We start from the raw sequence: 115,343 nt of genomic DNA, 5'->3' as shown, positions 1-115,343 counted from the left end.
GGCAGCCCGTTCATAGGTTATTTTACCGGGGGCAATCTACTATTCATTTGGCCGATGCTAGTCCCACTGATCGTAGGCCACAACGTTGCGCTTCCGTTTACGCTACAGCGAGCAACCGATCGTCGCGGAGGAATCTGCCGCACGCCGGTCAAATTGGAAGACCCGCCTTTTCTCAGAGCATCAGATCAAGTTTGAGACCGGGTATTGGCATCGTTGTACGCGCCTTGGAAACGGGTCTCGGCGTATACGCGCCCGACGTGAGCCTAACTTGGACGGATCTCTAATCATTAAGGGCCTCTGTCCGTAACTCCCCACCGCCCAATCATCATTTGCTGCCGCCTCGCCCTAACCGGTGAAGCGGCATTTTTGTTTCAGGCGGCCGCAGCAGCGCATGTAAGACTTACCACAAGGCTTCACCGATAGCGGCCGCACAAGGGGCGGCTCCTGCTGATGGCTCGGTGGGTTCATGCCAGTGCTTCTCATGCCAGCCGCACAGCTTCACGGTGCGACATATCCTTCGATATGCGTAGTTGAAATAACCGCTTACCTTACCTTACCGAGCGAACTAGCCAGGACGAACTCACTAAGAACAAAGAAAAGGATGACGGCCGATCGGCCACAAAAGCTCGCAATGGCGTGTATCTCAGCCATATTCATCCAAGAAGGAGGGTGATAAATAAATGACACAGGACGACAGTTAGTGCCGCGATCCCGCTCAAAAATCGCGCGCTAATATTCCTCTACTAATATTTCTGCTCTTAAAATAGAAAAATGAGAATTTTTGAAGTACTCTACTTACCAGACAGTAAACGTGTCTAAATGGAACGTGAATTCCACAAAAAGTGATGGTTAGAAATGTTAGAGCTGGACTCTAGCGCGAAAACTGCTACTCCTAGCTGATAAATCTGTCCGAAATAGGCGCACCGAACCGCACTGAGGGGATCATGAATATAGAGACGAAGGGCAAAGTCCGGCCTATCGCGGAGCCCGACTACATGGACGCGCGAATTGCTACACTTAAAGCCGTACAGAGAAGTATTGAAAAGCCCGAGGTCACTATCAGCGAAATCAAGGAGGCTCTTCAGATCGTGCTGAGGGAATACATCCATCATCTTGAGGCTTCGGTCGAATACTAAAAGCAACGGCCGGTGTGGCACTAGGCAACGACCGGCGCCGGTCATCGCAAAGCTCGCCGGACCACAGACCGGCGATTTAGAAGCTCTGGAGCGCCGGAAGAGGCCGCAGTACAGACGCAGCCCAGATATCCTATCGCGGTGTAGATGGGCGCCGTCGGCGGTTTCTGACGTTGATACCGTCACGCCAGCGAATGGATTTCACCTGCCGGCCTCTCGCAAAACGTGCGTGAACCTCTCGATTCACACCGCACCCATTAGGTAAACGTGTTCGTTCAAAATGCCTGCAATTGTGCACTAAGAGGTCCCGCCCCTGTTGGGCGAGTTGCTGCAGGACCTGCGAGGCCCGAGCTTTTTGAAGCCGAAAGCGCTTGTACTTTTCATGATCAAGGCCTTGAGCTTCCGATTGACATAGTCAGCTAGAGAGAACAGGGCCGAACGACTGAACGGCACTGTTTGATGGTTTCACCAGCGTCCCCGGCGTTTGCCGCGGAATGCTCAATCTATGATCGTGACCTGCATTGAGAAGAACTCTTCCGCTGTGAAGTCGCCACCTGTCGTGGCATAACCTGGTTTCCAAGGAAGTCAAATTTGACGGTCGGATACCTTTCCCGGCGCTGCCTATCTTTACAGTAGACCATCTGGATTTTGGTCGGATACATCTGAAGTCCGCATTCTGCAAGCCGCGCTTGAAGCACGCCGTGCCTGCTCGGATCTCGACCGAACTTTTCATCCGACGTTCGTCACCACGGCTCTTTGCCGCAGCAGCTAGGATAGTTTGAGACCACTCCCGAAAGCCGATCTCGGTCGTCCCAGCATCCTTTACGCAGCTTTACGCCACGGTCTCAGTTCATATTGGACTCCTTCCGCCGCTCCGCAGCACACTTTCGTCGATAAAGATCAGCTTCTCCGGATCGAGATCGAGCCGACGCTGAAACCAAGCGCACCGACGCTTCAAGACAAGGTTCATCACCGCGATTGCCGTCAGCTTGTTTAATTCGCGTCCCATCTATCACCGTAGAGAGAGTGTCAATTTGTGATATCGCATGAACTACAATGACGTAAGCGTCTGAATGTAAAGGATTTCGATATGTGATGAGGCTGCGTGATACAGGCGATGTTCGGTTCCGGCGCCTCATGAAGATTTAGCTTGCTTCTCGCCGGTCCATTGTTGCCGATGCTCACCAGACCATGTATCCGTACGCCGAACACCGAGTTCCAACACGCTCCGAGGCCACCCGGTGTCTCGCAGCCAATAAGCATGATCCGAATGACTGAAAATGCCATTGTATGGGGTGTCGCCGGGCTTACCGCGGCTGGCGTCGTTGCCCGCCCTTTCCGGTGGCCGGAGGCGATCTGGGCCGTCCTTGGAGCTTTTGTTCTAGTCGCCTTCAAACTGATCGGACCGGTCGACGCCGTGGCAGGCATTGCCAAGGGCATCGATGTTTACCTTTTCCTGATCGGCATGATGCTTTTGTCCGAGCTCGCCCGGAGAGAAGGCCTCTTCGACTGGGTTGCTACCTTTGCGACTTCGCATGCAAAGGGCTCTCCTAAGCGGTTGTTCGTGCTCGTCTATCTCGTCGGCCTCGCCGTAACTGTTTTCCTTTCGAACGATGCGACCGCTGTCGTGCTCACGCCTGCCGTCTATGCGGCTTGCCGCGCGGCCCGGGTTCGCGACCCGATGCCCTATCTGCTCGTATGTGCCTTCATCGCCAATGCAGCGAGCTTCCTGCTGCCGATCTCCAACCCGGCCAATCTCGTGATTTTCGCAGGCGGCGAAATGCCGCCTTTGTCACGCTGGGTGTCGACATTCCTTCTGCCTTCGATCGTCTCCATCGTCGTCACGTTCGTGTGTCTTTATTGGACGCATCGACGCAGCCTCTTGGAAGAAAGCCTTGCCGTCAAAGCGGAACGGCCTTTCCTCACCCGCAGCGCCAGCCTTGCAGGGTGGGGAATCCTCGTAACTGCCGTCGTCCTTGTGGCAGCGTCTGCCATGCATGTGGATCTTGGTGTTCCAACATTTCTTGCAGGAACGATCACCACGGCATCGGTTCTGACACTGACGCGGCAGAGCCCGGTTGAGACGATAAAAGGCATAAGCTGGAGCGTCTTACCCTTGGTGGCCGGCCTGTTTGTTATCGTCGAAGCGCTCGATCGAACGGGTGTCACAGGTCTTCTCTCCGGCCACTTGGCCTCTCTTGCCTCAGCGTCGCAAGCCGAGGCCGTCGGGGTTTCCGGAGTGTTCGTCGCCGTGGTCTCAAATCTCGTCAATAATCTTCCGGCCGGATTGGTTGCCGGCAGTGCAGTCCAGGCAGCACAGGTCTCGGATAAGGTTGCAGGTGCCGTCCTGATCGGCGTCGATCTCGGACCCAATCTCTCAGTCACGGGATCGTTGGCGACGATCCTATGGTTGTCGGCACTGCGCCGCGAAGGCCTCGATATCGGCAGCTGGAGATTTTTGAAGCTTGGGGCGGTGGTGATGTTTCCCGCGCTGATCCTGTCGCTGGCATCCCTTATCGTGCTTTAACGATCCGGACAGGTCTGCCGGGCCATCAAATCAAGGGCCGGCCTCCGGCTCGACCCCTGAGAAAACTCGTCAGGTGTGGCCGAGACCGGACGAAGTTTCGCATCTATATGATTGACCTCGGTGATGGAGCCGGCGACGGTTTCCAATCGCACACAAAAGGCTTCAGTCAGCCGCGTGAGATAATAGCGCCGTCACTTGGAATATTGCTTGAGATAGGCGATGAGATCGGTGATCTCCTGATCGTCCTTCAGGCCGACGAAGGTCATCTTCGTGCCCTTCACCTTGACTTTCGGATTGTGCAGGTAGTCACGCAACGTCGCTTCGTCCCAGACGAGACCGCCATCGCCGGCTGCCTTCATTGCGGGTGAATAGGCAAAGTCTGGATGTGTTCCGGCCTTCCGACCGAACAGCCCATTCAGCGACGGGCCGACCTTATTCGTATCTGATTCGGCGATATGGAAGGTCGCGCATTTCTTGAAAACGGTGGCACCCGCCGTCGGGTCGCCTTCCTGGGCGCCGACGCGACCAGGGGAAAGAGCGATGAAGGCGGCGACGATCAGCAGTACAACACGGTTGTTCACGGCAAACCCCATCCTCTTCAAGGTCAGCCACTCGCATACTCCGGTGCCGTTTGCGGTACAGAATATGTTAGCGATGGTTAAAGTTTAGTCGCTCGCCGGTGCAAGTCAATCGGGGCCACAATATGAGAACACAGACGGCGGATATGCGGGTCACCATGCCCGCAATTTTGATCTAACGGCACCAGTGATTTGATTGTCTTGCCGCCTGGCGGCGACCCGCTAAGCTATTGATATGCGCATACGGGAGGTAGATTCTGGCGGGTGGAGGTTTCTGATGCACGAGCAAGTCATGAGTGTTGCAAATTACGGCGCAGAGCCGGGCCTGCGTTTCGCCGTGCTTCTGGACGGTCGTGGCGGATGTCGGACGCTTGATATGGAAGCGGTGGGCCGGTGGACAGCTGAAGATGGCGTCATTTGGCTGCATTTCGAGCGCGATCATCCGGCCGCCGCCGATTGGGTGGCGGCGAGAGGCGGCTTCGATCCGTTGGTTGCCGACGCCCTCCTGCAGGAGGAATCGCGCCCACGCGTCGAGAGCATCGACGACGGGTTGCTCATTATCCTTCGCAGCGTCTGCGCCGCGCCGCCGGAAGAAGCAAAAGCAGGGCAGGACGAAATCGATCTCGTTCCCCTGCATATATGGGCCGACGAGCGCAGGCTGGTGAGCCTGCGCGATAGCGGCCATTATATTACTGCATTGCGCGATATCCGCCTGGCTCTGGACAAAGGCAAAGGGCCCAGACAGACGGGGGAACTGCTTGCTCTGGTCAGCGAAAAGCTGGTACGCGACCTCGAGCCGGTGCTCGACACGATGGACGAAGAGGTTGATGAACTGGACGAACTGATCTTTCACGGCGAGGCGAGCGAAGTGCGCGAGCGGCTAAAGCAGCTTCGCCGCCGCTCCGTGCAGCTTCGCCGCTATCTCGCACCGCAGCGCGACGCATTAAACCGCATCGAACATGACGACGCTCCCTGGCTGAAGGAGCGTGACAAGCTGCGTTTCCGTGAGGTCATCGACAAGCTGATGCGCTTCATCGAATATCTCGATGCTATCCGTGACCGTACCAGCATTCTTCATGACGACCTGTCCACCGTCATCAGCGAGCGGATTGCCCGCAACTCCAACCGCCTTGCAGCACTTGCCGCGCTGCTGCTGCCGCCGAGCGTAGTTGCAGGTCTTTTCGGCATGAATGTCGGCGGAATCCCCGGGGTCAACGACACCTGGGCTTTCATCATCATCGTTGCCTTTGTCGCCATCACCTCGATTGCGACGCTGATGGTCCTCAAGCGGATCAAGTGGCTTTGAGCGACCAAAGAGAGTACCAGCTTCGGGATCAGCTAATCGATGTTATTCCTGACGCACCGTTGACGGGAGACGATAATTGCAATCTGCATGGCCGCGAAGTGGAGGAAGCAGTGCGAATATTTTCCAAAATTGGCGAGGTGCGCTCGGCGCTCAATGCCCTGAGGCGACATGACCGGACGGTAGGCTTTGTGCCGACTATGGGCTATCTGCACGCCGGTCACATGGAACTGGTTTCGCGCGCTCGGTGCCAAAACGATATTCTGGTGGCATCGATTTTTGTCAACCCGCTGCAGTTCGGGCCGTCGGAAGATCTTGGCAAATATCCGCGCGACCTCGAACGCGACGCGCAGATGCTGAAGCAGGCAGGCGTCAACATGCTTTTTGCGCCCGCTGTCACCGACATGTATCCAGAGCCGATCCTGACGACCGTCGATGTGCCTGATATCGGCAACGAGTTGGAGGGGGCGGTGCGTCCCGGGCATTTTGCCGGCGTGGCGACCGTGGTTTGCAAGCTTTTCAACATCGTACAGCCCCAGAAAGCCTATTTCGGCGAAAAAGACTACCAGCAGGTCGTCGTTATCAAGCGCATGGTCGCCGACCTGTCCTTGCCGGTAGAGATCATTACGGTTCCGACGATAAGGGACGAGGACGGGCTCGCCTTGTCCTCACGCAACGTCTATCTCAGCAAGGAAGAGCGAAAGGCTGCAGTCATCGTCCCGAAAACGCTTGATGAGGCCGAGCGGTTGGTTGCCGGTGGCATACGCGATCCTGCTGAGCTCGAAGATCGGCTGAGAACATTCCTGAGCACCGAACCCTTGGCCAATCCGGAGATTGTCGCCGTCAGGGATGCGTCGACTTTGCGGCCAGTCGCCGCCATCAAGGACCCGGTCGTCGTTGCACTCTTCGTGCGCGTCGGAACGACGCGGCTGTTGGACAACAGAGTGATCGCCGGCCGCGACAGGGCAAGAATTGGAGCGGAGCGATGAGCACACCCGGATTACAGAAACGTCTTACGCCATCGGGCGTCACCGCCATGAAGGGAAAGGCGCCGATCGTCTGCCTGACGGCCTATACGACGCCGATCGCCCGCCTCCTCGATGAACATTGCGATCTTCTGCTAGTCGGCGACTCCCTCGGCATGGTGCTCTACGGCATGGAGACGACGACCGGCGTCACGCTCGACATGATGATCGCTCACGGCAAGGCTGTCATGCGCGGCGTCAGCAAAGCCTGCGTCGTCGTCGACATGCCTTTCGGTACTTATCAGGAATCGAAGGAGGTTGCGTTTCGCAATGCGGTTCGCATCCTGCAGGAAACGGGCTGCGATGCCATCAAGCTTGAGGGCGGCGAAGAAATGGTTGCGACCATCGGCTTTCTGACGGCGCGGGGCATTCCGGTTCTCGGCCATATCGGCTTGATGCCGCAGCTGGTCCATACTGCAGGTGGTTACCACTCGGTCGGCCACAGCGAACACGAAGCCGCGAAAATCCGGCGCGATGCCCATGCCATCGGCGGATCCGGGGCTTTCGCCTTCGTCGTCGAAGGAACGGTCGAACCCTTGGCGCGCGAAGTCACTGCCGCGACCCCTGTGCCAACCATCGGTATCGGCGCTTCGTCGGCCTGCGACGGCCAAATCCTCGTTTCCGACGACATGCTCGGGCTCTTCAATGATTTTACGCCACGCTTCGTCAAACGTTACGACGAACTGGGAAAACGCGTTTCTGCGGCAGCGGCAGATTACGCTGCGGAGGTACGCTCCAGGCGATTTCCGGCGGTCGAACATACGTTCAAGAGACGGTCGTAACGGTATCGCGCCGAAAGCTGCCGACCTTCGCGAGCACATCCTTTTTCAATAGGCAGGCGTATTCAAGGAAAGAGCCACATTGGTTCTGTGAGTCAAATTCAACAAATTGGGATGGCGATGACCAGGTCGCCATCGGTGGACACCAAGCAGCACACTTGCGTCACGCAACGACAGGCCCGCAAATTCCGGCTTGTGAGCGCGATTGTTCACCATTTCCCAAGAAGTCAAAGCCGGTTGGCACCGTTGAATGATCTGGCAATCAATTTCAGATAATAGCAGTGGCATTCATTGCCTCGGAGTCACATCGTGAAAGCTCGATCGTCGTTTAAACTTCTAATTTTGCCATTTGGTTTATTCGTCAATTCGACGCTGGCTTTCGCCGATGGCTGGCAGACCGACGCGCAAGGCACCTCCAATTGGCATGTATCTCCGCCGACCGGGCAATGCAACGTCAGTCGAGCCCGAAACAGGGCGATACGCGCCGGCATTTATCGAAGCGAAATCGTCTTCCGTGATGAGAATGTCCTGACCTTCAGGGGGCTGACGATTAACGGAGACCGCAAGGAGATCACCTTCGGAAACGAACCAAGCTGCCCGGAATTGGAGTCGAGAGACATTCCGTAGAGGCGTCCTCGAGCGGCTTGATATTACCGCCGCAACAGCTTTTACCCACCGTTCCAGCCATCTCCATCTTATAACCACTTTATGGCCCAGGCGGGATGAAATGGTCGCAACCGCTTCGAAGAGGAACGTCTCGGCGCGCAGTCAACATGTTGACATCTCAGGCGGCCTCGCGGCCGCTGTTCGTCAATCTGGCCAGGCATAAATCGTGGCTGGGCGAGCAACGCCCTTCAGCAGAAAAGTGCCTGCTTCCTGGAAGCGGCCCGGCGCCTGCAAAACGAAGTCGGCAGATGCCAAGAGGCTGTGCCCGGCGATATCGGCAAGCTTCTCCATGCGCGTCGCTTCGTTGACCGCTCTTCCGATCGCGGTAAAATCCAGACGGCGGGCCGCTCCGACGTTCCCGTAAAAAACTTCGCCAACGTGAAGGACGATGTCGACCATCAGCTCCGGCTCTTCTGCCTGCGCTCTCTGCCGATTGACCTCGGCATTGGCATCCATTGCAGCGCGCGCCGCCGACAGGGCTCGACCGCATGCTTCGGCAGGGTTGTCGACATCGGCAGGGAAAATGGCAAGCAGACTATCACCCATGAACTTCAGGATCTCGCCGCCCTGCTGCTCGACCGGGGCGCCGATTGCTTCGAAGTGTTGGTTGAGCCAACCGACGATACGGTCGGGCTCGTGCTTTTCGTTGAGCGAGGTGAAATTCTTAAGATCGGCGAAAAGGATCGCCGCATAGATCGCGGTGCCGTCACCACGCCTTATATGCCCGCTCAGAATGCGTCCGCTGGTTCTTGCGCCCGTGTAGACAGCCAGTACGTCGGTCGCCACCCGTGTGGTCGCGATGCGCCAACAGGCAAGCGACAGAGCCGGCACTATTTTCTCCAAATCGGCGATTAATCGATCCGAAAAGCCGCCAGGGTTGTCAACCGCGATGGAGAAGCTCGCGCCCGCAAGCGCTGTATCGCCGGGGAACGAAACGATCTTCATCAGATAGTCGGTGGCTCCAAGCTCAGCCAGTTCGGTCAGCAGCGGAATCGGTGGCGCGTCCGGACCCGGCGGCAGTCTCCAGCGAGCATATTGAAGATTATGTGTCAGGAGATAGGAAATGGGAGAGCGCTGGAACAATGCCTGGCTCGCTTCATCATGCCCTTGAATCTCCTTTAAGAAACCGGAAGAACGGTACCAGGCAAGCGAAGCCCCCCTCTGCAGGGGATCGATCGATGGCATTGCTATCGACGCGCGAAGGATCGGGTATCCGAGATCCGTCAGCCGTTCTGCGACGCCCTGCAAGATGCTCTCGATCGTATCTGTCGACAATCCTTCGGCGATAATCCAGTCGATGAGGTCTTGCACGCGAGGCATGGTTACGTCCTTGGGATTCTGGTTGCAGCGATCCGTCGTTCTAGCGCAATTTCACCGATGGTCCATTGATTGGGTCCTTCCGGGCGCAGCGCCATTGCAAAAACTTCCAACACTGTCTCTGCTTATGATAGGATGCATGGAACAAAATTGCGGTAGCCGCGTACTCTGTTTCTGGGACGCGAAAAAATCTGTTATCGGCCTAACAAGAACCACAACCCACTTCGAGGAAGGAAAGGAATGTGTCTACGACCATGCGGACGGATAATGTCGTACCGAATGACGAACACGTGGTTACGGCCAAAGAAGCCTTGGAGGGTCTTTATCTAAGGCTCGAAATGGAGGCGGAGGTCCGGCTTGTCGCCGCGGCGCTGCGCGCCGGTTGGACGGCGGACGAAGCGCTTGATGCGATCGACCAGCTTCGAGCCGACGATACCAAACACTAAAGGCTCCGGCCCAGATTTAGGCGCTGCATCGATCGCTGCGGTTTGGCGGTTGCTCAGACGGCGACCAGATGTCCCGGCGATACCTGACGATATTCGAGCGGCTTGATCTTGTAATCGATACGGCGGACCGGGCTTTTGATCTCATCACTTGCCACGGCCCGTTTTTCCCGCCGGCGGTCGGGGTCCGGAATCGGGACGGCCGCTATCAGCTTCTTGGTGTAAGCATGTTGAGGATCGCCGAAGACGGCGGCACGCGGACCGATCTCGACGATTTCGCCGAGATACATGACAGCAATGCGATGGCTGACGCGTTCGACCACGGCCATATCGTGGGAAATGAAGAGGAAAGCGAGGTTCAGGCTCTGCTGCAGGTCGAGCATCAGATTGATGACTTGCGCCTTGATCGACACGTCGAGCGCCGAGACGCATTCATCCGCCACGATGACCTTCGGCTCCAACGCAAGCGCCCGCGCAATGCAGATGCGCTGGCGCTGTCCACCGGAGAATTCATGCGGGAAGCGCGACGCCATTTCGGGCGTCAAACCAACCTTGGTGAGCAGATCCGCAACGCGCTCCTTTGCCTGCTTTGCCGTCCCCATCCTGTGTTCCAGATAGGGTTCGGCAATGGCGTCACCAACGCGGATGCGAGGATTGAGACTGGCAAAGGGATCCTGGAAGATCATCTGCACGGTCTTGCGCATCTCGCGCATACCCGCCTTGTCGAGCGCCAGCACATCCTTGCCATCGGCAATAACCGAGCCGCTTTGCGCCTCGATCAGCCGCATGATCGCGCGTCCGGTCGTGGATTTTCCGCAACCGGATTCTCCGACGAGCGACAGCGTCTCGCCGGCATGAAGATCGAAGGAAACATTCTCGACCGCATGAACGCGACCGGTCAATTTGCCGAACAGGCCGGAGTGAATATCAAAGCGCTTCGTGAGGTTCTTCACCTCCAGCACCGGGCGAGCTGTGGCGGCCACTGTGTTGGCGGTTTCGACCGGAGCGCTCGATCCCCCGGTCGCCGTGTTGACGACCGGAAAGCGCAGCGGCCGCTCGCGACCCTGCATGGAGCCGAGCACCGGCACGGCTGACAGCAGGGCGCGCGTATAAGGATGCTTGCCGCGATGGAAGATATCGGCGGTCGCTCCCGTCTCCACCTGCTCTCCGCGATACATCACGACCGTGCGGTCGGCGATCTCGGCCACCACACCCATGTCGTGGGTAATGAACAGAACAGAGGTGCCCTCCTCTTCCTGCAGCATCTTGATGAGATCGAGTATCTGGCCTTGGATCGTCACATCGAGCGCCGTCGTCGGCTCGTCGGCGATCAACAGTTTCGGCCGCGAGGCAAGCGCCATGGCAATCATCACGCGCTGGCGCATGCCGCCCGAGAAGCGGTGGGGATATTCATCAAAACGCGAGGCTGCCGAGGGAATACGCACCTTTTCGAGCAACCGGATGGTCTCGGCGCGGGCTTCGGCCTTCGACATCGACCTGTGGCAGAGCAAGGCCTCGGATATCTGGTCGCCGATGGTGAAGAGCGGATTGAGGCTCGTCATCGGCTCCTGGAAGATCATTGCAACGTCGTTGCCGCGCACCTTGCGCATCTGATCTTCCGCCAGGCGAAGCAGGTCACCCCCACCGAGCATGATCCTGCCTTCGATGCGGCTCGAATCCGCCTGCAGCAAACGCATGATCGACAGCGAGGTCACGCTCTTTCCGGAGCCGCTTTCGCCGACGATGGCGACCGTCTCGCCCGGTGCAACATCGAAGGAGACATTGCGCACGACCGGCTTCCAGGCGCCATCGACCAGAAATGACGTCGTCAGGTTTTGGACAGAGAGAATTGCCGCTGCCGCTGCGATGGATTGTGCCTGGATGCCGGTCATGATCGCTTCCTTTATTTACCCGGAGTTCCGCATCAGTCCGGCCAGTTCAGCACGCCATCAAAGCGGCGTTTGCTGCGGTTTTCGATCGGCGTCGCAATGATTTCACTAGAGGCGCGCGCCTTGTCGAGCTCCTCAGCCAGCCGGCTTGCGACGATCTTCTCCTGACCGGGATGCAGATTGCAGGGATCGAGGTAGAAATAACGATGCTCGACTTCGTGATCGCGAACGATGATCGGCTGGGAACCCCGGGCCAGCGCGTCTGCCAGATCCCAGGCGGTGATATGCGCCTCTTCTGCATCGATGATCAGGCGCAAGCGGTCGAGCGGATTGTTCGTTGGATCCGGTTCGATCAGCGCGGTCACGCCGGGACGACCATCGAGCGTCTGCTTCCAGAGATTGAGATAACTCCTCTCACGCTCTCGGATCCCCGCGTGGTCGCGCTTTTCCCAGGCTTCGAGTGCTGCCATGACGCCGAATATGCTCTCCTTGCCGACCTTCATGCCGCGGCCAATACCCATGTTCTGCAGGAAGGCATTGCGCACCAGCTCCTTCTTGCCGGCAACGATGCCTGAGGTTGGGCCGCCGAGGAATTTGTGGCCGGAATAGAGCGCCACATCGGCGCCCTGCTCCAGGAAGATTCGCAGGTCATATTCCGAAGCTGCATCGACGATGACCGGGACGCCCCTGGCGTGGGCGATCTCGACGAACTCCTTGAGGTTCAGAAGACCGTAATCGACAACGTGGTGCGAGACGACATAGACAGCGGCCGCAGTCTTCTCATTAATCGCATGCTCCATATGGAAGCGATGCGTAGAGGTTGCCTGACCGATCAGCACGACCTTGCCACCGGCGAGACGAATTGCCTGATCGACGGGCGCGCCGTAGCTGACGACGTGGCCCATCTGGACAAGGACTTCGTTCTTCTCCGGAATGACATCCGGCAGCTTCTCGATCGCAAGAAGATTGTTGCCGGTGATCGCACCCGCGACAGCAAGCGATATGCCGGCCGAGCAGGAAGCGGTGACGAAACCCGCTTCGCCGCCGGTCAGCCGCGCAATGACCGCACTTGCCTTGCGTTGGAGATCGTTGATTTCGACGAACTGCGGCAGGATCGACGACATGGCGGCAATCGCCTCGGGAACGACGATCGAAGCACCAAGGCTGGTCATCGTGCCGGAAACGTTGATGACCGGACGAAGGCCGATCGATGTACGGATGTCCTCAGACATAAGTGTCTCCAATTTCAATCTGTTGCGCCGAAGTATTCATGCTCAGCCTTCGTTAATCTCTGAGCGCGACGATAGCCTCGATTTCGACAGTGATATTTCCTGGCAGCGATCCGAAGCCCACGGCAGAGCGCGCATGCTGCCCGATCTCCTCACCGAACACATCGATCAGAAGATCCGAGCAGCCGTTGATGACAGCAGGATGGTCGACGAAATGCGGCACCGCATTGACCATGCCGAGCAGCTTGACGACACGCTTGACGCGGCCGAGATCACCTAGCGCTTCATGCATGACGGAAAGCAGGTTGATGCCGGTGAGCTTTGCGTGCGTGTATGCGGCTTCGGTGCCGACTTCGGCGCCGACCTTGCCGACATGCATAAAGCCATCCGCCTCACGCGGCCCCTGCCCTGACAGGTAGAGCATGTTGCCCTCCTGCACATGCGTAAGGAAGTTGGCGATTGGCGGTGGAGAGCCGGGCAGCGTAATGCCAAGCGCTGCAAGCCGCTCATAAGGCGATCTGCCAAGCTTGCCGGCTGGGGTGGGCGTGCCTGTTGTGGCGGGAGATTGATTCACGCGAACTCCTGTCATGCGATTTGCTTGCGGTCTTACCGGTAGGAATAGCCATGGCTGTGACGCACCAGTTTACGGGCGCGTGGCACATAACGGCTGGAGGTGAAGGCCTCATTGCCGAGCACCGCATAACGCGGCTCGAAGAGCCTTTTCAAAACCGAGACGTCGCCATTGGAGTCGGTCGCCTCCAAATCGGAATCGACGAGATCGAAGATCGTGAACTCGGCCTGAGCGCCAACTGCTAGACGGTTGTCCATCGACAGCTTGATGACGGATGCCGGTGCATGGGTGACGGCATTGACCACTTTATCGAATGGCATGCCGACCGAGAGCAGCTTCGACATGGTCGTGGCAAGATCCCAGACCGGGAAGTTCATCGAATGGCCATGCAGGTCGGTGGAAATCGAGAAGGGCAGCAAGCCGCGGGCGATTGCCGCCTCCGCCACCTTGAACGAAAAGGAGGCGCCGCCGTGACCGATATCGAGGCGGATACCTTCGGATGCACACCGCTCGGCGAGGCTGAAGAGATCCTCGTCTTCCATGATGCTCGAACCCGCCTTGCCGTTGAAGCAATGGGTAACGACATCGCCCGGGCCGAGGATTTCCAGGACCTCGTCATAAAGCGCCGGCGGCTCGCCGACATGCACCATCATCGGCACCTTGAGAATCTTGGCGATTTTCTTGCCGAGCTTGACAGGTGTCACGCCCCAGGAGCCGGTGATCACATGGCTCGCACGCACCTTGATGCCGACAATGTGCTCGCTGTTTTCGGCATAGCATTCGAGAATGCGATCGAGGTCGATGTCCCTGATGTCGCGCAGTTCGGCAACACGGTTGCAGGCAACGAGACCGATCGAGCCGAGATTGAGGAAAGCCTTGATGCGCTCCTTGGAGGGCTCGATAATATATTCGCGGAAACCATGGAAATTGGCTTCGCCGGCAGAGCCGGCATCGACCAGCGTCGTCACGCCGCGTTCGATGCCGCATTCCGAAGGGCGGATCGAAATATCGGTGCCGCCATGCCAGATATGCACATGCAGATCGACCCAGCCGGGGGATACGAAGGCGCCCTTGCCATCCACACGTGTCACATCGTCGGCGACCGTAAGCTTGGAACCGAGCTTCACGATCTTGCCATCGGTACCGACGAGAATGTCGATTGCTTCATCGAGCGCACCGGCACCGAAACCGACCGGCTTCACATTGGTGAGAAGGAGCGGTCTGCCCGCTGTTTCACCGTTCATTTAAAGGTCCTTTCGAAGTTTGGGATCGAGCATGTCGCGCAGACCGTCGCCGACCATCTGAAGCGAGAGCACGGAAAGAATGATGGCGACGCCTGGAAACAGCGTCATCCAGTCGGCCTGGCCGATATATTGACGGCCAGCAGCAATCATCGTGCCCCAAGTCGGAATTTCCGGACTGACGCCGAGCCCAAGGAAAGAAAGTCCAGCTTCTGCGAGCATGGCGCTTGCAAAGAGGAAGGTCGCCTGCACCATGATCGGCGAAAGCAGGTTCCTCAGCACATGGCGCGTCATGATATGGAAGGTCGAAATTCCGAGCGCCTGCGCCGCCTCGACATAGGGCAACTCGCGGATGACGAGCGTCGAGGCCCGGACAATGCGCGCGAGACGCGGCGCATACACGATCGACAGCGCAATGATGACGGTCGTCAGAGACGGGCCGAGAGCAGCGACAAGCGCAATCGCCAGCAGAATATCGGGGAAAGCCATCATTGCATCGATCAGCCGAGCGATCGGCGTATCGAGGTTTTTGAAGAAGCCGGCAAGCAAGCCGAGCGTGACGCCGATTGCCGCCGAGAGAGCTACGACCGCGGCTCCGACGAGGAGCGACAGACGGCCAGCAAAGATCGTGCGCGACAGGACATCCCTGCCGAATTCGTCGGTACCGAAGACATAGGTTCCGCTTGGCGGCTTCAACCGGTTGACGATCGAAAGCTTCGACGGCGAATAAGGAGCGACCCATGGTGCCAGGATCGCCAAGAGCACGAAGAGCACCAGGATGATAAGGCCGATGGCGACCGTCTTGCGCTTCAGGAAGCGGCGGATGAACTTGCGACCTTCATTCCCGGCCGGTTTGATCGCGATATCCGTCATCAGTAGCGCACCCTCGGATCGACGAGCAGATAGAGCATGTCAATTGCAAAATTGATCAGGACGTAGAGTGCTGCAATCACCAGAAGCGCACCCTGGATGACCGGATAGTCACGGCGCAGGACGGCAGAGACGACGAGGTTGCCGACGCCCGGAAGACTGAAGACGGTCTCGGTCACGACAGCTCCTGATATCAGTACAGCGGCCGTCAGACCCAGAACGGTGAGGATCGGGATCAACGCATTCTTCAGGGCATGCTTGAGGATCACCTGGCGCTCGACCAAACCCTTGGCGCGTGCTGTGCGGATATAATCGTCACCGAGAACATCGAGCATCGAGGCGCGCGTGAAGCGCAAAATAAGTGCGGAGGAGACAATGCCAAGCGCGAAGGCTGGCAGTGTCAGGTGATACATGCGGTCGAGGAAGGTAGAGCCCGGTCCGCCATAGCCTGACACCGGGAATAGGCCAAAGCGAACGGCGAAGACCTGCATGAGGATGAGGCCGAGCCAGAAGCTCGGAATGCTCGCCGCAAACATCGCCAGCGTCGTTGCCGCCTGGTCGACGAAGGAGCCGCGGCGATAGGCAGCGTAGATGCCGATCGGAAGTGCGATGATGCTGGCAATGACGAGCGAGAAGATCGTTAGGAAGAACGTCGGTTCGGCGCGATCGAGCAGTGCGGAGGTCACCGGCATGTTGAGGAAGATCGACTGCCCAAGATCGCCGCTCAAGAGCTGGCCGATATAATAGAAGTATTGCACGCCGATCGACCTATCGAGGCCGAGGCTGCCGCGCAGATCGGCAATATCCTGTGGCGTCGCCTCCGGGCCGAGCATGACGGCCGCCGGATCGCCGGGCGTGACACGTACGATGACGAAGACGATCGTCACGACAAGGAACATCACGACGATCATGCCAAGCAGGCGCTGGAAAATGTAACGTAACATGAAGTCTATACCGGTACCGGGCAGGCACAATGAAAAAACGATACCGGCGCGGGCGCACCGGTATCTCGCGGGTGAGCATCACTTCTTGATGGACGCGTTCCAGAAATACGGCCACGGAGCGGGATCCACACCTTCAAGCTTGGTCGACTTTGCCGAGACGGCATTGAAATCGCCGATCTTCATATAAGGCACTTCGTCATACATGGTCTTCTGGACGTCGGCCCAAAGTGCCACGCGCTTGTTGGGATCGACCTCGGAGGTGAAGGCGTCGACCACGCTCTTGCGCGCCGGCGTGTCCCACCAGCCAGGCGAACTCGGAGACAGGGAACCGATCAGCGCCGGTTCCGGCAGGAAGGGGCTATGGGTGATATAGATATCCCAAAGCTTCGGGTCAGTGCGGCGCTGTGTGAGGGTTGCCCAGTCGACGACCTGAAGATCGACGGCGAAGCCGGCGGCCTTCAGGTATTCCGCGGCAACCTGCGCCATCTTGTAGTGGAATTCATACTGGCGGCTGGTAAGAATACGGATCGGCTCGCCATGGTAGCCGGCCTTCTTCGCTGCTGCCGCTGCGCCTTCGGCATCGGCGACATTGTAATTACCCTCGACACCGGCATCCGTATTCCAGGCGTAAGACTTTGGATAGATGTCGCCGTCAAGTGTATAGAAATCCGTGCTGCCGAAGGCGGCGGCAAGCATGTCTTCCATACTGAGCGCTTGACGGATTGCCTTCCGGATCTCGACATTCTTGGCAAGGCCCTCCTTTGTGTTGAAGACGAAGACAGGATAGCCGAAGGGCTTTAGGATAACCGGCTGCGATGCGCTCGAAGCCTTGAGCTTGTCGAAGGATTCGACCGGGATCGAGTCGACATAATCATATTGACCGGAGACGGCAGCCTCGACGCGGGTATTGGCGTCCGGGACCGGTACGAAACGGATCTCATCGAGATACTGGTGGCGCGCGCCGCCATAACCGTCGCTCTCGCCATCGCGCGGCTTATAGCCGTCGAAACGGACGAGCTGGATATATTGGTCCGCCTTGCGTTCTTTCAGGATGTAAGGACCAGTGCCGATGAATTCCTTCATCGGTTCATCCTGCTTCTCCGAGGGGATGATGATAGCGGCGGAGTTGTTGAAGGCGAGCAGCGAGGTCAGCGGCGCAAAGGGCTGCTTCAGTACGATCTTGACGGTCGCCTGATCGACTGCTGTGACGGAATCGACGAAGCCGGCAACCTGCTTGCCGCGCGAAGCGATCTTCATCCAGCGGTTCAGTGAGGCGACCACATCTTCCGAGGTCATGTCAGAATTGTCGTGAAACTTGATGCCGGTGCGCAGCTTGATCGTATAAGTCTTACCGTCCGCGCTGATTTCCGGCAGGCTTTCGGCCAGAAGCGGGGTGACGCTCCACTTCTTGTCGAACGTGTAAAGGGTCTCGAAGATGTGCTGCGTGACGATGCCGACGAGGTCGGCAGTCGAAGACATCGGATCGAGCGTTGGTGGCTCACCGATCGTCGCGACGTTGATCACGCCACCTTTCTCCTGCGCCATCAAGGTTGTCGGCAAGGCGACCAATGCCGTGCCGAGAAGGAATGCGACCAACATCTTCATTTCATACTCCCGGTTCCAAGGTTCCACAATTATGTTATTCAAGGTTTTATAATAGAATATCGTCGGGAACGGCCCTGTCAATCGGGAAGATCGGCAGAACGGCATTTGCAACCGCTAGACTGCCAGTGGCTGCAATTCGCCGCAGCTTGAGCGAACTGACGCCAGGGCCGATGGCAGCCGGCGCCTTCGATGCGAATATCAGACTACACGCTTGAGGCGGTAAAGCATTTCGTGGATCAGGCAAGATAAGGAGGCCCACCGAAAATCTGCTCCCCAACCCGCAACCCTTCCGGGCAATACTGTGGCTGATCCTGAAACCATCTGAGGCCACTCTGAAGATTCAATCTAGAATTAAATGTGTTTCAGCTAACATATCGTCGAGGTTTTTCAATGACCTCGGGCTCCCCCGGAAGAAGTAGATCTCATCGGACTAAAGTCCGTGTTGCGTGATGTGCAAAAAAGCTAGAACCCGACAGCGTTGCTTCTATCGGGGACTTTGTAGGTGTATCGAAGACAGCCCTCTCAGCCGGTGGATTGGGTAGAGATCACTCCGTTGGTATTCCAATTTGCACGCAGACGTGCGGCAACAAGCCGAAAACAACCTTCGGTCCACACCCTGAAGTCATGCTGCTGCTCGCCGCAAGAAGGCTCGAATAGTTCTTTTTAACGCGGGAAGGATATTCTATTTTTCAGAGATCTAAAACATAAAGTTCAAGAGAAACTTTAGGATATACTGATACTTTATTATAACTTCTACCATACGAAACAAACGCAACAACCGCTGGAGTAGTTATGAAGAAGGTCCTTGTGGCAGGCGGAGCTGGTTTTCTCGGGTCACACTTGTGCGATAGGCTCTTAAATCGCGCTGACATCGAAAAACTGGTCGTTGTCGATAATCTTTGGACTGGGCGTGAGGAGAATGTCGCACATATTCGGGATCCTCGCTTCAGCTTCGTGCGATCTGACATCGAAGAATTTCGCACGTCAGACAAGTATGATGAGGTATATCACCTTGCTTCCCCAGCCTCCCCGCCCTGGTACATGAGGGAGCCGAAGCGAACCATTTCGGCAAATCTCATTGGAGCATTCCGTCTTTTGGATGTTCTTAAGAAGGGAGGCCGCTTCTGCTTCACCTCTTCCTCTGAAGTCTATGGTGATCCACTGGTTTCGCCGCAGCCGGAGTCCTATAAGGGTCAGGTCGACTGCACGGGGCCACGCGCGTCATATGACGAAAGCAAACGCTGCACCGAGTCCTTGCTGTTCGAAATGCAGCGCACGCAGGGTCTGGACGTCAAAATCGTTCGACCCTTCAACGTATACGGACCGAGAACGCGGCCGGACGACGGCCGGGCAGTCTCCAACTTCGCTGCGCAAGCCCTGACCGGCCGCCCCATTACGGTGTTCGGGGATGGTCTCCAATCCCGAAGCTGGGGCTATGTTGATGACATCATCGACGGCTTTGCGCGTTTTTTCTGGATGAACGAAACGGATTACAGGGGGCCACTCAACGTCGGGAACGATCGTGAGATCTCCGTCTTGGAAGTGGCTCAATATGTTTCACGCCTTGCGGGTGGCGCTCCGATCGTCTTCGAGCCCTCACCGCCGCACGATCCGACGAACAGACGGCCGGATCTGACGAATGCAAATTATGTAATGCCCGAATGGTCGTGTGCGATCAGCTATGAGGAAGGCGTCGCAAAGACTCTCGAGTGGTTCAGAGAGGAAATGAACATTACTACGGCACAGGTTGACCAGGCGGGCTCCCGCCGGCTGGGCAAGGCAGGACGCTAAACAGTTCCCGAGAGCTGGCGCAGAGTGTAGTAATGAGTGACGCCATACCGCGTGACATGAAAAACAATCTCTTCCCCGTGCCTATCCGATACATGGATCTATCATCGGATGACGTCGGTGCGAATGCCCCGGCGATCGGCGCCGGGCTGGTGGTCTTCGTCGCCGAGGGCGTCCCCGTCGGCCAGACCTATGTCGAAGAGCCGGAAAGGCCGGCGGTGCTGGCCGCGCGCACTGTATTGCCGGAGACCATCGAACACGCGCGAAACGTGATGCAGGCGCCAACCACGAACCGGGACGTCAGCCTCCTGATCTGCACCAAGGATCGGCCGGATGAACTGGCCCGATGCCTGGCATCAATTCCCAGGCAATCATTGCCGCCGGTCGAGGTGATCGTCGTCGACAATGCCTCAGCCGGTGATGATACGCGCCGCGTTGTAGAGGCGGCCGGCGCAACCTATGTCCGTGAAAGCAGGGTGGGTTTGGACTACGCGCGCAATGCCGCCGTACGCGCAGCAAAGACCGCGTTCGTGGCATTTACGGATGACGACGTGGTCCTGCACGAATGCTGGTTGGAGAACCTGATGAAGGCCTTCGATCAGCCCGAAATCGGATGCGTCACCGGCCTTGTCCTTCCCGGAGAGCTTTCCACGCCCGCCCAGCTGATCTTCGAAACTCACTGGGGATTTGGCAGAGGCTATAAGCGCTTGGATTTCGGTCCGGATTTCTATCTTCGGAGCGCTCCCTACGGGGCGCCCGCCTGGCTGATCGGCGCAGGCGCAAGCCAGGCGTTCCGCCGCCAGGTATTCGACGATATCGGCTTATTCGACGTCCGGCTGGACATGGGTGCGGCAGGATGTTCGGGCGATTCCGAACTCTGGAATCGGCTTCTCCACTACGGCGGCACCTGTCGCTACGAGCCGACTGCGGTTTCCTGGCATTTCCATCGCAAGGAGATGAAGGGGCTCGCCAAGCAGATCCGCCAATATATGAGCGGTCATGTGGCGGCCCTTCTGGTCCAGTACCAGAACACCGGGAACCGGGGTAACCTGCGGCGCATACTCATCGCCTTGCCACGATATTATCTGCGAAAATTGAGGAAGCGGCTGCCCACGGGAGCAACCTCGGACACCTTCTTTCTGAAGGAGGAGATACTGGGATGTCTGAATGGCGCCTGGTATGTGCTTCGGCGCTGGAAGATGCCGGCATGGTGACCGCATCGAAGCCGGAGATATCGTTCCTTATCCCCGCCTACAACGCGGCCGAAACGCTGGCCGACTGCCTGGGCAGCTTGCAGAAACAGTCGGTGTCAAGCTGGCAGGCGGTGGTCGTCGATGACGGCTCGAAAGACGATACCTGGAATGTGCTGGAAGGCTTTGCGCAGGCGGATAGCCGGATCCTGATCCATCGTCAGGGGAATGCCGGCGCCGCCGCAGCGCGTAATGCCGCCGCCGGGTTTGCGAGCGCTCCTCTGCTTTGCATGCTCGACGCGGACGACTGGCTGGACCCTGCTTTCATCGAAAGCATGCTGCCCGTTGCCGAGCATGGGCAGCAACCAACCGTTGCCTATTGCAGCTATCGCCGTGTCACGCCGGACTGGCGCATGCTGCCTGTTGAAATTCCCCCCGATCTCTCAGGCGACAGGGCAAAGCGAGAATTCTCGTCGTTCTGTGCCGTCGCCATTCATGCGGTGGTATTTCCAAAGGAGCTTTTCATTCGGCTGGGCGGCATGGACGTGGAATTGCAGACCTGCGAGGACTGGGATCTCTGGCTTCGCATGGCGTTTGCGGGAGCTGTATTCCGGCAGATTGACAAGTGCCTTTCCTTCTATCGCATGAAGGCCGGCTCTCTCTCGGGCGATCCGCGTAAAATGGTAAGGGATGCCGTTCGTGTCACCATCAGAGCGCAGGCTCTGCGCATGAATGGAGAGCAGTCTGCCGACGATGAGAATGCCCGGTGGACGGCGCCGGCGCTCGGGCAATTGCGGATGCTCGCCTGGGCCGCTTCGGCAAATTTGTGCGTGGGAGCTGATCTAGCGGCGCTGGCAGCGCTGCTCCCCGAACTTCCCGATGCCGCAGGTTATGAAGGCTTCCTCGCAGCGGTGATATTTCATGGATTGCAAACAGGCCTGGCGGTTGCGAATGCTGCCGATCTCATCGATCTGCAGGAGCGCTGGAACCCGGCATTCCTCGACCTTGTCCGGCTACTCGAGCAGCACTCACTGCCCGGGACCGGGCGCCGGTTGAAAGAACTCGTTGCCTGGTCGATCTCGGCGGCCGACCTATCGCGCTCCTTCACGCTCGGCCATTTGCAGGTGGCTGCCGTCGATACTGGTAAACTGAACCCTATTGCCAAGGTAGACCAGGCCGATACGCTGTTGCTGCAAGTCTTTTCCAGAGGGCAACATGTCGGATCCTATGTTGGTCCCCTGTGGGGAGACCTCTCCGTTCCCGCCCAACTCACGCTTATCTTCGATGAAATGCGGGCCGGAAATCACGTGCCCGCACCCTTGACCTTTTCTTATGCCCGCTCCTGGGCAGTCGAAACCGTTCGCAACGCCAGAGTTTTTGCCAAAATCCTCCGGCAGCGGCGGGGACGACGGCGGCAACTCGGCCAGCTCTCCTACACGATACGTCGGAATGTCCTCGTCAAATCCTCGGCAAAGGAGTGTGGGGATAATGAAGCGCGCTTGTTGGAGCTGCAATCCCATTACAAGCGGCAGTTCGCAGGAGCGGTTGCTGAGGTGAGCGACGCCTTTCCCAAAACCGACGAGAAGCAAGCGGCTCTGTCGGAAGCCGCATCGAAAGAGGAATATTGGGAGCGTGTTTTCGAGCGCCCCGACCCGTGGAACTACCTCTCCGTCTACGAACAGGTCAAATACGAGCAGACGCTGAGCCTTATTCCCGAGGGGATCGAAAGAGCACTCGAGCTCGCCTGCGCGGAAGGGATATTCACGGCAAAACTTGCACAGAAGGTCGGTTTCCTGACGGCCACGGATATTTCCCGCCGCGCCATTGAGAGGGCATCCGAGAGGTGCCGGGACTGTCGGAACGTGGAGCTTCGCGTTCTGGACTTCGTCGGGAGCGAACTTCCGCCCGAGCAGGATCTGATCGTCTGCTCGGAGGTCCTGTACTACATGGACGACGAGAATATCCTGGAAGAGGTATGCCGGAAGATCGCCAAGGCCCTGAAACCAGGCGGTTGCCTTGTCACGGCGCACGCCCATATCCGTCGCGACGAACCTGACAGAACCGGTTTCGACTGGAATAACCCGTTTGGCGTGGGCACGATCAAAACGGTCCTGTCGAACTTGCCTGATCTTGTATTGGAAGAAACAATCGAGACAGAGCTTTATGCGGTCCATCGCTTCGCAAAGCGCAAGGTCGCAATACCGACCGTTCGGATCGAAGCGCACGGCGTCCCTCTGGATGCCGATGTGGCCAGGCACATCATCTGGGGGCCGGCCGGCATCGATCGCGGGGCTGCATGGACGAACGAGGTTACGACCTCGATTCCAGTGCTCATGTATCACAGAATTGCGGACGACGGGCCGGATGCACTCCGTCGTTTTCGCGTTGCCCCTGAGATCTTCCGCAAGCAGATGCAGTTCCTCCGGCGGCAGGGCTACTACACTCTGACGGCCCAGAACCTAGCCGCGATGCTGCGTGTGCGCAAACCCATCCAGGGACGCCCTGTCGTCCTGAGCTTCGACGACGCTTATCTCGATTTTCTTACCGACGCTTTTCCCATTCTGGCCGAGAGCGGATTCGGCGCAGACGTCTTCGTGGTAACCGACAAGGTTGGTGGCGAGTCGGATTGGGACGCTACTTACGGGGAGCCGGCCCCGCTGATGTCCTGGGCCGATATCCGCAGTCTGCACCAACAAGGCATTCGCTTCGGGTCTCATCTGGCGTCTCACAAGCCGGCAAGCTCGCTGGACAACAATGCGTTGCTGGGCGAAGCTGTTCTGTCGCGCGACGCGCTGGAAAGCCGACTGGGTGAGGCGGTGACATCCATCGCTCTTCCCTTCGGCTCCACCGATTTCCGTGTTCCTGGCATTCTTGCTCACGCAGGTTACGAGATCGGCTTTTCGACAAAGCCTGCGAGGACGAGCTTTGCGGATCACCCCTTATCCCTTCCACGCCTTGAAGTCCGCGGCGATCTTCCTCTCCAGGCCTTCGCCAAACTGATGGGTCATCCCGATGCGTTCATTGGATAGCAAGCGATGAGCGCCGATTCCTTCCCTTTGGTCACGGTCGTCATTCCGGCCTACAATGCCGAGAAAACGCTCGTTGAAACACTTAAGAGCGTATCGAACCAGACTTATGAATGCCTTGAGATCCTCGTGGTCGACGATGGTTCACAGGACAAAACCTTTGAGCTGGCAAGCGAATATAGCCTCAAGGATTCGCGTGTCAGGGTTCTGCAAAGGGAAAACGGCGGTGTAGCACGTGCCCGCAACCACGGGATCCGTGAAGCGACGGGAAGCTTCATCGCTCCGATCGATGCCGACGATCTCTGGCACCCCCGCAAAATCGAATTACAAATGCAGGCTCTGGGAATTTTTCCCGAAAGGCGGGGGGTCGCCTACAACTGGTATGCGGCAATCGACGCAGATGACGTGATTTTTAGCCATTCGAGACCCGTGCTGCACAAAGGCGACGTCTTCGAAATCATGGCTCGGGAAAACTTTATCGGCAACGGCAGCACGCCACTCATGCCTCGCGCCGATGTTCTGGCATGCGGAGGTTATGATCCCGCGTTGCGTGATCAAAAAGCCGAGGGATGCGAAGACCTGAAGCTTTATCTGGCGCTCGCCGAAAGGCTGCCTTTCACACCGGTCCCTGATTTCCTGACCGGATACCGTATTACTCGTGGAACCATGTCGAGTAACGCCAGTCGCATGCTGAGATCTCATTCTCTGGTGATGGCAGAGCTCAAAAAACGGCACCCGAATCTTGCCGCCGCCGCGACCCTCGCGGAATTCGATATAGCGCGGTGGTATTTCGGCAAGGCGTTTTCCAGCAGAGACTATCGTCAGGTGAGAAAGCTGGCATCGCTGATTGCTCGACGGTTCCCCCTCAGACTCGCTATTGGCGGGATTGGTCGTGTCTTGCGCTTCGCCACGGGCAAGGCACGACGATTGGCGAATCGATTGCAGGGACGCATGTCTGGCGGACCGCCTGCTGCGGAAGCAGTGACAGCTATCGATTTCCCCGAGAATGGCACGTCATTCCATGACCGTTTCGGAGCGACCGCCACTGGTCAGATCGGCATGTTGATCAAACCACCCGGGGATGGATGACCGATGACGACACTGAAAAAATCGGTTGCCGCCAAGCCGACAGGCGCCTTCAATCTGGTGGTCGCAGCCCGCTTCCGCGAGCTTCTCAAACTCGTGCCCTCGCTTCGGCTGAAGACGTCGGTGATGGTCGCGATCGGCATCCTGAGCGGTCTGATGGAAATGGTGGGGATCACTTTCCTGGTGAGCCTAGTTTTTATTCTCGGCCAGGAGGGTTCTTCCGGCGCTGCGATCCCTGGGCTTCCTGCATTTTTCGGTGGTTTTGAAGCCGCAATATCGGAATCGATGCTGGTCGCTATTCTCATCTGTGCGATCATTCTCCGCATCGTTCTGGGTTTCGCCAACTCGATCATCGCAAGCGTCGTCAGTCATCAAATCAGCGACAGCATCCGGCATCGTCTTTATGCAAAAATCCTGTCGATCCCATTTCAGCGCTTTCAGCACTACGAACGCAGCGACCTCATGAACGTGATCGCAACAGAATCTCATGCTGTCGCTTCGGCGCACGCGAGCCTCGTTCGCCTCGGGATCAATTTTGGGACAATCATCATCTTCGGTACCGGAATGCTTGTCATGGCATGGCCGATCGCCTTGCTCGGCCTTGTTTTCGGTATTGTCCATAACCTTGCCCTCGGCATGTTTGCCGAAGCCTATCGGCGCACAGGTGCGGCCGCCGTTTCGGCGATGGAGGACCTGACCCAGCTGACCTGGACTACATTACAGACCGTGAAGGCAGTGAAAAGTTTCGGGCTGGAAAAGCGCCACGAGGGCATATTCAACCTCCTTTCCAAGAAAGTCGGGAAAACCTGGTCCCGTTCCGACCAGATGGGTGCCGCAACGTCACTTTTGAGCGAGGTGCTGACATTCGGGGTCATCCTAACGATCATTCTGTCCTCACAGTTTCTGCCGGTAGACTTCCGCGCAGCTTTATCGGCGACAATCCTTCTTTACAGGCTCCAACCGTACATCAAGGAGTTCGATTCCCAGATCCTCGGGCTGCATGCCCTTGAGGCCCCTCTGCAGAACGTTCTGACGATAATTTCCGAGGCAGACGATCCCAGACAGGTTGCCTGCGGTGAAAGCCTCAGGCCTCTGCACAGAGAGATCGTTTTCCATGATGTTTCCTTCTCCTATGAGGGCAGCAGCGTTCCCGCCGTCAGCAATGTCAGTTTCTCCATCAGGACAGGCGAGACGACCGCGCTGACGGGGCCAAGTGGCTCCGGCAAGACAACAATCCTCAACATGCTTCTCGATCTCATCCAGCCGACTGAGGGCCGCATAACTGTGGACGGAAAGGATCTTTCGACCATCGAACGGTCGAGTTGGCAGCGGCTACTCTCGGTCTCGGGCCAGGACGTCGAATTGATGGAAGGTACCGTCCTCGACAATATCCGGTTCCGCCGGGAAATTTCCGAACAAGATGTCCGGTGGGCCGCCGATATGGCCTGCGCGACTGAGTTTATCGAGAAGTTGCCCTACGGATTCGACGAATGGCTCGGCGATGAGGCGATAAGGCTTTCGGGCGGCCAGCGGCAGCGTATTGGCCTGGCGCGTGCACTTGCAGGCCGGCCGGAGATACTACTCCTCGATGAAGCCACCAACGCGTTGGACGAGGCGACCGAGGCCCGGGTTCTTTCACTCCTCCTCAAGGAGTACCAGAGCCGAACACTGATTATCGTCAGCCACCGATCGTCCGTTGCCAGTCTGATGACGCATCAGATCTCACTCGTCCCGGAATTGGCATAAGGAACAATCGATGGATCGAGGAGCCCCTTTTTCTTCCACCCAGCCCTTGGTTTCAGTGGTCATTCCGGCCTTTAACGCCTCCACCTATATTGAGCGCACGCTTCGATCGGCTGTGCGCCAGACCTATCCTGCCTTGGAGATCATTGTCGTTAATGACGGCTCGACGGACGACACTGCAAAACTGGTCGAGCAGATAGCGATCACGGATCCACGTATCCGTCTCCTGTCCACACCAAACCGTGGTGTCGCCGCCGCAAGGAATACCGGGATCAATGCATCATCAGGTCGATTTGTGGCGTTTCTTGACGCAGACGATCTCTGGCATCACACGAAAATCGAAAAGCAGGTAGATGCCCTCGGTCGCTTATCCCGGCGATGGGGCGCCGTCTATGTACTGCATTACATCATTGACGAGGATGATGAGATCGTTGGGGTCGGCGGGTCTAAAACCGCCAGGGGCTACATCTATGCCCGGCATCTGAATTTCAAATATATAGGTAACGGAAGCGCGCTTCTCGTCCGACGGGACGTCGCGCTTGAGATCGGCGGATTCGATAGCTCATACGCAGCCGAAGGTATTGGAGGCTGCGAAGATCTTGATTTCGAACTCAAACTTGCCGCGCGCTATCACATGGAAATCGTTCCCGAACGCTTGGTTGGATACAGGAAATATCCCGGCAATATGTCGTCGGATCACGCGCGAATTGGTCGAGGTGTCTTGGAAGCAATCAAGCGCTCGATCGCCGCAAATCCGCAGCTTCCGAGACACGCAGCCAGAAGCGCTATGGCGCTTACTCAAAAATATGCATTCCGGCAGTACAGAAAGGCAAAAAACCTGCGTCTGTCGGTCGCAGCCGCCTGGGCGATTTTTCAATACCCGCGCTTCATGCTCAGCCTCGTTAGGCAAGCCAGCCTGCTTATCCTGAAACAGTGCCATTTCAAGTCGGGGATGGCGCATAGCAAGCGATTGAACGGAGCGAAATTCGACGACCAAATTATCCTTTCGCCTGTTGAGGGCCCGGAAGAGACCGCGCAGTCACGACGTCTTCTGATGCAATTGACTGCGGTCGACGCCAAGCTCGGTTCCATCGTCGAAAACGATGAGCGAGTAGTTTTTCCCAGCGGTGAATCGCCAAAAGACCGAGCGACCTCTAATGCCCGTCGGGCGGAACGTCAGCCTTAAGCGTGACATCCATTAGGTTCTTGCGATGGAAGATGAATAGGCCTGCGAGGACGATGATGACGGAGCCGATCAAAATCTGGATGTCTGGCAATTCACCGAAGAAAATGTAACCAAAGACAATCGCCCAAAGAAGCAGGCTGTACTGCAGCGGCGCAAGCAGAGAGGCGGGGGCAAGCTTCAGTGCCCGCGTGATCATCAAATGTGCGCTGCCGGCAATGACACCCAGCGACAGCATGGCCGCGAAATCGAGCGCGGACATCATGCGCCAGTCGGCGATGCTGAGGATCATGCCTGTGACCAAAGCGCCGACCGTCTGCCACGTGACGAGCGTGGCATCGTTCGTCTGTCGTAACCGGCGGCCGAGGATCAGCGTCAGCGCAAAGGAAAGGCTGCCGATCAGGCCAAAGACCGATGGCAAGGACAACATCGCCGCCGAAGGTCTCAGCGCAATCACCACACCCGCGAAGCCAAGGATGACGGCAAGCCAACGGCGCCAGCCAATCGTCTCGCCCAGAAAGAAATGCGAAAGTGCGGCGACGTAGATCGGGCCAGCCATATAAAAGGTCATGACATCGGCAAGCGGAAGATAGGCAACCGCGGCGTAGAAAAAGGCGACATCCCCCGTCGTCAGGATGACTCGCAGGATTTGCAGGGGCAGGCGTTCGACCCGAAAGAGGGAGTGGGGGCCTTGCCGAACGATCATCGGGGCAAGGATGAAAAAGGAGCCCAATGAGCGGATCACTAACACCTGGCCGATCGCGAAGCTCGCAACCAGCCATTTGCCCATGGCATCGTTCAGCGAAAACAGGAAATCGCCGAGAAGCATCAGCAGCATCCCGAAGAGCACCGTGTTTCCTGCGGCCTGGCCGACGCGTAAATTCATGATTCGCACCAATTGGTTAGGCTGTCCGCCTCCCATAGAGCGTCATCTTGCCGGCGTCGATTCCCGACAGGTGATTTCGATGCCGGAACTCTAATCATGGATCGGGAATTCGGGCTCGTCCGCCGTCGTAAATCAGATCAATGGTAACGACATGGTCGTTGAAGCAGCAGGTGAAGCACAGTGAACAACCGATATGAACTACGGTCGCTATCCTGTTGAAATGACAATTCTTCTCTTCCCGCAGGATCATCATACAGCAGTAGCGAGGAGACCCATTGTAAAGACAGCGCCCGCTCCCGGTCGCCAGTGATGGAACTATTCGGAAGACCAGAATGGGCTTCTGGCAGGGGAGCTATTTTAACGATCGTCTGTCTGATCAGTCTCTCACAGGCCCACCGGAAAACCTTCGAACGGCTTGATTTCCTTAAGAACGAACGTCGTCTGCATTTCCTTGATGCGCGGCAGACGGCGCACAACCGACATGGCGAAATCGGCATAGGAGTCGAGATCGGGTGAGACGACCTGCAGCAGAAAATCGGAGTCCCCCGCAATGCTGTAGCAGGCAACGACCTCCCGCAGTCGAGCAACCTCGGCGGTAAAGGCGTCTGCCTCTGCCTCGTTGTGGCCATCGATCTTCACGCGGATGAAAGCGAGAACTCCGAGCCCGAGTTGCGCCGATTGAGATCGGCCCTGTAGCCTTGGATCACACCTGTATCTTCGAGCTGGCGCACCTTTCGCCAACACGGAGACGTCGACATGCCGACGCGCTCGGACAGTTCCTGGTTTGTCAGCCGCCCCTCGGATTGCAGGTTGGAGAGGATCTTTATCTCGACCGGTTCAAATGTCGTCATCGGCAGCATCTACCCAGAAATTACCAAGTACGGGTGAAGCCTACCAAAAACTATGACTACGCGGCATTATCAGGCAGGATTCTTCTGAGAGGATCGCTTAGGCTGCGCAGATCGCAACGTCAGGTCCTTGCCATGCTCTCCGATATTCGTATCGCCATTGTTGTCGATCCTAAACACCCACCTGCCCTCATCGCAAACACCGTCAGCGCCATCGGCATAGGCATGGGCGCCAAAATGCCGCTTCTTGGCGCAGAAAGGCTAAGCGATCGTGCCGGCAGAGCCACCGATATCGTTTGCAATCGTCCCGTGCCGATCCTGCAGGCCGATGGACAGACGATCCGCCAAATCATGCTCAAGGCGCTGGGTCAGCCGGAGGGACACGCCATCGTACCGTTTCCTAGTTTTGCGCGCTCACTGCACGACTATTCCTGTTATCAGCGCAGCTTTCCGGACCGGGATCTCAGCGAAGAAGAGATCGATGGACTGGGCCTTGCAGGACCGGCGAAATGGGTGCGGTCGCTAACGGGATTTCTGAAACTGCTCCGCTAACCGTCTGAAAACGGCCACCAAAAGGAATCCAGCTGCAGATAGAGCCCCTATTGCTGTTTCGGTACCTGCTGCGGCGTATCGCCCGGTCGGATGACTGGCATGTCGCCGGTGGGCGGGGCCGGCTCTACCATTTCACGGTCGCCGGTCGGTGGAGGCGTCAGTACGCCTTTGCACCGTGATATTTTGCTTTCCGATCCTCCCTCCTCGGTCTGCCGATCATTGTCGGTCGGCGACCGGCTATCGGCCTGACACTTCGGCCGCTGGTCACTGGTGTTGGTCTGGCTCATCGCAGCCGAAGCTTCGGCAACGAGCAATCCGAAGGCAAGCCCAAACAAAAGAACCGTGCCGGAGCGGCGAAGCTTCAACCGTCTGGTCAGGGATATTCGTAATAAATTCCACATCGGCACGCTTTCTGCTCCGAGGCGTCAAGCTGCACCAAGCCACAGGCAGCCTATTGTTTCCTTTCACGAACACGAACGCCTGGTTTGCCGATCGGCATCAACTTCGGATCATTGATGCCCGGCCTTATGGCCTCCTGCTCGCTCGACTCCTTGATGGGCGGGCTGCGCCCGACCCTGCTTTCCGGTGCATCGGGTGGTGTCTGCAAATGTTCGCGATGTTGCTTGTCGAGTTTCCTCATGAGCGCCTCATTGCATCTTTTCGATTCGCGTGTCGGGCCGAATATCGAGGCGATTTCGGGTATTATCCTAGATACGGTCTCGCGATCGATATCCGGTCCAACCGGCACGGACTTAAAATGTTCCGGATGGGCACAGACAACCGCTCCTCGGAATCGCTGTGGCCAGTGCCACCTCGTTCCTGGCGTCAGAAAGGTAAACCTATGCAAGCGGAGCTGCAAAAAGACATGGCGGATTGGTTCCTGTCCCTCAAGCCTGTCGATCCTGTCGAGATGATCGGACTCTGGAAAGGTACCGGCTTTCCCTCAGGCCATCCCCTGGACGGCGTACTTGAAAATCTGCGATGGTTCGGCAAACGCTTCCATCCTGACATGCGGGCGGACGCCCTGCTCTTCCAATGGCACCCGGAGCGGCTCGTTGCCATCGATCCTCGTTTCGTCCCTCTCGGGCTGGCGATCAGGCTCGCGCCCTTTGGGCGGACCGCTTTCGCCCGAGGCCTGTTCTCGCATCTTCAGAAGGCTTTCCGCGCTCGAGGCACGACAGCCGCTCTTGAGATTCGGACGGTCGGACAAACCTCGAGCGCTGCCATGGTCTATGACGAGCAACCGATCATTGATCATTTCAGACTGGTAAACGCTGAGACGCTGGCCGGAATGATGTGCGTGCGTGACGACGAGAGGCGGCTCTTCTTAAAGCTCACGAAGATCGACGCCTAAGCATAGGATATTGTTGCAAATAGTTACATTGGCCGTTACAGCGGCTTCCGTTGCAGACACCGGCTTCGCAGCTGATCCGGATCGTGGAGCGAGATTTTCCTCGCCCTCCTAATGTTACATCATCGATGACACCTTGCTGCGAGCGATCCTCCCTCTAAAATAATTCAGGACGCCGCGTCGTGCCCACGACCGGTGCAACCGAACTCGGGAGAAAGCGATGCAAGAGCCCCTCGTCGTCCGCCGCGAAACGCATCTTTCCGCGCCACCCGCTGCAGTATTTGCCCTTCTCACGGATCCGGAAAAGATCCTTCGCTGGATGGGAACGGAGGCGGAGGTCGAGCCGCAGCCCGGAGGACTTTATCTCGTCAACGTGACCGGCGCACGGTTCGCCCGCGGCTCCTTTCGTGAAGTCGTGCCCGTCCACCGGCTGGCTTATAGCTTTGGCTGGGATGGCAGCGAGGTGGTGCCGCCGGGCTCGAGCCTGGTCGAGATCGACCTGATCGAACAGCCGGACGGGACGCTCCTACGCCTTACGCATACCGGCTTGCCCAATGCCGAGCAATGCGCCGGCCACGCCGAAGGCTGGGCTCATTATCTTGACCGGTTGGACACCGTGGCAGCCGGACGCGACCCCGGCCCCGATCCCTTCCATGGCAGGAAATGACCAAACTTCTCCTTTAAACAGGTGCCTCATTCAAAGAGGCCGAATCCCCGGGGAAAGCGACCGAAGGCTGCGGCAGCCGCCTGGCTGACATCAGGTGGGCGCTATGGCATGATCAAGGCATGGATTTGCCCGCCCACCTCGCCTGGCTGATCGATGAGGCCAGCGCCTCGTCCGGCCCTGAACATTTTATAGCCGAGCTTGGCCGCCAGTTGCTTGCTGAAGGTCTGCCGCTTGCGGGCGGTGCCCTCACCCTTGCCGTCCCGCATCCGATTATTGCGCGCCGCACCTGGTTATGGCGGGCGGACACGGGTGCTGTGATCGAAGCGCTCGACTTTGCCGGAAGTCCGCTCAATAAGGCCGCTGGCGACTGGCTTGCCGGGCTTGGACCGGTATATGTAGGAAAGATCGGCCGCGGCTTAGACGGTCCGATACTGGGCTGGGCCGGATCTCGCCCATTCGATCCAGCCGAGGGGGATCGGCTGCATCAGACTGCGCGCTTCGCAACCGCACCCTTGGCAACTCTGACCGCGCGAACGGCACTGACCACACTTCTGGAGGCCTATCTCGGTCGACGCAGTGCCGCACAGGTACAGGCCGGAGCGCTCGCTCGCAGCAGTGGTGAAACCATTCGCGCCGCTCTGCTCTGCGCAGATTTGCGCGATTTTACGGCGCTATCGGAAGCTACCGAGCCCTCGCTAATGATCGCGATCCTCGACGCTTGGTTCGATCGTGTTGCAGGCGCAGTACACGCTTTCGGCGGCGAGGTACTGAAATTCATTGGGGACGGTGTTCTGGCAATCTTTCCCGTTACCGGCACCCCCGCAGAGGCTTGCGAGGCCTCGTTACGCGCCGTCGCGGCCGTACGTGCCGGCATGGCTCATCTCGACGTCACCCGGCAAACACAAGGTCTGCCGCCGCTGCCCTTCGGCGTGGCGCTGCATTTTGGTGAAATGCTCTGGGGCAATATCGGTGCGGCCGACCGGCTGGATTTCACCGCCATCGGCCCTGCAGTCAATCTCGTCAGCCGGCTGGAAGGACTCTGCAAGTCTCTTGGTCACCGCGTCTTGATATCGGGTGCGCTCGCTGCGGAGACGACGACGCGGCTGGTCCCCCTTGGTCAACACCGGCTGCGCGGTATTGCAGATCCCTGCGCTGTTTTCACTCTGCCAACCGATTGAGCGACGCAGATCGAGGCAATCGCCGGGGCAGTGACACAAGTCGATCCTGCCCCGGCAGCGAGTTCTTATTTGGCCGCCAGCAAATACCCTTCGTTCAGCTCATCAAGTGCCATGCCGTTGATCGTAACGGAGCAGCGATCCGCGTCCACCTTCGAAACGGAAACCTGATATTTCCCACTCGGCAGGTCGAGTTCGGCGGAGAAACCGTTCCATCCCGCCGGCAGGACCGGCTTGACGTGCAGGCGGCCATTTTCCGAGCGAATGCCAAGAATGCCCTCGATTGCCACACGGTAGAACCAGCCGGCCGAGCCAGTGTACCAGCTCCAGCCACCGCGGCCCTTGAGGGCGCCTTCGCCATAGATGTCGCCGGCGATCACATAGGGCTCGATGCGATAGATATCCGCAGAGGGTTTATCGAGCGAGTGATTGATCGGGTTCAGCATCTCGAAAGCGCGCCATGCGTCTTCAGAGCGACCCATGCGAGCAAGAGCGAGCACCGCCCAAGTCGCGGCATGAGTATACTGACCGCCATTTTCCCGAACGCCCGGCGGATAGGCTTTGATGACCCCGGGATCGTTGACTGGTTTGACGAAGGGCGGCGTCAGCAGACGGATGAACTTGCCCTCTTCATCGACGAGCTTGTCGAGGACGGCCTTCATAGCCATCTCGCTGCGCTGCGGATTGCCCTCGCCCGACAGCACGCTCCAGGACTGAGCGATCGAGTCGATCTTGTCTTCCTCGGACTGGCTGGAGCCCAGCGGCGCGCCGTTGTCGTAATAGCCACGACGGTAATATTCGCCGTCCCAGCCGGCCGTTTCGATTGCGGTCTTCAGCTTTTCCAGATGCGCCGTCCAGTGGCTGACACGCTGTGTATCGCCGCGGGATTCGGCATAGACGATAAAGCGGCGCAATGCCCCCGCCAGGAACCAGCCGAGCCAGACGCTTTCGCCCCGGCCGGCCATGCCGACGCGGTCCATCTTATCGCACCAGTCGCCGCTCATCATCAGCGGCAGGCCGTTGACGCCGGTGCGCTTGATTGCCAGATCAAGGCCGAGGGCCGCGTGCTCGTAAAGCGATGCAGTCGTATTGGAAACCCGTGGCTGCAGGAAGGCGTCGTACTGGCCAGGGCTGAGCTGCGCGCCTTCGACGAAGGGTAGCATCTCGTCCATGATCGCGATATCGCCGGTCGCTGTGCAATACTGATCGACCGCATAAGCGAGCCAGACCGGATCGTCGGAGATGTTCGTACGAACGCCCGCGCCGGTATCGGCCAACCACCAGTGCTGGAAGTCGCCTTCCGGGAACTGCCGGCGGCCGGTATTGAGGATCTGCCTGCGAGCGATCTCGGGCGAATGAAGCAGGAAGGCCAACGAATCCTGCAGCTGGTCGCGCAGGTTCCACGCACCGCTCGACTGGTAGAAGGCGGTGCGGGCCATGATGCGGCAGCTATAGGTCTGATAGGGCAGCCAGCTGTTGACCATGAAGTCGAGACGCTGGTCAGGTGTTGAAACACGCGTCTTGCCGGTGAAATTCTTCCAGAAGTCGCGCGTCTGGCCAAGAACGTCATCAAAACCCATCGAGCGGATCTCTCCAATCAGGGCGGCTGCGTCCGCCTGCGAGGCTGCATCGCCCAAATAGAAGCAGATGTCGCGTACTTCGCCGGGAGCAATCGTCAGATCGAAAGCCATGGCGGCTGCCGGATCGCCATCGAGATCGACAGCATTGGAAAGACGCGAGCCGGCCGAGACCGTGCGCGGCTGCTGGATCGTCCCATGCCTGCCGATGAATTCGCGGCGGCTGGTTGAAACACTCGATGGCGTTTCACTTGCCGCGAAGGCTGCGACGCGCGTGCCGAAGCTCACGCTGAAAGGGTTACTTGCGAAGACCGCCCCGCTCGCGCTGTCGAAGCTCGAGATGATGAAGGGTTTGGTCTTCGTCGGGTTATTGCCAAGGATCCATTCAGCATAGCCGTAAAGCCGGAGTTTGCGTGCCTCACCCGCCTCATTGCGGACGCGCAGCCGTGTCAGCTTGACCGGCTTTTCCATATGGAGGGTCTGGGTGACCTCCAGAGCGATTTCATCCTGAACTGTCGAGAAGACCGAATAGCCAAGACCATGACGCGCCTCGAACAACGTATCAGACCGCTGCGCCAACGCTGCATAGGGCACGATGACCGAACCGCGGTCGAGATCCCTCAGATAGAAGGCCTCCCCCGGTCGGTTGGTGACCATATCATTGGTCCAGGGCGTTAGCTGATGATCGCGGGAGTTCTGGCTCCAGGTGAAGGCTGCGCCTTCCGCTGAGACATGGAAGCCGAAGCTCTCGTTGGCCATGATATTGACCCACGGATGCGGCGTCTGCTCGCCACCCGACAGGCGCACGACATATTCACTGCCATCGGCAGCAAAGCCGCCATAGCCATTCCAGAAAGTGAGGTCGCTGCCATCAGCCGATATCGGCTCCGAAGCAATCCGTACCATTCTCGGCACGAGGGTCGAATCGCCCCACTGACCGAGGAGCGCCGGTGACCCGGCAACGGAACGAGCCTTCTGCAATTGGTCGATAAGACTGCCGTCGCGGCCGCGCAGCACAACGCGCGAAGCGGCGATGATGGCCTCATAGGCTTCCGGCGTCGTCAGATCCTTGCGCAGCACATAGATGTTGCGCTGGATGCCAGCCACTTCGCTGGCGTGACGCGCCGCATCGCAAAGCTGATCGATCGTGCGCTGCATCTCGCCAGCCGCCTCGCCGGTGCGTTCGTTGAAAATAACGAGATCGACCTCGACGCCGCGTGATTGCAGGAGACCCTGCGCGCGCAGCAGTTCCTTGACGAGATCCGTGCCAAGCTCGTCTGTGATGCGCAGCGTCATCAGCGGTGCATCACCTGACAGTGTCGCACCCCAAAGCACGGACTGGGATCTCAAGCCCTCGCGAACCGCCTTGCTGTCGGCACGCAGCGCCATGTCGGGATAGATGATGTAGCGCGCGAAGCGCTGATAGGCGGCAGCCTCCTTCGAGTTCACGCCAATCTGGCGCAGCTGGCTCTGCGTCCGCGTCCAGGCTTGAACGAGGCCCTGGGCGAAGCTTTCCGGTTGACGGTAATGCTCGAGCGCCGCCTCGAGCTCGGAACGGTCGGCTCCCGCGATCGTCCAGAAGGTCACGCTGACCTTTTCGCCAGCCGGCACGCTAAGCGTACGGCGCAGCGACACGCATGTGTCCATGGTGAAGCCGTCAGTGCTCGAGAGTTTCGCACCCGCATCGAAGGCGGCAGCTTCGGTCAGAGTGCGTCCGCGGCCGAGGAAGCGCATGCGGTCGGTTTCATATTGGGTCGGGCCGCTTTCGCCGGACGTATCGACGATCAGCTGGGCAATGGCGACATCAGGGTCGGTCAAGCCCCGCTTCTGGCGTTCGACGAAGATCGCGTCGCCGGCTGCGGCGATCTCGGTCTTCAGGAACATGCGGGCAAAGACCGGGTGACCCGTGTCGACGATATCGAGCGTTGCGACCGGCTCCATATAGGAGGTCACTTCGATGACGCGGTCTTCCGTGCCGGTATTGGTGATCGTCAGACGACGGCCTTCGGCATCGTGATCGCTCGCGACGAAAACTTCCATTTCGCTCGTCAAATCACCGACGGTCTTGACGAATTCAGCCTTGTCGTCGCTGAAGCTGACGCGCACGTGCTCATTGGCGATCGAGCGCGGTTCAGCCGTCGCAGACCACCATTCGTTGGAAGCGATATCCCTGAGGAAGATGAAGGAGCCCCAGCGGTCCTCGGTCGGATCGGCCCGCCACCGGTTGATGGAGAGGTTTTTCCAGCGGCTGTAGCCAGAGCCGGTTGCTGTCAGCATGGTCGAATAGCGGCCGTTGGACAGCAGCAGCAATTCGCGTTCGCGCGATGCCGGGTCTTCCAGGCGGCGCACTTCAGGACGCATGAGGTCGCCCTGGATGGTCGCAGGCGCATCGGTCTCGTGCTTGGAAGCCATGACGGGAATGTCGCGCGGCGCCTTTTCCTGCAGCAGCAACTCAGCCGCCTCGATGACCGGATCGGCGTGGAAGAGCTCACGCAGCATGCCGTCGAAAGCAACATTGGCAACGGCTGCAATCGACATGCCGTGATGGTGCGCATAATAGTTATAGACCACCGCGCATTGCTTGCCTTCCGGCACGCGGCTTGCCGTGAAGTCGACAGCATCATGGAAACCATACATGCCGAGAGCGCCGACGGCCCTCAACCTGTTGAGGTTTTCGAGTGCTGCGACCGGATGGTACTGGCTCGCCAGCAGCGAGGCATAGGGCGCAATGACGGCGTTTTGGCCGAGACCGCGCTTCAGGCCGAGCGTCGGCACCCCAAAATTGCTGTACTGATAGTTCATCTGGTGGTCGCGAGCGTTAAAGGCTGCTTCCGAGATGCCCCAGGGCGTTCCGAGCTTGCGGGCATAGTTCATCTGTTCGAGAACGATCAGATTGTTGGTCTGATTGAGAATACCCCCGCTGCGCTCCTGCATGACAAGCGGCGGCATCAGATATTCGAACATCGAGCCGGACCAGGAGACAAGCGCCCCGCGCGAGCCGACAGGAACGACGTGACGGCCGAGTTTGTACCAATGCTCCGTCGGCAAGTCGCCCTTGGCAACGGAGAAAAGGCTGGTGAGGCGTGCTTCCGAGGCAAGCAGGTCGTAGCAGGCCGCATCGACTTCTTCCGTCTCCACCCGGAAGCCGATCGACAGCAGCCGGCGCTCGGGGCGGTAGAGGAAGCTGAAATCCATATCGAAAGCGATTTCGCGGGCGCGATCGCCGACGCGGGCCAGCCTTTCGCTGATGGCGTCCACCTGCGAAGGATCGAATGCCTTGTCTGCCTGATGAAGCTCGCAGGTCGCCACCAGCTTTTCTGCCCAATGAACAACTTCGTCGCTCTGCGCCGTCTTGACCTCCCGGTCAAGGCTGCCGGCAAGTTCGCGGATTTCGCGGGCCTGGCCGGCAAATCGTTCGATAAGGCCGGAGGAGAATTCCTTCTCGCGCCTGCCGGTGGCGACGGCCATTTCAAGATCAGCAATCCGACCATCCAGCCGATCGTGGAGGGAGCGGACCGACTTGTCTTCTTCGCGAAGCTCATTGAGCACCTCACGAAGGATTGACGCGACATCGCCGATACCGTCAAGGTCGGTATGAATGTGGTCGAGAGGAGATTTCGCCCAGTTACGGCAGGCTGATGAGACGGCAATCAGATGTCCGGCGAAATTGCCGCTATCGACCGACGACACATAGCGTCGGCCGAGCGGCTTCAGCGTGTCGGTGTGATACCAGTTGAAGAGATGGCCGCGATATTTCTCGAGCTTTTCGACGGTTTCAATCGTCTGCTCGATGCGCTTGACGGCATCCTCGAACGATATCCAGCCAAAGCGGCGCGCTGAAATAACCGAGAGCAGGTAAACGCCGATATTGGTCGGCGACGTGCGCATGGCGACGACAGCATGCGGTGTCTGCTGGACATTGTCCGGCGGCAGGTAATGCTGGCCTGGAACCACGAAGTGGTCGAAGTAACGCCATGTGCGCCGCGCGATCTTGCGCAACTCGGCGCGGACATTGTCGGGGACATCGAGCCGATCTTCGGTTTCCGCCGTCTGGCTGACCGTCCAGGCGATGGCCGGCGAAAGCACCCAGAGGATGACGAAGGGAAGACCGACCATCCAGGCGCTGTCGCCGGAGGAAATGGCGAAAAGCAATGCCAGGATGGCAAGCACCGGAGCCCGCCACATGACTTTGTAATGGCCAAGGATGGTCGTCTGCGCCATGGCCTGGGCGCTCGCAGCCGTTCGCCACTGCAGCATCAGCTTTCGGCTGACGAACAGGCGATAGAGGGAGCGGACGATGGCGTCGGCCATCACGCAGGCAATGTCGGCGATGAAGACGATGCGCATCGCCACCTGAGCATTGGCATTCTCGATGTCTTTCCAGACAGTATGCAAATGCGCCTGGAGGATGATGTCGCTTGTGCGCGGGATGATCCCGTTGATCAGCGACAGGGTCGGGGCAACGAAAAGGCTGAAGATCAAGAGGATCTGCCAGATGAGCGCACCAAGCGGATCCATCCAGTACCAGCCGAGCACGGAAGCCAGGAACCAGGCGATTGGCGTCAGCGAACGGCGCAGGTTGTCGAACATCTTCCAGCAGCCGAGCGCGGTGACGCCACGGCGATCGTCGAAAATATAAGGAAGAAGCTGCCAGTCGCCGCGCGCCCAGCGATGCTGGCGCGACACTTCAACTTCGTAGCGGATCGGAAAGTCCTCTACCAGCTCGCAATCCGTCACCAGCGCGCAGCGCGCCATCGAGCCCTCGAGCAGGTCGTGGCTCAGGACCGAATTTTCCTTGATCCGGCCCTTCAGCGAAGCCTCGAAGGCGTCGACATGATAGAGGCCCTTGCCGGTGAACGTGCCTTCGCCGGTGATGTCCTGATAGACGTCGGAAACGGCAAAGACGTAAGGGTCGAGACCGCGGTTGACCGAGAAGACGCGCTGGAAGGTCGATGCGTCCTTGCCTGTCGTCAACGACGGCGTCACACGAGGCTGGAGGACGCCATAACCATCGACGACACGCTGTTTCGTTTCGTCGAAGACGGGGCGATTGATCGGATGATGCAGCTTGCCGACAAGCTTGGTGACGGTATCGCGGACGACGCGCGTGTCGCTGTCGAGCGTCATGACATATCTGACGTCCTGCGGCACGACATTGGCGCCCGGCAGGAAACTCGTATCGGGCTCACCGCGCAAGAGCATGTTGAGCTCGTGCAGCTTACCGCGCTTACGCTCCCAGCCCATCCAAGCACCTTCGGCGGGGTTATATTGCCGCCGGCGATGCAGGAGGTAGAAGCGCTGTTTGCCATCTTCGGCATAACGCGATTCCAATTCGGCGATCCGGCTCAACGCATAATCAAGGACTTCAAGATCGCGGGCGTTCTGTTCTTCCTGGGCATCCGGCCAGTCGCTTAAAAGCGCATAATAGATTTCGCCGCGCGCATTGGCGAGGTAATGGACTTCGAGGTTGCGGACGAGCTCATCGACATGTTCGCGCTTGCCGATCAGGCAGGGGATGGTGACGAGCGTGCGAGCCTCCGCAGGCACACCCTTCTTGAACTCATAGCCGACCAGACGATCAGGCGTGATGAAGAAGGTGGCAAAGAAATTGAAAAGACCGGTCGCACCTTCGGATGCGGGAAGAGCAAACATCAGCAGCAGAACGACGGTCGCAAAAAGCGGCATACCGGCGCCGACGAAAATCCGGTCGACCACGATCAGCGCCAGTAGCGTCAAAAGCAGGACCGGAACCGCAATCGCCAGCCAGTTCAGCTTGCGGATCACGCGCATGAACCGCAGGCCAAGTGTCGGACGGAAGCCGATTTCGGCTTCAAGGGCCGGGCGTCCATTTCCGACGAAATAGTAGCCGACATTGGCTGCCGACGCGAAGATATCCTGGCTCGCCGCCTTCGCGCGATCAGCCAGTCGGACGGCCGCCTCGGCGATATCCATTTCCGTCTTGTCGGAACGCTTCGCTAGCTTTTCGATCTGGCGGCGATAGCTGTTGCGGGAACCGGAATCGAGCTCGGCATAGTCCGTCTGCTGCCAGAGCAGCTTGTCGATGGTACTGACCTCCTCGACCCATTCGGACCAGTCGGTATCGTTGATCTCGCGCAGGCTCTTGATGATGCTGCCCATGAGCGCATTGGCCGCACCGAGGCGGGTCTGCTCGGCAGACATCACGGCTTCGGCATCTGTTCCCTTGGCGGCAAGCTTTCCTTCGAGCCAGTTCAGCGCGGCTTCGGTCGGCTCCAGCGCATTGCGAAGACGATAGTGCAGCTGTGTGACGAAGGTCGTATCGTCGAGATTGGCAGCCAGCGTCTCCAGGTATCCGGCAGAGCCGGCATCGCCGAGCTCGATTGCCTGGGTCGCCGCCGCATTGGCGCTTATGCGCATCTTGCGGCTCTTGTCGATCTGCGAGGCAACGCGGCGAAGATTGTCGATCAGTACGTAGCGTACGAGCGAGGGCAAGGCCCAGAGCTCGCCGATGCGCAGGGTCTCCTTATCCTGGAAACCCTCTGTGACCGCCGCCATTCCGGCATTGGTGATATTGCTGTGCGCGTGCGCCATGTAGAGCCAGGCGAGTGCTAGCGTGCGCGGCACTTCCGTCCCATCCAGATCGATCTTGCGCAGTTCGCGATAGAACTTCTTCGGAAAGTCGCGGCGGACTTCCTGAATCGCTTCCTCGACGATGTAGTGGTTGTCGAGCAGCCATTCGGTAGCCGGCGTGATGCTCTCGCCCGCATCGACATCCGCTGCGGCCGCGCGATAAACTCTCAGAATCTCGGCTTCATTTTCGCGATGCCGCTGGAAGAAATCGAAATTCTTGAAACTTGTAACGTCGAGGGCCCGCGTTTCTGCAAACTGCGCGGCCTTGAGCCTGAGTTGCTCGTTCGACAGCAGGCGTGCGCGGATGCCGAAATCAGGATCGGCGGAAGGGGCTTGAACATGCGCGCTCGCAGCGCCCATAGCATTTTGAGAGGTCATCGCGTTTACTCTCTCCTACTGGGTTCGTGTCCGACGAATGCGTACTTGCGGGACTGGATGCGGGCAGGAACACGAGCGTTTTGAATTCGGCATCTTCATTGCTTTTGCGAGGGAGTTTACATTCAAACGTGAATTGTTCGAAATGGCGGATAACGGTCAATAACGACCACAAAATGAACGGGCGATTAATCGGCCTGCTGGCCGGACAAAATGGCCGCATCGGGGCGACAAGCCACGTGAAAGGTCAAATTCCTCCTGCCGCTAACCGTCGCCTCCTCCCCATTTGTTCTGTCAAGGCGGCTTTTATAACGAAAGCCGTGAGGCGAAACCGTCCGTGCCTCGCCTCGTCGCAAATCGACGAGGGATTAACTGGCTGACAGGACGCTATTAAGCGGCGAGCAATTCACCGGCCGGACCGAAACACTCATAATGGAAGGTCTTGATCGAGACGCTATGGCGCTCGGCAATGGAACGGACATGGAGCTGTTTACATGCATCGAGCTGTTCGGCGCCCACGCACGAAATCATCCCTGCCCCTCACACGCTTCCGCGCCATTCGACACGCGGCTCGATCAGCAAATGCCGGGCATCCTCGCGGCCGTCAATCCGGCCGAGCAGTATCTCGGCTGCAGTTCTGCCGAGTTCTGCGGCGTTCTGGTCGACGCTGGTCAGGCCGACGAGCGGGATGGCAGCCATCGGCGAATTGTCGTAGCCGATAATTGCAAGATCTTCCGGAACCCGTATGCCGCTCATGCGCGCAGCGTTAATGAGCGGCACGGCATCAAGATCGGACCATACGAAGACGGCACGAGGCCGGTCCTTCAGCGCCAGGAAATCATCTATTGCCGCCCGACGGTCGGTCCCAACCAAAGGCAGGCGAATGATGCGGCCCCTCAGACCCGCCGCCGCCATGCCGTCAAGATAACCTTTCTCGCGCTGGAAAGCGACGATCGTCGGCGGTGAATCGGCAAGGTCATAACCAACCATCGCGATATCCGTGTAACCGGACCCCAAGGCTGCTTCCACGGCGAGGGCAGCGCCTCGGCGATCGTCGGAATTAACCGTATCGTAGGTCTGGGCATGCGGTTCGTGATGAGCGATGACGACAATCGGGATCTGACGCGCATAGCGCTCCAGCACCTTGCCCGATATCCTGGGAGCGATGATCAGCACGCCATCCATTCGGTTGTCGATCATCGATTCGATCATCGAGGCCTCGATCGGACTTGTGGAGCGTCCGATCCCGATCAGCGCCTTGAAGCCACTTTCTGCCAGGGTGGCATTGGCCTCCTCGATGACACCCGCCAGGAACGGGTTCGTCAATTCGATCACCAGAACGCCAACCGTCTGAGTGCGGCCGCGCATGGCCCGCGCCGCGACGGAAGGCCGGTAATTCAACTTTTCGATCGAGGTCTCGACTTTCGTCCGCAGGATGTCGCTGACGCCGTAGGCGTTACGCAGAACTTTCGATACCGCAGCGACGGAGACGCCGGCATCCTGCGCCACATCGCGGATCGTGACCCTATCTCTCGTCGCGTTAACGGCCTGATTTTTCATTCCAAATTGCCTCAATCAAAAGTGTGGGAAAATTATAGGCACAAAAGCCCTTGCGCGGCAATCGATAGTGTAGAATGATATACATAGAACGATACACACGGAGCAGCCGCCGGAGGAATTGGCGGTTGAGGGAGATTCCAAATGAGGACTGTTTCGGCCCACGGCATTGCCGGGGAAGACGGGCTTGCCGGTTCTGCTTTCCAGTTTACAGCATCGATGGTCGCTCCGTCCTGTGATGGCGGCCAGGCAACAGCGGGCACCTTCCTATCGCGCGAATTCACGCTTGATGCCATTCCTGCTGAAGCGACGTTGCGCATTTCGGCACTCGGCCTCTACCGCGCCTTCATCAACGGAAGGCGCGTGGGGCGTGACCTGCTGACGCCGGGCTGGACCTGCTACGACGACCGGATCGCCTATCAGGCTTACGAGATCGCAAAGCTGCTGCTGTCAGGCAGCAATCGCATCGAAATCTGGCTGGGCGACGGCTGGTATCGCAGCCAGCTGATGTGGGCTGCCAATCCGATCATCAATTGCTGGGGCGAACGGGTAGCAGCGATCGCAGAATTGCGCGCCGGCGGTGAGTTACTCCTGAAGACGGACGAAGGCTGGAAGAGCGGCTTTACTCCCGTTGTGCGCAACGGGATCTATTACGGTGAAGATTACGACGCCCGTATCCGGCCGCAGGACAGCCATGGCGTCGATATCCTTCCCTTCGACAGGGCCTTGCTCGTGCCGCACGAAACCGGTGCAGTCAAAGAGCTTGAAGCTCTCTCGCCAATTGACAGCTGGACAGAGGCCGATGGTCGGACTGTCTATGATTTCGGGCAGAACGCCGGCGCCTATACCCGCCTGCGCCTGAAAGGTGCTGCAGGCGCGCAGGTGCGTGTCGAGCATTCGGAGGTTCTCGGACCGGATCGCTTCTTCGACAACCGCAACTATCGCAGCGCCCGCGCCGAACTTCTCTACACTCTCTCGGGTGAGGGCGAAGAAGAATATGCTCCGCTCTTCACCTTCTTCGGATTCCGTTACGCGCGCATCACTTTAATCGGACAGGCTGATCTGGTTGCGATCACCATGGTGCCGGTCACATCGGTGCCTGTGACTGCCGGCGGCTTCACCTCGGGTGTTGCTGCCGTCAACCGGCTGGTCGACAACACCATCTGGTCGCAGCGCTCCAACTTCATCGAAGTGCCGACTGATTGTCCGCAGCGCGATGAGCGGCTCGGCTGGACCGGCGATGCCCAAGTTTTTGCCGGAACCGCCTGCTGGCTTGCAGACAGCCAATCCTTCCTGATGAAATATCTTCGCGATGTGATCCACGACCAGCGTGCCGATGGCGCCGTCTCGCATTTTTCTCCCGATCCGACGCGACTACATCCGATCGACGGCCGCGGTGAATGGGCAGGCTCGACCGGCTGGGGCGATGCGATCGTCATCATCCCCTGGCAGCTTTATCTGCATTACGGCGACAGCGCTGTGCTGGAAGAATGTTTCCCGGCAATGCTGCGCTGGCTCGATTATCTCTGGAACATCTCCAATGGGCCAATCATCCGCCCGCCCGCCGTTTGGGGTGCCCATGGCTTCACCTTCGGCGATTGGCTCCAGCCGGTCGGCGATAACCGAAAGCCGCGGCCGACCGTGGCAGACGATTGTGCCGCCACCCTCTACCACTTCATTTCTACCCAGCTGACAGCGAAGATCGCCCGTATTCTTGGCGAGAGTGTCGAAGCCGCGCGGCTTGAGAAACGGGCTGACGAAATCAGGGCAGCCTTCAGAAACGAGTTCTTCTCGCCCTCCGGTCGCATTGCTCATAACGACCAGACGTCATGGTCTCTGGCTTTCCTCTATGGCCTCGTCCCGCCTGAATATGAAGAGGCCGCTCGCGGCTACTTCCGCAGGGTGGCCGAAGAGACCGATGGCGTCATCGGTACGGGCTTTATCGGCACCCCTGCCCTTCTGCCGGCCCTGACCCGGCTCGGCATGCTGGACCTAGCCGAAAAGATGTTCCTCAATCGGAAGATCCCGGGATGGCTCTATCAGGTCGAGCAAGGCGCGACATCGATTTGGGAGCGATGGGATGCTCTTGCAGAAGACGGGACGATCTACGACCCCGATATGAACAGCTACAACCATTATGCCTATGGCGCCGTCTGCCAATGGCTCTTCGAAGACGTTGCTGGGATCAAGCCGCTGGAAGACAAGCCGGGCTTTGAGGAAATCGCCTTCGACCCTGCAATCCTGCCTGCTCTCTCGCCGGTTTCAGCCTGGCATGACACCCGTTTTGGCCGAATCGAGGCCGGATGGACCCTGGAGGAGGGTTTTGTCACGTGCCGTCTCGTGCTGCCGCCGGGTGTTACTGCACGCCTGCAGAGCCGAAGCGATCGCAAGGCGCTGAAGGCAAATGGCGCCACGGTCGAGCAAGGTCAGGATCTCAGGCTCGCCGGGGGGGAGCATAAAATAACATTTTCTATCTGATGTGGTCGCTCGCGGGGAAATCCAGTGAGCAGGCAGCCAACGCATTCCGGTCTTCAAGAGGAGGAAATGACTATGCGAATGACGAAGTGCAGCATCCTTGCAGCCAGTATTATGGCCCTTGCCGCTGGAGTGGCACATGCGGATGTGACCCTCAGCGTGCTGATCGACACCAACCCGGAATCCATTGCCTCGTTCGATGTGGTGTCCAAGGCCTACATGGAAAAGCATCCCAACGTCACCTTTGACGTCGAACAGCGCGCCGGCGGCTCTGAGGGCGACAACATCGTCAAGACCCGGCTCGCAACAGGTGAAATGGCCGATGTCTTCCAATATAACAGTGGTTCGCTCTTCCAAGCTTTGAAGCCGCAGGAAACGATAGCCGATCTTTCCGACCTTGCCTCGGAGGCAGGCATTCTCGACACCTTCAAAAAGGTCGTCACCAGCTCAGATGGGCATGTCCGCGGCATCCCCTTCGGTTCGGCCATGGGCGGCGGCATCTTCTACAACAGAAAGATCTATGCCGATCTCGGCCTCATGCCGCCGAAGACCTGGGCAGAGTTCATGAGCAACAATGAGAAGATCAAGGCGGCCGGCAAGGTTGCCGTGGCACAGACCTACGGCACGACCTGGACCTCGCAGCTCTTCGTGCTTGCCGATTTCTACAACGTGCAGGCCGAAGTTCCGACTTTCGCCGACGACTACACGGCCAACAAGGTCAAATATGCCAATACGCCGGCAGCGCTGCGCGGCTTCGAGCATCTCGAAGAGGTGGCAAAGGGCGGCTACCTCAATGCAGACTTCGGTGCAGCAACTTTCGACGATGGCATGCGTATGGTTGCCACCGGCGAAGCGGCGCATTATCCTAACCTCACGTTCGGCATCGGCAACGTCCAGCAGAACTTCCCCGACAATCTCAAGGACCTCGGCTTCTTCGCCCAGCCTGGAACGGATGCCGGCAAGAACGGCCTGACGGTCTGGATGCCCTCGGCACTCTATGTTTCTGCAAAATCCGCAAATATCGAGGAAGGCAAGAAATTTCTCGATTTCGTCGGCTCCAAGGAAGCCTGCGATCTTATGGCGAAGGCCGTTCCCTCCGGCCCCTATCTCGTCAAGGGTTGCGAACTGCCGAAAGATATTCCACCGGCCGTTTCCGACATGCTCCCCTATTTCGAGACGGCTGGACGCAATGGTCCGGCGCTCGAATTCCTCTCCCCCGTCAAGGGACCGGCGCTCGAGCAGATCACCGTCGAGGTCGGAACCGGCATCCGCTCCGCGAAGGACGCTGCTGCTCTTTACGATCAGGATGTCGAGAAGCAAGCCAAGCAGCTTGGCCTGCCGAACTGGTAACCTCCCAGCCGATCCCCCATCCCGGCCCATCGGCCTGGATGGGGGGCGCCTCAAGGTGTCCCAATGACAAGACGCAAGTCCCCTTATCCCTACTGGTTCGTGCTGCCAGCGGCAGTGGTATTCACCGTTCTGTTCCTCGCCCCGACGATCGCATCCTTCTGGTTCAGCCTCACGCGCTGGGATCTGTTCACCACACAGTTCATCGGCCTGGAAAACTATCGCCAGTTCTTTCGTGAACCCTTTCTGATCCAGGGCCTGATCAATACGATCATCTATGCGGTGTTGACGTCAGGCACGAAAACGGTCCTCGGCCTGCTGCTCGCCGTCTTGCTGACCTCCGGACTCTGGGGGCAAGGCCTGCTGCGTACCGTGATCTTCTTTCCGGTTCTCGTCTCGACGATCGGTGTCGGCATTACCTTTTCGGTTCTCATGCATCCGACACGTGGGCTCATCAACGTCGCGCTCGCCGCCATCGGGATACATGGGCCTGGCTGGCTCACCGACCCGGCACTTGCACTCTATTCCATTGTCTTCGTCGACCTCTGGAAGGGCATCGGACTTGCGACTGTGATCTATATTGCCGGCTTAGCCTCGATCAGTCCGGACTATTATGAGGCCGCCCGCATCGATGGCGCGACCCGCACCCAGATGTTCTTCCGCGTGACAGTTCCGCTGGTCAGGCCCGCGACGGTAACGGTCGTGACGCTCTCTCTGATCGGCGGGCTCAGAAGCTTCGACCTGATCTGGGCAATGACCCGCGGCGGCCCCGGCTTTTCCTCGGATGTGCTGGCAAGCGTCATCTACAAGCAGTACCAGGCGGGTTTTTATGGCCTTTCGACGGCCGGCAACGTGATCCTCTTCCTGCTCATCGGCCTCATTGTCCTGCCGCTAACGGCTTGGTTCAATCGCAAGGAGGTGGATCTATGAGCCGCCGCCAGCTCTATACCGGGATTGCGGCATTGGCCGCCTGCGGCGTGATCTTCGTCATGCCCTTCCTCTTCATCTTCATCACGGCCGCCAAGACGAAACAGGATGCGGCTGCGCTGAAATTCAGCTGGCCGGTCGAATGGCAGCTCTGGCAGAATTTCATGGAGGTCGTGCAGACCCGCAACTACATGCTGCTGCTTGCCTATTTCAACTCGACCGTCATCACGGTGGCGGCCGTCACGCTGCTGGTGTTGTTCGGCGCCATGGTCGGCTATGTGCTGCAGCGACGCCCTTCGCGCTGGAATACGGTCATTTATGGCTGCGTGCTTGCCGGCCTGATGATCCCGCCGGCGGTTGTTCCGACCATCTGGGTGCTGCAGCTCCTTGGTCTCTTCAAGACACTGTCGGGCATGGTGCTGATCCAGGTTGCCTATGGGCTCGGCTTCACGGTCCTGTTGTTTCGCAGTTTTATCGCGACCATCCCGCGGGATCTCGACGAAGCCGCCATCATCGATGGGGCAAAGCCGTTCCAGATCTTCTTTCGCGTCATCCTGCCGCTTCTGAAGCCGGTCACCGTCACGGTCATCGTCGTTCAGTCGATCGCAATCTTCAACGATTTCACCAACCCGCTCTATTATCTGCCGGGCCGGGAAAACGTCACTGTGCAGCTGACGCTCTATAACTTTCAGGGGCAATTCCAGACGCAGTTCAACCTGCTGTTCATGAACATCCTTCTGGTGACCATCCCGCCCCTGATCGTCTTCATCTTCTTCAACCGGCAAATCGTTGCAGGCATGACCGCCGGTGCAGTCAAGGGATAGACCATGACATCAGTTGTTCTCGAAAGTGTCCGCAAAAGCTTTGGTAGCCTCGAGGTCATGAAGGGCGTCGATCTGAGCGTCGATGCCGGTGAATTCTGTGTCTTCGTCGGCCCCTCCGGCTGCGGGAAATCGACGCTGCTGCGCATCATCTCCGGACTGGAGACGACGACATCCGGACAGGTTTTTATCGACGGCAAAGATGTCACCGATGCTGAGCCATCCGAGCGCGGCATAGCCATGGTCTTCCAGTCCTATGCGCTTTATCCGCATCTGACCGTCGCAGAAAACATCGGCTTCGGCCTTTCGCTTGCCAAGCGACCCAAGGCGGAAATTGCTGAGCGCGTAAGGCAAACTGCCGATATCCTGCAGCTGTCGCATCTGCTCGATCGCAAGCCGAAGGCTCTTTCGGGTGGCCAGCGCCAGCGTGTGGCGATCGGCCGCGCGATCATCCGCAACCCCAAAGTCTTCCTCTTCGATGAGCCACTGTCGAACCTCGATGCGTCACTGCGCTCACAGATGCGCATCGAGCTAACCGAGCTTCATGCTAAGCTCGGCGCCACCATGATCTATGTCACCCACGACCAGGTGGAGGCGATGACAATGGCCGACAAGATCGTCGTCTTGAACGGCGGCCAGATCGAGCAGGTCGGAACGCCAATGACGCTTTACAACAATCCGGCCACTCCGTTTGTCGCGGGGTTTATTGGCTCGCCGAAGATGAATCTCTTCGAGGGAGAGATTGCCGCGCGTGAGGGCTGCAAGATATATGGTATCCGGCCCGAACACGTCGCGCTCTCCTCGATCGAAGGAAAGTGGCAGGGCAAAGTGCGTCATATCGAGCGGCTTGGTGCCGATACGGTCGTCTATCTGGATGTACCGGAACTGCAGACGCTTGTCGTGCGCACGGACGGCGATTGGCCGGTCAAAATCGGCGAAGCGCAGTTCGCCTCGCCAATTGCCGGCAAGGAACACAGGTTCTCCTGATCTCTATCGGACGATCCGGAAGTCGCTCGGAACCTCATCGAGCGTCGCCTCCTCTGCTTTCACCTCCGACACGGAGGAGCCGGTGGGGCCGCTCCAAAAGCGCTCGAGCATAGAGCTGGTAGCGTCCTGAGAACCGACGATCAGTGCGCTGACCGAGCCGTCCGCCTCATTGCGCACCCAGCCCGTCAAACCGAGCTGTAGCGCTTGGCCGCGGGTCCAGGCGCGATAGCCGACGCCTTGTACACCGCCGGTGATGCGGACACGAAAGGCATCCTGACTGCTCGTCATTTAAGTCCTCACTGACATCAGGATAATGAACTCAGCCTGCCACTTTATTTCCAAGCCCGCCATCGGCTTCGAAAGGCAGATCGAGGTCACCTCACCCGGCGACGGAGATGTTGCCTATCACCGAGCGGATATCGCGCCGGAAGTCGGATGGGGACATGCCGGCGATATTTCGGAACGACTTGTTGAAGGCGCTGATCGACCCGAACCCGCTGTCCATCGCAATCTGAAGCACATTCGAGCCCTCGCCCATCAATTGTGCCTGAGCATGCGAAAGACGCAGCAGATTGAGATATTTACTGATCGTCATGCCGGTCGTTTTCTTGAACAGGTTCATCGCATATTTAGGATGAAGATCGACCGCGCGGGCAATCTCAACGGCATCGATATCCTGCAGGAAATTGCTCGCGATGAAATCGCACATGCGGGCGACGCTGCGAGACAATTGTGCGTTTGGCTGCTCCAACTCATCGAGAATATTCTCGGGCACCATCGAATAAGAATCGAGCGCAATCCGCTCGATCCGCAGAAGCAACTCATCGACGGCATGCTGCGTCTTCCGCGGGTCGCCGGACCTAGCATAGTCATACCAGCGGGGGAAATTTGCCTCATCCGCAGCGTCGGTCGACGATGTCAGCAGGATTTCTCCCTTCATCAGACGCGTACCTATGGTCGGCGGAAGGCGCATCCTGAAGAAGTAAACGAGGGGCAGATGAGCGCCGGCATAGAGAGAATCATCCGAAGAGTCGTCCATCTGATGCGGCTGCCCACCCCAGAAGAGGCACATCTGACCAGCTTTCAGGGTAATATCATGGTCGTTCATCCGATAATGGACGCTGCCGCGCATGATGTAATTGACTTCGACCTGGGCGTGCCAGTGCGGCATCGCCATGACAGGCGGATGGGCATAAAACATCTGAAGCGCCATCGGCATGCCTTCAATGGTGCTGGCACCCGGCTGGTAAACAGGTTTGCCGACGACCTTACTTTCCGCCAATTCCATATTCCCTTTTTATGAGACAGCCGTTCCCGCGACGCTAGATTAGCCCCGTTCACTCAGTGACGGCAATTGAAAAGGGAGGATTTTCATGCGCTCTAAACTCATCACTGCAACGGCAGCGCTCATGCTGCTTGCATCCGGATCTGCCTATGCGCAGTCCGCAACGCTTACCATCTGGAGCTGGAACGTCGCTGCTTCGGCTCTCAAATCGACGATCGAAGGCTTCAACAGGCAGTTTCCGGACATCAAGGTGGATGTCCAGGATCTCGGCAACCAGCAGGTCTTTGACAAGACGCTTGCCGCCTGCGCCGCCGGTGGCGACGGACTTCCCGATATAGTCACCGTCGAGAATTTCGAGGCGGAGATCTTCTGGAGCCGCTTCCCGGATTGCTTCGCCAACCTGAAGGATCTCGGCTACAACGCCGATATGCAGGCGAAATTCCCCGATTTCAAACGCACCGAACTCGAGGTCGGCGATGTCGCCTACGCCATGCCGTGGGATTCCGGCCCGGTCGCCGTCTTCTATCGCCGCGACTACTACGAGAAGGCCGGCGTTGATCCGAAGTCGATCGCAACCTGGGATGATTTCATTGCTGCCGGCAAGAAGATCTCTGCCGCCAATCCAGGTGTCGTGATGGGCCAGGCCGATTTCAATGGCGACAGCGAATGGTTCCGCATGCTCGCCAATGAACAGGGCTGCGGCTATTTCTCGACCGATGGCCAGTCGATCACCATCAACCAGTCGGCCTGCGTCCAGACGCTCGAAAAAGTGAAAGCGATGAAGGATGCCGGCACGCTGACGGCTGCGAACTGGGACGAAAAGATCTCCTCCAACACCGCCGGCAAAGTGGCAAGCCAGCTCTTCGGCGGCTGGTACGAAGGCACGATCCGTTCCGGCTCTCCCGATCTCTCCGGCAAGTGGGGCGTCTACGCCATGCCAGGCATGAGCGCAGACAGCCCGCATGCGGCCAATCTCGGGGGCTCGTCGCTTGCCATCAATGCCAATTCCCAGAACAAGGAAGCGGCCTTCAAATATCTGACCTATGCGCTGACCACCAATGAGGGCCAGGTCACCATGCTGAAGTCGTTCGGCCTCGTGCCGTCGCTACTGTCGGCGGTGCAGGATCCCTTCGTCAACGAGCCGCAGCCTTATTGGGGCGGCCAGAAAATCTGGGCCGACATCCTCGCGACCCTGCCGAAGATCGTACCGAGCCGCGGCACGGCCTTCCAGACGGATGCGGATGCCATCTACAAGACGACGCAGACGAAATATTTCGCCGGCGGCTATCCCGATGCGAAGGCGGCTCTCGATGATGCCGCCAAGCAGATCGCATCCGCGACAGGTCTTCCGATCGCACAATGAATGACAAGCCGGGCGCTAGAGCGCCCGGCCTCGCATGCCGCGGGAGGCGGCAGGCACATTCGTTTCGGTAAGGAGGTACCATGCCGATCAGAAACCGGAGCGCCTATGCGTTCCTTGCGCCCTATCTTCTGGTCTTTGCCGCCTTCTGGGTCTGGCCGATCATCAATTCATTTCTGATCTCGTTCCAGAACACGCGCGTCAATCCGTGGAAGTTCAGCCTTCAGGCCAATTGGGGGCGCCTTTTTGCCGACCCGGCCTTTTACAACGCCGTCTATAATACGCTTCTCATCCTGATCATCCAGGTACCCGTCATGATCGCGCTTGCGACTGTCATGGCGGTGCTGCTGAATTCACCACTCCTGAAAGCGCGTGCCCTGTTCCGCTTCGCTTTCTTTGCGCCTATCGTCGTCGGCGAAGTCGCCTATGCGGCGGTCTTCCGCCTGATGTTCAATCTCGATTTCGGCATCATCAACAAGCTGATCGGCGCAGCCGGTCTTGCGCCCGTCTCCTGGTTCGACAATGCCAACGCCGCCATGGTCGTCATCATCATCGCAGTCACCTGGCGGTGGGCAGGATATAATGCGATCATCATCCTGGCCGGGCTGCAATCCATCCCCGAGGATGTCTATGAGGCGGCAACACTCGACCGCGTCAGCAAGTGGCAGCAGTTCATCCACATCACCCTGCCGCTCCTGAAACCAATCATCCTTTTCTGCGTGGTCCTGTCGGTCATCGGTACAATGCAGCTCTTCGCCGAACCCTTCCTGATCACCAACCGCGGTGGGCCGGGCGGTGGGACGGAAACGCTTGGCCTGCTTCTCTATCGCCAGGGCTTCACATCACTGAATTTCGGCTATGCCTCGGCGATTGCCTATACGATGGCAGCACTTGCTGTCGCGATCTCGCTTCTCAATCTCTGGGTCGGGAGGGAGCCGACATGAGATCGAAGACGCAATCCCTTCTCCTGCGCAAGATCGCCCTTCACGCGTTCCTGCTGCCACTTGCGATCATCTGGCTCTTCCCACTCTGGATGATGTTCGTTTTTTCGACCATGCCCGATTACGGCATCTTCAGCCCGCAGATCGTGCTCTGGCCCTCGACCAACTTCGTCGCGAACTTCCAGAACCTGCAGGCCGACACGAATTTCGTGGGGGCCATGCTGATTTCGATCGTCGTCGCCACCGTCTACACTATCCTGTCTGTGATGTTGACCTCGATGGCCGGTTGGGCACTCGCGCGCTACCGCTTCGTCGGCCGCTCTCTGGTCATCGCCATCATCCTCGGCACGATCACGCTTCCTTATTTCGTCGTGGTCATTCCGCAATTCATCATGGTGGCGCGCGACTTCAAGCTCGCTAATACCTGGGTTGCACTCATCGTACCGCCGCTTTTCAACTCGCTCGGCGTGTTGTTCATGCGGCAATCCTTTTCCATGATGCCGAACGAACTGTTTGACGCAGCCCGCGTCGAGGGCGTCAAGGAATGGCAGATATTCCTGCGCATTGCCCTGCCGCTCGCCCGGCCGACCATGGCCGCACTGGCGATCATCCTCTTCCTTGCCTCCTGGAACAACTATCTCTGGCCGCTGCTCATCAATTCGAAACCGGGCATGATGACGGCCCCGGTGGCACTTGGCGTCCTGATCGGCCTCACCAAGGTATCCTGGGGCGGCATCATGGCGGGTGCGGTGCTTTTGACAGCGCCGATCCTCGTGGTTTTCGTGTTCCTGCAGCGTCACTTCATCGCCGGCATTGCGGCCGGCGCAATCAAATAGTTCGGGGAGCCCATGGCAGAGCTTTCACTCAACAATATCGTCAAGCGCTATGGCGCACTCGAAATCATCCGCGGCGCTAATCTGGACGTGAAGGACGGCGAGTTTGTCGTCTTCGTCGGCCCTTCCGGCTGCGGCAAGTCTACACTGCTGCGCATGATTGCCGGCCTTGAAGATATCACTGGCGGCGAATTGAAGATCGCCGGTCGCACCGTCAACGACGTCGAGCCGGCCGATCGCGGCATCGCCATGGTCTTCCAGTCCTACGCGCTCTATCCGCATTTGACCGTCGAGGAGAACCTGAGTTTCGGCCTGCGGATGAATGGCAATCCGAAGGCCGATACCGAACGGCGCGTGCGCCATGTCGCCGAGATCCTGCAGATCAACGAATTGATGAAACGGCGGCCGAAACAGCTGTCTGGCGGCCAGCGCCAGCGCGTGGCGATCGGTCGAGCCATCGTACGCGAACCGCAGGTTTTCCTCTTCGACGAGCCACTCTCGAACCTCGACGCCGAATTGCGCGTGCAGATGCGTGTCGAGATTTCCAGGCTGCACAAGCAGCTCGGCACGACGATGATCTATGTGACCCATGACCAGACTGAGGCAATGACGCTCGCCGACAAGATCGTCGTTCTGCGGGCCGGCAATATCGAGCAGATCGGCGCGCCGCTCGATCTTTACGACGATCCCGCCAACCAATTCGTCGCCGGTTTTGTCGGTTCGCCGAAGATGAATTTCCTTCGAGCTGAAGTGTCGAGTGTGCAGTCAGGCAAGGTGACGGTCGTGCTTGCCGCCGACAAATCTGTTCGGCTGGAGGTGCCGCTTTCCGACCGGTCGATAACATCTGGCGCGCTCGTCACGCTCGGTATCCGGCCCGAGCATTTCGGCGAAGCGGGTCAGGGCGAGGCTGATCTGACGGTTGCCGTCGATGTTGCCGAGCACCTTGGCAATACCAGTTACATCTACACCAATCTTGGCGGCGAGCAGCTCATCATCGAACGACCAGAATCGCGCAGTCTTGGCAAGGCCGAGACGCTGACAGTCTCCCTGCCCTCCGCCCGCATTTTCCTGTTCGACGCCGCCGGCAAGCGGCTCCGCTAGTGTGATCCCAGGACTGAAAGACGAAAGAGGATAATTATGACTTCAGATAATCGGATCCGCTGGGGCATCATCGGCCCCGGCACCATCGCCCGCACCTTTGCCGACGGCGTCGCGCATTCGCGCACCGGCAAGCTCGTGGCGATCGCCACGCGTAATCCTGACAAGCCAGGTCTGGCCGAGGGCTTTCCTGGCGCCCGTATCGTCAACGGCTACGACGCGCTGCTGACGGACCAGGAAGTCGAGGCGATCTATATCGCGACACCCCATACCGGCCACGCCGAATGGGCCATCAAGGCGATTCGCGCCGGCAAGCATGTGCTGGTCGAAAAGCCGATCGCGCTCTCCGCCTATGATGCCGAAGCGATTTATTACGAGGCGAAGAAGGCCGGCGTCTTTGCCGGCGAAGCTTTCATGTACCGGGTGCATCCGCAGACCGCAAAGCTGGTCGAGCTCATCAAGAGCGGCACGATCGGCGAGGTCCGCATCATCCGCTCCTCGTTCGGCTTCAGCATGGGCACATACAAGCCGGAACATCGTCTGTTTGCCAATGAAACGGCGGGCGGCGGCATTCTCGATGTCGGCGGTTACCCCGTCTCCATGGCCCGGTTGATCGCCGGTGCTGCGGCCGGAAAACCGTTCCTTGATCCCGAAAAGGTTTCGGGTGTCGCGCATCTCGGCCAATCCGGCGTCGACGAGTGGGCATCGGCCGTGCTCAAATTCCCGAACGAAATCATCGCCGAGGTCTCGTGCTCGATCATGGCGCAGCAGGACAATGTGCTGCGCATCATCGGCTCGCAGGGCCGTATCGAGGTCAAGGATTTCTGGTTTGCCTCCGGTCACAAGGGTGGCATTGGCAAGATCGAGATCTTCAAGAACGGCGAGCAACAGACCGTCGATGTCAAGGAAGACCGCTGGCTCTATTCATTCGAAGCGGATGCGGCCGGTGACGCGATCCGGACCGGCGAAACCGAATTCCGCTGGCCCGGCATGAGCTGGGCGGACTCGATCAACAACCTCAAAGTGCTCGACCAATGGCGCGCGTCGGTTGGCCTCGAGTATGGCGTCGAGAGAGCCGGCAAGCGTACCCTGAACATTGCCGGCGGGACTGTCCGTCGGGGCAATTCGATTCCGCAGTGCCAGGTCCCCGGCATTTCCAAGCCGGCCTCAGTCGTCACCCTCGGTTTCGAGTTCTTTCCGAATTTCGCGGCCGCCTCACTCACGCTCGACACCTTCTATGAAGCGGGCGGCAATGTCTTCGACACGGCCTTCGTCTATGGCGGCGGCAAGACGGAGAGCATCTTCGGCGATTGGCATACGAGCCGTCAGGTACCACGCGAGGAGATCGTGCTGATCGGCAAAGGTGCCCACTCGCCGCTCTGCTATCCCGATGTCATCAGCAAACAGCTCGACCAGTCTCTCAACCGCCTGAAGACCGATTATATCGATATCTACTTCATGCATCGCGACAATACCGACATACCGGTCGGCGAATTCGTGGATGCTATGGATGCGGAAGTCAAACGCGGCCGTATCCGCGGCATCTTCGGCGGCTCCAACTGGTCGCGCCAGCGCTTCGACGAGGCGATTGCCTATGCCAAGAATAACGACAAGGCAGCGCCTGCTGCGCTTTCCAACAACTTCTCGCTTGCCGAAATGCTCGATCCGATCTGGGCCGGCTGCGTTGCCGCCTCGGACGATGAGTGGAAGAAATGGCTGAACGAGAAGCAGATCCCGAACTTCGCCTGGTCGAGCCAGGGCCGCGGCTTCTTCACAGACCGGGCCGGCCGTGACAAACGTGACGACGAGGAAATCGTGCGCTGCTGGTATTCGGATCGCAACTTCGAGCGGCGTGACCGGGCGATCGAGCTTGCAAAGCAACTCGGCCGGCATCCGATCCATGTAGCGCTTGCCTATGTCATCGCCCAACCCTTCCCTGTCATCCCGCTGATCGGCCCGCGCACGATCGCCGAACTGGAAGACAGCCTTTCGGCGCTAGATATCAAGCTGACGCCTGAACAGGTGAAATGGTTGGAAGGCTGATCGCCTCATCGCAAACGACAATATGGGCGGCAGATGGATCTATCTGCCGCTTTTTTGCTGCGTGACGATACGGCGGCCAACGACAACTAATCCCTCACTGTTGCATTCTCGCCATTGCGATCAACCATAGGTCATCTACTGTGGGGCCGCACAGGGGGCGCATGATGACGCGAACGGTTTGGCCGAAGGAAGCACTGACGTCGGAAGCGATGAACTTTCTCGATGGCATCCACCGGGAATGGTGTCTGACCGCCCATTGCCGCCGTGACAGCGATTTGGGACTGGCAAGGGCCAAAGCGCTGGTCGACTGGTTCGAATTCGGCGTGCGGGATCGCAACGAATTGCTGGGCCTGCTGTCGGAAGATTTTTCCGGCGCCGCCTGAGTCCCACTTGTTTTTGCCGGATCGGCTCTACCTCATTCTGAACGGCATCAGAAGGAGACGCCCTTGCGTAAATATTTAGTATTATTCGGCATTATCTGGTTCCCGGTTGCAGCTTTCGCACAATCGCCCGATCTCGAAGCGACATGTAAGTCAGTCGCCAAGGGCTTCTTCATGAGCGATCAGCTTGCGATCGGCACCGTGCAGTCTTTTCCGGAGCTCAAGCCCCCAGGCGTTCGGATGACATATTCGACACGGGCAGGGACTGCGGAAGGTGACATGACGGACACCTTCGAATGCGAATTCGACAAAGTCGACAAACCGCATCACCTCGCCCGCTTCTGTGTGTCAAACACCTGCTATTCGCCGAATGAAGACGATGGTGACCGAAAGCGCCGTTTCGATGAGGCACGTATTCTGCTTGACCGGTCGGAGAAATAATCTACCTATGCGCGACTGGGTAGGCGCGGGTTTGCTCCCGAAAAGCTCCGGTGACGTGGATGAATATCGCCGCTTTCACCGGCGCCTTGCAGCAGAGCGGCATCGTCGCGATCATCCTCGTCGATCAGCTCCTGCATCGTCTCGTGCTCTTCTTCCTCGCTGAGTTCGTCGGACGCCTGCAGCCAGTGCCTGAGTGCTGCTCCTTGCGGGCGACCTTCCTGTTCCCAGATTTCATAGGCGCGCTGACGAATTGCTTCTTCTCTGTCTCTAGCCATGCTCTTACCTCCCATGATCCTACCGCCGGTCCACGTTCATCAGAGTGGAACGCCAGTGACCGGATCGACGATCGGCCGTTCGCTTTGATCCCGGGCGCCTGATGGCTGGACGGTCGGCGGAGCGAGAGACTCCCCGTCTTTGCGCTCCGCGGCCTCAGCCGTCGGCTTGACGTCTTTCGGGCGGCGTTGCTCTGGTTTTGCATTAGTATCGTTCGTACCCATGGCAGATCTCCTTCTGCAGAGAAAACACCGGCATTCGCCCGATGTTCCGCCCTAAAGCTTGAAACAGATACGGTAGCGGCAGCAGCAAGGAGTAGCGTGTTGAACGCCGCGTATGCGCCTTCGCTATTCGAACTTTTCAGTCGCATCGGGCTTGCCTTTGACCCAATAGCCCGATGCCTTGATCCAGCTGAGCGGATAGCCGCGGTCTTCGACGAGATAGGCGCGGATTGCCCGCACCACTGACGCCTCCGCGGCAATCCACACGAATGTCTGCGGAACGATGTCGATCCCCGTCAGGGCAGCAATCAACGGTTCGGCATTCGTCGCTTCGGGTAGAGGGCGATGAACCCAGTGCGTGCGCAGCGCCGCGATCGTCTCGAAGAATTGCTCTTCGTTTTTGTCTGCAACTGCCGCGATTGTGGTGATGTCGGTGTCGGCACCGCTTTCTTCAATGCGACGGCCAATCGCGGGCAGCGCGGTTTCATCGCCGATCAGCAGCCATCTCTTCACTCCGGAGACCACGGCTGAACCGCGCGGGCCGCCGATTTCGAGTGGCGCACCAGGCTGGGCAGCGATCGCCCACAGCGTCGCCGGTCCCGCCTCATGCAGGGCAAAATCGATGGTCAGCCTGCGGGCCGCATTGTCATAGCGGCTCGGGGTGTAGTCGCGACGCTCTTCGGCACCATCGATGCCGGACACAATGATCTTGATATGGTCGTCGGGAGGCAAGCTGATGAAGTCGGCGAGATCTTCGCCCCTCAGCACAATCCGTCGCATGCCTGGAGTGATATCGCTGATGCTTTCAACGGTCAGAGAACGGCGGCGCAATTCATGGCGGATCCGCTCGATGGTGGGTGCCGTCAAATGGTGATCTATGGAGTGCTTGTCGTCCATCATGTCCTTCCGGGGCTTCGGGGATCGATCCGCAGGACAGAGTCGCGCAGATCGAAGCCGCAAAAGCCGCTCGGTCATACGCGTTGAGTGACGTTAACGCTTACGTGGCCGGATCGCACCGGCCAATGACGAGCCTTCTTTAGCCAAGCCTGGAGCAAGACGCAACAAAAACTTGAGTCGTAAAATCCATTTTAGACATTGTCCGATCGACCCAACGCTCAAGTTGTCGGATGCATGATGTTCACACGCAATCGGTATGGTTCTTGCAATGTTACCAATATGCTTGCGTTGGGGAGTCCGAGCGTAATGGAATGGAACACATTTGAACGCATCCCACCTCTTGTACTGATGCTGGGTGGCCGGGAAAAATACAGAGTCGTCAGGACACTGAGAGACATCGCTGAGGTCTTGATCACGGACTGGCCGTCTGAGGATGGCGAGGAATATGTCGTGGCTGTCAAGGCTTGTGTCGACGCGATCACCGGACAGATCGACGTCAGCGAGTTGCAGGACGCCATTCGCCGTGCCGCTGCCGAAGCGGGCATCGCGATCCTGACGGTTGTGCATTAATTCTATCGATCGCGGGTAAACCGGTCGGCAAAGGAGCTTGCCGTCTCGATTGAAAACCGCCACGATGTCGCCGGGCGGATTTGGCGATGGCGAGATGCGGCTTGGGTTGAAGGCGGTGCTGGTTTCTGCTGCATGGGCTGTAACGGCGCCCGCGGCCGACGCTGCCGCAGCGTCGGCTCCCGAAGCGGCCTGTCTTTATCAGGGTGACGATGGCGACGGGCAAACGCTCTGTATCCGCAAGGATTATTTCAATCGGGACCTCTGCGCGGCCTTGGATCACCTTGCTGGCGCGCATAACATTCCCTCGGCCTTCTTCGCCCGTCTGATCTGGCGCGAAAGCCTGTTCCGTCCCGAGGCAGTCAGCCCCAAGGGCGCGGAGGGCATTGCGCAGTTCATGCCGGGAACTGCCCGGCTGCGAGCGCTTGAAAACAGCTTCGACGTCGTCCAGGCGCTGAAAGCCTCGTCCAGCTACCTCGACGAACTCAGGCTTCGATTCGGCAATCTCGGTCTTGCTGCCGCCGCTTATAATGCCGGTGAATCCGGCCTCAGACGGTTCCTCTCTTCCGGCCGTCTGCCGGTCGAGACCCGCGACTATGTTTTCACAGTTACCGGCCAGACTGTCGAAACCTGGCGGGATAGTCCTCCAGAGAGTGCGGCTCCGGACCTGCGGGACGGCATGCCGTTCCGGGAGGCATGCGTGGCGCTTGCCGAGACACGGCAGATGAACGAACCTGTCCTCACTGGATCGGCTGACTGGGCGCCATGGGGTGTACAACTTGCCGCTCATTACAATCCGTCCGTGGCAGATCGGCTCTTCACGATATCGGTGGCAAGACTTCCCGAACCGCTGAATGCGGAGCGCGCAGTGATCGTGCGCCAGAGAGGGGGAAATTTCGGATACCGGCCGCGCTATGCCGCAAGAATCGGCAGGGAGACACGTGCAGAGGCGACCAAGCTTTGTAGTGCGATACGAACTGCCGGTGTCGCTTGCACGGTGTTCAGAAACCGCTGACAGTCGGAAAGGTCAAGGCTCAGACTGCCCCACCGTCTGGTAAGAGGACATTCTGGCCTCAGCGATAAGGATCAAAATCCTTTGACAAAAAAGAAGGCGCCTGCCGAGGGAGGATATCCGGCAGGCGCCCTTTATGACGCGTGGCGGCGGGAGGATGCCGCCACGTAGACGCTGGCTCGGGAGGAGGTAAGCCGCGTCTCGGACAAAGCGACGAGGGAGGAGTTTCATCGCTTCGTTGAGAGAAGATATACGCTGAGCCTTGCCGTTCTTCTAGGCATATATTTGCAAGGCTGCCATGCATTATGCGCCAGAGGAATGGCTCCACAAAGAAAAACGCGTCGCCTTGGACAAGGCGAACGCGTTTTTTTGAATCCATCCAGCGGTAGTCTTAGCGGCCGATAGCGGCGCGTGCGACTTCGCGGATATCACCACGCGCGATACCGAGGTCGTTCAGTTCCCGGCTCGACATGCGGCCAAGCTCTGCAACGGTTTGACGGTACTTGCGCCAGTTGTTGAAAGTGCGTGCAATGCTCATTTTAGTCCCCTTTCCGTGGGTCTAGCGACAGCTGCCAGGTAGCGGCGCCTCGTTCGCTTTGATGAGCAACATATAGTATGGGGCCACTCGAACGAGTAGCGTTGAGACTACAGTTCACCTATGCACAAAGCGCATGACGGAAGCCTATGGTGGCCATTTGGATGGCGATCCCTATTCGTGAGTATAGTTGAGGGAAGATCAGCCTAACCCCAACTTAGCTTAATCTTCCAACGCCGGCGGGAATAATCCGATGTCCAGCTCAGTCTGCGAAACCTATCCTGGAATATGCGCTAAATCGCGTATCGCCAATCCTCGCCCTGTCCGCCTCTTTCATCCTGCAAACGACAATAGCCCGACCGCCGCACGGCCACCTATCGTTCTCCCCGAGGCGGCTCTGGCGCCCGTCAGCGATCCCATGTGGGCCATCGAAGCGGGGTCGATAATCTCGTTACTGGCGCTGATCGTTTTTGCCGCCCATGAGGAGATCGTGGCACTTGCCCCCGCGCTTGCTTTGGCCGTCGATCAGTTTCTTGCATCTGCGCCAGTCGCACTTTGGTAGAGGCAGCCTTGCTGTAGCCCTTCCCGCTATTGCAAATTGCACGTGGATCACCCTCCGCGAGAAAGGTTCTGCCGCGCCTGGAGCAGGCGGGACCCGTGCCGCAACTTTCGAGGCGAGCTAGGGTCAGCGATCGAAAAGATTTTGCCAGAGCTTTTCGCCGACAAGGCAGTCCGTCGTCGGCTGATTGGATGCAATTTCGCGGATATCTAGTGACGGCTCGAGGCCACTGATTTCCCAAACCAGCTTCCGGCGAACCGCGACGGCGAAGTCCTCGACCTTGTAAACCGGCAGAACGAAAGAGCCCGGGCCGCCGATGACACAATCGGCATAATATTTCTCGAGCCCGTCTGGCACATCGGAAGGCCTGAGCATGATGGCAAGGCCATTGATCACGGCCCCCGTTTCGAGCGCCCCATTGCGGACGGGCGTGACGGGATCGCCTGAATTGTTGGGACCGTCGCCGGAAACGTCGATCACTTGGCGATTGCTCTTATAGGGGCTTGCGGCGAGCATGGACATGCCCTGAACGATCGCTGCAGATATCGATGTGCGGCGCTGTGTGGCGATCGGCCTCGCTTCGAGTTTGTCTGCAAAACTCAGCGCATCGCTTTCCCTTTCGATCACCTGCCAGTCAAGAACGGAACCCGGCACGACATAGCCGGCCCATTCGAAATAGCTGATGGCGATCCGTCCAGTCAGTCCTCCTTTCACTGCGTCGAGGAATTCCTTGTGCCGCAGCGCCTCGACATAGCCTTCGCGCTGTATGCGAACTTCCTCGTAATCCATGGAGCGGGATGTATCGACCGCCAGCACCAACTCGACATCGACTTCATTTTGGCTTGATTGCGCGATCGTGGCGGCAGCGCCCGACAGGCTCGCGAGCATCGCAAGTGTTGTCAGCATCATCAACTTCCCATCACTGCGTTATCGCGAGAACTCTAGCACAGCCTGGGGCAGAGACGACCGTTGCCGGACAACACCCTGTCAATTTTCGGTGATGCTGAGCATCCTCGAACTCACAACGGCGCGTCAGATATCTCATTCCTCCGAGGGCTTCACCACTTGTGAAGAACTTACAGCCAATCTGCCGGACACTGGCGATTCGCCGAGCAATGACGGAGACAACATGGCGCTTCTGCATTTTCCTGCCGACCGACGCACAGCCGACATAAGGCGCTGCAGCGAGGCCCTACAGAACCTGCACGGGGAGGCGGCAAATCGCTTCTGGCGGACGGAGATGGCAGGTTTTGCGGCCAAACTCAGAGAACAGGGCTGTGCCGAGGCGGAAATCTCGCGGCAGGCAGTCCTGTTCATGGATGCAGTACAGATGGAGCTTCAAGTCGCTTGCGCGACAGCAGCTGAGCGATAGCGCCATATCATTTGGGTATCCTGTTGTAGAAGGATTGCGGGTCGTAAACGCACTCGTAGTCGAGCACGCAGATTTCCCCGTTGGCGGCGCGTATTCTGGCTACATCATACTTGTCGCCTAAAGAGCATCGCGCTGGCGGATATCGAAAGCTCCGCCCGCCAATGCCCGTACGAATAAAGACCGCCTTTTTCTGCTGGATGATCTGCGCAAGCTCGCGGCAGGAATGCTCACGGACATTGACCTCCACGGCCTCGACGGCAAAAGCAGCCGTGGGAAGCATGACGGCTGCGGCTAAAATCAAACCTCTCATAAGGCCTCCTGATGCCGGCGGATTGGCAGTTGCCCCTGCGGTTTTCAATCGCAACAACACTGTTGATGGTCGGCGATAAAGGTAGGAGTTCGGCGGCAGCTAAACCAGATCACATTGCCAATGCGTTGGCTTCAGATTCTACCGCCGGTGACGACTTCTCGTCACGCCCGCTCCCGCCAAGATCATCCATTTAGCGCTTCGATAAGAATAGTCATCTTGCCGCGGTCACGCGCCAGACCGTGTTGCCGACATCATCGGCAATCAGCAGTCCTCCGGATTTGTCGACGGCGAGCCCGACCGGTCGGCCGTGCGTTTGATCTTCACCCTGGAGGAAGCCTGTGACAACATCCTGTGGCTTGCCTTTTGGCTGGCCGTTCTCGAAGGGTACGAAGATGACCTTGTAGCCATTGAATGCATGACGGTTCCAGCTGCCGTGCTCGCCGACGAACGCACCGCCCTTATATTGCGCCGGCAGATTGTCGGCGGTGTAGAAAGCCATCCCGAGTGGCGCCACGTGCGAGCTCAGCGAGTAGTCGGGTACGATCGCCTTCGCCACGAGATCCGGCCTTTGCGGCATGACGCGCGGATCGATATTCTGACCGAAATAGCTATATGGCCAACCATAAAATCCGCCATTCTTGACTGAGGTCATGTAATCAGGAACGAGGTTGGGACCGAGCTCATCCCTTTCGTTGACGACCGTCCAGAGCGCATGGGTCTGCGGCTCCCAGCTGAGGCCATTGGGGTTGCGCAGGCCGTCGGCAAAGATCCTGAAGCTGCCGGTCTGCCGGTCGACTTCCAGGATAGCGGCCCGGTTCTTTTCTGCCTCGATGCCGTTTTCCGTGATGTTGCTGTTCGAACCGACGCCGACATAAAGCTTGTTGCCGTCTTCACTGGCGACAAGGCTCTTTGTCCAGTGATGGTCGATCGGCCCGCCCGGGAGCTCGGTCAGCACGGTGCCGGGTTCGGTAATCCTCGTCTCACCGGGCCGATAGGGATAGTGCCTGATGGCATCGGTATCGGCGACATAGAGATCGCTGCCGATGAGCGCGACGCCGAAAGGCGAATTGAGATGGTCGAGGAAGACTTCCTTGACTTCGGCAACGCCATCGCCATCGGCATCTCGCATCAGGGTAATGCGATTGCTGCCCTCCTTGCTGGAGCCGGACGAGGTCGCCATAGATTCGATCCAGCCCATGATGAGATCCTTGGGACGCTTGATCGATGCGGCCGGTGGGGCGATGGATTCGACCGCCAGGATATCGCCGTTCGGCAGCACATAGACAGAGCGTGGATGTTTCAGTCCCGTCGCCAGCGCCTTGATCTGCAATCCATCAGCGACCTTAGGCGTCTCGCCCTCCTTCCATCCAATGATCGAGGCAGTGTGCATCGGCGGGATGAGATATTGCGATTGTTCCGGCAGCTTGGGATTCGGGCCGATTTCGCCTGCGGGATCCGGTTCATTCTCGCTGCAGGCAGCAAGAAGTGCACCGCTGCCGCATATGAGGATCACGGCCAGACCGCCCGCGTGTGAAAAGGCAAGTGAGCGGATCATCATTCGAGCCCTCCGATACGCTGGCGCAGGATGGTCCAGCCGAGGCAGGCATTGATGACGATCAGCACGGTCGCAACCATCGACAATATCAGCCCTGTCGGGACGACGGATGACCAGGCATCGCGGCTATGAATGAAGGCGTTGAAGAGCGATACCACGAAGGCTGCGATGTTGCCGACGACATAGAGCCAGTTCGTCGCGCCACGCAACGGCAGCCGTCCGACGAAGAGGTCGACGAGTGCAGCGATGGCAGCCAGTCCACCGAGTACCAATCCTGATGTCAGCAGCCAGGCAGAGAAATTCGTCCACATCATCTCTGCCGTCTTCCAATAGGTGATATCTGTCAGCAGCGCGCCGATAAAGCAGGCTGCCGAAAAGTGAAGGGGAACAGATCGCAAGGGTGGCGCCGCAATCGGCAAATAAGAGCGCGTATTCGAATAGGTCATGATTTTGATCCGTGAGCTCGCTCAGCGTCCGCTTAACCTTCACCACCTGGAATTGTTCCCGCAGCTGCGGTCCCAAAGAGACGTTGCGGCATTTTGGCCGGAACCGAACCCGATGATCCGGCGTTGGTTCCGAGTTTTCAAAATGAAAGACGTTGCCGTGCCCCAGAACCAGCGCGCCACCGCCGGGCGAGATCAGCCTGTCGATGAGGTAAAAAACGAAGCACCAACCAAGGCGATCGAAAAGGACAAGGAAGCGGAAAAGCGGCCCTCCATCATCAGGCGTCACCCGCTCGCAACGCTTCTGATCATTCTTGCGCTGGTTGCTCTTTCCGTCGCCGGCTATTTCATCTGGCTCGTCTATTTCCATCCCTACGAGGCGACGGACGACGCCTTTATCGATGCCCGCAGCTTCTCCGTCGCGGCCAAGGTGTCTGGTTATGTCTCGGATATTCCCGTCTCAGACAATCAGCATCTCGACGCTGGCGCCGTCATCGCCAAAATCGATCCCCGCGACTACCAGATCGCGTTGGACCAGGCACGCAGCCAGGTCGATGTCGCAAAGGCAGCGATTTCCAGCGCCGAAGCGCAGATTGCCGCCGCCGCGGCAGCGATCGACGAGGCCAAAGCGCAGCTGACTGCGGCAGAAGCCGCGCTCCAGTATGCACAAGATGAAAACGACCGGCAGCAGCAACTGGTGAAAAGCGGCGCCGGCTCACAACAGGCCGCACAACAGGCGGCGTCTACCTTTAGGCAAAACCAGGCAAGTACCGCGCAGGCACGGGCAAGCGTTACATCTGCCATTAAGAACAAGACGGCCGCCGAAGCGCAACGCGCAAGCGCCGTTGCCAGTCTGCATCAGGCGGAAGCGCAGGTCGAAGCTGCAGAACAGAACCTGAGCTATACGACGATCACGGCGGCGCAGCCCGGCCGCGTCGTCAAACTCAGCGGCTCGAAAGGGCAATATGTCCAGGCAGGCCAGGCAGTCTCGATGTTCGTGCCCGATGAAATCTGGGTGACAGCCAATTTCAAAGAAACGCAATTGACGGATATGCGGCCGGGCCAGCCCGTCGAGGTGACGATCGATGCCTATCCGGATCACGTTCTTGGCGGCCGCGTGGATTCTGTCCAGCCTGGTTCGGGCACAGCATTCTCGCTGCTTCCGGCGGAAAACGCGACCGGCAACTATGTGAAGGTGACCCAGCGTGTTCCCGTCAAGATCGTCGTGGACAGCTGGCCGAAGGATGTGGCGATCGGCCCCGGTATGTCCGTGGTGCCGAAGGTAACCGTGCGCCCAAGGAACTGACATGAGTGATGCAACAACAGCAGATGGCATGTCGGCGTCGGGTGCCAAGGCTGTCAATCCCTGGCTGATCGCACTCGTCGTTTCGCTTGCGACCTTTATGGAGGTTCTGGATACGACAATTGCCAATGTCGCGCTGCGCTATATCTCCGGCGGGCTTGCCGTAAGCGCCGACGAGGCGTCATGGGTCGTCACGACCTATCTCGTGTCCAACGCCATCATCCTTGTTGCCAGCAGCTTTATTGCCAAGCGTTACGGGAGGCGGCGCTTCTATCTTTTGTGCCTTGCGACGTTCACCATCGCCTCTATCTGCTGCGGCCTCGCCTGGAATCTGGGGTCCCTTTTGATTTTCCGCATGATCCAGGGATTTGCAGGCGGCGGCATGGTGCCAGTTTCGCAGTCGATCCTCGCCGATTCTTTTCCGCCTTCGAAGCGAAGCCAGGCTTTTGCGCTGTTCGGCATCGCCGTGGTCGTGGCGCCCGTCATCGGGCCGACGCTCGGCGGCTACCTCTCGGACAATTTCTCTTGGCACTGGTGTTTCCTGATTAACGGGCCGGTCGGCCTCTTCGCCTTCATCCTCGTTTACATGTTGGTCGACGAGCCAGATTCATTGCGCCAGGAACGGGCGCGGATGCGCCGGCAAGGCGTACGTTTCGACATAGTCGGCTTCCTGCTGGTCGCGACTTTTCTCGGAGCGCTCGAACTGGTTCTCGACCGTGGCCAGACGGAAGACTGGTTCGGCTCGAACCTCATCATCGCCGCAACGACAATCTGCATTGCAGCTTTTCTTCTTGCGATTCCATGGCTGATGAACGCCGTCAATCCCGCCGTCGACGTCCGCCTGCTGGCAAGCCGGCAATTCGGTTCCTGTTTCGTCGTCATGCTGGCGACGGGCGCGATCCTGATTGCCACGACCCAGTTCATTCCGTTGGTACTGCAGCAGAATTTCGGCTATACGGCGACCTGGGCGGGCCTTGCGCTTTCACCCGGCGGCCTCGTCACCATGTTCATGATGTTCGTGGCAGGACGGATCTCCAACAAAATCCAGCCAAAATACCTGATCGCCATCGGCACGGCGATCATTGCAGCCGCCATGTATGACATGACCCGCCTCAATGCCGACCTGAACTTCGGTTTCTTCGTCTGGTCTCGCATCTATCTAGGCTTCGGCCTGCCGCTGATCTTCATTCCAATGACCGCAGCCTCCTACGATGGCCTGAAGCCCGAACAGACGGACCAGGCTTCGGCCCTCATCAATGCGGCGCGCAATACCGGTGGCTCAATCGGTGTTTCGATTGCATCAAACGTGCTCGCCCATCGGGAGCAGTGGCATCAGAGCCGCTTGGTTGAACACATCATTCCCTCCGATCCCACCTACAATCATGCGCTCCAGGGCGCGACGCGATACTTTACCGACATCGGCGTGGGAGCTGTCGATGCGCAATCACAGGCCATGGGCTGGATCGGGCAGCAAGTGCAGATCCAGGCGAGCTATCTCGCCTATATCGATGTTTTCCACACGCTGATGTGGCTGTCGCTTGGCGTACTGCCGCTCGCCTTCATCCTGCGACGGATCGACCTTGGAAAGGGCTCGGGCGAGCCAGGCGGGCATTGATATGCTTCCCGCTAACAACCTGTTGGATATCCCCTTATCTTGGGGTTCATTCGAATCACCACATATACTATATCTGGAGCGTGATATTCATGCGAGACAGGTACTGATGACCCCAGGAATGCCCGGCTTCGAGTGCACCCGCGGCAATGCCGTTTCCGGCAAGTTCAGGCTTTCAAGCAAACTCCCCTATTTTGTCGTCGCAGGACTTGCTGTTGCCATGTGGGCAAATTCCAGCCAACAGCCGCGTGAGACAGAGATGGCAGCCAAGCAAGCCACACCGGCTTCGCTCGCTCGATAGGATCGGCAACATCCCGCAGCTGATCGCCGCGGGAACTGATCCGGCAGGGGCTGGGTCTCAAATTCTCACGCCGCTCGCCTCATCGAAGAGATGCACCTGCGCCGGATCAACGATCACACCTATCGTCTGGCTTGGCTGAACCGTTCCCCTGCCCGTTTCGACGATCGTGAGTTCAGGCGTTGTAGCGGCAGTGATGAAGGTCGAGGACCCCGTGGATTCGACCACTGCAACCGGCACATCGAAACTCCCCTGCCCCTGGCTGGTGATAGCGATATGCTCCGGCCTGATACCGGCGGTGACCTTGCGGCCGGGCTGGATCTGATGGTCGATAGCAACCTGCTGCCTGACCGCGCCGAGATCGAGCGTGAGGCTTTTCCCGTCTTCGCCAGCAATTGCGGGAATGAAGTTCATTGCGGGCGAGCCGATGAAACCGGCGACGAATTTGTTTGCGGGCTTGTCGTAGAGATCGAGCGGTCGGCCCTGCTGCTCGATGATGCCATCACGCATGACGACGACGTGATCGGCCATGGTCATCGCTTCGATCTGGTCATGCGTCACGTAAACCGAAGTGGCATGCAGACGGTCGTGCAGTGCGCGGATTTCCTTACGCATATGGACGCGCAACGCCGCGTCAAGGTTCGACAAAGGCTCGTCGAAAAGAAATGCCTTCGGATGGCGGATGATGGCGCGGCTCATGGCGACGCGCTGGCGCTGGCCGCCGGAGAGCTCACGCGGATAGCGCTTCAGCAGATGCGAAAGGCCGGTGGTGGCCGCGACCTCCTCGGCTGCCTTCTTCGCCGCGGCTTTTGCGATACCCCGCATGCGCAGGCTGTAGGTCAGATTTTCCTCCACGGTCATATGCGGATAGAGCGCATAGGATTGGAACACCATGGCGACGTCACGCTTGCGCGGCGGCACCCCGTTCATCAGCTCGCCAGCAATCTTGAGGCTACCATCGGAAATGGTTTCCAGGCCGGCCAGCGAGCGCAGCAGGGTCGACTTTCCGCAGCCGGAAGGGCCAACAAGCGCTACGAATGTACCTTTGGCGATGGAGAGATCGATATTCTTCAAGGCATGGAAGGCGCCGTAATATTTGTTGACGCCGGCAAGCTCGATCTGAGGGGTCATTTAAGGGCTCCCGAGGTGAGGCCGGATACGATGCGGCGCTGCAAGAGAACGAAGATGGCAAGGATTGGCGTCACGTACATGGTGGCGTAAGCCATGATGTTGTTCCACTCATTGGTGTTCGGGCCCATGAAGGAGTTGAGCCCGACACTTGCCGGCTGAAGCTCGGCCGCCTGGATCATCGACTTGGAATAGACGAATTCGCCAAAAGCCTGCATGAAGATGAGAATCGCGCTGACCAGAATGCCGTTGCGGGCAAGCGGCAGCACGATGTTGAAGAAGGCCCCGATACGCGAATTGCCGTCGACGAGCGCGGCCTCTTCGAGCTCCATCGGAACCGCCATGAAGGTGGCGCGCACCAGCACGACGAAGAAAGGCATGCTCTTTGCAGCGATTGCGATGACGACGGCGAGCCGCGGATAATTCAGCATGCCAATCTGCGAAAAACCGACGAAGATCGGCGTGATCATCAGCGATGCCGGCAGAACCTGCAGCATGAGGATGAGGAAGAGGCCGATGTCCACCCAGATATTGCGGTAGCGCGCCAGCACATAGGCACAGCCGACACCGAGCACAGTGATGATGACGACCGCGCCGATCGCAATCAACAGCGAGTTCCAGAGATAAAGCCCCATGTTCCGGCTTTCCCAGACATAGGCATAGGTACCCCATTGCGGCGCGGCCGGCCAGAAGCTCGGCGGTGTGGCGAACATCTCCGAGCCGCTTTTCAGCGCCGTGATGTACATCCAATAGAGCGGGAAGAGATAGATCGCCGCCATGATGATGGCGATTACGAGCATCAGGCGATTGCGTGCAGTCTCGCTCATCCGCGCACCTCATGGCGGGTCGAGCGAACATAGACCACAGAGGCAAACATCACGAAGACGATCATGATGACGGAAATGGTTGCGCCTTTGGCAAAATCATATTGGCGGAAAGACAAGTCCCAGGCCCAGTACTGCGTGACATTGGAGGAATTGTTCGGCCCGCCCGAGGTGATGGCGGCAAAGAGGTCGAACTGCTGCAGCGTGAAGATCAGGCCGAGCGCGATGATGGCGCCGATCGTCGAACGCATCATCGGCAGCGTAATTGTCCAGAAGCGCTGCCAAGCGGTGGCGCCGTCAAGTTCGGCGGCTTCATAGAGATCGCCCGGAATGCCGGAAAGCCCGACGGAAAGCAGAATCATGTTGAAGGACGTGCCGAGCCAGATATTGGCGATGATGACGGCGTAAAGCGAATAATGCGGGTCCGAGCGCCAGAAAATATTACCGGAGACGATGCCGCTTTCCTTCAGGATAAAATTCAGCACACCGAAATCGCCCGAGAGAATCCAGTTCCAGATTGCGCCGACGACGAGGCCTGGCATGACCCATGAGACGAGGAACAGGCCGCGCAGCCAGGAGGCGCCGGGAAAATTCACCCAGAAAAACAGAGCCAGGCCGAAGCCGATCAGGAACTGCCCTGCGATCGAGCCGACGACGAAGATCGCGGTATTGTAAAGGATCGGCAGCGTTTCCGGCTGCGCGAAAAGATCGGTGTAATTCTTGAAGCCCACCCAGGGGCGCGAGAAGGTGCCGAGGCTGAACATGTCAACCTCCTGGAAGCTCATAACCACATTGTAGATGAGCGGCAGGCCTGCCATCAGAAACAGAAAGCCGAGCGGAAAGGCGACAAGCACGATATCGAAACCGCGGCCATCCCTAACGCTGGAAAGGATCCTTCTCATGGGTCCTCCGATGCTCCGAACGGGGCTGCCTGGCTTATGCCGGAGACAGCCCTCGCCGGGAGGAAAAGATGGGATGGCCAGTCGGCCATCCGGTTATGCGGGATCAGCCGAGGACTGCCTTGATCTTGTCGGCAGCCTGATCAAGCGCATCCTTCGGGCTCATCTGGCCTGTCAGTGCGGCCTGAATTGCGTCCTGGATCGCCTTCGAGATCTTCGGCCATTGCGGGTGCGGGCCGCGCGGCTTGGCATATTTCAGCTGCTCAAGGAAAACCTTCAATGCAGCATCTTTGAGCGGCTGGCCGGTCGCGGGGATCGAAATGTCGGAACGGGCCGGAAGCTGGCCGAAGTTCTTGAACATTTTGTCGTCCTGAGAGGCGAAATATTCGAGCGCCTTGAAGGCTTCGGCCGGATGTTTGGTGGTCGAAAAGATCGCCCAGTTGAAGTCGCCCATGGCCGACGAGCGCTCAGCGCCTTCCTTCGGAACCGGCAGCAGCGCGACACCCCAGTCAAACTTGGCTTCCTGCACCATGCGGTCCAGCTCCCAAGGGCCGGAAATAGCCATGGCGGCATTACCGGAATTGAAGGTACCGGTCGAATCCCACTGGCCGCGGGTCAACGTGTCTGGTGAAGCGAGCTTCTCGTCGATGATCGTCTTCCAGATACCGAGTGCCTTGACGGCGCCATCGGCATTGATGTGCTGGTAGCCGCCGCCACCCATCTGTGCCCAAGGCAGGAACTGGAACGTACCCTCCTCGTTGGCCTTGGCGGAAAAGGCGAGCCCATACACGTTCTTTGCCGGATCGGTCAGCTTGCGGGCATCCTCGACGAGTTCGTCCCAGGTCTGCGGCGGCTTGTTCGGATCGAGCCCTTTCGCCTTGAACATATCCTTGTTGTAGTAGAGGGCGATCGTGTTCGTCGCCTTCGGCACGCCGAAATATTTACCGTCCCACTCTACGGATTTCAGTGGTCCGGGGAAATAGTTCTCGGGCTTGATGACCTTCGAATTCTTGATCATGTCCGAGATATCGAGAAAAGCGCCGCGCGAAGAAAACAACGCATGTTCGGGATTATCCACCGCGATGATGTCGGGGGCCTGGCCGGTAGCATAAGCACGCATCGCTTCGGTGACGACGTCGTCAAACTGAATTAGACGATATTCGATGGTGATGCCGTTATGCTGGTCGTTGAATTCCTTGACCAGGGTCGGCGCTGGTTGGGTATCCTTGTCCAGCGACCAGAGCGTCAGTTTGACGTCTTCCGCCTTGGCAGACAAGCCGAAGAGCGAAACGCTTGCGAGCGCCAGCGCGCCCAAAATTACGGATTTACGGATAGCCATGGTTCTCCTCCTTTGTGGTTATCCATTAAAATGACCGGCGATTTCCTCCACGCCAGCCATATTCAAACCGGATCAACGACGAAATCGCCACCCCGGGCATGCTTCAGATGGTTCAGCGCATAGACCTGCCCGGTCATTTCCAAGGCGTCGCGATAGACCGGGTCATGCCAGCCTTCAATGTCGATGGAACCGGACCAGCCGGCAAGCCGCAGTTCAGAGATGATATCGGTCCAGTTGCTGTCGCCGAAGCCTGGCGTGCGCATGAACACGAACTTCTCCTTGCCGAAAATGCCGTGCTCCTTGATGACATCCCAACGAATGGTCGCATCCTTGCCGTGGACATGGAAGATCTTGCTCGCCCATTTGCGGATCTGCGGGAGCGGCTCGATCAGATAGACCATCTGATGGCACGGCTCCCATTCGAGGCCGATATTGTCGTCAGGCGTTTCGTTGAAGATCAGTTCCCAGGCATCCGGATTATGGGCAATGTTCCAATCGCCCGTCGCCCAATTGCCATCCATGGCGCAATTTTCAAAAGCGATCTTGATGCCTTTGTCGGCAGCGCGCTTGGCAAGTTCGGACCAGATCTGCTTGTAACGCGGCAGGCTGTCGGTCAGCGGCTTGTTGCGGATACGGCCGGTGAAACCGGCGACGCAGGTGGCGCCGAAGTGATGAGCGTTGTCGATGCAATCCTTCCAGCCCTGCAAGGTCTGCAGGTCCATCTCGGTCTCCTCAAGCGGATTGCCGAACATGCCGAGCGTCGAAATGGTGATGTCGCGATCGCCAATCGCGTCGACGCTGCGCTTGCCGAGTTCGGCAAGATCCTGGCCGTTGGTGGTCTGCCAGAAGAAAGGCTCGAAGCTTTCGAAACCCATGTCGGCGATCTGGGCAATGCGCCTGTCGGCGCCACCCTTTGAGGCGCTGACCATGGTACCGATACGAATGGCTTTGGCAGGGTTGCTCACATCATCAATCCTTATGCTGAAATTTCGACGCGACGCCCGGTCTTGGCACTCTCGATTGCGCCGAAGACCATGGCGAGGCTTCTGATATTGTCGGAACTGACTGTCTCAGGCCGCTTGCCGGTACGGATCGCGTCGACGAAGCTTGCAATCACGCTAGCGTGGCCATGCGTTTCTTCCTCGCGCTCAGGCGCGGGAACCTCGACGGGTGAAAAACCACGAAGCAGGCCTGGCTCATTGCCGGAAACTGCCGCCTTGAACTCTTCATCACCGTCCCAGGTCAGCATGCCCTTTGAGCCGACGATCCGCCACTGGCTTTCCCAGCTCGTGCGCTCTCCTTCGGCACACCACGAGCCGCGATAGGTGAAGATGACATCGTCGGAGAATTCGAACGTGGCATTGGCCGAGGCGCCGTGCCGATACCAGGACCCTTTCGGATTACGCTCAACGCAATAAACGGCAAGCGGCTTCTTGCCGGCGACATAACGGGCGGCATCAAAAGTATGGATTGCCATATCCAGCAGCAGGACATTGTCCATTTCCTCGCGAAATCCACCAAAGTGCGGCGCAATGAAGAAATCACAATGGATGCCGGTCAACTCGCCGATCGCCCCGCTTTCGACGAAGCGACGCAGACGGCGCACACCTGAAATGAAGCGACGATTCTGGATGATTGCATGGATCTTGCCGGTTTCGGCTGCGAGATCGATCAGGGCAGCACCTTCGGCGAGCGAGGTCGCCATCGGCTTTTCAGAAAGCACATGGCAACCGCCCTTCATGGCCGTTGACACGACATCGAAACGCGCGACCGGGATAACGACGTCGAAGACGATGTCTGCCTTGGTCTCGGCAATGATGGCAGCAAGATCCGTGCCGGTGCGAGCCGTACTCAGGCCGAATTCCTCGGCGAGCTTCTCGGCGGCAACCGGATTGACGTCTACTAGGCCGACGACTTCAATAGCCCCGGCAAGATCGGGTGTTTCCTCGATAGCGCGTAACCAGCCTTTAGACATAGCTCCGCACCCGCACAGAACGGCATTCAATTTCACGATTTCCTCCAGCGGTGCGCTTCAGATTCCTCCCGAAACGCTTCCGTAAACGTTTACGATACTAAGCGGAAACGTTTACTGCTGTCAATGCCAGCGCCGGTCGACCGGCTATCGCGAAAAATCGCAATGCGAACGGGCGCTTAGGCAAACATCTTCGGCAATGCAGCAACAAGATTTTTTTGAACCTCCGCAAAAATACATTCTGTCCGCACCGCAAATGCTTTCCGTAAACGTTTTCCCATGGCAATAAGATCGAATGGTCCGCGTTCTCAAAAGAAAGATCGCCTGAGATGAAGGGTATCCGTCAGCTCGCAAAACATCTCGACATATCGATCGGGACGGTTTCGCGTGCCCTGAACGGTAAGGCCGACGTCAATGAGGAGACACGCAAGCGCGTGTTGGCCGCCGCCGAGGAATTCGGCTACGTCGCCAACCAGTCCGGCCGCAGCCTTCGTCAGGGAACGACCAACGTCATTGGCCTGATGATTGAATCCAGCAAGGAGACGGTCGAAAACAGCGACAACTTTTTCCTTGGGGTCACCGGCGGCCTCCAAAGCGTGTTGTCACGGCATAAGCTCGATCTCGTCATGCTCCCCTGCCCCAGCGACGAGGATCCCTACGAATATCTAAAACGCATGGTGGCGCGCCGCGTCGTCGATGCCATGATCATCTCTGCAACGCAACGCATCGACAAACGTATCGATTTGCTCGTCAAGGCGAAGATTCCCTTCGTAGCACTCGGCCGCAGCTCTTCCGGCGGCGGCAACTTCACCTGGATCGACCTTGATTTCGAAGGTGTCGCGGCCTGCGCTGTCGACCGGCTCGTCGGCAAGGGGCATCGCCGCATTGCGATTGCCGCCCCCTCAGGGGAGATCAATCTCGGTTATATCTTCGTGGATGCCTATCGGAAGGCTCTGGAACGGCACGGAATTAAATATGATCCGGAGCTCGTGATACGCGTAAAATCCAGCGAACAGGGCGGCTACAGGGCCGGCGACGAACTACTGCGAATCGAAGACCGGCCGACCGCGATTATTCTGATCTACGAATTGATGGCGATCGGGCTCTACCGCCGCGTCGTCGAGGCCGGCATCGTCCCCGGCCGCGATCTCGCCGTCATCGGCTTCCGCGAGGAACCGCGCGCCAGGTTCCTGCAGCCGACCCTCACCTGCTTCCGTATGTCGCTGCCTGATCTCGGCGCAGCACTAGCCGAAACCTTGCTTGCGGAGATGCCTGCCTATTCGGCAACCTACCGCAATGGATCGCCTAACCGTATCTGGCCGCTAGAGCTTGTGCCCGCGGAAAGTGATGCCTTTTTCATAGAACACAAAACATGATGCGATGGGCGTCACACTATCCGTGGTCTTGAAGAGAGACTAAGCCTCGGCTGGAAACCATCCATGGATTCATTTCATCCGCGCAGGCAGGTCCCAGCTAAGTTCGTACCATACACGTGGGTTGTCGCCTGCCTGGATCATCAGGCAGCGAAGATCCGTATCTTTCGCCCTCGAGCCCCAACTGGTCCGGCGACCGGCCGAAATCGCGTGCGCGTCAGCAGATTCGTTCAATCGTCTTTCCAACACCCATATTGCAGGGCACTCACTGCTCGCGAAATGTGTGGCTAATCTGATCCATCAGGGGCTTCGTCATGTATGAGATAACGGAACGGTCCGCGACTTTGATGAAGACCTCCGCCGGCATGCCGGGATAAAGCGCCAAGTTGGTAAGCTTCTGCAAGCTCGCCGGTTCCGGCTTGACGCGGACGGGATAATACTCGGCACCGCTGTGCTGATCGGTCACCACATCGGGCGAAATCGATACGACCTCCCCTTGCACTTCCGGCGTCGTTCTTTGATCGAAGGCGCTAAACCGGATATCGACCTTCTGGCCGCTCGTGAGCTGGTCGATATCGCGAGTGGCAATCTTCGCCTCGATGGTCAGGTCGCGCCGATCGGGCGCCAATAGCATCAGCACCTCGCCGGGGTTGACGACACCTCCGACGGTATGGACTGTCATTTGATAGATGCGGCCGCTCATCGGTGCGCGTAGTTCCAGACGGTTCAGCTGGTCGACGGTCGCGATGCGACGTTCCTGCATTTCGGAAGTTTTGGCCTCGACATCCGTCAGATCCTTCGAATTTTCGGTCCTGCGATCTTCGTCAAGCTGCAATATTTGCAGGTTGATCTCGGCGATCTTACCCTCCGCCTGCGCTCGTGAAGACAGCCGCTCCCCGCGATTGCCATCGAGTTCAACGCGTTGGCGCTTAAGGCCGTTGACCTTCTGCATGGTAACGATCTTCTGGTCGTAAAGCTTGGCGGCGGCATCATATTCCTGATCGACGAGCTTAATCGCCTCATCGATCGATGCAAGTTGCAGTGTATCGCCCTGTATCTCCTCGGAGAGCTGCGCCTTGCGCTCTTCCAACTGCTTGCGCATCCCGACCAGGGACGACTGGCGGGCATGGAAAAGCTGGATCTCGCCGTCGATTAGATTCTTGTTGACGGCGATATCCAAGCTGTTTGCAGGAACATCGTCCGCAGAGAATTCCGTTGCGCCGATCCGTTCGGCCTGCAGGCGAGCGCGACGGACATAGAGCTGGGCAAGATTACTGTCGATAATGGCGAGATTGGCTTTCACAGAGGTGCTGTCGAGACGCAGAAGGACATCGCCCGCCTGGACGTGGGCCCCTTCCGTTGCCATCAGTTCCGACACGATGCCGCCCGTAAGATGCTGAATCTTCTTTACGTTCTGATCGATAATCACGGTCCCCTGCCCGACCACGGCGTTGGAAAGCGACGTCGAGGCGGCCCAGCCCCCCATGCCGCCGACAAGCGCGACGGACAGGACCCAAACGGACAGGACGTGACGGTTCAGCGAGTGTAGCGATCTCTTCATCATCGACCCTGCTCCTGACTTTCAGCAACAACCTTCAGCGATCCGTGTCTCGACTGCTCCGTTAGATTGTCGGCGCGGAGGACCTTGGCAAGCACCTGATCCTTCGGTCCGAAGGCAAGCACCTGCCCTTCACGCATTGCCAGCACGAGATCGACGCTGGAAAGTGTGCCTGGCCGGTGAGCAACGACAATGACGATGCCGCCGCGCTGGCGAACACTTAGGATCGCGCCGGCGAGCGCCGACTCTCCTTCAATGTCTAGATTGGAATTCGGCTCGTCGAGCACGACGAGGAAGGGATCGCGATAGAGCGCCCGAGCAAGGGCGATGCGTTGACGCTGGCCGGCCGAAAGCATGGAGCCGCCTGCCCCTATCTCCGTCTCGTAACCCTTCGGTAGCCGCAGGATCAGGTCATGGACCCCGGCCGTGCGGGCTGCCGCGATAATCTCTGCTGCTTGTGCATCGCTATGAAAGCGTGAAATGTTCTGGGCCACCGTGCCGGCAAAGAGCTCTACATCCTGCGGCAGATAGCCGATGTGGCGTCCGATCGAGATATCGTCCCACTGGTCGAGTGCCGCACCATCTAGCCGCACCGACCCGCGATAGGCTGGCCATAGACCGACGATAGCACGCACCAGCGAGGATTTGCCTGAAGCGCTCGGGCCGATGACGCCGAGCGCGTTTCCTGCCCGCAACGTGAAACTGATGCCCTGGACGATTAGCTCCTGCTTGCCGGGGGCGCCACTCGACATCGCCTCGATGGAAAGCTCGCGGGATGGCGCAGGCAGCTCAAGCGGCGAAACTGTCTCGGGCAGCAGCGCCAGAACCTGCCGTAGCCGCTTCCAGGATTGCTGGGCCGCGACAAACCCCTTCCAGTTGGCGATCACCTGCTCGACGGGTGCGAGCGCCCGCGATGTGAGGATAGACGCGGCAATGATGATGCCGCCGGAGGCCATGTTCTCGATAACCAGCACTGCACCGGCGGCAAGCACGCCCGACTGCAGTGCCATGCGGAAGATCTTCGAGACGATCGCGTAGCCGTTGACGGTATCGGCATTGGCGGATTGAACATCGCGGTAGGCATCGTTGCGTGTAGACCAGCTGTCTGCGAGCTCGTCGGCCATACCCATGGCGTGGATTACTTCTGCATTGCGCTGCGCCGCGCTTGCAAGTGCATTTCTCTCGGCCGCAAGTTCATAGGCTTTCTTGGCTGAAGCTTGCGAGCTTCTATTTGTCAGATAAGTCAGCGCCATGAGGACCAGCGCGCCGCAGATGGCAATAACGCCGATCATTGGATGAAACAGAAAACAGATGCCGACATAAAGCGGCACCCAAGGTAGATCGAAAAAGGCTGACGGACCGGAGCTAGAAAGGAAGGAGCGAACCTGCTCAAAGTCGCGCAGCAGAGAAAGGCCGTCACCGCCAACGTTGCCCTTGAGCGGCGCCTTCAGCGTCATCTTGAAGATGCGGCGGCTCATCACCTCATCGAATACTCCCGATATCCGAACGAGAATTCGCCCGCGCACCAGATCGAAGGCTCCCTGAAATACATAGAGCAACAGCGCAAGAAGGATGAGCGCAATCAGCGATGGAATGCTGCGGCTCGGTATGATGCGGTCATAGACCTGCAGCATAAAAAACGAGCTGGTTAGATAGAGCACGTTGACCAGCGCACTTGCGGCGCCAACCGCTATCAACCCTCCGCGGCTGCGTTGCATCGCTTCCGCGCCGAGGTTTTTCTCGCCCTTCTTAGCTGGCGAGATGCTAAGTCCGTTCAATATCAAATCTCCGTGAAACGCCGAAGACCGACCCTTATGTGCGAATCATGGCGAGAATTTGCGGAGGATTACGAGTCTGCACAGGATGGTTAGGCAATCAACAGGTCTTTGCGGTCCAGCCATTTCGACGGAGATGTTCGTCCCACGATCGATTTCCGGAGGCAATCGATCAGCATGGCCTCGCCTGCGTCGGTAACCGCCACTCTGCGGTCGCGGGGAGGACCGAGCCCTAATTTATGGGCGCTTTCGTCAAAGCAGTTACAACGGCCCGCTGGACGATAATGCCGTTCACCTAAGGGCTTTTACGGTTCTGACGAGTTAGTCAACCGCTGCCGGCGCACCGTCGTGATCATCTCGGCGCATCAGCCGCGGTCCGTCTCGGTCTCGTTCTCGGTCGTGACGATCGAGCTATCATACTGGCGGGGCCGCCAGGAACCGCTCCACCTAACGCCCTATCACTTTCGCTGTGACGCCGTATGCACACGGCGCGGGGTTTGGGACCCCCGGTCCTCTATCGGCGTCGCGGCCAGGCTCGGGCGAATGGACAAACCTTGTGACAGATCGCAGCTAGATGCGTTGCGACTTGGAGAATCAAATTTCGTACCATACTCGCGGGTTGTCACTCGACTGGATCATCAGCCAGCGAAGATCAGTATCTTTCCACAGCTTGATAGTGTTTGTGCGGTTGTCGAGCACCAGGTCACCGCGGTCGGTCTTGACAACAAGAACCGCATGCCCCTCGCCAGCGGGCGTCTGGGTGACAGCGATACGAAGGGCCTTCGATGACCACCCCATGGCAATGAGATGATCACGCTTTGTCAGCGCGAAATCCTCGCAATCACCCGACTTTACGTTCACCTGCCAGACATCGCCTTCATCGGGCCGATCGTTGACCGGGCGGATCGAATGGTTGACCGAGGAATTGACTCCGCGAAGCTGCTTGTCCGCGAACGGGCTCAGCGAAATCTCGGAGGCGCCGCCGCGCGCCGCACATTCGTTGGGGTTTTGCGCGCAGAACATCATATGCGCGAAAGGCGCCGAAGTCCGGCGCTTCTCCGAAATATAGCTGATCGCCGGCGTCGTCTTCAGTCCGCGGGCGAAGCCAGCGGGACCGGCAGCTTCAGCGGTCTGAACCGCGAATAGAGATGCAAGCGTCACCGCCGTAACCAGCGCATGCCTAAACATTTTCTTACCCCGTCTCGATCACCGCCACGCGGCGAGATGCCGTGCCGGTTGAAGTCCGGCTTTCAATCCTTCGGTCGAAGCTTTACGCAGCCCTAGCCGACGACGAACCATAGGCGCCGAGACATCTCGATCCGCTTAAGTGGTTCCGAACAATTTTAACGAAGGCGGGAATTTTATTCTGCAGCGCCGAATTTGGTCCAGTTTCGAGCGCTGCACAGGGGTTGCAAAAGCCGCGCAATTCTTGCACAGACGGGCATAGTGGCCCGGGGACGGCCGGCTTTCGAAATGGTGGCGGTGATGGAGAGATTGAAAACCCTAGTGACCGGCCTCTACAGCCTACTGGTGCTTGCTTCTGTCATCCCGTTCGGTCTCGTCGATGCAACGCCTTTTGCTGCCGTCGCAATCTGTATGTTCACGCTGAGCCTGATAGCGCTCTTTCTGTTCGGCGAACCCCGTCGTGGACGGTGGGTATTCGTGTGGGCACTCCTTCTCTTTATCGTCACCTCGGCTTGGATAGTGATTCAGACAATGTCTATTCCGTGGTCGTTCCTCGTTAATCCGGTCTGGAAGGACGCGAACGACCTCACCGGCGCCTCCAAGGGTACGATATCGGTCGCACCAGCTGATACGCTCGCTTCTCTCCTCTATGTCGCGCTGCCGGTCATGACTTTTTTAACGGGTCTTATCGTCGCCGATACGGATAAGCGGGCGCGCCGTATTCTTGTGGTACTTGCGATCGGCGCAGGGTTAATCTCGCTTTTTGGACTTGGCCAGTATCTGCTGTTTCCGAAAATGCTGCTGACCGAGACCAAGCGCTACTACCTTGACAGCCTCACTGCCGTTTTCGTTAATCGCAACACAGCGGCTACCTTCCTAGGCCTCGGATTTCTTCTGGCAGCCACGTTTGCTTCGGAAAACGGACGTTCCTACTTCGGCTTCTCATCAGCTCCGTCCGCCAATTTCAATGAGGGTCTTTGCTTTTGGCTGTATCTAGGCCTTGGTCTGACGTGCCTGACCGCGCTGATGCTTACCCAGTCTCGCGCTGGGCTCGGCGCGGCAGCTTTGGGCGCAATCGTTTATCTTCCCTGCCTAGTCGGGCAATGGAGCGGCAGGCGCTACAAGCAATCTCCTGCAGGTGGATCGACGCGCCGTCGGTGGCGTTTAACTGTCGGCGCAATCCTGATCATCCTTGGCTTTGTTGTCCTCTTCGGCGGGAGAGCGATCTTGCGCGCAGATCAGAGAGGCGCAGAAGACGGGCGCCTCTGTATATGGTCTGACACCATTAACGCTCTTTCGAATAGCTGGATTCAGGGAACTGGCTTTGGAACCTTCCGCACGGTCTACCCTATTTACCGGTCGCCAGAATGCGGAATTGGAGGCATCGTCGACAGGGCGCATAATTCGTATCTTGAGGGCTTCCTGACGCTGGGAATTATGTTTCCCATCGTGACCGTGGCAATTTTTGCCGTCCTCATGCGGGCTTTCTGGAAAGGCTATCAAGAGCGGCATCGGCTTAGACATTATGCTATCTTGGGTTGCTCAGCAACCTTACTGGCCGCGGTTCATGCCATGGTGGATTTCTCGATTCAAATACCCGGGTTTGCCACTTTTTTTATGGGATTTTTGTCGGCGGTCATTTCCATATGCTGCGGGCGCGAAGAAAAAGCGAGCGAAGTCGGGATAGATACATTCGCCGAGCTGCGAATTGGCGATCCGATAAAACTCGCCCAGATATGACCACATTTGATGGCCCATCAATCACACCATACCCATTAAAGAAGATCTTAATATACCTTTTGGTTGTATCTGAATTGCCGAAGAATCTCGGCGTCGCGGCCTTGCCTATTTACCATAAATGGGACAATCCATGTTGCCCTCTTGCCACAATAACCTTCTGTTAGGTATGGAATATCTGAAGGGGTCGGATAATTACTTGTCTTTTCAGTTATCGACGGGCTAGACAGTTTTCGAGCTATTAGTAAGTAGGGTGATGATGCGCATTTCTGTAACTCGCCGTAGCGGCATCGTAGCGACGATGCTGATCGTGCTTTCCAGCTGCACGTCTCTCCCGAGGTCCGGTCCCGATCACGCTGAGATCGACCGCGCTGCAGCAATTAAGGTCACGACGCCCGATCGTAAAGTCGGGATTGATTACGTTCTCATCGATCTGAACAAGGGTATTCTGCCCTATTTCGACAAGATCCCGTCAAGCTCGTTGCGGAGCGGATTCGGTGGTGGTCGCGGAGGCGCTCCAGACATCCCGCTCGGCTTTGGCGACGTCGTGCAGGTTTCAATTTTCGAAGCTCAATCCGGCGGTCTTTTCATTCCGTCCGACGCAGGCAGTCGTCCTGGCAACTATATCACTCTGCCGCAACAGACGATCGACAAGGCCGGGACGATCAGCATTCCCTATGCGGGGCGTATTCCCGCGGCCGGCCGTATGAAGGAAGAAGTCGAGCAGGATATCGAAGACAAGCTAGCAAGCCGGGCGATTGAGCCTCAAGTGGTTCTTACGACGACGACCAGCCGCTCCTCGGAAGTGGCCGTCGTCGGTGATGTTAATAATCCGCAGAAGGTCGTTCTTTCGCCGGCTGGCGATCGCATCCTCGATGCGATTTCCCAAGCGGGCGGCCTCACGACGCCGAATATTGAAACCAACGTCACACTACAGCGCCGCGGTAAAACGGCAACTGTCGCGTACGAAACACTGTTGAAGAACCCGTCAGAGAATATTTACCTCGCGCCAGGCGACACCGTTTCGGTCGAGCACGAGCGCCGGACGTTCATCGCACTTGGAGCATCCGGCATTAACAATCGTATCGATTTCGAGGATTCGAACCTAACGCTCGGTGAAGCTATGGCTAAGGCCGGCGGACTCCTCGACACACGCGCGGATCCGCGTGAGGTTGTGGTCTATCGGAAGGTCGACCGGGGTATTCTTCAGCGCCTGAACATCGATACCGGCCGATTTAAGGGCGACCAGGTGCCGGTCATCTTCCGGGCGAACCTACGCGATCCTGCGACCTTGTTCGCGGCTCAGGAGTTCCGCATGATGGACAAGGACGTCCTTTATATCTCCAACTCGAATTCTGTTGAGCTCGTGAAGTTCCTCGACATCGTGAACTCGGTCACGTCCACGGTCAGGGGCGTTTCTAATGATGCCCTCGATACCAGGGAAGCGGTCCGAGGTCTTGGAGATTAGAGAATTTAATACTTGGAACGCCTCATATGGATTGGCTGGGGGCCTCAATCGAGCTTTCGATATAAGCTCTAACATTGAAGGGGTTAGGTGTGATGAAAACAGGCAAATTACAAAATGGCGCCGCTGCGTTGGCGTTTGCGACGCTATGCTTTGCGACATCGTCTTTCGCAGGTAACTGCTTTTCGGGTCCCGGTGCGGCGAGTGGTTCGCAAATGGACGCCTTCAAAGCCAAGCCGGCAAGCATTCTTATGGGCAATCCGTCCGACAGCTTGCTCGTCGGCGCGGTCCGCGATTTAACTGCTACGGAGACCGATGTGACGGCCATGCTGCTTGCAGTGGCAGCCGATACGGCGACAACTGATGCTCAAAAAGCAGCAATCGGCGCAGGCCTCGGCCGCGCGGTGAACGTCTGCCGGCCACAGCATCCCGATCTTGCGGACCAAATTTCGGCTGCTGTCGCTGCGGCAATACTTAGCAATCCCGCTCTCGGGAGTTTCCGCACTGCATTTGAATCATCTCTAGCCGGCCAGACGGCTGTTGCAGCCCTTGGCGGCGCAGGCGCAGGCGCCGGCCCGGCCGGCGGCGGAGATATTGGCAGCCCGGGTGCAACCGGCCTCGGTGGGCCGACCGCCGCTGAAGACGGCGGCGCCACACAAGGCCCGGGATCGCTGCAGACTGGGGCTTCTGGCGGCGGAAACTTTACGATCACCCGCACGTCATCGGTCAGCGGCAGCATCTAGTCTGCTTTGCACGTCTCTTTCATCAAGGGAGGCTACGAGGTCTCCCGCCTTCCTTTCAAAGATATGCTCTTCTGCGGGCGCAGTGTCGGCAGTGGAGCAGGTCGCTCCGCTCTCGGTCAGCATAGCATATGTCTCAGCGCGCTAATGCACGTGGTCGAACTGGATTAACTGCGACAAGCTCAACCGTGCTTCCCCGCTTGTCTCCATTAGCGGCCTCCTTCTCTTCTGTCGCCGTCGCACTGCTGGTTTTCGCTGTTTTGAATATCGAGCAATCAGTGCGTTTTGCGGATGTTTTTCTTGTTGCTGAACGGATCGAACAATCTGGGAAGGTAAGCACGGAGACCCTTGAGAAGACGGCTATCAAAGCAGATCTGATCGTCCGCGGCGGGTACTGCCGCTCAGATATCGTAATGGCAGGGACAACCTTAGTCCTTAAACGATTGGATACCAGGAATGAAATCACGGATTATGGTGCATGGGCGAAGGCAGCCGAAGAAGCCGAAGGATACATGCGCCATGCCGTCTCTTGCATGCCGACCGAAAGCAATCTCTGGCTGAGACTCGCAGTTGTTCGTGCAGTCATCGTTCAAGAGCCGAGGGCGATTGCGCGCCTGATGACGATGTCCTCCACGCTTGCTCCTGTAGACGAGAATGCCCTCCTTGCAAGACTATATTTCTGGAACCACTTGAATGCCACAACGCTAGAGAATGCTCAAACTTCGGTTGAACGCGATCTGAGCATTTTGATGAAATTTGGGAACACCCAGAAGATCGGTGCAGCCTTGCGCGCGATCAGCGCTGCCCTCGTACCTTATTTGAAGGAGGCAGGAACTAAACTTACGCCGGAAAAAAAGATTTCCCTCACGTGGTTCGGCCTTAATCTAGATGAACTGCCTTAGGAATGGGTTTCAGGCAATTAAGACGGCTTGACGGTTCATAATGCGGAGTGCCGTAAGCTTGCCTGTCGCGAATGCCCCCGTATCGATGGCGATCCGACCATTTCCCACAAAAGGTCGTTGAACTGGGGTATGCCCATGGACCACGAGCAACGGTAACTCTGGGCCCCGCGTTAGAAATGGCTCACGTATCCAGAGCAAATCCGAATCCTTCTGTTGCTGCAACGCGACGCCGGGCCTTATTCCGGCGTGAACGAAAACGACGTCGCCAATCGTCAACATAGAAGGCAGATTTTCCAAGAATTCGCGGTGTTGAGCGGGAACAGACTCCTCTAGAGCACGACGCAGTGCAGAAGCTCCACCGTGGCTCATTAAATATGCGGCATCCACGCCGTAGGAGGCCAGAGTTTGAGGGCCAGCAAAACGTAGCCATTCCGCATAGGCGGCGGGTCTGGTCAGCAATCGTCGGAATTCCTCCTCGTGATTGCCACAAAGCGCGATCCGTTCGAACCCTTCTGGAGGCCGGCAAAGATGTTCTATGACTTCTCTCGAGCTGCGGCCACGATCTATATAGTCACCGAGCATCACGACGAGCGTTCTCTCAGCGTGGACGGCGGCATCCTCCCGTATGCGTTCCTCCACCTGGAGGAGTTGATCGTAGCAGCCGTGCACATCGCCGATCGCGTAAACGGCGCGAAACTCATCAGGTTCTAAAGTAACCCTTGCTCGGACCTTTGAGGGTGGTTCTGACGGCGGTGCACTGTCTCCTCTTAGGAATTTCGGCAGCCAGGACCAAGAGCCAGTTCGAAGGGTGTTGGTCGTGCGTCCTATTTGCGGCCTCGCCATGATAATTGCTGTACAACGCGCCAGTGGGGGCCACCGACATCCTTAGGTTGGATCATATGTCGCCGAGAATGAACAAACCTCTTCTGAGGCTGTAGCGCGCAAAGTTGAATAAATTCAGAACGTCAAAAAACCATTTAGGATAAAAAGCCGCGTTTAGACATGAATAGCGACCATTGGTTCGATGGAGCTGATAGCTGCTATTCAATGGTGCTGTAATAGCACCCTTACCCATTCCCTTGAAAGGAAAGGTTCGGGCCTAATTTCGACAACGGCCAGCCGTGATTCTTTCAACCAGTCCCGGGACAATGATAGCGGAAGCCATCTGTGGCTTCGGGTGCGCGCCATCCGGAATAGCTGCGGAGAGTTCGTCTGAAGAAAGGCGCGCCCAAGCGGGCCGATTGTCGTGAAACTCCGCGCCGAAATCCTCAGCAAGCTTGTGATGTGCGTCAATATAGTGATCAATGAATGGCCGGAGAAAACCTCTGAGGCCAATGAATGGGTTCATTGCCATTATGATAATGCGAGTGTTGGGAAGCTGCCGTCGCAACTGGCCCAAAACCTCAGCCATATTTCGACGGCTGTGGGCTATACTCATAAAGCGATTTAACGCTGCGTCGTTTGCGTAAAATTCGATCACCACGATGTCGGGACGTCTTGCTACCACCTCCTGTACGTTGGTCAAAGCCCAGTCAGAGGTAGCGCCGCTACGGGCAACCGATTCAACCGATACGGATTGCTTCATACATGAACGGAGCGCGTCCTCTAGCGGCTGCTGCCAACCGCCACGCGCGGTGAGAGACGTTCCGAAAGTCACGACTTTGATGGGCATATCTGACGCCTTGCTGAAGCGGCAACTTTGCCCACAGAGCAAAAACAAAGCCGTACTCAGCACTATGCATGCTCTGGCCCAATGTTGCATATGAAATTCCCGAACTGGTGAAGGCTCCCAACCACTGCACTGCGACATCTGCTGGAGTGGGTAGCCTATTTTGAAAAAAGTGATCTAGCCGGCCGCTGTTTTTTTGCACTGCAGCGAAGAATGCTGTAGCGTACGAGCCTACGAAGACCAAAGCGCACCGATCCTACGTTTTCGGTTCGCTCATCGCAAAGGATTTAGATGAGGAAGCTCAATAGGATTGCGTTTTTCTAGCGGGGAATGTTAATGGCAGCGCTACGCACAGTACGACAGATTGCATTGCTTACGCTCGATCGCCGGTTTTAGATTGGCTTCGACTGGTTTGCTAACGGAGGCCCAAATTGCTATCGCCAGATAAAGTCTCGCCTCATGCCGATGAAGATTGGGAAAAGACAGAAACGAGCGAAGTCATCGATGTTGAGCGACTCATTGCAATCGCCCGGCGCCAATGGCGGGTCTTCGGAACATGTGTCGTTCTTTTTGCAGTACTGGGATTGGTTTATATCGTCACTGCGGTTCCGCGTTACACCGCTTTTACAAGCGTTCTTATAGACCGAGGCAACAGTGAGATTGTTAACCAGCTCTCTAACGTAGGTGTGCCGGTAGAAGACGATGCATCTGTGCTGAGTGAAGTGGAGCTCTTTAAGTCCGATTCCATCAGCTTGGCGGTCGTCGACAAACTCAAGCTTCTCGACAATCCGGACTTCTCTTCACCTGCCACTTCGCCCATAAGCTTCGTTCGTTCGCTCCTTAACTTTCGCACTTGGTTTGCGAGTGACGATGTTGTCGCTGATGACGCTGACACTAGACGACGTGACGCTGCCGACGACATCATCGAGAATATGGACGTTGAGAGGATAGGTCGTTCGTACGCGCTCTCCATTAGCTACACTTCGACATCCCCGGAGCTTGCCTCACAGATCGCTACGTCGATCGCCGAAGCCTACCTCGTCGACAAATTGAACTCGAAATATGACGCCACACGTCGCGCCAGCGACTGGTTGCAGGAGCGTATCGACGAACTCAAACAAAAGGCACTCGACTCAGATCTTGCCGTTCAGAAGTTTCGCACAGCAAATGGACTTGTCTCAACTGGCGGGCAATATCAGCTTTTGAGCGACCAGCAGCTTTCGGAACTGACGACGCAATTGATCACCGCGCAAGCCGAAACCGCCAAGGCACGCGCCAAGTATGAGCGCGTAAAATCGATCATTGATAGTAAGCGGACCGACGCAATTGTAACCGACGTTCTCGATAGCTCGATCTCGAATGATCTCCGCAAGAAGTACTTGGAGGCGTCCAAAATAGAAGCCGATATTTCGGCTCGACTAGGACCCGATCATGTCCAGGCGGTTCGATTGCGTAGCGAAATGGCGGAATATCAACGGCTGATGTTCGAAGAGCTAAATCGTATCGCGGAAAGCTATCAGAGCGAACTTCAAGTCGCACTGAGCCGTGAGAAATCTCTTCAGGATAGTGTAGCACAGGCGACCGGCGTGGCGGCGAATGCCGGCGAGACCCAAGTCCAACTGCGCGAACTTGAGCGTACGGCAGAAACCTATCGCAACCTTTACCAGACTTTCCTCCAACGTTTCCAGGAAGCGACGCAACAGCAGTCCTTCCCGATAACTGAGGCTCGTATCATCACCAAGGGGCAGGTGCCAACGTCGCCGAGCGCACCGAAGAAGCCACTGGTCCTCGCGCTCGCCATGGCGTTCGGTGCAGTCGTTGGGGGCGGCATAGGCGCCTTCCGCGAATTCCGGGATCGTTTCTTCCGAACTGGCGAGCAGGTTCGGGAGGTGCTCTCGCTGGAATATATTGGCCATGTACCGGCGATCGACGCCAAGGAAGCCGCCAGCGATGTGAGTAGCGAGCGGGAAGCAGTTCGAGCGGTGATAAATGGTGGCGGGGTTAACAACTACGTAGTCAATCATCCGCTCTCGGCTTTCGCCGAGACTATGCGCAGTGCGAAGATTGCTGTCGACATGGAGAACACTAGTTCGCCCTGTAAGGTCATCGGCATTATCTCATGCCTTCCCGGCGAAGGTAAATCCACAGTCGCAACCAATCTGTCGCAGCTTCTCGCAATGCAGGGTGCTCGCACCCTTCTGATCGATGCCGACCTTCGTAACCCAGGAGCAACACGCGCCATCGGTCGGCATGCCGAACTAGGCATTCTGGAGGCATTGCTGGAAGGAAAGCCGCTCAAGGATCTGCTGCTTCTCGACAGCAAGACAAAGCTCGCCTTCCTGCCGGCCGTGGTCAAGCGTCGCGTGCCCCATTCCTCCGATCTGCTCTCTTCGCCCATTATGGCAAATATGCTGGAAGAACTGAAAGCGCATTTCGACTACATTGTTCTCGACCTGCCACCGGTAGGACCGGTCGTCGATGCCCGCGCAATCAGCCCGATGCTGGATGCTTCCTTGGCCGTCATCGAGTGGGGCCGCACATCACGGCGCGTCGTTCGCACGACCTTCGCGGTTCAGCCAGAACTCATGCAAAAATGCATCGGCGTCGTCTTGAACAAGGTCGATACGGAGAAGCTGAAGCTTTATCGCTCCTATGGTTCCGGCGAGTATTATTACAATCGCTACTCCGCCTATTATCACGAAGCGTAAATGCGCTTATCGAGCGAAATCTAGAAAAATTATGCGGCGAATTCGCCGCATAATTTTTTTATCACATCAGTCCCGAGAAGAACGCGCCGATGGCCTCGATCTCATTGGGCCGGATGTCGTGTCCTCCCGAGTGCCATACCGTCTGCACTTGCGCATTCTGACCCTCGAAATATGAGGAAAGCGCTTCGGTCAAGGCGACCGGTGAAATCGGATCACGCTGGCCTGCCGTAATTAATATCCTGCGGCCGACAAGATCAGGATTAGCACGTGGCCGGAACGGGATGAGCGGATGGAGCAGAGCTGCCGCATCGAACAGGCCATTCTCGATAAGCACGTTCGCCAGAATGTTGGCGCCGTTCGAAAATCCCAACCCGAGAATTGTGGATGCGTTATGTGCTGCCGCCAAATCCTGCACATAGCCGCTCATCTTTTCGGTCGCCCGCGCAAGGTCAGCCATGTCATAGACACCCTCCCCCGTGCGTTTGAAAAATCGGGCTGCCCCATATTCAGAGACATCGCCACGTGGCGAAACGACGGTCGCTTGCGGCAACAATCGCCTGCCGAAATTGAAGAATTGATTCTCGTCGCCACCCGTCCCGTGAAGTACGAAAAGGATAGGATTGCCGGGTGCACCGGCATGCAGCCGGTGCACATAGCCATTTTCGGTCATTGATCTAGCTCCAATTACGCTTCGAGGGGCTGCAGATGCTGCTCGATAAGAGCGCGCAGATGAGCATGCTGTTGCGGCAGCTTCAATGCCTCGCCCAGATGGGCTGTATCCTCGTCGCGATCGAAACCAGGCTCGTTGGTTGCGACCTCGAACAGCACACCGCCCGGCGTGCGGAAATAGATCGCCCAGAAGTAGTCGCGGTCGATGACCGGCGTAACCTGATAGCCCGTGTCCATCAGCGCCTTGCGCACCTCAAGCTGCTTTTCGCGGTTTTCGACAGCGAAGGCGACGTGGTGGACGGAACCAGCACCCGGAAGTGCGCGGGCGATGTTAGGCATGGTCTCGAGATCGACGAGGTGCGCGCCGTTGCCGCCGGGCATGATGAACCGCTTAACGCCGTCTCGTTCTTCCTGAACCTCATACCCCATGAACTTCAGAAGTTCGGCGGTGGCGCCGTCGTCCCTCAACCGCATGACAACGGAGTGGAAGCCGCGGATGGCATGATCTTCGCTGATGCCACCATGCGTCCAAGGAGCGCGGGTATCGTCCTTCACCTCGACAAGGGCGAATCCGTCTCCATCGGGACCAGCAAAATTCAGGCGCTTTTCACCGAAAGCCTCCTCTGCTTTGAGGCCACCAACGTTAAGCTTCACCAAGCGATCGCTCCAGAAGCCGAGTGAGCCTTGCGGGACGGAGAATACCGTGGTGCCAACCTCGCCGGTGCCCGGGCGGCCCTGCGGCATCTTCGGGAAGGGGAAATAGGTCATAATCGTGCCAGGCGCCCCGGTCTCGTCACCGTAATAGAGGTGATAGACATCCGGAGCGTCGAAATTGACTGTCTTCTTGACGCGGCGCAGGCCCAGCGCATTGGTGAAGAACTGATTATTGGTGCGAGCATCCTCCGCCATCGATGTGACGTGGTGCAGACCCTTGATTTGATCGAGCATTTGAGACCCTTTCTACCCGCATCGGCGGGCTTTCGATGGGTCTTAGATGAGCCTCTCGATCCGTTTCTCATAGCCCGGCAAGCTGACACGCATTGTCTCTATTTTGTGAACGACAACGTGTAAGCGTTCAAGGACTGGCGGGAAGCTGCCAGTCGATAGGCTCTCGGCCATGCGACTGGAGAAACGCGTTCGCCTTCGAGAAATGCCGGGATCCGAAAAAACCGTTATGCGCTGAAAGCGGCGACGGATGAGGCGCTTTCAGCACCAGATGACGCCTTTCATCAACGAAAGTCGCCTTCTTTTGAGCATAGGAACCCCAGAGCATGAAAACGGCAGCATCGCAATCTTCATTTACCTTGCGGATGACGGCGTCGGTAAATCGCTCCCAGCCTTTGCCCTGATGCGAGGCAGCCTGAGATTCCTCCACTGTCAGCACGCTATTCAGCAGCAGCACTCCCTGCCGAGCCCAATGTTCCAGAAAGCCGTGCCGCGCCGGTGGAATACCGAGATCCGTCTCCAGCTCCTTGTAAATATTTATGAGAGAGGGCGGTATACGCACGCCCGGCCGCACGCTGAAACAGAGCCCGTGCGCTTGCCCCACGCCATGATAAGGATCCTGCCCGAGGATTACGATTTTAACCTTCGCAAGCGGGGTCAGGTCTAGGGCTCGGAAATATTCACTTCCTCGGGGAAATATCCGCCGGCCGAGTTCCTTCTGCTCCAGCAGGAAGATCTTAAGCTGCTGCATATAGGGACTTGCGAACTCGCCGGCGAGAGCCGCCTTCCAGCTCTCATCTAGAGTGACTGACGTCTCGCTCACGACGCACACCTCCGGGATCAACACACCTGATTTAGGATAGCCGTTCTAGCAAAAATGCGCGAACCTGCAACACGGCAATAGTCACAGTGGATATTGCCAATCTCGAGTAGGGAGCAACTGTCATAAGTCGGAAATCTATTAGTATTGGCAAAATCGCTAGCAACAATACTCAAAAGATGGCAATACTTTGCTTATGCCGCCAGCCGGGCTTAACTATCTCCTGATTTTGCTGTTTACAAAGCAAATCAACGCGGTAGAAACGGCCGATCACAGCGCGAGGATGTTTCGCATGAAGTTTGGAACAAGCGGCCTTCGCGGTCTGTCGGCGGATCTCAAGGGACGGTCGTCGGCGCTTTATGCTACGGCTTTCGGCAGATATCTGTTGCAGAGCAAGAAAGCAGAACAGGACGATGTCATCCTGATCGGGCGTGACTTCCGCGGCTCCAGCCCAGAAATCGCAGGCAACTGTGCGGGGGCGCTCGCAAGCTTAGGTTTTAAACTTTTCGACTGCAAAACCGTTCCCACGCCGGCCCTTGCGCTTTATGGCCTCGAGAGAAGGGCCGCATGCCTGATGATAACGGGTTCGCATATTCCAGCTGACCGCAATGGCATCAAGTTCTACCGTCCCGACGGCGAGATCGACAAAGCGGACGAAGTTGCCATTACCCGGTTGGCAGCCGAAATCGAAGCCGCAGGCGACGCTGTCATCAGCACGCCAGCTCCCTTCGAAGATCACTCTGCGCATTGCCTGCAGCTGTTTTTCGAGCGCAATACAGCCCTCTTGCCTGAAGCCGCGCTTGCTGGGATGAAGATCGGCGTCTATCAGCACAGCACTGTCGCCCGCGACCTTATGGTCGATATCCTCGCCTACTACGGTGCAGAGGTCGTCGCCTTTGGCCGGTCCAAAACCTTCATTCCGGTCGATACCGAAGCTGTTTCGGAAGAGACGATCGCACTTCTGAAGAGTTGGGCCTCTACACATGGCCTCGACGCGATTGTCTCCACCGATGGCGACGGCGACCGCCCCTTGGTTGCTGACGAAACCGGGGTGCCGCTGCGCGGCGATCTTCTCGGGATTATCGCAGCCAACTTCCTGGGAGCCCATACTGTCGTTACGCCGGTCACCTCCAATTCCGGCATCGAGGCAGCAGGGCCTTTCAACGTTGTCCGCACTCGCGTTGGCTCTCCCTTCGTGATCGCCGGCATGGAAGAGGCCGTCGCAGCAGGCAAGGACCTGGTCATGGGCTTCGAGGCAAATGGCGGGCTACTGACAGCAACGTCCTTCGATATCAACGGGCGCAGCGTGCGGGCGCTGCCCACACGCGATTGCTTCCTGCCGATGCTGGCAACGCTTTCGCTTGCCGCAATTCGCAAAGAGCCGCTTTCGATCATTGCCGCCTCATATAAACTGCCCTTTGCGGCGGCAGACCGTCTTGAGAATTTTCCGCTCGAAACCAGCACAGCATTGATGGCCTACCTGCATGGATCGGACACTAACCTGACAGAATTCCTGCAGCCCATTGGTGAGGTCGGTTCGAAAAGTGATATTGACGGTTTGCGCGTGATATTGCGCGACGGTCGCATCATTCATTTCCGTCCGTCCGGCAACGCACCTGAAATGCGGTGTTACGTAGAAGCCGGAGATGCGGCAGCCGCCGTGAGCCTTTTGAATGCGGGATTGACCCGAATTAGGCGCTGGGCAGAAGCGCGCTAATCATGCGACAAATGTGGCCGTTCATTTCGAGGTAGAACATCCTATGACACAGAAAATCGTCCCCGTGATCATGGCTGGTGGCAAGGGCACACGTCTGTGGCCACTCTCACGCGCAACAGCCCCGAAGCAGTTCATCCAGTTCGTCGGAGACAAGACGCTGTTTCAGGAAACACTGATCCGCGTTGCCGATCCGGCGCTTTACGAGGCTCCCGTCGTCGTGACGAATGAGGATTTCCGCTTCCTCGTTGCGGAACAGGCCCGCGAACTCGATATTCGCCTCACCGCTGTGTTGCTGGAGCCTGTCGCTCGCAATACGGCTGCGGCAGTGGCAGCGGCTGCAAGACTGGCTTCCGAGCATTTCGGTAAAGACGCAATCATCCAGATGCTGGCATCCGATCACGAAATTCTGGCCGACCAAGCCTATTTCGATGCCATTCGTATAGCACGGGATGCGGCCATAAACGGCAAGCTCGTCACCTTCGGCATCACGCCGACGGAGCCGGCAACCGGCTATGGTTATATAGAGGTCGGCAAGCAGCTTGCGGGCGGTACCCACGAAGTCAAGCGCTTTGTTGAAAAGCCAGTTCGCGAAAAAGCCGAGGAAATGCTTGCCGCCGGCGGCTTCTACTGGAATTCTGGCATCTTCATGTTCCCGGTTTCTGAACTGCTTTCCGAAATGCAGGACTATGCACCGGATGTTCTGAAAGCAGCCAGCAAAGCTGTTTCAAACGCGACGCACGATCTGGACTTTACGCGTCTCGATGCTGAGCAATTCGCAAAAAGCCCTGACATCTCCATCGACTACGCGATAATGGAAAAAACGTCCAAAGCGGTGGTCGTGCAGTCTGCCTTCAAATGGTCAGACCTCGGCAGCTGGGATGCCATATGGAAAACCGGCGTCCAGGACGAAAACGGTAACATTGCCGCTGCCAACACCACTGTTGTCAACACCCGTAACTCCCTCGTCATGACCCATGGTGTGCATCTCGCCGTTCAGGGCATGGACGATGTAGCAGTCATTGCCAGCGAGGATGCCGTCTATGTCGGCCCGCTGAAGGAAAGCCAGCAAGTCGGTAACCTCGTTAAGCTGCTCGCCGGTCAGAAAAAGACGTCGAAGCTGACGGAGACACACCCGACCTCCTACCGTCCCTGGGGCGGCTACACGTCGATCTTCAACGGCGACCGCTTTCAGGTGAAACGGATTTTCGTGACGCCCGGAAAAAAGCTGTCGCTGCAGAAGCACCACCATCGGTCCGAGCACTGGATCGTCGTGAAGGGAACGGCCGAAGTCACGATCGGCGACAATGTGCAGATGTTGCGCGAAAACGAGTCGGTCTATATCCCCCTCGGGGAAGTCCATCGCCTCGCAAATCCTGGCAAGATTCTGCTGGAACTCATCGAGGTTCAGACCGGTTCCTATCTCGGCGAAGACGATATAATTCGTATCGTGGATGAGTTTGGTAGAAATTAAGCCATAGTTTTCGCGGTCTTTAGGACCTCTGCAGGATCAGGCAGCTTCTCTACGATTGTGCAATGCAGCAGACTTGAATATGTTTGCTGCGTTGCAGTGGCGCGCCGGGCGTGCTGATATTCGCGACATCGTTAAGAGACCGCAACGACGGTTGCTTGCATTGGAAGATCGAGCAGATACGAAAGAGGATCAACGTTATGAAATCAGGGGTGTTGGCCGTTGCGTCGAGTGGCGGCCATTGGCAACAGCTTCTTCTATTATCGGAATCGTTACAAGATTTGCCGGTCACATTTGTAACCACTAAGCGGGAGCTATTGAAGCAGTCGGAAAAAACGGACGGCTTTGTTGTATATGATTGTAATCGTGACAAACCTTTACAAGTCGCTAAATGTCTTATCCAGTGTGCTCGGATAGTGTTCACCCTTCGTCCAAAAGTCATTATATCGACTGGCGCAGCGCCAGGTTTAATCTGCATCGCGTTGGGTAAATTCGTTGGCGCCAAGTCCATTTGGGTCGACAGCTTCGCTAACGTTGAACAACTGTCGATGTCGGGTAAGATGGCTCGTTACATCTGCGACCATTGGGTTACCCAATGGGAGCATTTGAGCCGATCCAGGGGCCCGATCTTCGAGGGAGCGCTTTTATGATCGTCGTTACAGTGGGTACTCAACTTCCTTTCGATCGTTTGATAATGATGATTGATGAGATCGCGCCATCGTTAAGTGAAGAAGTCTTTTCACAGATCGGCGCCGGGCACTTCAAACCCGTGAATCATTCATGGTCAGCAAATGTCGAAGCCTCTGAATTCGACCAAAAATTGAGAAGCTGCTCTTTGATCGTATCGCATGCAGGCATCGGTACAGTACTCAAAGCTTATGCTTATAGGAAGCCGATTATCTTAGTACCGAGGCTTTCATCGTTCGGCGAGCATCGTAATGATCATCAGCTCGCGACCGTTGGAGCGTTGAAGGAAAGACCAGGGATCTATATCGCTGAATCGAAAGCTCAATTGAACGACTTGCTATTGGCCGGCGACCTAAAGCCAGCTCTCGCTTCAAATGAAATCGAGAGAAGCAAACGACGGCTACAAAGCTACCTGCGTGAAGCCGTCCTTGAGGCGCTCCAGAGTTAAACTGCCGCATTGGAAGGACGCCTGGGCGCCAGCAGCAGCCCTGATAAAGATTAGCAACACTCTCGGAGGGCGTGCGAACGTTGGGCAGGAAGTCTAGCGTCCCTCAGTTTGTCAGACCCCTTCGAAATTTTCCACGTGAAAGGCGTTAGCGGTCCTCGATAACATCCATCATTTTTTTGGTCAGACCAGAGTCAATAGGGCTGACATGTTCTACCAGGTCCGAAAGCCATTCTCCCATTCGTGGTCTCTCGATCTGCTCATGCCCAACTCGCTTAGACAAAATTTCTGGGTTCCTGTACATTTCGATGGTGAAATTGATTGCGTTCAGGAGTCTGCGCTCCTCATTTGGAGAGAGGCTAACCTTGTTAGAGTCTGCCAAGTTCACAAGGATTGCCAATGCGCTCATGGCAAAACTCTGATAGTGAAGTGAGCGTGCTCCACGCCGCAGTTCCGATGGCAAACTTCCGTCATCTTGTATTTGATCAAGCCCGGAATGGAGCACCATCATCGCCCAGTCGAACTTAGCGGCATCCTGAACGTGGACCGCGAGCATTCCAACAGCCGCGCCCGCCCAATATCGTGTGTTGGCGTTGTTATCCAGCCACTTGTATTTTTCTTCGCGGGGATTGAGGGGTGGTGTGAATTCGCCGATGAACACGTCGGAGAGACGAGAAAACCACCTCTTCACCGAAACCTGTTGTTCCGAGCTGACAGCGAAATGCTCAGATGCGATCGCGAAAGCTTGTGAGAACTTGATTGCACTCCATATTCCCACCAACACCGCTTGACGGCGGCCTCCAAGATTATTGTCGTCTAAATTGCCCAACAGAGCGTCGTTCTCTGAAAAGACGTAAATCTGACGCATTATGCATTCGGCTATTGTGGCGTCTTCTGATGGACGCGAACCGAGTTGTTGGATTAGCGACGACAAATTGGCTTTCGCCTTATCGAGCAGAGCAGTCCGCCTGACGTAGGCAGCCATGGCCTTCGGGTCCACCGCGGACTGCGTCTTTCCCTCTTGATAGAACGTGAAGAATTGAGACATATCCGTCATCGGAGGAACGGTTTGGCACCGGAACGGCGTTCGAGGTATCACCGCATACCCTTCTACGGACTTCATTAACTTCGGGGGGAAGCGCAAAAGCTCCTCTCCGCTGACGCTACTCGCAGATGATGCGATACAAATCAGAGGAAGAAGAACAATCAAGAATCTATTGGCATAAGAAGATGCCAATTTGTGGAGCGTTTTCTTCTGAGACAAATAGCGACCCTGCCAAGGTTGAATGAAGCCTTCAGATTTGCTCATGAACCCGACCTCAAGCAATATTCCACGCGGAACGGGGGTCCGAAGCCTTACGGAGGACCGGCTGACTAATTTTGAGAGTTCCGGACCCGGTCGCTTGACGATCAAACTGAATTGAGAACGGCCGCGTGTCGATCCGCAAGGCTTTCGGGTTAATTTGCTCCGGAATCTGGAATCGGCAGATTCTGAACCACCCAGAGAAGCCGTCGTCACCTAGGGGAAGATTTTGGGTTTTTGCATCCGGGTTGATTAAGCCACCACGCGCGACATAAGGCTGCGTGCCATCTACTGCAATTTGCAACTCCAGACTTAGCCATCCGATCCATGACGAAGCCTCGACGAAGAGCAGAGCTTCCAACCAATCCTTCCCCGGCACAATACCCGAAGCGCTAAGATCAAGGGAGTTAGACGTGCAGAAACGCCATTGTTCGACACGATTTTCCGATTTTGTACCGCTCGGAATAAATGTGATAACCTGCTTTTCGTGGCCCTGTTCGGACATTTCTTTGGAGCAGTGAGCGATACTGTCGCCTGCAACACGAATAATTCTATGGTCTGTTGCGACCTCACCGATGACCGCCCCGGGGGTCTTACTGCCTTCCGTTCCACGTAAGCCAAAGTTCGGCCACATGTTGCCGCTGGAATGTTGATCAGGATTAACCGCATCAAAGGGCTTAACCATTTCCTGCAAGATTGGCAGCAGCGTGAGTGCGATAGCCCTGGCCCCTTTCGGATTTGGATGGATCACATCGCCGCCGAACAGGGTGAAATCGAAGGCGGGATAATTGAAGCCCGATTTCGTGAGGTCACATATCCTTAGACCGGTCCTACCATCCTGACTAAGGAGCCAATCGTTGACCGCAGTTACTACCAGTTGCTTCGGGTGACCCTCCGGCCAACTCTTCCTATCGGTAATGGTCTGAACCACCACCCATATCCCGCTGCGGATCAACATACTGATCTGTTGGTCTAAGAGGGCGATAAGCTCTGCGGCATTCACCCCCCCCGAGATATCATTAGTTCCGATATCCAAATAAACGATATCCGGAGCTCGGGCTATGACGTAAGGCGTTCGGGGGAGTGTTCCTGGGGCGTGGCCGTCACGAACTATATGATCACCGCCGACGCCCTGAAACGCGCCGGAGACAAAGTTGTTTTTCCCGAGATTGTTGTTGGGATCAATAAATACATCCAGGTTGAACCGCTGATCCCACAAACGGATCCACGGCAACACGCCCCTGGCGTTGCTCGCGTTCATATCTCGTGGGATCTCGTTCACGAGAATACCCCAACCGGCGCGCTGGATAAATGAGTGCCCAAAACCAAGAACTTTCGCACCGGACGCAAGCGGTAAGTCGGGTGGTGAATGATCCCGATCACCATGCGCATCCTTGGCCATAATATCTGTTACGCACGAGAAACTCACAGCTGCTATCGCAGCGCAACTCTTCAGCATAGATCGGCGATTAATCATTGCGGCTCTCTTCGACAAATCCACACCGCTCATATCCGGACGACACCGCATGCAGGGTGTCAGGTCTGCGGTTCTAGCCCTAGCACTGGTGGCTGCCTCGACAGCTACATCTTGAAATCTATCCGTGCATCGTAATTGGGCGGAGGCATCCTCGACGTGACGAGGCGTGCGGGCACTCCAACCGCGGTTGCACCAGGAGGAACATCCCTAATGACAACAGCATTTGCACCAATCACGGCCCCATCTCCGATCCTTATTGGCCCCAATATCTTAGCTCCTGCGCCAATATCGACATTGTTTCCTATATTTGGCACGTCGTTAGGATGGGTGACCGATCTGTTCCCAATGGTTACGCCTTGGCGTATCCTCACGTTATTTCCGATCCGAGTGCTTGAATGAATGATCACGCCCCCAAAATGTTCAATCACGAAGGCCCTTCCCATTATCACGTTTGGTCCTATGTAAATTCCAAAGAGGACTTCTGAAACCTTAATCAATATGAGATGGAACAGCTTTGCCACCCAACGGAACGGGCCGATCTTGCTGCGACTAGTTGCGTAACCAAAGCGGTGGATTAGGCACGCATAGAATCCTTGTGCCAGAAGTGGTCGGCGGTAGGCCTTGTAATCCGATACGATATTTGCAAACACCTCAGATCCTCGTCGGTATACGTGGGCATCAATGACCTCATCAAACCTGGGCTCAGGGCCTGAGGTCATAATCTATATGGGGTAATCCTCGTGCTGGTAAATACGCGCTTTTCCGAATTCGGCTGTTAAGATTCCTTGAAGGCGCCTGCTTGATGCCGCCTGCCTTTAGATATGCCTGCGGCCGGGCAAAATTGAATACCGCCAAAACAAGAATGAACGGCGTGACGCCGGAGCTGATCGCGTTATCCGTTTTGCAATAGATAAAGAAGCTAGCAACAAGACTGATATACATTAAGCTTCTTGCTGCTGCGAAAAGGTACAGGTACCTGACAAAAATCAAAGCCATTATGCTAAATATCAGGCAGGCGCCGATGTATCCTGTCTCAAGCGCGACTCTAAGGTATTCATTATGGGCGGCGATCGTGGCCGCTTTCACCATAACCTCATCCGGGACAACGGTAATCTGGTGTCCCAAACCAATGCCAAACCAGGGATACTGATTTAAAACTTGATCCAATGCTTCCCAAAGCAAATCTCGGCCGCTGAGGGAGTTGCTCTCGAACCGATTGAGTATGCCGGTCCCGACGGAGAAGAATGCAGACGCGCCGACAATTACCAAAGCGAACACAGATAAATATGCCTGAACTAGGCTTCGTGCATAGAAAGAAAAATAAACGACTAGGCAAATCCCGAGTGCCAACGCCAGAGGCATACGCGCCGCGCTAAGCAGAAGGATTACGAGATTTGTAATCGTCAGTGCGAAATACCGCTTATCAAAAAAAACCGCACATAGGATTGCTGCGACGCTGCCGATATATCCAAAGGAACCCAAACCAGCCGGAATAGAGGCGGCCTGCAAGCGCGTCACGCCTAGGAAATCCGTATACCACAGGGTATGGATCCCTGCGGCGTTATAGAGGATTCCCAAACCAACACAAACCACGGGAGTCCAGGCACAGAGTCGAAGGAGAAACGTGCGGTCTCTTTCCAATGGGATCCCAAGTAACAGCATGAATATGGAAAGGAGCGAAAACGCGCTTTTGAAATATCGACCGAGATCGAACTGGTTATAAGATGTGAGAAAGGCACATGCGACCGTGGTCAGCATGATCAATGTGACGCAAATCACGTTGAATCTGTCGACTTTCCTAGTCAAAACAAAGGCTAAGCCCGCCACAAATAGAAGCGACTTCTCAATCTGATTGGCTGACGAAACGAGGCCGATAGACTGTAAGTTTATGAGGATTACCGCGAAGTAGAGTCCCAGGAAAAATCGGAATATCATTCTGACATCATCCCAAACTGATTGTGGCACCCGTAACTTCTTCGAAGCGAGCAACGAGACGGTCTCGAGCGGTGTAGAATTTGGCGTCGCTACTCAAAAAGGACGGTTCCTTGGCAATTCGGTTAAGTTCAGCCGCGGTTTTTTCGAGAGCCACATGGTCCCAGCGCTTTCGCAATGGGCTTAAGAGCGTTGATTTCATGCTGGGCGCTACAAGGCGCTTGTAAAAGCCGTGGCCGAGATTTCGCCTCGTTGTCCACCAAGGCTTGATCCGCAACCGCTCATGCGCCTCGTAGTGTGCAATTGCATTCTCCATAGTGGGTAACGAAAGCGCAAAATTCTGTTTGTACAGTGGCAGTGTCGCATTTCGCCAAAATTGGACGGCGGAACTGGCCGGAAGCGGGATCGCATTGTAGGGCATGCCAAGTGAAGCTGTCCAATCGAGCCACTTGAACGTGTTGATCTCCGATGAAGTTTGGACCGGTATCCAAGGCACGCGGAGAGTATCAGCCACTATCGCTCCGTGCATCGCATCCGCGATGACCAGGCGGGCGGTTCTTATTCGTTCAATGACACGCTTACTTTCTTCCCGTGGGCTGAGATATTCAATGCCGGCTAGACGACAAGAAGCCTCCAACTGACTGTCATCGATCGCCTTATGATGAGGAATGAAGAGTGTTCCCCTTCGCTCATCGACGGGCAAAGGTTTCCCCTCAGGGAGTAGGCTGAGAAGCGCTGCTCCATCGGTAATTGCGTAACGGTCATCCAATCCCAGCACCTTTGCCGAAAGCGGTCCTCTTACGCAGCCAATTGTCCAACCCTTTGAATTGAAGTTTGGCGGGCGGGGTCCATACCCAACGCCACTCGTGAATATGACCCAGTTGGAAGCGACTGGCATCGTCTGATCTATGAGAGTCCCGATCCCGCAAAAAAGAGTTTCAGCGCTCTCGTCAAACACGCCAGGCGCCAGCCGGTCCCACAGCCATTCATTTATGTCATCGCCGAAATTACCTTTCGGATCTTTATAGTAATGTAGTTTGAAGTGACGGGACATTATATCTTTCCGATCTTGCGCTGGATGAGTCTGATTGTCGCAGCCGCATTTCCGCTCCAGAAGCCCAGGTATTCTCCCAGGCCAACGACCAGTAGATAGGTCAAAGCCGCCGCTCCAATCTCAACAATGAGAACGATAAGGTTGTTGCGATTACCGATATTTTGCATCGCATACAGTGCGGCGAACATTGCCGCAGTCGCGACAAGCGGACCGATTGATTTTCGCAGGACATCTTGAAAACCGACATCCATGTCACGCTTCAAGATATAGAGATATACTAGAGAGAAGAGATAAACGCGCGTGACGTGAATAAGAATTACCGTGGGTAAGTTGAACTGGGTAGATATCGCGACTGTCACCGACGTAAACACCAGTTGCATCACGGATTGATTTCGGAGGATATCCGTATTTTTCGTAGCAATAATTGAAGGCGCGAAAATATTGTTTATGGGGAGCGCGAAAGCGCTCAGACACAAATACCCCAATATCCAACCTGAATCTCCCCATTTCTGCCCTAACATTACAACCATGATTTGGGTGCTGAACACTGACGCACCCACAAATAGCGGGAAGCAAATTAATGAAAGTACGCTGATATAATCGAGGACCGAGCCTTTGATTTCTTTGTAGTTCCGTAACCTTGTAAAGGAACTGACGGCGACCGTTGTGATTGGTTGGACCACAAACTGCAGGAGCAGATCAAAGAGTCTCCACGCGATCCTGAGGTTTCCGAGCGCCACGACCCCCAAGAAATGCCCAACGAACAGGTCGATTATTCGTCCGTTTGCCATTCCGATCATGTTCGAGCTCGACACATTGAAGCCAGCGCGAGCTAAATTACGAACATAGCGAGTGTTAGGAAGGACGAACCCTGGCTTCCAACGAAGATACAATATAAGTGCAAGCGAGTTTATAGCCGTGAATATTAGCTTTTGTGCGACCAAGGCATAGTACCCGAATCCCCAATACGCTAGGGTGATCGAAGCCAGCCCACTTAAAAAAGTAGCGCTTATATTTCGGACGGCAATTCCCCGGTATTCGAGCCTGCGACGCAGGTGATATTCATGTATGATCGCGACATTTTGTATAATCGGTATCGGAGCAAGGAGAAATAATATAGTTTCAACGCGCATATCGTCATATAAATACGGAGACGCGACGCCCAATATTACGATCGCAAGAGTAAGTCCGAAGCCGATCGCGATCAGGAGCCAAAAGGAGCTCGCTATGTGTTCTTCCGAAGTATCCGCGTGTTGCAGCAGTGCTTCGACCTGTCCAAAGCGTGCTATGACCGTAAATAGATCGACAACGGCTGCAGCCAACGCGACAATGCCGAAGTCTGAAGCCTGTAGCTGATAAGCCAGGAATAAAAATGTTCCGGTGGATATGAGCTGCTGTCCCCAGTTCGCAGCAAAACTCCACGCCGACGCTTTGAGCACTGAAGCCACGACATAATTCCTAAGGTTGCAACCGAATAGTCCGAAGGAGATTTCGGCGAAGCACCTGGGTAAGCGCCAGAGCCACATTCGGCGAACGTAAAGCAATCCTGGTTGCTGCGAGTGGCTCGCGACGATATATCGCCGCTCGAGCTTCCATGAGGTCAGCGAACCGCCTTAGATATGCCGATTTTCGGTCAAGCGAGCGTTGCGAACTTTTTGAAAGCCGTTCCAAGTTCCCCGCTTTGAAATTTTCAGTCATGATTGCCATCGACCGCAAATTTGAAAACGCTGAACGGCTGAGAGAGGTTGGCCGACGGCGGTAAAGATATCCATCGTAACCCAGGGCCCGGCAGCGCGCGCCCTCCGTTAGTAGATTTGCATAAAAGAGAAAGTCTTCGCCGACGCGTACTGACGGGTCGAAGCGTAGCCCGGTGGCTGAGAGCCATGTTCGGCTTATCATCGGCTTCATGTATCCAGGTCGCAGAAAGCCGTCCAGCCTTGAATCCTCGCGGAAGAAGAGCTCAGGGGTTAGATTAATGACGCTTCCACTTGGCAAAAACGAAAAACCTGAGAATAAGTGAGGTCCGTCGGGAAAGGTTCGAACGCTTTGATTATCGATGATCATATCGCAGGGGTATTCGTGCGTGGCGGTCACCAGTTTCTCGATTCGATCTGTCGCATATAGATCGTCCGCGTCGAGGAGAGTAATCCAATCTCCCGTCGCATTTTCGATGCCGCTGTTCCGCGCGACGGATGGTCCAGAATTATGACCGAGGAATATCGGAACCAATCGATCATCGGTTTTTGCCAGTGCAGTAATAATGTCTCTCGATGCGTCAGTCGATGCATCGTCGACAATTATGCACTCAATGTCCTCGTAAGTCTGCGATAGGACTGACGCGACCGCCTGGCGGAGAAATTGCTCGGCGTTGTAACAGGGAATAACAACGGAAACTCTCATGTCACCCTGTCCTTGAACCGCCCAAACTTGAGCACTTCAATGCCGGTCTTGATCACTTTCGCTGGATTACCAGCGACCGCACTTCCAGGTGGCACACTTTTCGTAACCACGCTGCCGGCGCCAATCACGCTGCCATCACCAATCGTCACTCCTGGCAGAATGATGCTTCGTGCGCCAATGAAGCAATTCCGTCCGACACGTGTATCCACCTTGAGTGCCCGCGACATATCGTGTGCGAGAATCGCTGCGTCAAATGCGATGTAGGTCCCCTCGCCTATGTGGATCCCTCGAGGATGCGTCTTGTCTAACCGCGCACTGAGCGACATGACAACTGTGGGATGGATATCCATTCCCCAGACTTTTGTCAGATACAAACGTTTACAACCAACAAGAAAACGTTGAAGTTTGATAAACTTGTTTAACGAGCGCGCCATCAACGACCCTTGCGTGAATTCACGATATTGGATAATGCAAACAGGTAGGTCCTGGGTGTCATCTGTCTTTTCAAGATCAACCATAGCCCGACCGCCAGCTTACGAACCAAAGCCGCGACCCAAGCACTATTCCCGCTCGCATTATTCGAAATGGCCCTCAACGCGCCAGGATAATACTTCCCGCGCAGCCGCTTGTCCGGGTCGCGGTGACCGACGACGGCGCCATCAACAAAGAGAGTTTCCCTTGCCTGCCGAAAAGCGCGGAGTGCGTAGTCAGTATCCTCTCCACCCGCCAGTTGAGCGCCAACGCCTAGATCTGGATCGAAGCCACCAACAAGGGTAGCGAGACGTCCCCGTACGAAAATCGTATTGGACGATGCCCTTGAAATTACAGTTTGCAAGCTTGGACGAAAGCCCACTAGCTCGGTCGGATTATTATTAGGAGCCGAGCTGTAGCGACAAAACCAAAAATCGAGCTGTGGGTTTGCCTCGAAAGCACGCGAAATCATTGTAAGCGTTCCTTGAGGATACCAACAATCGTCGTCGGGGAATCCCACAATGTCATCCGCGGATATAGCGGAGCCCGCCGCTTCAGGGCCGAGTAGTATGTTGCGGGCATTAGATAGTGACACCCTCGTTTCGGTGTTCATCCATCGAATCCAAGATGGAAATGTTTCACGAAGCGCCTTTAATTCATCAGCATTGCAGCGCTGAGCCAGAACAAAGAGAACGGGTTCGATATGTGGTGCAGATGCCGACCAAGCCTGCACCGAGTGTATCATTCGCGTCAATTCTGAACTGCGTCCCGACTGCATATCGCTTGTCGATATGAGGATGAACCGTTGCTTCAAATGAATCTCCAGCTATGTCATTGCAGTTTTCTAGGTCTAAAGCTGTTTCGACCGCCTAAGGCTATGTTGCGGTGCAACTAAGACCAAATCGTCTGCGCGTGTCAATCGCACATCCGATTTTTGACGTGTCGCCCACCGGTGGCGGGGGCCGTCGTTGGATGTCGAAATCAGCAAATGAGCAGGCAAGACGATGTCAGGATGGTGAGCTTCGATTGTTATCGAACAGAATGACTGAACCTTCTTCCCCCTTGCTCGCGTTGACGGTGCAGGCGACGGGCGTAGGCTGCGTCATAAGTTCGGCCATTGCACAGTCCAACGACGTCACTGCATCTTCTGTTTTTGCCACCGGAGTGGGGGCGGGATATATCGGGTCCTTGATATTTGCGCCTCTACAAATTCACAACATTGGCTCCCGGAGGTCTGAGTGTACAATACCTTTCTTGCTACCTCAAATACGTTTCTTACATGCTTCCTGCTCTTGTTTTATGGAAGATACATTTCCGATAGCTGGATATTTTCCCTGTTGAGTAACGTGCAGACTCAAGCAGGAATGATTATCGCGATAGTATCCCTTTTCTTTCTTTGTATTTTTCGAAATCTGATTTCGATTGGAATATTATTCGCCTCGATATCATTGACGGTCCTCGGCAATATAAGCGACGCCCGATTAACAACCTTGCCGGGCGAAAGTATTGACCATATTCGCGTTTTGTACGCAGAGACCGTGTATGCCGCAAATCTCAAAAATCGCGGAGGAATACAAAACGTTGTAAGCGACTTGAACCCAGATGTTGCTATTTTTCGCATTGGAAGGGAAGAGCAGGCTTGCACTGATCAGCAGGATACAATTATCGGTTACAACTCGACCTGCAGAGAGGGATACTTAGTGCTTTCTAAGCTAGCGATGGTCATTAAGTCCGAAGAACCTCTAAGCCCTATACAGTCTTTTCGCGCGATACGACTGGAATTCGGCTTAGCCGCCAGCGTCGCGGACCTCTACCTTGTTGATCTATCAAAGCCGTGGTTTGACGATTTCCAAATGTTTGAATTGTATAACCTGTCTAAGCTGGTTCGGAAGAGATCAAAAAACGCTCTTATAATTGGGAATTTTAACGCAAATCTTACATCCGCTAACATTCATAGATTTGTCATTGGAAACAATCTCGATGTCCCGATTACCGCACCGGACCTGTACGACAGGATAGTGAATTCCATTGTAGGAACGACCCGATTTGCTTTAACCCGAGGGGACGTGATTTGGCAACCGCTCCACGTTTCTAATATTCACGGGATCAGGGCTCTGGCAGGCGAGTTAGTGTTCGCTAAGCGGCCAATCGCGCCGTTATCCCCCTGATGGAAGGAGTTATCGCCGTCTTCGACGCCTGATCCTCAATTTCGCTTCTGGTGGTGGATTGGCGGCTATAGGTTCTGACATGCACCCCCATTTAGGCCAGCGGGCGTTGGAATTTGCCGGGTTAAGGCTCAATTCGACTGGGGTGTCGAAGAACCATTCAAAGAGCGAAATCTGCACCTTGTTGCCGATTGACAGCGGCGGGGCTTCCGGGAAACTTGATATCTCAGGTGTTCCTTTCGTCCGACGGATCAAAGCAACAAGACACTATCGATATCGAAGAAGGCTTTTGCGGTGGGCAGATTAACTACAAGTTGGGGTTCATCGCCCCCAACGCCGTCACTATCGTAGTAGAGCTTTCCAGCGTTATTATCGTACACGATTTGCGGATGCGAACTCGTGGAGTTAGTGCCAAACGAAAAGGCACCCTCGTCGATCAAGCCGTCGCCGTTCCCATCGAGGCCCCGGAAATAACTAGCTTCTAAAGCAATCCGATCATCGCGATCAAAGTCCCAAATGCTATCGGCGTTCGCTGGTCCGGCTTCAGCAAATACGAAAGTATCTGCTCCGCCTTTGCCGTAGATCCTGTCGTTTCCGAGTCCAGAGACGATCGTGTTTGTGTTTGAGTTTCCAGTCAGAAGGTTACCAGAGGCATTGCCGAATATGGTTGCCACACCTGCGCTCTCCTGAAGGCGAATATTTTCAATCTGATTTAGTCCTCGAATATCGACTCCCAACGACGCCCAAATTGTGTCGTTTCCACCGTCGGCGCCTTCAGCAAACTGGTCCAACGCGCTGTTGAATATATACGAGTCGTCACCCTCAGAACCGTGAAAGATGTCTGCCCCCGGCGAACCTGTCAGCCAGTCGCTCGCCGAGGTGCCATATTGATCAACCTTGACATATTCGAATTGCGGTAGCGCCTCCGAGAGTTTCACTTGCAGATTGGCTGGAGTGAAAGAGCTGGAAAGCACGTTGTCCAACACAGCCAGCGTCGTCCAATCTTCAAGGGCGAGGACTTGGACAGCAGTGTCTGTTCCTAATTGAATCACCCTTAGGTGCCCTTCAGCAATGTAGTCCCCGCTATCCCACCCTAGCCGCAAGCCCAACACAGAGACATCAATTACATCCCCATCACTGCCGGTTTTGAATCCGGTAATAACGTCCCCGCCCTCTTTAAGCTCATTGTAGGCGAATCGATCTCGGCCTGCTCCACCGTCTAAGAAGTCGGCTTGCTGGCCGCCCCAGAGATAGTCATCGCCGTCCATGCCATAGAGCAGATCCACCCCTTTTCCGCCCAGCATCTTATCGTTGGAAGTCGTCCCGGCAATAACGTCGTTATCGCCGATGACATTTTGCTTAATAACAGTATTAACAAAAGAAACGCGGCTAGGCGAAACTGTATATCCCTTGCCGTAACTCTCAAAACTACTGTCCTTAACAAGGTTCCCTTGCGGATCCCCGCTGACTATGAAGCTGTAGTTAACGGTTTCTCGAAGAACTAACTTGGAGACCAGGGAGTTTTTCCCATCCCCATCCCCATACTCATAGAACTGAACGCCGTAAGCGTTGCCAGCGCCGGCGCTGTCAAGAAAAGCATTGCCGATGCCCCGAAGATCTCCAAACATACGGGAGTCAAACGCGAGTGAGTCGGAATAGATACCGTTTCGGCTCTCGGAGTGGAAATCGAATGCCGCTTTAGCTGCATCATATACAACCGAATTTCTGGCGACCAGTCCGATGTCGGCTCCATAGTTTGATGGCGAGCTAGCGTTTGGAGCAGTTCCGGTGGTGTGAACTAATACACCATGTGCCACATGTTCAGCGAATAGGCCATTGATCGATGTACCAAGCGAGGTCGCGGACTGGATAGCTGAATAGAGATTGGTGCCTGCAACATCGACTGCGCTCGCATTCACGTTATTTATGAAAGCGACACCGTTTGAGGCATCTGAAACGGTGACGTCGCTGATAGACGTGTCGGTCAAGGAACGCACGCGGATAAGGGCTGGTCCTAGCTCGGTGAACGACGACTGGTTCCCAGAGACGTGACCGTTCAGCAACGAAAAATGCCCCTCAGAGTACAGAGCGGCTCTAACATTGGCGATATAGGACTCACGGTCGACTAGCGCTCCCCGCAAGGTAACCGTATTGCCGTCGATCCCGATCACCTCAGCGGCCTGGCCGAGGTTCGTGAAGCGACCGTTATCGCCGGCATCGATATGGTCCCCCGGCAGCGGAGTGTCAGACGTTATTTTAAGCCAGCTCCCAGCCCTAATCCCCTCAGGTAGCTGGCTATAGGTAAGCGTCGTATTTCCAGAAGGATCCAAGCCAAGTTTTACGTCATAAAGTGGTTTTTCAATGCCATAAACATCGATGACGCTGAAATTGCCAGTTGCTTTTAGCGATCCTCCGTTGAGATCGATTGTGATGTCGCTGGCATCGACGTGTGTAACAATTGGAGAGGTCACCGCTATGTTAGCGTTTTTCGGAAGGACGACTGTTCCTCCCGCTGTTAATCCGCCAATCGCTTTCGCGATATCTTTATCGGTGGCGTTCTCCGGTAGGTAGATCCGATCCGTCATCATGTGGCCTCGCTATGCGCCGCGCAATCTGCATCAGTGCACGCGACTTCCCGTTTCGAGAAATTTAACAATTTTTGGTAGATATGCCTAGAGGGTGAATGGACCGGTTTTGCGCTCTGCCGACTTTAGTCCAAAGCCAGAGCCTCGTGGGGGGGGGTGCCGAAAATCGGCGGGGTAGATATGCCTTGTGAAGAAGCAGCTGGTTAAAAAGGTCGGGGTCGGGGAGCTTGTAGGACCTATCAGCGCGCATTTAAGGCCGGCTTTGGCTGGCTCTCGTGAGATCCGTGAATGTGGTGTACTTCTCGGCTTGACATGTTGTTCTTCCGCGCTCTAATGCTTGGCATCATTGCCTATGAGGCAGCTGATCCTTGATCTTCAACTGCGATTGGTTTTCAGGCGAAACGTACCTTCGTGATCCCGGACAGGAAGCTGTTGCTGCGGACTGCAATCCTCCCCCTCGGAACATATGGTCAGACTGCCGAAGTTCCGGCGTTGTCCTGTCCAGCGAACACGATAATATCGCATTGTGGATGAGTTGCTCAAAGGCGCAAAAATGTCGTTAAGGCTTGATTTGTTGCGTTGCAACATATAGCCCCAATTGAAGCAATTTTTAACTGGAGACGACTTCATGCGTATCGTTATGATTGGTTCGGGCTACGTTGGCCTCGTTTCAGGTGCCTGCTTTGCCGATTTCGGTCACCACGTAACCTGCGTCGATAAATCTGAAGCCAAGATCAACGCGCTCGAAGCGGGCGAAGTGCCGATCTACGAGCCCGGACTGGAATCGATCATTCAGCAGAACCGCGGCGCCGGTCGTCTGGATTTCTCGAAGAATCTCGCCCCCTCCGTCGGTGAGGCAGATGTCGTATTCATCGCTGTCGGCACGCCATCGCGTCGTGGCGATGGCCATGCGGACCTGACCTATGTTTACGCAGCGGCGCGTGAAATCGCTGCCGCTGTCCAGGGCTTTACGGTGATCGTGACGAAATCCACAGTTCCCGTCGGCACCGGTGATGAGATCGAACGGATTTTCCGCGACGAGTTTCCGGACAAAGATATTGCAGTCGTTTCCAACCCCGAATTTTTGCGGGAAGGAGCTGCCATCACCGATTTCAAACGTCCTGATCGGATTGTGATCGGCACCGAGGATCCGCGCGCCATCGAGGTCATGCGCGAGGTCTACCGCCCGCTCTACCTCAATGAAGCACCGCTCTATTTCTGCGAACGGCGCACCTCAGAACTGATCAAGTATGCCGCGAACGCTTTTCTTGCGATGAAAATCACCTTCATCAACGAGATTGCCGACCTTTCGGAAAAAATCGGTGCCGATGTCCAGAAGGTTGCCAAGGGGATCGGCATGGATAAGCGCATCGGTGACAAATTCCTACATGCCGGCCCCGGCTATGGCGGTTCATGCTTCCCGAAGGATACGCTGGCACTCGTCAAGACCGCGCAAGATTTTGACAGTCCGGTCCGTCTGATCGAGACCACCGTCGCGATCAACGACAACCGCAAGCGCGCTATGGGCCGTAAAGTCATCACTGCCTGCGACGGTGACGTACGTGGAAAGAAGATTGCCGTACTCGGCCTCACCTTCAAACCGAACACTGATGACATGCGCGACGCCCCGTCGATCACCATTATTCAGGCACTGCTCGATGGCGGTGCAACGGTACATGCCTATGACCCGGAAGGCATGGATGCGGCCAAGGAAATGCTCGGCCCCGTCACCTATGGCAAGGACCCTTATGAGATCGCTGCCGATGCCGACGCCATCGTCATCGTCACGGAGTGGGAGGAGTTTCGCGCCCTCGATCTCAAGCGCCTCAAGGCCATTATGAAATCTCCGGTCATTGTCGATCTTCGGAACATTTATCCAAGCAACGAAGTGGCCAAACACGGCTTCGGCTACTTCGCCATCGGGAAGAAGCCCGAGAAACGATAAAAATAACACTCTCGCCTCGAGTTTCGGCCTTGTGGACCAGGCCGGAACTCGCGCTGACTATGAGTTAGTGGGGCGGGGAGATGCGATTGTGCAGTCAAGAAACTCTCGCCATCGCCTGCATCCAGCCGTTTTAGTATATCGACCCAATGCGCCCCGCAAGAGACGAAACGCCTGCGCCAGGCTGCATTGCGTCAGCCCTAGTCCGCTTCGAATCATCGGGCCAACTTTGTCGGAATTGCCGTTGAGCATCCTCAAGCCGTTCAGGAACGGCCTCGATCATATCGACGTTTCTGTGCCCAGGCTGGGCGCAGACAGAGGAACAACTCTCAGTTCGTGAATGTGTTACCGCATTTTCCTGCGACAGGAGGCGCCCCGCCCGTGGCCTTGTTTTGTATCGAGGTCCCAGCAAAGCTTACCCCCGCATCGCGACCTGCGCAGGTTGCCAAAGTCGGTCTGCGCATTCGCCGCTTGTGGTGGTGCTCAATTTCAAAGGAACAGGAAGTCGTCGTGATGAAGCGTCGCCAGATTGGAAAGCGTCCCAATCTGTACAGCCGCACCGCGTCCGCTTCCGTCCCCATCGTAGAAGAGCTTTCCGGTCGCCTGGTCGTATATCAACCTATCATTCGCATCCAAAGCCTTGGTGCCAGTTACGAAATTCGCGGCGGAAAAATTCGCTGGATCGATAGCGGTGAAAATCTGGTGGTTGAGCGCAATTTTGTCGCCGGCGCTTTCCGAAAAATCTTCGATCTTGTCGATGTTGTTGTAAGCATTGGGTTTAAGGTCGAAGACGAAAGTGTCGGCTCCAGCCCCGCCATTCAGGATATCGTTGCCGTTGCCGCCGATCAGCTGGTCGTTCCCAGTGCCGCCCGACAGCACGTTGCCTCCACTGTTGCCGGTCAGCACATTGTTTTCACCATTGCCGATGGCATTGATCGCTGACGAGCCTGTGAGCGTCAGATTTTCGACTGTGCCGAGCGCATTCGCTAGATTGTAGGATATGGACGCATTGATGGTGTCGATGCCGCTGCCGTCTCTTTCATCGACGATGTCGCCCGCCGAACCCACCTTGTAGGTGTCGCTGCCACCCCCCCCGATCATTCGGTCTCCGCCTCCGCCGCCATTGAGGATATTGTTTCCCGAATTGCCGATGAGGATGTTGTCCATGACGCTTCCGGTCGCATCGATGTTTGCCGAGCCGAGCAACGTCAGATTTTCAACGTGGCCCGTCACGTGGTCCTTGTCCGCCAGGCTGAAGGAGATGGTGGACTTGACGGTATCATTGCCCGCGCCGCCATATTCCACCACCACATCACCCGAGTTATCGACCAAATAGGTGTCGTCACCCTTGGCCCCGGTCATGCGGTCCGGGCCTGCACCGCCATCCAGCACGTTGGCTCCGTTGTTGCCGACGAGAGTATTGGCGAGTTCATTGCCAGTCGCGTTGATGTTGGCGTTGCCCGTCAGCGTCAGGTTCTCGATGGCGCCGATCGCGTGCGCCGAATCCGCCAAGCTGAAGCTGATCGACGATAGGACGGTATCGGTTCCTCCGCCCCGGCTCTCATCGACGACGTCGAGAGGGGAGGTGATGGTGAAAGTGTCGTCACCGGTGCTGCCGTAGAAGTGGTGGGGGTCTGGCGCGATGGCTCCGCCTGTTGTTCCGGTTCCCCCTGCACCCGTCGCTCCCGCTATATTGATGATGATCGGATGGTCGATCACATCGACATTGAGGGAGGATATGTTGCTGAAGCTTTTTACCGGTTGGTCGCCCGTCAGCGGATCATAGACCTGAACCGTACCGAAGGCGCCGCCGAGACTGACGTTGACATTCGTCGCTGACGCCTGGATCGCCGTGTCCGATGTCTGGTTCCAGATATCCGGCTCGTTCCAGATGATGATCTGGTAGCTACCATCCGATTTTTCCGTCAGGTAGCTCCGTGCCGTCGACGGCAGCCCGCTGATCGAATAGTTCAGTGCGCCCGGATTGAAGGTCGCCTGCGTCGCCCCGTTATCGGCGAGAATTTCCGTTAGATTGTGAATTGCTGTTGCGGCCGGCTTCGGAGAGTAGTCCAGCCGGAACAGCCCGAAATGTTTTTCCTGGTCGGAGCCCTGTGGATCTGCGTAAGCATCGAGAAGCTGGTAGATGAAGGTGTCCTTCGATCCGAGAAAGGCGCCGTCCATAAATGTGTTGAGAAGCAGTTTTGCCTGCGTCGTCTCGTCGACGCCTTCCCATCCGCCGTTGGTATCGGCCGTCAGCGACGTGTGATAGCCGGTCTCGGTGATCGTCAGCGGCTTGCCGGTGTCGGCGCTCATCTGATCGCTGGATTCGCGTTGCAGCCAGGAAAAGGGCTGATCGCCCTC

General features: G+C 57.0%; 97 protein-coding genes and 1 pseudogene. 48 read left to right on the top strand and 50 right to left on the bottom strand.

The window, feature by feature from the left end:
• The first annotated feature begins 944 nt into the window (after positions 1-944).
• Together FHX15_RS22385 and FHX15_RS22380 are read left to right on the top strand one after the other, a co-directional pair.
• Entirely contained in the window at positions 945-1,136 is a 192-nt protein-coding gene (locus FHX15_RS22385; protein ID WP_184400558.1) for a hypothetical protein, read from the top strand.
• 1,267 nt (positions 1,137-2,403) lie between these two features.
• Positions 2,404-3,660, top strand: coding sequence for an arsenic transporter (locus tag FHX15_RS22380; RefSeq protein ID WP_184400557.1), 1,257 nt, complete (start codon positions 2,404-2,406; stop codon positions 3,658-3,660).
• Positions 3,661-3,851: 191 nt separating this feature from the next.
• On the opposite strand, the gene FHX15_RS22375 is transcribed toward FHX15_RS22380, so the two are convergent.
• The gene (locus FHX15_RS22375; RefSeq protein ID WP_184400556.1) at positions 3,852-4,241 is read right to left on the bottom strand and encodes a cytochrome c family protein; all 390 of its coding nucleotides are present in this window, start codon (positions 4,239-4,241) and stop codon (positions 3,852-3,854) included.
• Between the two features lie 289 nt (positions 4,242-4,530).
• Here FHX15_RS22375 and FHX15_RS22370 point away from each other — a divergent pair, with 289 nt between their 5' ends.
• From FHX15_RS22370 to FHX15_RS22355, 4 genes are all read left to right on the top strand, one after another.
• Positions 4,531-5,544, top strand: a complete 1,014-nt coding sequence (locus tag FHX15_RS22370; RefSeq protein ID WP_409527026.1) for a zinc transporter ZntB — start codon at positions 4,531-4,533, stop codon at positions 5,542-5,544.
• A 110-nt stretch (positions 5,545-5,654) separates the two neighbouring features.
• Positions 5,655-6,530 (top strand): pantoate--beta-alanine ligase, encoded by an 876-nt coding sequence (gene panC / locus FHX15_RS22365; protein ID WP_184400554.1) that lies wholly within the window; start codon positions 5,655-5,657, stop codon positions 6,528-6,530.
• The gene (gene panB, locus FHX15_RS22360) at positions 6,527-7,348 is read left to right on the top strand and encodes a 3-methyl-2-oxobutanoate hydroxymethyltransferase (RefSeq protein ID WP_184400553.1); all 822 of its coding nucleotides are present in this window, start codon (positions 6,527-6,529) and stop codon (positions 7,346-7,348) included. The genes panC and panB overlap by 4 nt, the downstream gene beginning before the upstream one ends.
• Before the next feature lie 306 nt (positions 7,349-7,654).
• On the top strand, positions 7,655-7,972 hold the full coding sequence (locus FHX15_RS22355; RefSeq protein WP_184400552.1) for a hypothetical protein: 318 nt from the start codon (positions 7,655-7,657) through the stop codon (positions 7,970-7,972).
• A gap of 183 nt (positions 7,973-8,155) precedes the next feature.
• Here FHX15_RS22355 and FHX15_RS22350 read toward each other — a convergent pair whose 3' ends face one another.
• Positions 8,156-9,331 carry an adenylate/guanylate cyclase domain-containing protein gene (locus tag FHX15_RS22350; RefSeq protein ID WP_184400551.1) on the bottom strand — a complete coding sequence of 392 codons (1,176 nt, stop codon included), beginning with the start codon at positions 9,329-9,331 and terminating at the stop codon, positions 8,156-8,158.
• A gap of 251 nt (positions 9,332-9,582) precedes the next feature.
• Here FHX15_RS22350 and FHX15_RS22345 point away from each other — a divergent pair, with 251 nt between their 5' ends.
• Positions 9,583-9,774, top strand: a complete 192-nt coding sequence (locus tag FHX15_RS22345; RefSeq protein ID WP_184400690.1) for a hypothetical protein — start codon at positions 9,583-9,585, stop codon at positions 9,772-9,774.
• 53 nt (positions 9,775-9,827) lie between these two features.
• Here FHX15_RS22345 and FHX15_RS22340 read toward each other — a convergent pair whose 3' ends face one another.
• From FHX15_RS22340 to FHX15_RS22310, 7 genes are all read right to left on the bottom strand, one after another.
• Positions 9,828-11,663 carry an ABC transporter ATP-binding protein gene (locus FHX15_RS22340; RefSeq protein WP_184400550.1) on the bottom strand — a complete coding sequence of 612 codons (1,836 nt, stop codon included), beginning with the start codon at positions 11,661-11,663 and terminating at the stop codon, positions 9,828-9,830.
• Positions 11,664-11,695: 32 nt separating this feature from the next.
• Positions 11,696-12,892, bottom strand: coding sequence for an aminotransferase class V-fold PLP-dependent enzyme (locus FHX15_RS22335; RefSeq protein ID WP_184400549.1), 1,197 nt, complete (start codon positions 12,890-12,892; stop codon positions 11,696-11,698).
• A gap of 52 nt (positions 12,893-12,944) precedes the next feature.
• Positions 12,945-13,478: a RidA family protein gene (locus tag FHX15_RS22330; protein ID WP_184400548.1), complete on the bottom strand. Its 534-nt coding sequence runs from the start codon at positions 13,476-13,478 to the stop codon at positions 12,945-12,947.
• Between the two features lie 17 nt (positions 13,479-13,495).
• Positions 13,496-14,704 (bottom strand): amidohydrolase/deacetylase family metallohydrolase, encoded by a 1,209-nt coding sequence (locus FHX15_RS22325; protein WP_184400547.1) that lies wholly within the window; start codon positions 14,702-14,704, stop codon positions 13,496-13,498.
• Positions 14,705-15,574, bottom strand: coding sequence for an ABC transporter permease (locus tag FHX15_RS22320; protein WP_184400546.1), 870 nt, complete (start codon positions 15,572-15,574; stop codon positions 14,705-14,707). It lies immediately after the preceding gene.
• Positions 15,574-16,515, bottom strand: coding sequence for an ABC transporter permease (locus FHX15_RS22315; protein WP_184400545.1), 942 nt, complete (start codon positions 16,513-16,515; stop codon positions 15,574-15,576). Before FHX15_RS22315 ends, FHX15_RS22320 begins: the two co-directional genes overlap by 1 nt.
• A 78-nt stretch (positions 16,516-16,593) precedes the next feature.
• Positions 16,594-18,120: an ABC transporter substrate-binding protein gene (locus tag FHX15_RS22310; RefSeq protein WP_184400544.1), complete on the bottom strand. Its 1,527-nt coding sequence runs from the start codon at positions 18,118-18,120 to the stop codon at positions 16,594-16,596.
• Between the two features lie 792 nt (positions 18,121-18,912).
• Here FHX15_RS22310 and FHX15_RS22305 point away from each other — a divergent pair.
• Genes FHX15_RS22305 through FHX15_RS22280 form a run of 6 tightly spaced genes read left to right on the top strand, consistent with a single transcriptional unit; the run spans position 18,913 to position 28,139 of the window.
• Positions 18,913-19,911, top strand: a complete 999-nt coding sequence (locus tag FHX15_RS22305) for an NAD-dependent epimerase/dehydratase family protein (RefSeq protein ID WP_184400543.1) — start codon at positions 18,913-18,915, stop codon at positions 19,909-19,911.
• 32 nt (positions 19,912-19,943) lie between these two features.
• Complete coding sequence (locus FHX15_RS22300; protein WP_184400542.1) at positions 19,944-21,122, top strand: glycosyltransferase family 2 protein; 1,179 nt, start codon at positions 19,944-19,946, stop codon at positions 21,120-21,122.
• The gene (locus FHX15_RS22295) at positions 21,116-24,127 is read left to right on the top strand and encodes a glycosyltransferase (protein ID WP_184400689.1); all 3,012 of its coding nucleotides are present in this window, start codon (positions 21,116-21,118) and stop codon (positions 24,125-24,127) included. The genes FHX15_RS22300 and FHX15_RS22295 overlap by 7 nt, the downstream gene beginning before the upstream one ends.
• Before the next feature lie 6 nt (positions 24,128-24,133).
• A complete protein-coding gene (locus FHX15_RS22290; protein ID WP_184400541.1) occupies positions 24,134-25,213 on the top strand; it encodes a glycosyltransferase family 2 protein in 1,080 nt (359 codons plus the stop codon).
• A gap of 3 nt (positions 25,214-25,216) precedes the next feature.
• Entirely contained in the window at positions 25,217-26,956 is a 1,740-nt protein-coding gene (locus FHX15_RS22285) for an ABC transporter ATP-binding protein (protein WP_184400540.1), read from the top strand.
• Between the two features lie 10 nt (positions 26,957-26,966).
• The gene (locus FHX15_RS22280; protein ID WP_184400539.1) at positions 26,967-28,139 is read left to right on the top strand and encodes a glycosyltransferase family A protein; all 1,173 of its coding nucleotides are present in this window, start codon (positions 26,967-26,969) and stop codon (positions 28,137-28,139) included.
• Here FHX15_RS22280 and FHX15_RS22275 read toward each other — a convergent pair.
• Together FHX15_RS22275 and FHX15_RS22270 are read right to left on the bottom strand one after the other, a co-directional pair.
• Positions 28,108-29,022: a DMT family transporter gene (locus tag FHX15_RS22275; RefSeq protein WP_184400538.1), complete on the bottom strand. Its 915-nt coding sequence runs from the start codon at positions 29,020-29,022 to the stop codon at positions 28,108-28,110. The genes FHX15_RS22280 and FHX15_RS22275 overlap by 32 nt on opposite strands.
• A 384-nt stretch (positions 29,023-29,406) precedes the next feature.
• Positions 29,407-29,873 (bottom strand): annotated as a pseudogene (locus FHX15_RS22270) (Lrp/AsnC family transcriptional regulator).
• A 132-nt stretch (positions 29,874-30,005) separates the two neighbouring features.
• Here FHX15_RS22270 and FHX15_RS22265 point away from each other — a divergent pair.
• On the top strand, positions 30,006-30,422 hold the full coding sequence (locus FHX15_RS22265; RefSeq protein ID WP_184400537.1) for a DUF2000 domain-containing protein: 417 nt from the start codon (positions 30,006-30,008) through the stop codon (positions 30,420-30,422).
• Positions 30,423-30,469: 47 nt separating this feature from the next.
• On the opposite strand, the gene FHX15_RS22260 is transcribed toward FHX15_RS22265, so the two are convergent.
• Positions 30,470-30,829: a hypothetical protein gene (locus tag FHX15_RS22260; protein WP_184400536.1), complete on the bottom strand. Its 360-nt coding sequence runs from the start codon at positions 30,827-30,829 to the stop codon at positions 30,470-30,472.
• A gap of 44 nt (positions 30,830-30,873) precedes the next feature.
• Positions 30,874-31,062, bottom strand: a complete 189-nt coding sequence (locus tag FHX15_RS22255; RefSeq protein WP_184400701.1) for a hypothetical protein — start codon at positions 31,060-31,062, stop codon at positions 30,874-30,876.
• A gap of 225 nt (positions 31,063-31,287) precedes the next feature.
• Here FHX15_RS22255 and FHX15_RS22250 point away from each other — a divergent pair, with 225 nt between their 5' ends.
• From FHX15_RS22250 to FHX15_RS22240, 3 genes are all read left to right on the top strand, one after another.
• Entirely contained in the window at positions 31,288-31,776 is a 489-nt protein-coding gene (locus FHX15_RS22250) for a GXWXG domain-containing protein (RefSeq protein WP_246779026.1), read from the top strand.
• Positions 31,777-31,993: 217 nt separating this feature from the next.
• Positions 31,994-32,440: an SRPBCC domain-containing protein gene (locus tag FHX15_RS22245; RefSeq protein WP_184400534.1), complete on the top strand. Its 447-nt coding sequence runs from the start codon at positions 31,994-31,996 to the stop codon at positions 32,438-32,440.
• Between the two features lie 119 nt (positions 32,441-32,559).
• Positions 32,560-33,618: an adenylate/guanylate cyclase domain-containing protein gene (locus FHX15_RS22240; RefSeq protein WP_184400533.1), complete on the top strand. Its 1,059-nt coding sequence runs from the start codon at positions 32,560-32,562 to the stop codon at positions 33,616-33,618.
• A 65-nt stretch (positions 33,619-33,683) separates the two neighbouring features.
• Here the strand turns inward: FHX15_RS22240 and FHX15_RS22235 are convergent, their stop codons facing one another.
• Positions 33,684-42,179 carry a GH36-type glycosyl hydrolase domain-containing protein gene (locus FHX15_RS22235; RefSeq protein WP_184400532.1) on the bottom strand — a complete coding sequence of 2,832 codons (8,496 nt, stop codon included), beginning with the start codon at positions 42,177-42,179 and terminating at the stop codon, positions 33,684-33,686.
• A gap of 537 nt (positions 42,180-42,716) precedes the next feature.
• Positions 42,717-43,736: a LacI family DNA-binding transcriptional regulator gene (locus FHX15_RS22230; RefSeq protein WP_184400531.1), complete on the bottom strand. Its 1,020-nt coding sequence runs from the start codon at positions 43,734-43,736 to the stop codon at positions 42,717-42,719.
• Positions 43,737-43,877: 141 nt separating this feature from the next.
• On the opposite strand from FHX15_RS22230, the gene FHX15_RS22225 reads away from it, so the two are divergent.
• The 5 genes from FHX15_RS22225 (at position 43,878) to FHX15_RS22205 (ending at position 50,290) form a co-directional block, all read left to right on the top strand.
• Positions 43,878-46,211, top strand: a complete 2,334-nt coding sequence (locus FHX15_RS22225; protein WP_184400530.1) for an alpha-L-rhamnosidase — start codon at positions 43,878-43,880, stop codon at positions 46,209-46,211.
• A gap of 66 nt (positions 46,212-46,277) precedes the next feature.
• A complete protein-coding gene (locus FHX15_RS22220; RefSeq protein WP_409527025.1) occupies positions 46,278-47,558 on the top strand; it encodes an ABC transporter substrate-binding protein in 1,281 nt (426 codons plus the stop codon).
• A gap of 63 nt (positions 47,559-47,621) precedes the next feature.
• On the top strand, positions 47,622-48,485 hold the full coding sequence (locus FHX15_RS22215) for a carbohydrate ABC transporter permease (protein WP_184400528.1): 864 nt from the start codon (positions 47,622-47,624) through the stop codon (positions 48,483-48,485).
• Positions 48,482-49,306, top strand: a complete 825-nt coding sequence (locus tag FHX15_RS22210) for a carbohydrate ABC transporter permease (protein WP_184400527.1) — start codon at positions 48,482-48,484, stop codon at positions 49,304-49,306. The genes FHX15_RS22215 and FHX15_RS22210 overlap by 4 nt, the downstream gene beginning before the upstream one ends.
• A 3-nt stretch (positions 49,307-49,309) precedes the next feature.
• A complete protein-coding gene (locus FHX15_RS22205) occupies positions 49,310-50,290 on the top strand; it encodes an ABC transporter ATP-binding protein (protein WP_184400526.1) in 981 nt (326 codons plus the stop codon).
• 3 nt (positions 50,291-50,293) lie between these two features.
• On the opposite strand, the gene FHX15_RS22200 is transcribed toward FHX15_RS22205, so the two are convergent.
• Positions 50,294-50,578 carry an acylphosphatase gene (locus tag FHX15_RS22200; RefSeq protein WP_184400525.1) on the bottom strand — a complete coding sequence of 95 codons (285 nt, stop codon included), beginning with the start codon at positions 50,576-50,578 and terminating at the stop codon, positions 50,294-50,296.
• A 91-nt stretch (positions 50,579-50,669) separates the two neighbouring features.
• A complete protein-coding gene (locus FHX15_RS22195; RefSeq protein ID WP_184400524.1) occupies positions 50,670-51,578 on the bottom strand; it encodes a helix-turn-helix domain-containing protein in 909 nt (302 codons plus the stop codon).
• Between the two features lie 85 nt (positions 51,579-51,663).
• Between FHX15_RS22195 and FHX15_RS22190 the strand changes: the two genes are divergently transcribed.
• The 7 genes from FHX15_RS22190 (at position 51,664) to FHX15_RS22160 (ending at position 58,671) form a co-directional block, all read left to right on the top strand.
• Positions 51,664-52,938 carry an ABC transporter substrate-binding protein gene (locus FHX15_RS22190; protein ID WP_184400523.1) on the top strand — a complete coding sequence of 425 codons (1,275 nt, stop codon included), beginning with the start codon at positions 51,664-51,666 and terminating at the stop codon, positions 52,936-52,938.
• A gap of 80 nt (positions 52,939-53,018) precedes the next feature.
• A complete protein-coding gene (locus FHX15_RS22185) occupies positions 53,019-53,879 on the top strand; it encodes a carbohydrate ABC transporter permease (protein WP_184400522.1) in 861 nt (286 codons plus the stop codon).
• Complete coding sequence (locus FHX15_RS22180) at positions 53,876-54,712, top strand: carbohydrate ABC transporter permease (protein WP_184400521.1); 837 nt, start codon at positions 53,876-53,878, stop codon at positions 54,710-54,712. The genes FHX15_RS22185 and FHX15_RS22180 overlap by 4 nt, the downstream gene beginning before the upstream one ends.
• A gap of 12 nt (positions 54,713-54,724) precedes the next feature.
• On the top strand, positions 54,725-55,810 hold the full coding sequence (locus FHX15_RS22175; protein ID WP_184400520.1) for an ABC transporter ATP-binding protein: 1,086 nt from the start codon (positions 54,725-54,727) through the stop codon (positions 55,808-55,810).
• A 36-nt stretch (positions 55,811-55,846) separates the two neighbouring features.
• Complete coding sequence (locus FHX15_RS22170; protein WP_184400519.1) at positions 55,847-57,850, top strand: aldo/keto reductase; 2,004 nt, start codon at positions 55,847-55,849, stop codon at positions 57,848-57,850.
• Positions 57,851-58,011: 161 nt separating this feature from the next.
• A complete protein-coding gene (locus tag FHX15_RS22165; protein ID WP_246779025.1) occupies positions 58,012-58,233 on the top strand; it encodes a hypothetical protein in 222 nt (73 codons plus the stop codon).
• Between the two features lie 63 nt (positions 58,234-58,296).
• Positions 58,297-58,671, top strand: coding sequence for a hypothetical protein (locus FHX15_RS22160; protein WP_184400517.1), 375 nt, complete (start codon positions 58,297-58,299; stop codon positions 58,669-58,671).
• 5 nt (positions 58,672-58,676) lie between these two features.
• Here the strand turns inward: FHX15_RS22160 and FHX15_RS22155 are convergent, their stop codons facing one another.
• The 3 genes from FHX15_RS22155 to FHX15_RS22145 all read right to left on the bottom strand — a co-directional run bounded on the left by FHX15_RS22155 (position 58,677) and on the right by FHX15_RS22145 (position 60,062).
• Complete coding sequence (locus FHX15_RS22155; RefSeq protein WP_184400516.1) at positions 58,677-58,946, bottom strand: DUF2934 domain-containing protein; 270 nt, start codon at positions 58,944-58,946, stop codon at positions 58,677-58,679.
• A gap of 39 nt (positions 58,947-58,985) precedes the next feature.
• On the bottom strand, positions 58,986-59,168 hold the full coding sequence (locus FHX15_RS22150; RefSeq protein ID WP_184400515.1) for a hypothetical protein: 183 nt from the start codon (positions 59,166-59,168) through the stop codon (positions 58,986-58,988).
• 123 nt (positions 59,169-59,291) lie between these two features.
• Complete coding sequence (locus FHX15_RS22145) at positions 59,292-60,062, bottom strand: siderophore-interacting protein (RefSeq protein WP_184400688.1); 771 nt, start codon at positions 60,060-60,062, stop codon at positions 59,292-59,294.
• A gap of 306 nt (positions 60,063-60,368) precedes the next feature.
• Here FHX15_RS22145 and FHX15_RS22140 point away from each other — a divergent pair, with 306 nt between their 5' ends.
• Together FHX15_RS22140 and FHX15_RS22135 are read left to right on the top strand one after the other, a co-directional pair.
• Positions 60,369-60,632 carry a DUF982 domain-containing protein gene (locus FHX15_RS22140; protein WP_184400514.1) on the top strand — a complete coding sequence of 88 codons (264 nt, stop codon included), beginning with the start codon at positions 60,369-60,371 and terminating at the stop codon, positions 60,630-60,632.
• 94 nt (positions 60,633-60,726) lie between these two features.
• The gene (locus FHX15_RS22135; RefSeq protein WP_184400687.1) at positions 60,727-61,644 is read left to right on the top strand and encodes a lytic transglycosylase domain-containing protein; all 918 of its coding nucleotides are present in this window, start codon (positions 60,727-60,729) and stop codon (positions 61,642-61,644) included.
• A 388-nt stretch (positions 61,645-62,032) separates the two neighbouring features.
• On the opposite strand, the gene FHX15_RS22130 is transcribed toward FHX15_RS22135, so the two are convergent.
• Positions 62,033-62,179 (bottom strand): DUF1127 domain-containing protein, encoded by a 147-nt coding sequence (locus FHX15_RS22130; RefSeq protein ID WP_184400513.1) that lies wholly within the window; start codon positions 62,177-62,179, stop codon positions 62,033-62,035.
• A gap of 250 nt (positions 62,180-62,429) precedes the next feature.
• Here FHX15_RS22130 and FHX15_RS22125 point away from each other — a divergent pair, with 250 nt between their 5' ends.
• Positions 62,430-62,738, top strand: a complete 309-nt coding sequence (locus tag FHX15_RS22125; RefSeq protein ID WP_184400512.1) for a hypothetical protein — start codon at positions 62,430-62,432, stop codon at positions 62,736-62,738.
• A 123-nt stretch (positions 62,739-62,861) separates the two neighbouring features.
• Here the strand turns inward: FHX15_RS22125 and FHX15_RS22120 are convergent, their stop codons facing one another.
• The gene (locus FHX15_RS22120) at positions 62,862-63,641 is read right to left on the bottom strand and encodes a DUF1194 domain-containing protein (RefSeq protein WP_184400686.1); all 780 of its coding nucleotides are present in this window, start codon (positions 63,639-63,641) and stop codon (positions 62,862-62,864) included.
• 223 nt (positions 63,642-63,864) lie between these two features.
• On the opposite strand from FHX15_RS22120, the gene FHX15_RS22115 reads away from it, so the two are divergent.
• Positions 63,865-64,107, top strand: a complete 243-nt coding sequence (locus FHX15_RS22115) for a DUF6074 family protein (protein WP_184400511.1) — start codon at positions 63,865-63,867, stop codon at positions 64,105-64,107.
• Between the two features lie 7 nt (positions 64,108-64,114).
• Here FHX15_RS22115 and FHX15_RS22110 read toward each other — a convergent pair whose 3' ends face one another.
• From FHX15_RS22110 to FHX15_RS22100, 3 genes are all read right to left on the bottom strand, one after another.
• Positions 64,115-64,417, bottom strand: a complete 303-nt coding sequence (locus FHX15_RS22110) for a hypothetical protein (RefSeq protein ID WP_184400510.1) — start codon at positions 64,415-64,417, stop codon at positions 64,115-64,117.
• Between the two features lie 211 nt (positions 64,418-64,628).
• Positions 64,629-65,972 (bottom strand): sorbosone dehydrogenase family protein, encoded by a 1,344-nt coding sequence (locus FHX15_RS22105; protein ID WP_184400685.1) that lies wholly within the window; start codon positions 65,970-65,972, stop codon positions 64,629-64,631.
• A complete protein-coding gene (locus FHX15_RS22100; RefSeq protein WP_184400509.1) occupies positions 65,972-66,418 on the bottom strand; it encodes a DUF2231 domain-containing protein in 447 nt (148 codons plus the stop codon). The genes FHX15_RS22105 and FHX15_RS22100 overlap by 1 nt, the downstream gene beginning before the upstream one ends.
• Positions 66,419-66,560: 142 nt before the next feature.
• Here FHX15_RS22100 and FHX15_RS22095 point away from each other — a divergent pair, with 142 nt between their 5' ends.
• The 3 genes from FHX15_RS22095 (at position 66,561) to FHX15_RS22085 (ending at position 69,631) form a co-directional block, all read left to right on the top strand.
• On the top strand, positions 66,561-67,721 hold the full coding sequence (locus FHX15_RS22095; RefSeq protein ID WP_184400508.1) for an HlyD family secretion protein: 1,161 nt from the start codon (positions 66,561-66,563) through the stop codon (positions 67,719-67,721).
• Between the two features lies 1 nt (position 67,722).
• Complete coding sequence (locus FHX15_RS22090) at positions 67,723-69,333, top strand: DHA2 family efflux MFS transporter permease subunit (protein WP_184400507.1); 1,611 nt, start codon at positions 67,723-67,725, stop codon at positions 69,331-69,333.
• A 106-nt stretch (positions 69,334-69,439) separates the two neighbouring features.
• A complete protein-coding gene (locus FHX15_RS22085) occupies positions 69,440-69,631 on the top strand; it encodes a hypothetical protein (protein ID WP_184400506.1) in 192 nt (63 codons plus the stop codon).
• A 57-nt stretch (positions 69,632-69,688) separates the two neighbouring features.
• On the opposite strand, the gene FHX15_RS22080 is transcribed toward FHX15_RS22085, so the two are convergent.
• The 6 genes from FHX15_RS22080 to FHX15_RS22055 all read right to left on the bottom strand — a co-directional run bounded on the left by FHX15_RS22080 (position 69,689) and on the right by FHX15_RS22055 (position 75,829).
• On the bottom strand, positions 69,689-70,759 hold the full coding sequence (locus FHX15_RS22080) for an ABC transporter ATP-binding protein (protein ID WP_184400505.1): 1,071 nt from the start codon (positions 70,757-70,759) through the stop codon (positions 69,689-69,691).
• Positions 70,756-71,583, bottom strand: a complete 828-nt coding sequence (locus FHX15_RS22075) for a carbohydrate ABC transporter permease (protein ID WP_184400504.1) — start codon at positions 71,581-71,583, stop codon at positions 70,756-70,758. The genes FHX15_RS22080 and FHX15_RS22075 overlap by 4 nt, the downstream gene beginning before the upstream one ends.
• Positions 71,580-72,482 (bottom strand): carbohydrate ABC transporter permease, encoded by a 903-nt coding sequence (locus FHX15_RS22070; RefSeq protein ID WP_184400503.1) that lies wholly within the window; start codon positions 72,480-72,482, stop codon positions 71,580-71,582. The genes FHX15_RS22075 and FHX15_RS22070 overlap by 4 nt, the downstream gene beginning before the upstream one ends.
• A gap of 103 nt (positions 72,483-72,585) precedes the next feature.
• Positions 72,586-73,818 (bottom strand): sugar ABC transporter substrate-binding protein, encoded by a 1,233-nt coding sequence (locus FHX15_RS22065; protein ID WP_184400502.1) that lies wholly within the window; start codon positions 73,816-73,818, stop codon positions 72,586-72,588.
• A gap of 62 nt (positions 73,819-73,880) precedes the next feature.
• A complete protein-coding gene (locus FHX15_RS22060) occupies positions 73,881-74,783 on the bottom strand; it encodes a sugar phosphate isomerase/epimerase family protein (protein WP_184400501.1) in 903 nt (300 codons plus the stop codon).
• A gap of 11 nt (positions 74,784-74,794) precedes the next feature.
• Positions 74,795-75,829 carry a Gfo/Idh/MocA family protein gene (locus tag FHX15_RS22055; protein ID WP_184400500.1) on the bottom strand — a complete coding sequence of 345 codons (1,035 nt, stop codon included), beginning with the start codon at positions 75,827-75,829 and terminating at the stop codon, positions 74,795-74,797.
• A gap of 290 nt (positions 75,830-76,119) precedes the next feature.
• Between FHX15_RS22055 and FHX15_RS22050 the strand changes: the two genes are divergently transcribed.
• Positions 76,120-77,166, top strand: a complete 1,047-nt coding sequence (locus FHX15_RS22050) for a substrate-binding domain-containing protein (RefSeq protein WP_184400499.1) — start codon at positions 76,120-76,122, stop codon at positions 77,164-77,166.
• Positions 77,167-77,428: 262 nt separating this feature from the next.
• Here the strand turns inward: FHX15_RS22050 and FHX15_RS22045 are convergent, their stop codons facing one another.
• The 3 genes from FHX15_RS22045 to FHX15_RS22035 all read right to left on the bottom strand — a co-directional run bounded on the left by FHX15_RS22045 (position 77,429) and on the right by FHX15_RS22035 (position 81,684).
• The gene (locus FHX15_RS22045; RefSeq protein ID WP_184400498.1) at positions 77,429-78,727 is read right to left on the bottom strand and encodes an HlyD family type I secretion periplasmic adaptor subunit; all 1,299 of its coding nucleotides are present in this window, start codon (positions 78,725-78,727) and stop codon (positions 77,429-77,431) included.
• Positions 78,724-80,439 (bottom strand): type I secretion system permease/ATPase, encoded by a 1,716-nt coding sequence (locus tag FHX15_RS22040; protein ID WP_184400684.1) that lies wholly within the window; start codon positions 80,437-80,439, stop codon positions 78,724-78,726. The genes FHX15_RS22045 and FHX15_RS22040 overlap by 4 nt, the downstream gene beginning before the upstream one ends.
• 651 nt (positions 80,440-81,090) lie before the next feature.
• Positions 81,091-81,684 carry a transglutaminase-like cysteine peptidase gene (locus tag FHX15_RS22035; RefSeq protein WP_184400497.1) on the bottom strand — a complete coding sequence of 198 codons (594 nt, stop codon included), beginning with the start codon at positions 81,682-81,684 and terminating at the stop codon, positions 81,091-81,093.
• Positions 81,685-81,969: 285 nt separating this feature from the next.
• Between FHX15_RS22035 and FHX15_RS22030 the strand changes: the two genes are divergently transcribed.
• The 4 genes from FHX15_RS22030 to FHX15_RS22015 all read left to right on the top strand — a co-directional run bounded on the left by FHX15_RS22030 (position 81,970) and on the right by FHX15_RS22015 (position 86,525).
• A complete protein-coding gene (locus FHX15_RS22030) occupies positions 81,970-83,421 on the top strand; it encodes an O-antigen ligase family protein (protein WP_184400496.1) in 1,452 nt (483 codons plus the stop codon).
• Positions 83,422-83,677: 256 nt separating this feature from the next.
• Entirely contained in the window at positions 83,678-84,886 is a 1,209-nt protein-coding gene (locus FHX15_RS22025; RefSeq protein ID WP_184400683.1) for a polysaccharide biosynthesis/export family protein, read from the top strand.
• A 212-nt stretch (positions 84,887-85,098) separates the two neighbouring features.
• A complete protein-coding gene (locus tag FHX15_RS22020; RefSeq protein ID WP_246779022.1) occupies positions 85,099-85,626 on the top strand; it encodes a hypothetical protein in 528 nt (175 codons plus the stop codon).
• A 128-nt stretch (positions 85,627-85,754) separates the two neighbouring features.
• On the top strand, positions 85,755-86,525 hold the full coding sequence (locus tag FHX15_RS22015; protein WP_184400494.1) for a hypothetical protein: 771 nt from the start codon (positions 85,755-85,757) through the stop codon (positions 86,523-86,525).
• 9 nt (positions 86,526-86,534) lie between these two features.
• Here FHX15_RS22015 and FHX15_RS22010 read toward each other — a convergent pair whose 3' ends face one another.
• On the bottom strand, positions 86,535-87,368 hold the full coding sequence (locus tag FHX15_RS22010; protein ID WP_184400493.1) for a metallophosphoesterase family protein: 834 nt from the start codon (positions 87,366-87,368) through the stop codon (positions 86,535-86,537).
• Between the two features lie 256 nt (positions 87,369-87,624).
• The gene (locus FHX15_RS22005) at positions 87,625-88,197 is read right to left on the bottom strand and encodes an SGNH/GDSL hydrolase family protein (protein ID WP_246779021.1); all 573 of its coding nucleotides are present in this window, start codon (positions 88,195-88,197) and stop codon (positions 87,625-87,627) included.
• 428 nt (positions 88,198-88,625) lie between these two features.
• On the opposite strand from FHX15_RS22005, the gene FHX15_RS22000 reads away from it, so the two are divergent.
• The gene (locus tag FHX15_RS22000; RefSeq protein ID WP_184400491.1) at positions 88,626-90,902 is read left to right on the top strand and encodes a polysaccharide biosynthesis tyrosine autokinase; all 2,277 of its coding nucleotides are present in this window, start codon (positions 88,626-88,628) and stop codon (positions 90,900-90,902) included.
• A 61-nt stretch (positions 90,903-90,963) separates the two neighbouring features.
• Here the strand turns inward: FHX15_RS22000 and FHX15_RS21995 are convergent, their stop codons facing one another.
• The 3 genes from FHX15_RS21995 to ung form a co-directional block, all read right to left on the bottom strand.
• Positions 90,964-91,572 (bottom strand): alpha/beta hydrolase, encoded by a 609-nt coding sequence (locus tag FHX15_RS21995; RefSeq protein WP_184400490.1) that lies wholly within the window; start codon positions 91,570-91,572, stop codon positions 90,964-90,966.
• A gap of 14 nt (positions 91,573-91,586) precedes the next feature.
• The gene (locus FHX15_RS21990; RefSeq protein WP_184400489.1) at positions 91,587-92,519 is read right to left on the bottom strand and encodes a VOC family protein; all 933 of its coding nucleotides are present in this window, start codon (positions 92,517-92,519) and stop codon (positions 91,587-91,589) included.
• 127 nt (positions 92,520-92,646) lie between these two features.
• Positions 92,647-93,339, bottom strand: a complete 693-nt coding sequence (gene ung / locus FHX15_RS21985) for a uracil-DNA glycosylase (RefSeq protein ID WP_184400488.1) — start codon at positions 93,337-93,339, stop codon at positions 92,647-92,649.
• A 289-nt stretch (positions 93,340-93,628) separates the two neighbouring features.
• Here ung and FHX15_RS21980 point away from each other — a divergent pair, with 289 nt between their 5' ends.
• From FHX15_RS21980 to FHX15_RS21965, 4 genes are all read left to right on the top strand, one after another.
• Positions 93,629-95,053: a phosphomannomutase gene (locus FHX15_RS21980; protein ID WP_184400487.1), complete on the top strand. Its 1,425-nt coding sequence runs from the start codon at positions 93,629-93,631 to the stop codon at positions 95,051-95,053.
• Positions 95,054-95,096: 43 nt separating this feature from the next.
• A complete protein-coding gene (locus FHX15_RS21975) occupies positions 95,097-96,524 on the top strand; it encodes a mannose-1-phosphate guanylyltransferase/mannose-6-phosphate isomerase (RefSeq protein ID WP_184400486.1) in 1,428 nt (475 codons plus the stop codon).
• Between the two features lie 197 nt (positions 96,525-96,721).
• Positions 96,722-97,171 carry a glucuronosyltransferase gene (locus FHX15_RS31800; RefSeq protein WP_184400485.1) on the top strand — a complete coding sequence of 150 codons (450 nt, stop codon included), beginning with the start codon at positions 96,722-96,724 and terminating at the stop codon, positions 97,169-97,171.
• Entirely contained in the window at positions 97,168-97,656 is a 489-nt protein-coding gene (locus tag FHX15_RS21965) for a glycosyltransferase (protein WP_184400484.1), read from the top strand. Before FHX15_RS31800 ends, FHX15_RS21965 begins: the two co-directional genes overlap by 4 nt.
• A gap of 145 nt (positions 97,657-97,801) precedes the next feature.
• Here the strand turns inward: FHX15_RS21965 and FHX15_RS21960 are convergent, their stop codons facing one another.
• The 9 genes from FHX15_RS21960 to FHX15_RS21920 form a co-directional block, all read right to left on the bottom strand.
• Positions 97,802-98,962 (bottom strand): alginate lyase family protein, encoded by a 1,161-nt coding sequence (locus FHX15_RS21960; protein WP_184400483.1) that lies wholly within the window; start codon positions 98,960-98,962, stop codon positions 97,802-97,804.
• A gap of 10 nt (positions 98,963-98,972) precedes the next feature.
• Positions 98,973-100,358 (bottom strand): SGNH/GDSL hydrolase family protein, encoded by a 1,386-nt coding sequence (locus FHX15_RS21955; protein WP_184400482.1) that lies wholly within the window; start codon positions 100,356-100,358, stop codon positions 98,973-98,975.
• A gap of 179 nt (positions 100,359-100,537) precedes the next feature.
• Positions 100,538-101,152 carry a serine O-acetyltransferase gene (locus tag FHX15_RS31500; protein ID WP_184400481.1) on the bottom strand — a complete coding sequence of 205 codons (615 nt, stop codon included), beginning with the start codon at positions 101,150-101,152 and terminating at the stop codon, positions 100,538-100,540.
• Complete coding sequence (locus FHX15_RS21945; protein WP_184400480.1) at positions 101,136-102,368, bottom strand: O-antigen ligase; 1,233 nt, start codon at positions 102,366-102,368, stop codon at positions 101,136-101,138. The genes FHX15_RS31500 and FHX15_RS21945 overlap by 17 nt, the downstream gene beginning before the upstream one ends.
• Before the next feature lie 7 nt (positions 102,369-102,375).
• On the bottom strand, positions 102,376-103,419 hold the full coding sequence (locus tag FHX15_RS21940; RefSeq protein WP_184400479.1) for a polysaccharide pyruvyl transferase family protein: 1,044 nt from the start codon (positions 103,417-103,419) through the stop codon (positions 102,376-102,378).
• Positions 103,419-104,867 carry an oligosaccharide flippase family protein gene (locus FHX15_RS21935; RefSeq protein ID WP_184400478.1) on the bottom strand — a complete coding sequence of 483 codons (1,449 nt, stop codon included), beginning with the start codon at positions 104,865-104,867 and terminating at the stop codon, positions 103,419-103,421. The genes FHX15_RS21940 and FHX15_RS21935 overlap by 1 nt, the downstream gene beginning before the upstream one ends.
• Positions 104,868-104,877: 10 nt before the next feature.
• Complete coding sequence (locus FHX15_RS21930) at positions 104,878-105,819, bottom strand: glycosyltransferase family 2 protein (protein ID WP_184400477.1); 942 nt, start codon at positions 105,817-105,819, stop codon at positions 104,878-104,880.
• Positions 105,816-106,253, bottom strand: a complete 438-nt coding sequence (locus FHX15_RS21925; RefSeq protein WP_113208088.1) for an acyltransferase — start codon at positions 106,251-106,253, stop codon at positions 105,816-105,818. The genes FHX15_RS21930 and FHX15_RS21925 overlap by 4 nt, the downstream gene beginning before the upstream one ends.
• Positions 106,253-107,104, bottom strand: coding sequence for a glycosyltransferase family 2 protein (locus FHX15_RS21920; protein ID WP_184400476.1), 852 nt, complete (start codon positions 107,102-107,104; stop codon positions 106,253-106,255). The genes FHX15_RS21925 and FHX15_RS21920 overlap by 1 nt, the downstream gene beginning before the upstream one ends.
• 424 nt (positions 107,105-107,528) lie before the next feature.
• On the opposite strand from FHX15_RS21920, the gene FHX15_RS21915 reads away from it, so the two are divergent.
• A complete protein-coding gene (locus tag FHX15_RS21915) occupies positions 107,529-108,458 on the top strand; it encodes a hypothetical protein (RefSeq protein WP_184400475.1) in 930 nt (309 codons plus the stop codon).
• Positions 108,459-108,706: 248 nt separating this feature from the next.
• Here FHX15_RS21915 and FHX15_RS21910 read toward each other — a convergent pair whose 3' ends face one another.
• Positions 108,707-111,043, bottom strand: coding sequence for a calcium-binding protein (locus tag FHX15_RS21910; RefSeq protein WP_184400474.1), 2,337 nt, complete (start codon positions 111,041-111,043; stop codon positions 108,707-108,709).
• Positions 111,044-111,668: 625 nt separating this feature from the next.
• On the opposite strand from FHX15_RS21910, the gene FHX15_RS21905 reads away from it, so the two are divergent.
• The gene (locus FHX15_RS21905) at positions 111,669-112,985 is read left to right on the top strand and encodes a UDP-glucose dehydrogenase family protein (protein WP_184400473.1); all 1,317 of its coding nucleotides are present in this window, start codon (positions 111,669-111,671) and stop codon (positions 112,983-112,985) included.
• A 486-nt stretch (positions 112,986-113,471) separates the two neighbouring features.
• Here the strand turns inward: FHX15_RS21905 and FHX15_RS21900 are convergent.
• Positions 113,472-115,343 (bottom strand): calcium-binding protein (locus FHX15_RS21900; protein ID WP_184400472.1); only part of this gene is annotated, 1,872 nt, incomplete at its 5' end.

It is taken from the genome of Rhizobium sp. BK650, assembly GCF_014195325.1.
Taxonomy (GTDB): Bacteria; Pseudomonadota; Alphaproteobacteria; order Rhizobiales; family Rhizobiaceae; genus Rhizobium.
The sequence above is the reverse complement of the archived record's forward strand: the minus strand, read 5'-3'. Positions and strand labels throughout refer to the sequence as shown.

What these genes read in the sequence shown, in the direction of transcription:
- FHX15_RS21990 (WP_184400489.1), bottom strand. Translation starts at nt 92,519, where the DNA reads ATGCTCGATCAAATCAAGGGTCTGCACCACGTCACATCGATGGCGGAG.
- FHX15_RS22300 (WP_184400542.1), top strand. Translation starts at nt 19,944, where the DNA reads ATGAGTGACGCCATACCGCGTGACATGAAAAACAATCTCTTCCCCGTG.
- FHX15_RS31800 (WP_184400485.1), top strand. Translation starts at nt 96,722, where the DNA reads ATGAAATCAGGGGTGTTGGCCGTTGCGTCGAGTGGCGGCCATTGGCAA.
- FHX15_RS22245 (WP_184400534.1), top strand. Translation starts at nt 31,994, where the DNA reads ATGCAAGAGCCCCTCGTCGTCCGCCGCGAAACGCATCTTTCCGCGCCA.
- FHX15_RS22005 (WP_246779021.1), bottom strand. Translation starts at nt 88,197, where the DNA reads ATGCCCATCAAAGTCGTGACTTTCGGAACGTCTCTCACCGCGCGTGGC.
- FHX15_RS22120 (WP_184400686.1), bottom strand. Translation starts at nt 63,641, where the DNA reads ATGCTGACAACACTTGCGATGCTCGCGAGCCTGTCGGGCGCTGCCGCC.
- FHX15_RS21905 (WP_184400473.1), top strand. Translation starts at nt 111,669, where the DNA reads ATGCGTATCGTTATGATTGGTTCGGGCTACGTTGGCCTCGTTTCAGGT.
- FHX15_RS21975 (WP_184400486.1), top strand. Translation starts at nt 95,097, where the DNA reads ATGACACAGAAAATCGTCCCCGTGATCATGGCTGGTGGCAAGGGCACA.
- FHX15_RS22080 (WP_184400505.1), bottom strand. Translation starts at nt 70,759, where the DNA reads ATGACCCCTCAGATCGAGCTTGCCGGCGTCAACAAATATTACGGCGCC.
- FHX15_RS22185 (WP_184400522.1), top strand. Translation starts at nt 53,019, where the DNA reads ATGCCGATCAGAAACCGGAGCGCCTATGCGTTCCTTGCGCCCTATCTT.
- FHX15_RS22200 (WP_184400525.1), bottom strand. Translation starts at nt 50,578, where the DNA reads ATGACGAGCAGTCAGGATGCCTTTCGTGTCCGCATCACCGGCGGTGTA.
- FHX15_RS22310 (WP_184400544.1), bottom strand. Translation starts at nt 18,120, where the DNA reads ATGAAGATGTTGGTCGCATTCCTTCTCGGCACGGCATTGGTCGCCTTG.
- FHX15_RS22145 (WP_184400688.1), bottom strand. Translation starts at nt 60,062, where the DNA reads ATGGACGACAAGCACTCCATAGATCACCATTTGACGGCACCCACCATC.
- FHX15_RS22265 (WP_184400537.1), top strand. Translation starts at nt 30,006, where the DNA reads ATGCTCTCCGATATTCGTATCGCCATTGTTGTCGATCCTAAACACCCA.
- FHX15_RS22205 (WP_184400526.1), top strand. Translation starts at nt 49,310, where the DNA reads ATGACATCAGTTGTTCTCGAAAGTGTCCGCAAAAGCTTTGGTAGCCTC.
- FHX15_RS22190 (WP_184400523.1), top strand. Translation starts at nt 51,664, where the DNA reads ATGCGCTCTAAACTCATCACTGCAACGGCAGCGCTCATGCTGCTTGCA.
- FHX15_RS21925 (WP_113208088.1), bottom strand. Translation starts at nt 106,253, where the DNA reads ATGGCGCGCTCGTTAAACAAGTTTATCAAACTTCAACGTTTTCTTGTT.
- FHX15_RS22010 (WP_184400493.1), bottom strand. Translation starts at nt 87,368, where the DNA reads ATGGCGAGGCCGCAAATAGGACGCACGACCAACACCCTTCGAACTGGC.
- FHX15_RS22070 (WP_184400503.1), bottom strand. Translation starts at nt 72,482, where the DNA reads ATGAGAAGGATCCTTTCCAGCGTTAGGGATGGCCGCGGTTTCGATATC.
- FHX15_RS21945 (WP_184400480.1), bottom strand. Translation starts at nt 102,368, where the DNA reads ATGATATTCCGATTTTTCCTGGGACTCTACTTCGCGGTAATCCTCATA.
- FHX15_RS22320 (WP_184400546.1), bottom strand. Translation starts at nt 15,574, where the DNA reads ATGACGGATATCGCGATCAAACCGGCCGGGAATGAAGGTCGCAAGTTC.
- FHX15_RS22085 (WP_184400506.1), top strand. Translation starts at nt 69,440, where the DNA reads ATGACCCCAGGAATGCCCGGCTTCGAGTGCACCCGCGGCAATGCCGTT.
- FHX15_RS22345 (WP_184400690.1), top strand. Translation starts at nt 9,583, where the DNA reads ATGCGGACGGATAATGTCGTACCGAATGACGAACACGTGGTTACGGCC.
- FHX15_RS22255 (WP_184400701.1), bottom strand. Translation starts at nt 31,062, where the DNA reads ATGAGGAAACTCGACAAGCAACATCGCGAACATTTGCAGACACCACCC.
- FHX15_RS22020 (WP_246779022.1), top strand. Translation starts at nt 85,099, where the DNA reads ATGGACGCCTTCAAAGCCAAGCCGGCAAGCATTCTTATGGGCAATCCG.
- FHX15_RS22045 (WP_184400498.1), bottom strand. Translation starts at nt 78,727, where the DNA reads ATGATGAAGAGATCGCTACACTCGCTGAACCGTCACGTCCTGTCCGTT.
- FHX15_RS22040 (WP_184400684.1), bottom strand. Translation starts at nt 80,439, where the DNA reads ATGCAACGCAGCCGCGGAGGGTTGATAGCGGTTGGCGCCGCAAGTGCG.
- FHX15_RS21940 (WP_184400479.1), bottom strand. Translation starts at nt 103,419, where the DNA reads ATGTCCCGTCACTTCAAACTACATTACTATAAAGATCCGAAAGGTAAT.
- panB (WP_184400553.1), top strand. Translation starts at nt 6,527, where the DNA reads ATGAGCACACCCGGATTACAGAAACGTCTTACGCCATCGGGCGTCACC.
- FHX15_RS22130 (WP_184400513.1), bottom strand. Translation starts at nt 62,179, where the DNA reads ATGAGCATTGCACGCACTTTCAACAACTGGCGCAAGTACCGTCAAACC.
- FHX15_RS22240 (WP_184400533.1), top strand. Translation starts at nt 32,560, where the DNA reads ATGGATTTGCCCGCCCACCTCGCCTGGCTGATCGATGAGGCCAGCGCC.
- FHX15_RS22235 (WP_184400532.1), bottom strand. Translation starts at nt 42,179, where the DNA reads ATGACCTCTCAAAATGCTATGGGCGCTGCGAGCGCGCATGTTCAAGCC.
- FHX15_RS22330 (WP_184400548.1), bottom strand. Translation starts at nt 13,478, where the DNA reads ATGACAGGAGTTCGCGTGAATCAATCTCCCGCCACAACAGGCACGCCC.
- FHX15_RS22115 (WP_184400511.1), top strand. Translation starts at nt 63,865, where the DNA reads ATGGCGCTTCTGCATTTTCCTGCCGACCGACGCACAGCCGACATAAGG.
- FHX15_RS22230 (WP_184400531.1), bottom strand. Translation starts at nt 43,736, where the DNA reads ATGAAAAATCAGGCCGTTAACGCGACGAGAGATAGGGTCACGATCCGC.
- FHX15_RS22035 (WP_184400497.1), bottom strand. Translation starts at nt 81,684, where the DNA reads ATGTTTAGGCATGCGCTGGTTACGGCGGTGACGCTTGCATCTCTATTC.
- FHX15_RS22305 (WP_184400543.1), top strand. Translation starts at nt 18,913, where the DNA reads ATGAAGAAGGTCCTTGTGGCAGGCGGAGCTGGTTTTCTCGGGTCACAC.
- FHX15_RS22155 (WP_184400516.1), bottom strand. Translation starts at nt 58,946, where the DNA reads ATGGCTAGAGACAGAGAAGAAGCAATTCGTCAGCGCGCCTATGAAATC.
- FHX15_RS22180 (WP_184400521.1), top strand. Translation starts at nt 53,876, where the DNA reads ATGAGATCGAAGACGCAATCCCTTCTCCTGCGCAAGATCGCCCTTCAC.
- FHX15_RS22075 (WP_184400504.1), bottom strand. Translation starts at nt 71,583, where the DNA reads ATGAGCGAGACTGCACGCAATCGCCTGATGCTCGTAATCGCCATCATC.
- FHX15_RS22015 (WP_184400494.1), top strand. Translation starts at nt 85,755, where the DNA reads ATGTCTCAGCGCGCTAATGCACGTGGTCGAACTGGATTAACTGCGACA.
- FHX15_RS21930 (WP_184400477.1), bottom strand. Translation starts at nt 105,819, where the DNA reads ATGAGAGTTTCCGTTGTTATTCCCTGTTACAACGCCGAGCAATTTCTC.
- FHX15_RS22380 (WP_184400557.1), top strand. Translation starts at nt 2,404, where the DNA reads ATGACTGAAAATGCCATTGTATGGGGTGTCGCCGGGCTTACCGCGGCT.
- FHX15_RS22065 (WP_184400502.1), bottom strand. Translation starts at nt 73,818, where the DNA reads ATGGCTATCCGTAAATCCGTAATTTTGGGCGCGCTGGCGCTCGCAAGC.
- FHX15_RS21910 (WP_184400474.1), bottom strand. Translation starts at nt 111,043, where the DNA reads ATGATGACGGATCGGATCTACCTACCGGAGAACGCCACCGATAAAGAT.
- FHX15_RS22225 (WP_184400530.1), top strand. Translation starts at nt 43,878, where the DNA reads ATGAGGACTGTTTCGGCCCACGGCATTGCCGGGGAAGACGGGCTTGCC.
- FHX15_RS22050 (WP_184400499.1), top strand. Translation starts at nt 76,120, where the DNA reads ATGAAGGGTATCCGTCAGCTCGCAAAACATCTCGACATATCGATCGGG.
- FHX15_RS22150 (WP_184400515.1), bottom strand. Translation starts at nt 59,168, where the DNA reads ATGGGTACGAACGATACTAATGCAAAACCAGAGCAACGCCGCCCGAAA.
- FHX15_RS22295 (WP_184400689.1), top strand. Translation starts at nt 21,116, where the DNA reads ATGGTGACCGCATCGAAGCCGGAGATATCGTTCCTTATCCCCGCCTAC.
- FHX15_RS22030 (WP_184400496.1), top strand. Translation starts at nt 81,970, where the DNA reads ATGGTGGCGGTGATGGAGAGATTGAAAACCCTAGTGACCGGCCTCTAC.
- FHX15_RS22135 (WP_184400687.1), top strand. Translation starts at nt 60,727, where the DNA reads ATGCGGCTTGGGTTGAAGGCGGTGCTGGTTTCTGCTGCATGGGCTGTA.
- FHX15_RS22315 (WP_184400545.1), bottom strand. Translation starts at nt 16,515, where the DNA reads ATGTTACGTTACATTTTCCAGCGCCTGCTTGGCATGATCGTCGTGATG.
- FHX15_RS22105 (WP_184400685.1), bottom strand. Translation starts at nt 65,972, where the DNA reads ATGATCCGCTCACTTGCCTTTTCACACGCGGGCGGTCTGGCCGTGATC.
- FHX15_RS22175 (WP_184400520.1), top strand. Translation starts at nt 54,725, where the DNA reads ATGGCAGAGCTTTCACTCAACAATATCGTCAAGCGCTATGGCGCACTC.
- FHX15_RS22340 (WP_184400550.1), bottom strand. Translation starts at nt 11,663, where the DNA reads ATGACCGGCATCCAGGCACAATCCATCGCAGCGGCAGCGGCAATTCTC.
- FHX15_RS22250 (WP_246779026.1), top strand. Translation starts at nt 31,288, where the DNA reads ATGGCGGATTGGTTCCTGTCCCTCAAGCCTGTCGATCCTGTCGAGATG.
- FHX15_RS21965 (WP_184400484.1), top strand. Translation starts at nt 97,168, where the DNA reads ATGATCGTCGTTACAGTGGGTACTCAACTTCCTTTCGATCGTTTGATA.
- FHX15_RS22335 (WP_184400549.1), bottom strand. Translation starts at nt 12,892, where the DNA reads ATGTCTGAGGACATCCGTACATCGATCGGCCTTCGTCCGGTCATCAAC.
- FHX15_RS31500 (WP_184400481.1), bottom strand. Translation starts at nt 101,152, where the DNA reads ATGACCTCAGGCCCTGAGCCCAGGTTTGATGAGGTCATTGATGCCCAC.
- FHX15_RS22370 (WP_409527026.1), top strand. Translation starts at nt 4,531, where the DNA reads ATGAGTGTTGCAAATTACGGCGCAGAGCCGGGCCTGCGTTTCGCCGTG.
- FHX15_RS22095 (WP_184400508.1), top strand. Translation starts at nt 66,561, where the DNA reads ATGAAAGACGTTGCCGTGCCCCAGAACCAGCGCGCCACCGCCGGGCGA.
- FHX15_RS22220 (WP_409527025.1), top strand. Translation starts at nt 46,278, where the DNA reads ATGACTATGCGAATGACGAAGTGCAGCATCCTTGCAGCCAGTATTATG.
- FHX15_RS22210 (WP_184400527.1), top strand. Translation starts at nt 48,482, where the DNA reads ATGAGCCGCCGCCAGCTCTATACCGGGATTGCGGCATTGGCCGCCTGC.
- FHX15_RS21955 (WP_184400482.1), bottom strand. Translation starts at nt 100,358, where the DNA reads ATGGCCAAGGATGCGCATGGTGATCGGGATCATTCACCACCCGACTTA.
- FHX15_RS21995 (WP_184400490.1), bottom strand. Translation starts at nt 91,572, where the DNA reads ATGACCGAAAATGGCTATGTGCACCGGCTGCATGCCGGTGCACCCGGC.
- FHX15_RS22215 (WP_184400528.1), top strand. Translation starts at nt 47,622, where the DNA reads ATGACAAGACGCAAGTCCCCTTATCCCTACTGGTTCGTGCTGCCAGCG.
- FHX15_RS22165 (WP_246779025.1), top strand. Translation starts at nt 58,012, where the DNA reads ATGATGACGCGAACGGTTTGGCCGAAGGAAGCACTGACGTCGGAAGCG.
- FHX15_RS22280 (WP_184400539.1), top strand. Translation starts at nt 26,967, where the DNA reads ATGGATCGAGGAGCCCCTTTTTCTTCCACCCAGCCCTTGGTTTCAGTG.
- FHX15_RS22110 (WP_184400510.1), bottom strand. Translation starts at nt 64,417, where the DNA reads ATGAGAGGTTTGATTTTAGCCGCAGCCGTCATGCTTCCCACGGCTGCT.
- FHX15_RS22350 (WP_184400551.1), bottom strand. Translation starts at nt 9,331, where the DNA reads ATGCCTCGCGTGCAAGACCTCATCGACTGGATTATCGCCGAAGGATTG.
- FHX15_RS21980 (WP_184400487.1), top strand. Translation starts at nt 93,629, where the DNA reads ATGAAGTTTGGAACAAGCGGCCTTCGCGGTCTGTCGGCGGATCTCAAG.
- FHX15_RS22090 (WP_184400507.1), top strand. Translation starts at nt 67,723, where the DNA reads ATGAGTGATGCAACAACAGCAGATGGCATGTCGGCGTCGGGTGCCAAG.
- FHX15_RS22325 (WP_184400547.1), bottom strand. Translation starts at nt 14,704, where the DNA reads ATGAACGGTGAAACAGCGGGCAGACCGCTCCTTCTCACCAATGTGAAG.
- FHX15_RS22140 (WP_184400514.1), top strand. Translation starts at nt 60,369, where the DNA reads ATGGAATGGAACACATTTGAACGCATCCCACCTCTTGTACTGATGCTG.
- FHX15_RS22025 (WP_184400683.1), top strand. Translation starts at nt 83,678, where the DNA reads ATGCGCATTTCTGTAACTCGCCGTAGCGGCATCGTAGCGACGATGCTG.
- FHX15_RS22125 (WP_184400512.1), top strand. Translation starts at nt 62,430, where the DNA reads ATGTCCAGCTCAGTCTGCGAAACCTATCCTGGAATATGCGCTAAATCG.
- FHX15_RS22385 (WP_184400558.1), top strand. Translation starts at nt 945, where the DNA reads ATGAATATAGAGACGAAGGGCAAAGTCCGGCCTATCGCGGAGCCCGAC.
- FHX15_RS22170 (WP_184400519.1), top strand. Translation starts at nt 55,847, where the DNA reads ATGACTTCAGATAATCGGATCCGCTGGGGCATCATCGGCCCCGGCACC.
- FHX15_RS22285 (WP_184400540.1), top strand. Translation starts at nt 25,217, where the DNA reads ATGACGACACTGAAAAAATCGGTTGCCGCCAAGCCGACAGGCGCCTTC.
- FHX15_RS22100 (WP_184400509.1), bottom strand. Translation starts at nt 66,418, where the DNA reads ATGACCTATTCGAATACGCGCTCTTATTTGCCGATTGCGGCGCCACCC.
- FHX15_RS22195 (WP_184400524.1), bottom strand. Translation starts at nt 51,578, where the DNA reads ATGGAATTGGCGGAAAGTAAGGTCGTCGGCAAACCTGTTTACCAGCCG.
- FHX15_RS22290 (WP_184400541.1), top strand. Translation starts at nt 24,134, where the DNA reads ATGAGCGCCGATTCCTTCCCTTTGGTCACGGTCGTCATTCCGGCCTAC.
- FHX15_RS22275 (WP_184400538.1), bottom strand. Translation starts at nt 29,022, where the DNA reads ATGAATTTACGCGTCGGCCAGGCCGCAGGAAACACGGTGCTCTTCGGG.
- FHX15_RS21960 (WP_184400483.1), bottom strand. Translation starts at nt 98,962, where the DNA reads ATGAGCAAATCTGAAGGCTTCATTCAACCTTGGCAGGGTCGCTATTTG.